Annotated in this window: 106 protein-coding genes (2 of these 106 cut by a window edge); 62 read left to right on the top strand and 44 right to left on the bottom strand. The window is 34.4% G+C overall.

The features are described 5' to 3' along the window. Positions 1 to 1,248: the end of a zinc-dependent metalloprotease gene (locus tag HNQ00_RS07945; protein WP_173837797.1), read on the top strand. 1,293 nt of this gene lie to the left of the window's left edge; 1,248 of the gene's 2,541 nt are visible here — the last part of the coding sequence; the start codon falls outside the window, past its left edge; its stop codon occupies positions 1,246 to 1,248. Positions 1,249 to 1,606: 358 nt separating this feature from the next. Here HNQ00_RS07945 and dnaK read toward each other — a convergent pair whose 3' ends face one another. Beyond that, complete coding sequence (gene dnaK / locus HNQ00_RS07940) at positions 1,607 to 3,490, bottom strand: molecular chaperone DnaK (protein WP_173837796.1); 1,884 nt, start codon at positions 3,488 to 3,490, stop codon at positions 1,607 to 1,609. Between the two features lie 422 nt (positions 3,491 to 3,912). Here dnaK and HNQ00_RS07935 point away from each other — a divergent pair, with 422 nt between their 5' ends. After that, entirely contained in the window at positions 3,913 to 4,605 is a 693-nt protein-coding gene (locus tag HNQ00_RS07935; protein ID WP_173837795.1) for a DUF2461 domain-containing protein, read from the top strand. A 152-nt stretch (positions 4,606 to 4,757) separates the two neighbouring features. Further along, the gene (locus HNQ00_RS07930; protein ID WP_173837794.1) at positions 4,758 to 5,420 is read left to right on the top strand and encodes a hypothetical protein; all 663 of its coding nucleotides are present in this window, start codon (positions 4,758 to 4,760) and stop codon (positions 5,418 to 5,420) included. 91 nt (positions 5,421 to 5,511) lie between these two features. Here the strand turns inward: HNQ00_RS07930 and HNQ00_RS07925 are convergent, their stop codons facing one another. Beyond that, positions 5,512 to 6,051 (bottom strand): lipid-binding SYLF domain-containing protein, encoded by a 540-nt coding sequence (locus HNQ00_RS07925; RefSeq protein ID WP_173837793.1) that lies wholly within the window; start codon positions 6,049 to 6,051, stop codon positions 5,512 to 5,514. Between the two features lie 458 nt (positions 6,052 to 6,509). On the opposite strand from HNQ00_RS07925, the gene HNQ00_RS07920 reads away from it, so the two are divergent. From HNQ00_RS07920 to HNQ00_RS07910, 3 genes are read left to right on the top strand one after another with little or no spacing between them, the layout of a single operon-like run. After that, on the top strand, positions 6,510 to 7,991 hold the full coding sequence (locus HNQ00_RS07920) for a serine hydrolase domain-containing protein (protein ID WP_173837792.1): 1,482 nt from the start codon (positions 6,510 to 6,512) through the stop codon (positions 7,989 to 7,991). Next, positions 7,991 to 8,866, top strand: coding sequence for an alpha/beta hydrolase family protein (locus tag HNQ00_RS07915; RefSeq protein WP_173837791.1), 876 nt, complete (start codon positions 7,991 to 7,993; stop codon positions 8,864 to 8,866). Before HNQ00_RS07920 ends, HNQ00_RS07915 begins: the two co-directional genes overlap by 1 nt. Positions 8,867 to 8,908: 42 nt before the next feature. Then, the gene (locus tag HNQ00_RS07910; RefSeq protein ID WP_173837790.1) at positions 8,909 to 9,415 is read left to right on the top strand and encodes a GNAT family N-acetyltransferase; all 507 of its coding nucleotides are present in this window, start codon (positions 8,909 to 8,911) and stop codon (positions 9,413 to 9,415) included. Positions 9,416 to 9,477: 62 nt separating this feature from the next. Here HNQ00_RS07910 and HNQ00_RS07905 read toward each other — a convergent pair whose 3' ends face one another. The 3 genes from HNQ00_RS07905 to HNQ00_RS07895 form a co-directional block, all read right to left on the bottom strand. After that, entirely contained in the window at positions 9,478 to 9,861 is a 384-nt protein-coding gene (locus tag HNQ00_RS07905) for a DUF3037 domain-containing protein (RefSeq protein ID WP_173837789.1), read from the bottom strand. After that, positions 9,839 to 10,633, bottom strand: coding sequence for a HipA family kinase (locus tag HNQ00_RS07900; RefSeq protein ID WP_173837788.1), 795 nt, complete (start codon positions 10,631 to 10,633; stop codon positions 9,839 to 9,841). The genes HNQ00_RS07905 and HNQ00_RS07900 overlap by 23 nt, the downstream gene beginning before the upstream one ends. Positions 10,634 to 10,723: 90 nt before the next feature. Beyond that, positions 10,724 to 11,572, bottom strand: coding sequence for an NAD(P)H-hydrate dehydratase (locus tag HNQ00_RS07895; RefSeq protein WP_173837787.1), 849 nt, complete (start codon positions 11,570 to 11,572; stop codon positions 10,724 to 10,726). Positions 11,573 to 11,743: 171 nt separating this feature from the next. Here HNQ00_RS07895 and HNQ00_RS07890 point away from each other — a divergent pair, with 171 nt between their 5' ends. The 6 genes from HNQ00_RS07890 to HNQ00_RS07865 all read left to right on the top strand — a co-directional run bounded on the left by HNQ00_RS07890 (position 11,744) and on the right by HNQ00_RS07865 (position 19,853). Then, positions 11,744 to 13,270 carry a S10 family peptidase gene (locus tag HNQ00_RS07890; protein WP_173837786.1) on the top strand — a complete coding sequence of 509 codons (1,527 nt, stop codon included), beginning with the start codon at positions 11,744 to 11,746 and terminating at the stop codon, positions 13,268 to 13,270. Between the two features lie 290 nt (positions 13,271 to 13,560). Next, positions 13,561 to 14,643 (top strand): glycine cleavage system aminomethyltransferase GcvT, encoded by a 1,083-nt coding sequence (gene gcvT / locus HNQ00_RS07885; protein ID WP_173837785.1) that lies wholly within the window; start codon positions 13,561 to 13,563, stop codon positions 14,641 to 14,643. A gap of 189 nt (positions 14,644 to 14,832) precedes the next feature. After that, positions 14,833 to 15,546 (top strand): YebC/PmpR family DNA-binding transcriptional regulator, encoded by a 714-nt coding sequence (locus HNQ00_RS07880; RefSeq protein ID WP_173837784.1) that lies wholly within the window; start codon positions 14,833 to 14,835, stop codon positions 15,544 to 15,546. A gap of 82 nt (positions 15,547 to 15,628) precedes the next feature. Beyond that, positions 15,629 to 16,489 carry an EamA family transporter gene (locus HNQ00_RS07875; protein WP_173837783.1) on the top strand — a complete coding sequence of 287 codons (861 nt, stop codon included), beginning with the start codon at positions 15,629 to 15,631 and terminating at the stop codon, positions 16,487 to 16,489. A gap of 170 nt (positions 16,490 to 16,659) precedes the next feature. Further along, positions 16,660 to 17,361 carry a hypothetical protein gene (locus HNQ00_RS07870; RefSeq protein ID WP_173837782.1) on the top strand — a complete coding sequence of 234 codons (702 nt, stop codon included), beginning with the start codon at positions 16,660 to 16,662 and terminating at the stop codon, positions 17,359 to 17,361. A gap of 416 nt (positions 17,362 to 17,777) precedes the next feature. Beyond that, on the top strand, positions 17,778 to 19,853 hold the full coding sequence (locus HNQ00_RS07865) for a hypothetical protein (protein WP_173837781.1): 2,076 nt from the start codon (positions 17,778 to 17,780) through the stop codon (positions 19,851 to 19,853). Positions 19,854 to 19,937: 84 nt separating this feature from the next. Here the strand turns inward: HNQ00_RS07865 and HNQ00_RS07860 are convergent, their stop codons facing one another. Together HNQ00_RS07860 and HNQ00_RS07855 are read right to left on the bottom strand one after the other, a co-directional pair. After that, complete coding sequence (locus HNQ00_RS07860) at positions 19,938 to 20,978, bottom strand: PLP-dependent cysteine synthase family protein (protein ID WP_173837780.1); 1,041 nt, start codon at positions 20,976 to 20,978, stop codon at positions 19,938 to 19,940. Between the two features lie 70 nt (positions 20,979 to 21,048). Further along, positions 21,049 to 23,109, bottom strand: a complete 2,061-nt coding sequence (locus HNQ00_RS07855; protein ID WP_173837779.1) for a S9 family peptidase — start codon at positions 23,107 to 23,109, stop codon at positions 21,049 to 21,051. Between the two features lie 133 nt (positions 23,110 to 23,242). Between HNQ00_RS07855 and HNQ00_RS07850 the strand changes: the two genes are divergently transcribed. Next, positions 23,243 to 23,563: a YbaB/EbfC family nucleoid-associated protein gene (locus HNQ00_RS07850; protein WP_173837778.1), complete on the top strand. Its 321-nt coding sequence runs from the start codon at positions 23,243 to 23,245 to the stop codon at positions 23,561 to 23,563. A 183-nt stretch (positions 23,564 to 23,746) separates the two neighbouring features. On the opposite strand, the gene HNQ00_RS07845 is transcribed toward HNQ00_RS07850, so the two are convergent. After that, positions 23,747 to 24,772, bottom strand: a complete 1,026-nt coding sequence (locus HNQ00_RS07845) for a threonine aldolase family protein (protein WP_173837777.1) — start codon at positions 24,770 to 24,772, stop codon at positions 23,747 to 23,749. Between the two features lie 89 nt (positions 24,773 to 24,861). Here HNQ00_RS07845 and prfB point away from each other — a divergent pair. Beyond that, positions 24,862 to 25,963, top strand: a protein-coding gene (gene prfB, locus HNQ00_RS07840) for a peptide chain release factor 2 (protein ID WP_173837776.1) whose coding sequence is annotated in 2 segments (ribosomal slippage) — positions 24,862 to 24,924 and positions 24,926 to 25,963 — 1,101 coding nt in all. Because the reading frame shifts where the segments join, the coding sequence is not laid out codon by codon here. A gap of 94 nt (positions 25,964 to 26,057) precedes the next feature. Then, positions 26,058 to 26,756, top strand: a complete 699-nt coding sequence (locus HNQ00_RS07835; RefSeq protein ID WP_173837775.1) for an energy transducer TonB — start codon at positions 26,058 to 26,060, stop codon at positions 26,754 to 26,756. Between the two features lie 45 nt (positions 26,757 to 26,801). On the opposite strand, the gene HNQ00_RS07830 is transcribed toward HNQ00_RS07835, so the two are convergent. Beyond that, complete coding sequence (locus HNQ00_RS07830; RefSeq protein ID WP_173837774.1) at positions 26,802 to 27,713, bottom strand: phospholipase A; 912 nt, start codon at positions 27,711 to 27,713, stop codon at positions 26,802 to 26,804. A gap of 177 nt (positions 27,714 to 27,890) precedes the next feature. On the opposite strand from HNQ00_RS07830, the gene lpxD reads away from it, so the two are divergent. From lpxD to HNQ00_RS07805, 5 genes are all read left to right on the top strand, one after another. Next, the gene (gene lpxD, locus HNQ00_RS07825) at positions 27,891 to 28,889 is read left to right on the top strand and encodes a UDP-3-O-(3-hydroxymyristoyl)glucosamine N-acyltransferase (protein ID WP_173837773.1); all 999 of its coding nucleotides are present in this window, start codon (positions 27,891 to 27,893) and stop codon (positions 28,887 to 28,889) included. 154 nt (positions 28,890 to 29,043) lie between these two features. Beyond that, positions 29,044 to 30,672, top strand: a complete 1,629-nt coding sequence (locus HNQ00_RS07820) for an acyl-CoA carboxylase subunit beta (RefSeq protein WP_173837772.1) — start codon at positions 29,044 to 29,046, stop codon at positions 30,670 to 30,672. A 323-nt stretch (positions 30,673 to 30,995) separates the two neighbouring features. Beyond that, positions 30,996 to 32,243: an erythromycin esterase family protein gene (locus HNQ00_RS07815; RefSeq protein WP_173837771.1), complete on the top strand. Its 1,248-nt coding sequence runs from the start codon at positions 30,996 to 30,998 to the stop codon at positions 32,241 to 32,243. Between the two features lie 65 nt (positions 32,244 to 32,308). After that, entirely contained in the window at positions 32,309 to 32,824 is a 516-nt protein-coding gene (locus HNQ00_RS07810; protein WP_371739016.1) for a GNAT family N-acetyltransferase, read from the top strand. 7 nt (positions 32,825 to 32,831) lie between these two features. After that, a complete protein-coding gene (locus tag HNQ00_RS07805; protein ID WP_173837769.1) occupies positions 32,832 to 34,400 on the top strand; it encodes a S41 family peptidase in 1,569 nt (522 codons plus the stop codon). Between the two features lie 33 nt (positions 34,401 to 34,433). Here the strand turns inward: HNQ00_RS07805 and HNQ00_RS07800 are convergent, their stop codons facing one another. Further along, positions 34,434 to 35,492 carry an AMP-binding protein gene (locus HNQ00_RS07800; protein WP_173837768.1) on the bottom strand — a complete coding sequence of 353 codons (1,059 nt, stop codon included), beginning with the start codon at positions 35,490 to 35,492 and terminating at the stop codon, positions 34,434 to 34,436. A 12-nt stretch (positions 35,493 to 35,504) separates the two neighbouring features. Further along, entirely contained in the window at positions 35,505 to 36,443 is a 939-nt protein-coding gene (locus HNQ00_RS07795; protein WP_173837767.1) for a CPBP family intramembrane glutamic endopeptidase, read from the bottom strand. A 110-nt stretch (positions 36,444 to 36,553) separates the two neighbouring features. On the opposite strand from HNQ00_RS07795, the gene arsC reads away from it, so the two are divergent. After that, positions 36,554 to 36,892, top strand: a complete 339-nt coding sequence (arsC, locus tag HNQ00_RS07790; protein WP_173837766.1) for an arsenate reductase (glutaredoxin) — start codon at positions 36,554 to 36,556, stop codon at positions 36,890 to 36,892. Between the two features lie 98 nt (positions 36,893 to 36,990). Then, a complete protein-coding gene (locus HNQ00_RS07785) occupies positions 36,991 to 39,516 on the top strand; it encodes a TonB-dependent receptor (RefSeq protein ID WP_173837765.1) in 2,526 nt (841 codons plus the stop codon). Between the two features lie 146 nt (positions 39,517 to 39,662). On the opposite strand, the gene HNQ00_RS07780 is transcribed toward HNQ00_RS07785, so the two are convergent. Continuing rightward, on the bottom strand, positions 39,663 to 39,836 hold the full coding sequence (locus tag HNQ00_RS07780; protein ID WP_173837764.1) for a hypothetical protein: 174 nt from the start codon (positions 39,834 to 39,836) through the stop codon (positions 39,663 to 39,665). Between the two features lie 252 nt (positions 39,837 to 40,088). Here HNQ00_RS07780 and fumC point away from each other — a divergent pair, with 252 nt between their 5' ends. After that, a complete protein-coding gene (fumC, locus tag HNQ00_RS07775; RefSeq protein WP_173837763.1) occupies positions 40,089 to 41,486 on the top strand; it encodes a class II fumarate hydratase in 1,398 nt (465 codons plus the stop codon). Between the two features lie 84 nt (positions 41,487 to 41,570). Here the strand turns inward: fumC and HNQ00_RS07770 are convergent, their stop codons facing one another. Continuing rightward, positions 41,571 to 42,920 carry a DEAD/DEAH box helicase gene (locus HNQ00_RS07770; RefSeq protein WP_173837762.1) on the bottom strand — a complete coding sequence of 450 codons (1,350 nt, stop codon included), beginning with the start codon at positions 42,918 to 42,920 and terminating at the stop codon, positions 41,571 to 41,573. 145 nt (positions 42,921 to 43,065) lie between these two features. Between HNQ00_RS07770 and HNQ00_RS07765 the strand changes: the two genes are divergently transcribed. Next, positions 43,066 to 44,793, top strand: a complete 1,728-nt coding sequence (locus HNQ00_RS07765) for a M14 family metallopeptidase (RefSeq protein ID WP_173837761.1) — start codon at positions 43,066 to 43,068, stop codon at positions 44,791 to 44,793. Between the two features lie 87 nt (positions 44,794 to 44,880). Here the strand turns inward: HNQ00_RS07765 and HNQ00_RS07760 are convergent, their stop codons facing one another. After that, the gene (locus HNQ00_RS07760; RefSeq protein ID WP_173837760.1) at positions 44,881 to 45,492 is read right to left on the bottom strand and encodes an NUDIX hydrolase; all 612 of its coding nucleotides are present in this window, start codon (positions 45,490 to 45,492) and stop codon (positions 44,881 to 44,883) included. A gap of 7 nt (positions 45,493 to 45,499) precedes the next feature. Here HNQ00_RS07760 and pyrE point away from each other — a divergent pair, with 7 nt between their 5' ends. After that, positions 45,500 to 46,150 carry an orotate phosphoribosyltransferase gene (pyrE, locus tag HNQ00_RS07755; RefSeq protein WP_173837759.1) on the top strand — a complete coding sequence of 217 codons (651 nt, stop codon included), beginning with the start codon at positions 45,500 to 45,502 and terminating at the stop codon, positions 46,148 to 46,150. Between the two features lie 11 nt (positions 46,151 to 46,161). Then, a complete protein-coding gene (locus HNQ00_RS07750; RefSeq protein WP_173837758.1) occupies positions 46,162 to 46,554 on the top strand; it encodes an SRPBCC family protein in 393 nt (130 codons plus the stop codon). 56 nt (positions 46,555 to 46,610) lie between these two features. Here the strand turns inward: HNQ00_RS07750 and HNQ00_RS07745 are convergent, their stop codons facing one another. Continuing rightward, entirely contained in the window at positions 46,611 to 47,339 is a 729-nt protein-coding gene (locus HNQ00_RS07745) for a biotin--[acetyl-CoA-carboxylase] ligase (protein ID WP_173837757.1), read from the bottom strand. A 95-nt stretch (positions 47,340 to 47,434) separates the two neighbouring features. On the opposite strand from HNQ00_RS07745, the gene rsfS reads away from it, so the two are divergent. From rsfS to HNQ00_RS07710, 7 genes are all read left to right on the top strand, one after another. Continuing rightward, the gene (gene rsfS, locus HNQ00_RS07740) at positions 47,435 to 47,806 is read left to right on the top strand and encodes a ribosome silencing factor (RefSeq protein WP_026709434.1); all 372 of its coding nucleotides are present in this window, start codon (positions 47,435 to 47,437) and stop codon (positions 47,804 to 47,806) included. 15 nt (positions 47,807 to 47,821) lie between these two features. After that, positions 47,822 to 49,747 (top strand): ATP-dependent zinc metalloprotease FtsH, encoded by a 1,926-nt coding sequence (gene ftsH, locus HNQ00_RS07735; protein WP_173837756.1) that lies wholly within the window; start codon positions 47,822 to 47,824, stop codon positions 49,745 to 49,747. A 112-nt stretch (positions 49,748 to 49,859) separates the two neighbouring features. After that, positions 49,860 to 50,462 carry a lactate utilization protein B/C gene (locus HNQ00_RS07730; protein ID WP_173837755.1) on the top strand — a complete coding sequence of 201 codons (603 nt, stop codon included), beginning with the start codon at positions 49,860 to 49,862 and terminating at the stop codon, positions 50,460 to 50,462. Position 50,463: 1 nt separating this feature from the next. Then, positions 50,464 to 51,309, top strand: coding sequence for a phosphatidate cytidylyltransferase (locus HNQ00_RS07725; protein ID WP_173837754.1), 846 nt, complete (start codon positions 50,464 to 50,466; stop codon positions 51,307 to 51,309). After that, positions 51,299 to 51,952 (top strand): phosphatidylserine decarboxylase family protein, encoded by a 654-nt coding sequence (locus HNQ00_RS07720; RefSeq protein ID WP_173837753.1) that lies wholly within the window; start codon positions 51,299 to 51,301, stop codon positions 51,950 to 51,952. The genes HNQ00_RS07725 and HNQ00_RS07720 overlap by 11 nt, the downstream gene beginning before the upstream one ends. Beyond that, positions 51,952 to 52,239, top strand: a complete 288-nt coding sequence (locus HNQ00_RS07715) for an acyl-CoA-binding protein (RefSeq protein WP_173837752.1) — start codon at positions 51,952 to 51,954, stop codon at positions 52,237 to 52,239. The genes HNQ00_RS07720 and HNQ00_RS07715 overlap by 1 nt, the downstream gene beginning before the upstream one ends. Next, positions 52,229 to 53,008: a superoxide dismutase gene (locus HNQ00_RS07710; RefSeq protein WP_173837751.1), complete on the top strand. Its 780-nt coding sequence runs from the start codon at positions 52,229 to 52,231 to the stop codon at positions 53,006 to 53,008. Before HNQ00_RS07715 ends, HNQ00_RS07710 begins: the two co-directional genes overlap by 11 nt. Positions 53,009 to 53,088: 80 nt before the next feature. Here HNQ00_RS07710 and HNQ00_RS07705 read toward each other — a convergent pair whose 3' ends face one another. Next, positions 53,089 to 54,954: an alpha-amylase family glycosyl hydrolase gene (locus tag HNQ00_RS07705; protein ID WP_173837750.1), complete on the bottom strand. Its 1,866-nt coding sequence runs from the start codon at positions 54,952 to 54,954 to the stop codon at positions 53,089 to 53,091. Between the two features lie 269 nt (positions 54,955 to 55,223). Between HNQ00_RS07705 and HNQ00_RS07700 the strand changes: the two genes are divergently transcribed. The 4 genes from HNQ00_RS07700 to HNQ00_RS07685 all read left to right on the top strand — a co-directional run bounded on the left by HNQ00_RS07700 (position 55,224) and on the right by HNQ00_RS07685 (position 60,421). Then, on the top strand, positions 55,224 to 56,858 hold the full coding sequence (locus HNQ00_RS07700; protein ID WP_371738987.1) for an OstA-like protein: 1,635 nt from the start codon (positions 55,224 to 55,226) through the stop codon (positions 56,856 to 56,858). 95 nt (positions 56,859 to 56,953) lie between these two features. Continuing rightward, positions 56,954 to 58,141 carry an aspartate aminotransferase family protein gene (locus tag HNQ00_RS07695; protein ID WP_173837749.1) on the top strand — a complete coding sequence of 396 codons (1,188 nt, stop codon included), beginning with the start codon at positions 56,954 to 56,956 and terminating at the stop codon, positions 58,139 to 58,141. Positions 58,142 to 58,271: 130 nt separating this feature from the next. Then, positions 58,272 to 59,669, top strand: coding sequence for a tetratricopeptide repeat protein (locus HNQ00_RS07690; RefSeq protein WP_173837748.1), 1,398 nt, complete (start codon positions 58,272 to 58,274; stop codon positions 59,667 to 59,669). Further along, the gene (locus tag HNQ00_RS07685) at positions 59,669 to 60,421 is read left to right on the top strand and encodes a shikimate dehydrogenase family protein (protein WP_173837747.1); all 753 of its coding nucleotides are present in this window, start codon (positions 59,669 to 59,671) and stop codon (positions 60,419 to 60,421) included. Before HNQ00_RS07690 ends, HNQ00_RS07685 begins: the two co-directional genes overlap by 1 nt. Positions 60,422 to 60,888: 467 nt before the next feature. Here the strand turns inward: HNQ00_RS07685 and HNQ00_RS07680 are convergent, their stop codons facing one another. Further along, entirely contained in the window at positions 60,889 to 61,752 is an 864-nt protein-coding gene (locus HNQ00_RS07680; protein ID WP_173837746.1) for a hypothetical protein, read from the bottom strand. Between the two features lie 494 nt (positions 61,753 to 62,246). On the opposite strand from HNQ00_RS07680, the gene HNQ00_RS07675 reads away from it, so the two are divergent. The 4 genes from HNQ00_RS07675 to hemN all read left to right on the top strand — a co-directional run bounded on the left by HNQ00_RS07675 (position 62,247) and on the right by hemN (position 66,734). Continuing rightward, the gene (locus HNQ00_RS07675) at positions 62,247 to 64,187 is read left to right on the top strand and encodes a DUF349 domain-containing protein (protein ID WP_173837745.1); all 1,941 of its coding nucleotides are present in this window, start codon (positions 62,247 to 62,249) and stop codon (positions 64,185 to 64,187) included. Positions 64,188 to 64,313: 126 nt separating this feature from the next. Continuing rightward, complete coding sequence (locus tag HNQ00_RS07670) at positions 64,314 to 64,661, top strand: hypothetical protein (RefSeq protein ID WP_173837744.1); 348 nt, start codon at positions 64,314 to 64,316, stop codon at positions 64,659 to 64,661. Positions 64,662 to 64,754: 93 nt separating this feature from the next. Further along, positions 64,755 to 65,231 carry a hypothetical protein gene (locus HNQ00_RS07665; RefSeq protein WP_173837743.1) on the top strand — a complete coding sequence of 159 codons (477 nt, stop codon included), beginning with the start codon at positions 64,755 to 64,757 and terminating at the stop codon, positions 65,229 to 65,231. A gap of 138 nt (positions 65,232 to 65,369) precedes the next feature. After that, positions 65,370 to 66,734, top strand: a complete 1,365-nt coding sequence (hemN, locus tag HNQ00_RS07660) for an oxygen-independent coproporphyrinogen III oxidase (protein ID WP_173837742.1) — start codon at positions 65,370 to 65,372, stop codon at positions 66,732 to 66,734. Between the two features lie 113 nt (positions 66,735 to 66,847). Here the strand turns inward: hemN and HNQ00_RS07655 are convergent, their stop codons facing one another. From HNQ00_RS07655 to HNQ00_RS07615, 9 genes are all read right to left on the bottom strand, one after another. Further along, complete coding sequence (locus HNQ00_RS07655) at positions 66,848 to 67,081, bottom strand: YdcH family protein (protein WP_173837741.1); 234 nt, start codon at positions 67,079 to 67,081, stop codon at positions 66,848 to 66,850. 42 nt (positions 67,082 to 67,123) lie between these two features. After that, positions 67,124 to 67,825, bottom strand: a complete 702-nt coding sequence (locus HNQ00_RS07650) for a sulfite exporter TauE/SafE family protein (protein WP_173837740.1) — start codon at positions 67,823 to 67,825, stop codon at positions 67,124 to 67,126. Positions 67,826 to 67,930: 105 nt separating this feature from the next. Beyond that, entirely contained in the window at positions 67,931 to 68,431 is a 501-nt protein-coding gene (locus HNQ00_RS07645) for a FixH family protein (protein ID WP_173837739.1), read from the bottom strand. A gap of 43 nt (positions 68,432 to 68,474) precedes the next feature. After that, the gene (gene ccoG, locus HNQ00_RS07640; RefSeq protein ID WP_173837738.1) at positions 68,475 to 69,893 is read right to left on the bottom strand and encodes a cytochrome c oxidase accessory protein CcoG; all 1,419 of its coding nucleotides are present in this window, start codon (positions 69,891 to 69,893) and stop codon (positions 68,475 to 68,477) included. A gap of 71 nt (positions 69,894 to 69,964) precedes the next feature. Then, the gene (locus HNQ00_RS07635) at positions 69,965 to 70,867 is read right to left on the bottom strand and encodes a cbb3-type cytochrome c oxidase N-terminal domain-containing protein (protein WP_173837737.1); all 903 of its coding nucleotides are present in this window, start codon (positions 70,865 to 70,867) and stop codon (positions 69,965 to 69,967) included. A gap of 24 nt (positions 70,868 to 70,891) precedes the next feature. Then, complete coding sequence (locus HNQ00_RS07630) at positions 70,892 to 71,062, bottom strand: cbb3-type cytochrome oxidase subunit 3 (protein WP_173837736.1); 171 nt, start codon at positions 71,060 to 71,062, stop codon at positions 70,892 to 70,894. Between the two features lie 91 nt (positions 71,063 to 71,153). After that, positions 71,154 to 73,343, bottom strand: a complete 2,190-nt coding sequence (gene ccoN, locus HNQ00_RS07625) for a cytochrome-c oxidase, cbb3-type subunit I (RefSeq protein ID WP_173837735.1) — start codon at positions 73,341 to 73,343, stop codon at positions 71,154 to 71,156. 2 nt (positions 73,344 to 73,345) lie between these two features. Continuing rightward, entirely contained in the window at positions 73,346 to 73,537 is a 192-nt protein-coding gene (gene ccoS, locus HNQ00_RS07620; protein ID WP_173837734.1) for a cbb3-type cytochrome oxidase assembly protein CcoS, read from the bottom strand. 87 nt (positions 73,538 to 73,624) lie between these two features. Continuing rightward, positions 73,625 to 76,015 (bottom strand): heavy metal translocating P-type ATPase, encoded by a 2,391-nt coding sequence (locus HNQ00_RS07615; protein ID WP_173837733.1) that lies wholly within the window; start codon positions 76,013 to 76,015, stop codon positions 73,625 to 73,627. Between the two features lie 111 nt (positions 76,016 to 76,126). Here HNQ00_RS07615 and HNQ00_RS07610 point away from each other — a divergent pair, with 111 nt between their 5' ends. After that, positions 76,127 to 76,807: a Crp/Fnr family transcriptional regulator gene (locus tag HNQ00_RS07610; RefSeq protein ID WP_173837849.1), complete on the top strand. Its 681-nt coding sequence runs from the start codon at positions 76,127 to 76,129 to the stop codon at positions 76,805 to 76,807. 5 nt (positions 76,808 to 76,812) lie between these two features. Here HNQ00_RS07610 and HNQ00_RS07605 read toward each other — a convergent pair whose 3' ends face one another. From HNQ00_RS07605 to def, 4 genes are all read right to left on the bottom strand, one after another. Further along, positions 76,813 to 78,255 carry an APC family permease gene (locus HNQ00_RS07605; RefSeq protein WP_173837732.1) on the bottom strand — a complete coding sequence of 481 codons (1,443 nt, stop codon included), beginning with the start codon at positions 78,253 to 78,255 and terminating at the stop codon, positions 76,813 to 76,815. 250 nt (positions 78,256 to 78,505) lie between these two features. Then, positions 78,506 to 79,288, bottom strand: a complete 783-nt coding sequence (gene mazG, locus HNQ00_RS07600; protein WP_173837731.1) for a nucleoside triphosphate pyrophosphohydrolase — start codon at positions 79,286 to 79,288, stop codon at positions 78,506 to 78,508. Between the two features lie 90 nt (positions 79,289 to 79,378). Further along, the gene (locus tag HNQ00_RS07595) at positions 79,379 to 79,816 is read right to left on the bottom strand and encodes a DUF5606 family protein (protein ID WP_173837730.1); all 438 of its coding nucleotides are present in this window, start codon (positions 79,814 to 79,816) and stop codon (positions 79,379 to 79,381) included. An 81-nt stretch (positions 79,817 to 79,897) separates the two neighbouring features. Beyond that, positions 79,898 to 80,485 (bottom strand): peptide deformylase, encoded by a 588-nt coding sequence (gene def, locus HNQ00_RS07590; protein ID WP_173837729.1) that lies wholly within the window; start codon positions 80,483 to 80,485, stop codon positions 79,898 to 79,900. A 200-nt stretch (positions 80,486 to 80,685) separates the two neighbouring features. On the opposite strand from def, the gene HNQ00_RS07585 reads away from it, so the two are divergent. Further along, positions 80,686 to 82,911 carry an FUSC family protein gene (locus tag HNQ00_RS07585; protein WP_173837728.1) on the top strand — a complete coding sequence of 742 codons (2,226 nt, stop codon included), beginning with the start codon at positions 80,686 to 80,688 and terminating at the stop codon, positions 82,909 to 82,911. Between the two features lie 49 nt (positions 82,912 to 82,960). On the opposite strand, the gene HNQ00_RS07580 is transcribed toward HNQ00_RS07585, so the two are convergent. Both HNQ00_RS07580 and ruvX read right to left on the bottom strand, forming a co-directional pair. Then, entirely contained in the window at positions 82,961 to 84,457 is a 1,497-nt protein-coding gene (locus HNQ00_RS07580) for a malate:quinone oxidoreductase (protein ID WP_173837727.1), read from the bottom strand. A gap of 121 nt (positions 84,458 to 84,578) precedes the next feature. Beyond that, positions 84,579 to 84,995, bottom strand: coding sequence for a Holliday junction resolvase RuvX (gene ruvX / locus HNQ00_RS07575; protein WP_173837726.1), 417 nt, complete (start codon positions 84,993 to 84,995; stop codon positions 84,579 to 84,581). A 375-nt stretch (positions 84,996 to 85,370) separates the two neighbouring features. Here ruvX and HNQ00_RS07570 point away from each other — a divergent pair, with 375 nt between their 5' ends. Next, positions 85,371 to 86,186: a 2,3,4,5-tetrahydropyridine-2,6-dicarboxylate N-succinyltransferase gene (locus HNQ00_RS07570; protein WP_173837725.1), complete on the top strand. Its 816-nt coding sequence runs from the start codon at positions 85,371 to 85,373 to the stop codon at positions 86,184 to 86,186. 63 nt (positions 86,187 to 86,249) lie between these two features. Continuing rightward, positions 86,250 to 87,311 (top strand): glycosyltransferase family 9 protein, encoded by a 1,062-nt coding sequence (locus HNQ00_RS07565; protein ID WP_254598454.1) that lies wholly within the window; start codon positions 86,250 to 86,252, stop codon positions 87,309 to 87,311. Between the two features lie 58 nt (positions 87,312 to 87,369). Here HNQ00_RS07565 and HNQ00_RS07560 read toward each other — a convergent pair whose 3' ends face one another. Then, a complete protein-coding gene (locus HNQ00_RS07560) occupies positions 87,370 to 88,140 on the bottom strand; it encodes a lipopolysaccharide kinase InaA family protein (protein WP_173837724.1) in 771 nt (256 codons plus the stop codon). Positions 88,141 to 88,186: 46 nt separating this feature from the next. Beyond that, positions 88,187 to 89,293 (bottom strand): glycosyltransferase family 4 protein, encoded by a 1,107-nt coding sequence (locus HNQ00_RS07555; RefSeq protein WP_173837723.1) that lies wholly within the window; start codon positions 89,291 to 89,293, stop codon positions 88,187 to 88,189. A gap of 58 nt (positions 89,294 to 89,351) precedes the next feature. On the opposite strand from HNQ00_RS07555, the gene HNQ00_RS07550 reads away from it, so the two are divergent. From HNQ00_RS07550 to HNQ00_RS07525, 6 genes are all read left to right on the top strand, one after another. Continuing rightward, a complete protein-coding gene (locus tag HNQ00_RS07550; RefSeq protein WP_173837722.1) occupies positions 89,352 to 89,921 on the top strand; it encodes an L-threonylcarbamoyladenylate synthase in 570 nt (189 codons plus the stop codon). A 38-nt stretch (positions 89,922 to 89,959) separates the two neighbouring features. After that, positions 89,960 to 90,397, top strand: a complete 438-nt coding sequence (locus HNQ00_RS07545) for a GxxExxY protein (protein ID WP_173837721.1) — start codon at positions 89,960 to 89,962, stop codon at positions 90,395 to 90,397. Then, entirely contained in the window at positions 90,369 to 91,784 is a 1,416-nt protein-coding gene (locus HNQ00_RS07540; RefSeq protein WP_173837720.1) for a CCA tRNA nucleotidyltransferase, read from the top strand. Before HNQ00_RS07545 ends, HNQ00_RS07540 begins: the two co-directional genes overlap by 29 nt. An 85-nt stretch (positions 91,785 to 91,869) precedes the next feature. Beyond that, complete coding sequence (locus HNQ00_RS07535) at positions 91,870 to 92,892, top strand: COX15/CtaA family protein (protein WP_173837719.1); 1,023 nt, start codon at positions 91,870 to 91,872, stop codon at positions 92,890 to 92,892. A 63-nt stretch (positions 92,893 to 92,955) separates the two neighbouring features. Then, positions 92,956 to 93,735, top strand: a complete 780-nt coding sequence (locus HNQ00_RS07530) for a CDP-alcohol phosphatidyltransferase family protein (RefSeq protein ID WP_173837718.1) — start codon at positions 92,956 to 92,958, stop codon at positions 93,733 to 93,735. Positions 93,736 to 93,947: 212 nt separating this feature from the next. Then, complete coding sequence (locus tag HNQ00_RS07525) at positions 93,948 to 94,130, top strand: CsbD family protein (RefSeq protein WP_173837717.1); 183 nt, start codon at positions 93,948 to 93,950, stop codon at positions 94,128 to 94,130. A 122-nt stretch (positions 94,131 to 94,252) separates the two neighbouring features. Here HNQ00_RS07525 and HNQ00_RS07520 read toward each other — a convergent pair whose 3' ends face one another. From HNQ00_RS07520 to HNQ00_RS07495, 6 genes are read right to left on the bottom strand one after another with little or no spacing between them, the layout of a single operon-like run. After that, on the bottom strand, positions 94,253 to 95,008 hold the full coding sequence (locus HNQ00_RS07520) for a LytR/AlgR family response regulator transcription factor (protein WP_173837716.1): 756 nt from the start codon (positions 95,006 to 95,008) through the stop codon (positions 94,253 to 94,255). 53 nt (positions 95,009 to 95,061) lie between these two features. Continuing rightward, a complete protein-coding gene (locus HNQ00_RS07515; protein WP_173837715.1) occupies positions 95,062 to 95,415 on the bottom strand; it encodes a 2TM domain-containing protein in 354 nt (117 codons plus the stop codon). Between the two features lie 16 nt (positions 95,416 to 95,431). After that, positions 95,432 to 95,755: a 2TM domain-containing protein gene (locus HNQ00_RS07510; RefSeq protein ID WP_173837714.1), complete on the bottom strand. Its 324-nt coding sequence runs from the start codon at positions 95,753 to 95,755 to the stop codon at positions 95,432 to 95,434. Beyond that, complete coding sequence (locus tag HNQ00_RS07505) at positions 95,746 to 96,075, bottom strand: 2TM domain-containing protein (protein ID WP_173837713.1); 330 nt, start codon at positions 96,073 to 96,075, stop codon at positions 95,746 to 95,748. Before HNQ00_RS07505 ends, HNQ00_RS07510 begins: the two co-directional genes overlap by 10 nt. Further along, positions 96,075 to 97,421 carry a histidine kinase gene (locus HNQ00_RS07500; protein WP_173837712.1) on the bottom strand — a complete coding sequence of 449 codons (1,347 nt, stop codon included), beginning with the start codon at positions 97,419 to 97,421 and terminating at the stop codon, positions 96,075 to 96,077. The genes HNQ00_RS07505 and HNQ00_RS07500 overlap by 1 nt, the downstream gene beginning before the upstream one ends. A 9-nt stretch (positions 97,422 to 97,430) precedes the next feature. Further along, the gene (locus tag HNQ00_RS07495; protein WP_173837711.1) at positions 97,431 to 98,072 is read right to left on the bottom strand and encodes a hypothetical protein; all 642 of its coding nucleotides are present in this window, start codon (positions 98,070 to 98,072) and stop codon (positions 97,431 to 97,433) included. 292 nt (positions 98,073 to 98,364) lie between these two features. Here HNQ00_RS07495 and HNQ00_RS07490 point away from each other — a divergent pair, with 292 nt between their 5' ends. Both HNQ00_RS07490 and HNQ00_RS16395 read left to right on the top strand, forming a co-directional pair. Further along, positions 98,365 to 98,607 carry a hypothetical protein gene (locus tag HNQ00_RS07490; protein ID WP_173837710.1) on the top strand — a complete coding sequence of 81 codons (243 nt, stop codon included), beginning with the start codon at positions 98,365 to 98,367 and terminating at the stop codon, positions 98,605 to 98,607. After that, positions 98,600 to 98,752: a type II toxin-antitoxin system RelE/ParE family toxin gene (locus tag HNQ00_RS16395; RefSeq protein WP_173837709.1), complete on the top strand. Its 153-nt coding sequence runs from the start codon at positions 98,600 to 98,602 to the stop codon at positions 98,750 to 98,752. The genes HNQ00_RS07490 and HNQ00_RS16395 overlap by 8 nt, the downstream gene beginning before the upstream one ends. 153 nt (positions 98,753 to 98,905) lie before the next feature. Here the strand turns inward: HNQ00_RS16395 and HNQ00_RS07480 are convergent, their stop codons facing one another. After that, a complete protein-coding gene (locus HNQ00_RS07480; RefSeq protein WP_173837708.1) occupies positions 98,906 to 101,065 on the bottom strand; it encodes a TonB-dependent receptor in 2,160 nt (719 codons plus the stop codon). A gap of 365 nt (positions 101,066 to 101,430) precedes the next feature. On the opposite strand from HNQ00_RS07480, the gene HNQ00_RS07475 reads away from it, so the two are divergent. The 8 genes from HNQ00_RS07475 to HNQ00_RS07440 all read left to right on the top strand — a co-directional run bounded on the left by HNQ00_RS07475 (position 101,431) and on the right by HNQ00_RS07440 (position 109,230). Continuing rightward, complete coding sequence (locus HNQ00_RS07475; RefSeq protein WP_173837707.1) at positions 101,431 to 101,991, top strand: sugar O-acetyltransferase; 561 nt, start codon at positions 101,431 to 101,433, stop codon at positions 101,989 to 101,991. A 1-nt stretch (position 101,992) separates the two neighbouring features. Beyond that, the gene (gene gloA2 / locus HNQ00_RS07470) at positions 101,993 to 102,382 is read left to right on the top strand and encodes an SMU1112c/YaeR family gloxylase I-like metalloprotein (RefSeq protein ID WP_173837706.1); all 390 of its coding nucleotides are present in this window, start codon (positions 101,993 to 101,995) and stop codon (positions 102,380 to 102,382) included. Between the two features lie 141 nt (positions 102,383 to 102,523). Continuing rightward, positions 102,524 to 103,804, top strand: coding sequence for a chloride channel protein (locus tag HNQ00_RS07465; RefSeq protein ID WP_173837705.1), 1,281 nt, complete (start codon positions 102,524 to 102,526; stop codon positions 103,802 to 103,804). Positions 103,805 to 103,815: 11 nt separating this feature from the next. After that, positions 103,816 to 104,409: an HPP family protein gene (locus HNQ00_RS07460; RefSeq protein WP_173837704.1), complete on the top strand. Its 594-nt coding sequence runs from the start codon at positions 103,816 to 103,818 to the stop codon at positions 104,407 to 104,409. A gap of 206 nt (positions 104,410 to 104,615) precedes the next feature. Next, positions 104,616 to 105,155, top strand: coding sequence for an IS1096 element passenger TnpR family protein (locus tag HNQ00_RS07455; RefSeq protein WP_173837703.1), 540 nt, complete (start codon positions 104,616 to 104,618; stop codon positions 105,153 to 105,155). A gap of 105 nt (positions 105,156 to 105,260) precedes the next feature. Beyond that, the gene (locus HNQ00_RS07450; protein WP_173837702.1) at positions 105,261 to 105,620 is read left to right on the top strand and encodes a four helix bundle protein; all 360 of its coding nucleotides are present in this window, start codon (positions 105,261 to 105,263) and stop codon (positions 105,618 to 105,620) included. A gap of 45 nt (positions 105,621 to 105,665) precedes the next feature. Beyond that, positions 105,666 to 106,724, top strand: a complete 1,059-nt coding sequence (locus HNQ00_RS07445; RefSeq protein WP_173837701.1) for a nucleoid-associated protein — start codon at positions 105,666 to 105,668, stop codon at positions 106,722 to 106,724. Positions 106,725 to 106,866: 142 nt separating this feature from the next. After that, on the top strand, positions 106,867 to 109,230 hold the full coding sequence (locus HNQ00_RS07440; RefSeq protein ID WP_173837700.1) for a GAF domain-containing protein: 2,364 nt from the start codon (positions 106,867 to 106,869) through the stop codon (positions 109,228 to 109,230). On the opposite strand, the gene HNQ00_RS07435 is transcribed toward HNQ00_RS07440, so the two are convergent. Then, a complete protein-coding gene (locus HNQ00_RS07435; RefSeq protein WP_173837699.1) occupies positions 109,227 to 110,426 on the bottom strand; it encodes a Pycsar system effector family protein in 1,200 nt (399 codons plus the stop codon). The two genes, HNQ00_RS07440 and HNQ00_RS07435, sit on opposite strands and share 4 nt — an antisense overlap. Positions 110,427 to 110,478: 52 nt before the next feature. Here HNQ00_RS07435 and HNQ00_RS07430 point away from each other — a divergent pair, with 52 nt between their 5' ends. Beyond that, positions 110,479 to 114,183: a metallophosphoesterase gene (locus HNQ00_RS07430; RefSeq protein WP_371738973.1), complete on the top strand. Its 3,705-nt coding sequence runs from the start codon at positions 110,479 to 110,481 to the stop codon at positions 114,181 to 114,183. Here the strand turns inward: HNQ00_RS07430 and HNQ00_RS07425 are convergent. Both HNQ00_RS07425 and HNQ00_RS07420 read right to left on the bottom strand, forming a co-directional pair. Continuing rightward, a complete protein-coding gene (locus tag HNQ00_RS07425) occupies positions 114,166 to 115,050 on the bottom strand; it encodes an SdiA-regulated domain-containing protein (RefSeq protein WP_173837697.1) in 885 nt (294 codons plus the stop codon). The two genes, HNQ00_RS07430 and HNQ00_RS07425, sit on opposite strands and share 18 nt — an antisense overlap. Positions 115,051 to 115,082: 32 nt before the next feature. After that, positions 115,083 to 115,343, bottom strand: partial view of a hypothetical protein gene (locus tag HNQ00_RS07420; protein WP_173837696.1) — the final stretch only. Its footprint extends 804 nt past the window's final position; the window shows 261 of its 1,065 coding nt (coding positions 805-1,065); the start codon falls outside the window, past its right edge — the gene reads right to left on this strand; it ends in the stop codon at positions 115,083 to 115,085.

Raw genomic sequence — 115,343 nt, 5'->3', positions numbered from 1 at the left:
TGGTATTTAATTCAAACTGCAGCAGTAGATCCTCAAGCTAGAAAAAAACAATTTGACGATCAATTAATGGGAGAACTTATTCGTTTTGTTTCTTCTCATGAAGTAGGACATACTTTAGGTCTTCGTCACAATATGGGAGCTAGTTCAGCAACACCAGTTGAAAAATTAAGAGACAAGGAGTATCAAGCTAAAAATGGTCACACTTCATCTATCATGGATTACGCACGTTTTAACTATGTTGCACAGCCTGAAGATGGGGTTACTAATTTCTTTCCAAGAATTGGTGACTATGACAAATGGGCTATCAAATGGGGATATTCTTATTTTCCAGAAGCTAAAACAGAGAAAGAAGAAAAAAGCATCTTAAACGAGATGACAAAAGAGGCATATAAAAATCGCCGCCTTTGGTTTGGAACTGAATCTAGTCCTTATGATCCGAGATATCAAACAGAAGATATTGGAGACAATGCTATGAAAGCATCGGCTTATGGTATTAAAAACCTACAAAGAATTCTTCCTAATTTAATTGAATGGAGCTCTGAAAAAGGAGAAAGCTACTCTGAATTAGATGACATGTACAGTGCTTTAACTGGACAATTTAAAAGATACATGGGGCATGTTACAAAAAACATTGGAGGTATTTATGATACACCTAAAACCTATGACATGGAAGGCGATCAATTCGAAATCGTACCTAAAGCAATTCAAATCGAAGCGGTAACGTTTTTAAACAAGCAGCTTTTTACTACTCCTAAATGGTTGATGGATCAAAAAATATATGCTAAAATCAACCCAGACAATGGAGTTGAAGCTATAAAAGAGATGCAAAAATCAACTTTAAACAGTGTTTTAGCTGGAGACCGAATGTTACGCTTAATGGAGGCATCTTCTCAGGGCAAACAATACTACTCTGTAGATGATTTAATGACCGACTTACGTGACGGTATTTTTTCTGAGTTAAAAACAAACGCTCCTATTGATATGTACAGACGTAATTTGCAAAAATTATATGTGAGTAAATTATCTGAGATGCTAACACCTGGTACTGTTTCTGTAGGTTCTTCTTCGAGGTCTAAAACAAGACAACTAGACTTAAACGACACCGACTTACCTTCTATCACTAGAGGTCAATTAATGAGTTTGAAAGTGGCTTTAAAAGCAGCTGCTGCAAAGTCAACAGATAAATTATCTAAACTACATTTACTGGATTTAGCATTCCGTATTGAGCAAGCTCTTGATCCTAAATAAAGGATACTTTTAAACACTATTTTTAAAATCCGTCTCAGCTTTGAGACGGATTTTTTTATGCAATAAAAAAACGACATAGGTAGCGCAACAGCTAAATAACTAATATCCAAACTACAATCCTTTTTAATTACTTTTTATAACCACCTCCTAGTCCATCTTTAGTGGGTTGATCAAATATAATTACCTCAGTGATAGAGCTGCATCAAATTTACAAAAAGCAATTTACTGCTAGTGTAAAAAATAGGCACAAAAAAAACCGCTCACCTAAGTGAACGGTTTTAATATAATGTTGTAAGATTCTAGATCCCGATAACTATCGGGATTCACACAATTTTGTTAAACAAAATTGGTTTTCTACTTACTTTACTTCTTCGTAGTCTACATCTTGAACATCATCTCCTTGTGCAGCAGCTTGTGGCTCTCCAGCAGTTTGACCTTGTTCTCCTTGAGCGTACATTGCTTCAGTAGCAGTTTTCCAAGCAGCATTGATGTTATCAAGTGCAGTTTGAATAGCTGGAATATCTTGAGATTGGTGAGCCATTCTCAATTCAGTTAATGCATATTCTACAGCAACTTTATGATCATCAGCTAATTTATCTCCGAGATCTTTTAATTGAGTTTCAGTTTGGAAGATCATTCCATCAGCTTCGTTCAATTTTTCAGCTCTTTCTCTTGCAACTTTGTCAGACTCAGCGTTAGCTTCAGCGTCTTGTTTCATTCTTTCGATTTCTTCAGAAGTTAATCCAGAAGAAGCTTCGATACGGATATCGTGAGATTTTCCAGTTCCTTTATCAGTAGCCGAAACTTTGATGATACCATTTGCATCAATATCAAAAGAAACCTCAATTTGAGGAACTCCTCTTGGTGCTGGTGGAATACCGTCTAAGTTAAAACGTCCGATAGTTTTGTTATCAGCAGCCATTGCTCTAGCTCCTTGAAGAACGTGTAGTTCAACAGTAGGTTGAGAATCTGCAGCTGTAGAGAAAACTTGAGATTTTTTAGTTGGGATAGTAGTATTAGCTTCAATTAAGATAGTCATAATTCCACCCATAGTTTCGATACCTAAAGATAAAGGTGTAACGTCAAGTAACAATACATCTTTTACATCTCCAGAAAGAACTCCACCTTGAATAGCTGCTCCAATTGCAACAACCTCATCAGGGTTAACTCCTTTAGACGCTTTTTTACCAAAGAATTTTTCAACTTCTTCAGCAATTCTTGGCATACGTGTAGATCCACCTACTAAGATAACTTCGTCAATATCAGAAACAGATAAACCTGCATCTTTCAACGCTCTAGCAACTGGTGCCATAGAACGTTTTACTAATGAATCAGTTAATTGCTCAAATTTAGCTCTAGATAATTTTTTTACTAAGTGCTTAGGTCCTGAAGCTGTAGCTGTAACGTAAGGCAAGTTGATTTCAGTCTCTGTAGAAGAAGACAATTCAATTTTTGCTTTCTCAGCAGCTTCTTTTAAACGTTGTAATGACATTGGGTCAAGACGTAAATCAATACCTTCTTCAGTATTAAAGTCATCAGCTAACCAGTCAATAATAGTATGGTCAAAGTCATCTCCACCTAAGTGAGTATCACCATTTGTAGACAATACTTCAAAAACTCCGTCTCCTAATTCAAGAACAGAGATATCAAATGTACCTCCACCTAAATCGTAAACAGCAATTTTTTGATCAGTTCCTTTTTTGTCTAATCCGTAAGCTAATGCCGCAGCAGTTGGCTCATTGATAATACGCATTACTTTAAGACCTGCAATTTCTCCAGCTTCTTTTGTAGCTTGACGTTGTGCATCATTAAAGTAAGCAGGAACAGTAATAACTGCTTCAGTAACTGTTTGACCTAAATAGTCTTCAGCAGTTTTTTTCATTTTTTGAAGAGTCATTGCTGACAATTCTTGAGCAGAATATAAACGACCATCAATATCAACACGTGGTGTATTGTTGTCTCCTTTTACAATCTTGTAAGAAACTCTTTTTGCTTCAGCCGAAACTTCACCAAAACCTTGTCCCATAAAACGTTTAATAGAAGCAATTGTTTTAGTTGGATTTGTTACCGCTTGTCTTTTTGCTGGATCTCCCACTTTAATTTCTCCACCTTCAACAAAAGCGATGATAGATGGTGTAGTTCTTTTTCCTTCTGCATTAGGAATAACAACTGCTTCATTACCTTCCATTACAGAAACACAAGAGTTTGTCGTACCTAAATCAATTCCGATTATTTTACCCATTTTTAATATATTTAATTTAATGTATACTCATTTTTAATACTTGATGACTGTAAAGCAATCACTGTGCCAACACATTTCAACTATAGTAATTGTCAGTTTATGTTAAAATGACCGAATATAATCTGACAACATGACATTTTCAGCTTACTGTCATTATATCAGCAACTCGATCTACACTGTCAAGCTTTCCTGTTTCCACCGTCTTTTTAATTTTCGAATAAAAATCAAACTATAGTCTTACTCTACAATGTGTACATATAAAGAGAAACCAGGTGTCTCATTATCCCTATATGCTACATTTTCAGCTTTAAACCAGAGCGCATTGAAACTGTAAGAAAAGTTTAACTACTCAATTAAGATTCTACTTAAAAACTTCTGTATTTTTGGATGTATCCAATAATAAACTTTTTAAAACACCTAATATGAGTAGCGTTACAATTAAGCCTAGCACTTTTGACTTTTTAAAAACTCTAGATAAAAACAACAATAGAGAGTGGTTTAATGAGAATAAAGCAACCTACTTAGACGCTCAAGAAAACGTGGTTGCCTTTGTAAGCGAACTTATCTCACTAATGAATACCCACGATGTAATTGAAGAGCAAACGGGTAAAAAAAGTGTGTACCGCATTTATAACGATGTCCGTTTTAGTAAAAGCAAATTACCGTACAAGGTTCGCTTTGCTTTTAAACTTACTAGAGCTTCAGCATCAAGAAGAGGTGGTTATTATATGAACATTGCAAGAGGAAACAGCTACTTAGCTTGTGGATTCTCGTCTCCCAATGCAGCCGACTTAAAAAGGATTAGGCAAGATATTGATAGAAATTCAAACGAATGGCGTGACGTACTTAAAAATAAAGCAATCGTTAAAAATTTTAAAGAGATGGTTGGAGAAAAAGTACTCACCCAACCTCGAGGCTACGATAAAGACAACGAAGCAATTGATTTATTACGACACAAACAGTTCACCTTTAAGCATAGTTTTACTGACAAAGAAGTTCAAGCTCCTGATTTTGTTCAAACCGTCAATGCAATTTACCAGAGTATCAGACCTTTTTTTGACTACATGAGCGCAGTCTTAACAACTGATTTAAACGGAGAATCTACAATAGAATAATTTTCAGGTCATTTATAGCATAATTAATTAACAATTGTTAACATTTAGTTGTGCCTAATTTAACATTCACCTTGCAAACAAAAAGCGCTTAAAAATCAGCATCTCTTGAATATTGATTAATTTTACATAAACTTTATAAAATAGTTAGTAAAATGAAAAAATTAAAATTTCTCGCGCTTAGTGTTATTATGATTTCAGCAGTAAGCTGCAAAGACACCAAAAAAGAAACTGAAGAAACAACAGCAGAAACAGAGACGACAACTACTGAGAATACCGCTACAAGCGAAGGTACTTACACAGTAATCAATGACTCTACAAAGGTTAGTTTTACAGCATACAAAACCACAGATAAAGTAGCTGTAGGTGGTACATTCAAGGAAATCAAACTTTCAAACACTACAGAAGGGAAGACGCCGCTTGAAGCATTAAACGGAACTAAATTTAGCATCCCTGTTAGTAGTTTATTTACAAATGAAACTACTGGAACAAGAGATCCAAAAATCTTAAAATTCTTTTTTGGAGCAATGAAAAACACGGCAAACATTGACGGAGAATTCAAAGTAGCTACAGATAATACTTGTTCGATTGACGTTGTTTTAAACGGTAAAACAGCAAACATTCCTATGAAATATACTGCTAATGGTGATACAAGAGCCTCTTTTGATGGTGTTATGAACTTAGAAAACTGGGATGCTCTTGGAGCTGTAGCTTCAATCAATAAAGCATGTGAAGCATTACACACTGGTAAAGATGGTATTAGCAAAACATGGAGCGAAGTTGCTGTTCACGCAGATGTGGCTTTTAATAAAAAGTAATTAGATAATTTCGTTATATAAAAAAAGGTACTCACAATCAAGTGAGTACCTTTTTTTATATTTAAAAGTAACCCGAAGGCTACTATAATTATTACATTTTGTTGAATTTGAATTTTTGTCCACCTACTGAAGCTTCATACATTAAGCCACCTTTTTGCATGGTGAATACCATTACACCTTCAGTGTATTTTACATTAGCAGATGCTCCTTCTGTTGCAGCCACTGCTGATGCTTGTGCAGAAAATTCAAAACGACTTTCTTTAAAACGTTCTAATTCAGCTTTTGACTGAAAAAAGATCACCTCACGGTATGCTTGTCCACCAGCTTGAAAACCAATACTTAGTTGAGACAATTTTGCCATACCTACCATAGTACCACCTTCATAAACAACTCCGTTTCCTGCAGCTGCTCCTACTCCTAAACCACCTTTACCTACGTTAGGAAAAATCACATATCCTGCAGCGCTGTCAAAAAGATTTGCCATTAAAGCATCACTTTTCACAAACTCCATTTTAGCCATTCTGCTGTCTTCTATAATTTTAGTCTTTTTAGCGTCTGATTGAGCGAAAACTGCCGTCGTGTTGATTGCAAAAGCTACCAATACCAACATGATCATATTTACTTTTTTCATAATATTTCTTTTTAAAATAATTAATTGTTTTTATTAGTTCAAAGATAAAACTTTTTACTTTTAACAGCACAAACTAACTGAATAACAATGTTATAACTTTATAATCACATGTTGTATTTTGATCACATTTAGACCTCTAACTTATTAATATAACACTTCTTATAAATTTAGAAATCATTTTCAACCGTTGTCTATAGTGCGTTTTTTAGCATTTTATTTAATTTCCTTTTCGAATATGTAAATAAGAAATTTATTACTTTAAATAAAATCAGGTATATTTGGTGGTAAATAAGTTTTAATCACCCTGCTTTTTCTATTTGAATGATTAATTAGCAATTTTCAGCCTATCTTGTAGCAGACTACAGGCTTATATATTAGCTACCGCAAACAATAATGATAACAAATTTTATAGAGCGACTACTTATCAAATATAGAAGTGCAAATCAAACTCAATAACAATGAAGCTAATAACTAAATTAACCTCAACAGTACAAACAAGATATTGTTTTGCTATTTTATCCCTACTTTTCATTTCATCAACTGCATTCGCCCAAACTAAGGCAGAAAAAATTGATGCGCTAATAACCAAATATCATCAATACAATCAATTTAATGGTACCTTATTAGTAGCTGAAAACGGCAAAGAAATTTATAAAAAAGGATTTGGCTTAGCTAACATGGAATGGAACATGCCCAACCAAGCAAATACAGTCTTCCGGATTGGTTCTGTTACAAAGCAATTCACAGCTATCCTCGTATTGCAACTTGCTGCTGCGGGAAAAATCAAGTTAGACGAACCTATAAACAGCTATTTACCCAATTACCCTAAAAATAATGGTTCCCTTATTACCATACATCACTTACTAACGCATACTTCAGGCATACCCAACTTTACGTCGTTTAATAATTTCCAAACAGAAATTGCCAATCACGCTTATACTCCTGACGATTTCATAGGTCTTTTTATGAATCGTCCGTTAGATTTTTTGCCCGGAGAGCGGTTAGCATACAGTAATTCAGGATATTTTTTATTAGGATATATTATCGAAAAAATCACTGGTAAAACGTATGGACAATGCTTGAAGGAATCCATACTTGATCCTTTACAAATGACGCACACGGGTTACGATCAAAATGATCTTATTCTACAAAATCGTGCTTCGGGTTACCTCAAAGATTTTGACGGATTTAAAAAAGCCTCATTTTCAGATATGTCTGTTCCTTATGCAGCAGGCGGAATGTATGCTACTGCTGAAGATATGCAGTTGTGGGATCATGCTTTATACACTGATCAGTTATTGCCACAAAAATTCAAAGATTCTCTCTTTAATACTTACGCTACTTTACGCAATATAAACTACGGCTACGGATGGTTTATTAGAGAGATTCCCAATCTCAAACAACATCCAATCAAAGTTGTTGAACACGGCGGTGGCATAGAAGGCTTCAGTAGTTTTATTTCGAGAATACCTGAAGATAAAAATTTAATTCTTCTCTTTAATAATACAGGTAATACTGTATTAGACGAAATCAGTAGTTCGATAAGAGCTATTTTGTATGACAAGCCATATGCACTTCCGCAACCATCGCTGGCGACGACGCTGTTAAATTTACTTCATAGTAATGACGTGGATACCGCTTTAAATAAAATGGAAGCACTCAAAAAGCAAGATACCTACGCGATCGCAGAATCAGATATTAATGATGCTGGTTATCAGTTATTACAAGATGGTAAAATTAAAGCTGCCATTGCGGTTTTTCAAATTAATACTGCTAATTTTGAAACGTCGAGCAATGCATTTGATAGCTTAGGAGACGCCTTCGTAGCAGATGACAACACAAAATTAGCAATTGCAAACTACAGGACAGCAGTATTATTAAACCCCAGCAATATACATGCTAAGGAAGAATTAGCCAAATTACAAAACAGTGAAAAATAATGCAAAAACCACCTTATAATGTCGCTAGCACTACAGTCACGATAAATGATGTTGTAAACCACCTAAGTTTCCCCGTTCTTATCCACTACCCTACTATGGATGTAAGTACACCCAATAATTTTGGCCCTTTTACAATCGATGTTGCTGTAGATGGGACAATTCCAGATGGTCAATTTCCACTAGTGATCATTTCGCATGGTAAAAGCGGTTCACAATATCTTTACAGAACAATTAGCACACACCTAGCTGCCCGTGGCTACATCGTGGCGATGCCAGAGCATTATGGCAATAACCGAAGGGACAATGTACTTTCAAAAAGTGTGAAAAATTTAGAATACAGACCGCAACACCTTAGTCTGGTGATTGACTTTTTATTAAATGATAGTGATTTTCACAGTCAAATTGATACTACTAGAATTGCTGTCATTGGGCATTCCTTTGGCGGTTACGCTGCCTTAGCCGTTGCTGGAGGGAAAGCTTATTCAATGCAGGCAGAAGAAATTGCGACTAAAAGAGATCATCGCGTTAAAGCCATCGTTCTTATGGCACCAGCGGCAGGCTACTTTAGTCCAGATGCTGCGCTAAGTGCGATTACAGTTCCTATTTTACTTTACATTGGTAGTCAGGATCATCATACTCCAAAGCAATGGACTGCAGATGTCATTTTAAAAGGCGTTCCCAATCCGGAATTAGTGCGCTTACGCGAAATTCAAAACGCAGGACACTTCTCTTTTATAAGTCCGTTTCCAGAGGCAATGACAAGTCCTGATTTTCTACCATCAACAGATCCAGAAGGTTTTGATAGAAGTGCTTTTCATGGGGAATTACCCAAAGAAATCTTGGCCTTTTTAAACGATAGTTTAAGCACTATTTGAGAATTAAATTTACTTTTACTTAAAAAAACAGACATTACTATAATGATTACAATAGCAACAAATGAAGACAGTTCAGCACTAGCTTTATTGATTAACTCGGCTTATCGTGGCGAAAATTCAAAGAAAGGATGGACCACCGAAGCCACTATTCTAGAAGGCAGCCGCACCAATGAAACCGAAATACTGCAGATTATAAAAGATTCCAAACAAAATTTATTGAAATTTACTGAAGCAGAAACTATAATAGGCTGTGTTCTTTTAATCGAAAAAGAAAGCAAATTATACCTAGGAATGCTGACCGTATCGCCAGAATTACAAAATAGCGGTATTGGTAAAAAATTATTGGCAGCAGCCGAAGATTATGCTAAGCAGCTAGGCTTGAACAGCATTATAATGACAGTGATTTCGATTAGGAAAGAATTAATCGAATGGTATAATCGTCACGGTTATCATGATACCGGAGTACGAGAAGCGTTTCCAGTTAGTAACATTCATATACCTATTACAAAGGAGCCATTAGAATTTATGGTATTAGAAAAAAGAGTATAATAAAAAAGGTGATACACATAGCGGTAGCACCTTTCTTATTTTTTATCTTACGTAATTTAAAATTACAAAACCAATTCTGTAAACAGCCGTTCTAACGTTTTATCGAGATCATCGCACATTCCCGGATGCGGTCTTGAAGATTGAATAACAGAACTTCGTAAAGCCGTCAACCAACGAAAACGAGAGGGAATATCCATCATCGCAATAGGACCGCCGTCTTTTGTTCCGTGCGCCACTTTTTCAAAAGCGTAAATATTGGCTTGAATTTGTTCAACATCGGCTTCGACTGATAATGCTAGAATTTTTTCAAGCGGTACCAAGTGTTTTACCTTTATATATTTAGATTGCTTGCAAAAAAGAATAATCCCTACATTCAGGAATTCTTCGCGTTCTACCCTAGGCACAACCCGAATTACAGCATACTCATATAAGTTTTTCTCTCGCATTTTTTGCTTCCTTTATAAAAATTTCTGAATGATTTAATCGAGTCGTCAAGAACTGTAAATATACGGCTCGCAATTCTTCTGCTGTGGCGTCAACGTCTTCCCATTGTAACCAGTCTGTAGGGATCAAGTCTACAATTGCAGTTAATACCTCTGGAGTCAATAGTTTCTTGAATGCTGCATCTGTTGCTTCAAGATTTGACGCTTGTGGTAATAGTACATGATCTTTAATCAGTGCAAACGGACTCTGAGCATGTTTCTCCCAATTGGTCCATGAGTGATGAAAATACAAACTTGCACCGTGATCGATGAGCCATAATTCTTTGTGCCAAATCAGCATATTGGTATTTCTAAATGTTCTGTCTACATTTGTAATATAAGCATCTAGCCACACAATCTGCGAAGCTAGCACCGAATCAACTGCAGTCACTACGGGATCAAAATTAATCGCCCCTGAGAGAAAATGCAGCGCCAAATTAAGCCCTTGACTGCCTTGCAGCAAATCCTGAATTTCCTCATCGGCTTCAGTTCTACCAAAAGCTTCATCGAGATTAGCAAACACTAATTCGGGCATTCTCATACCAAGAGCACGGGCAATTTCGCCACCTACTAATTCGGCTATCAAGGCTTTTACACCATGACCAGCACCTCTAAATTTAAGTACATATTTAAAATCATCATCGGCTTCTGCCAGAGCAGGCAATGAACCGCCCTCGCGCAAAGGCGTGATATACCGCGTAACATTAACGGTTCGAAGATCTAAGTTGGTTTTCATATTCGGGTTTTACTAAGCTACAAACTTACAAATTTGTACAGTGGAATTCGTTAATTATATCCTATTTACTAGCGTTATGCTAATTAGAAATTATTCGTTTTCTAAAGTCAGGAAAGCTTTGCCTAAATAGTCAATAATATCAGAAGCAATAAAGGCATGATGTCCCGTTTCAGGTAAAGCGATATCGGCAGTTAAGCCATGCAGGTACACCCCTAAAATTGCTGCGTTTACAGCTTTATAAGATTGTGCTACGAGACTAGTAATGATTCCAGTGAGTACGTCTCCACTTCCTGCAGTTGCTAGTGCTGCATTACCGGTACTATTTTCATAAACAGCTTCCCCGTCAATTATAAAGGTAGGTGCTCCTTTCATCACTACAATTACATCATACTGTATGCTAAAAGCAATTGTCTTAGCCAATTTCTCCTCATCAGAAGTCCATTTTCCTATTAATCGTTCCAATTCTTTAGGATGTGGTGTCAGTATGGTTTTCGGTTGTAAAAGTGACAGCCAGTCTTTATTAACTGAAAGAATATTTAAAGCGTCGGCATCAAGAACTAAGGGAATTGCATTCGTTTTTAAAAATTGGTACAGGGCTTTCTGAGTGGGCTGTTCCTGCCCTAAGCCAGGTCCTATAGCGATAGCTTGTGGTTTAATATCAAAATGTATATTCGAAATAAAAGCTTCCTCTACATCTGTGAGCGTCATTACTTCAGGATTTGAGATTTGGAGGATTTGGTACCCGCACTTAGGAACGAAGGCCGTTACCAGTCCGCTGCCTGATTTCAAGCAAGCTTTTGAAGATAGTACTGCTGCTCCTATTTTACCGTAGCTTCCTGCAACAATCAAAGCATGTCCTTGAGTTCCTTTATGCGCCTTAAAGTCGACAGGTTTGTATCGTTTTTTTACTTCTCTCTTAGTAATAGCTAGCGTATTCATTTTATAATTAGTTTCTTTAAAATTACTAATAATAAATAGAAACTAAAATCTAAACAGCAAGAATCCTTCCCTATCCGTTTTTATAATCAGAACCTAATTTGACTTCTCTTTTTTTTATTCACCTAAAAAAGAATACTTTAGTAAGATCAAACCAAACTTTAAAATGTACCAATGAAAAAAACATTATTTTCACTATTGTTACTAGCGGCAATCAATCTATCTAACGCACAAGAACCAGCTGTAAAATTAAAAGAGACTACAAAGGAAAATACGGGAGCATCTAATCTTGTTTTTAATCCCGATCAAAGCACCATTACAAATCATGTAACTACCATCAAAGGCTTAAAAGTTCCTTACAAAGCAACGACAGGTACCATGCCAGTTTGGGACGAAGACGGCAAAGCAATTGCGGGATTGTTCTATACCTATTACGAGCGTACCGATGTGAAAGATCGTGACTCTCGCCCTCTTGTGATTTCGTTTAACGGTGGTCCTGGATCTGCATCAGTATGGATGCACATTGCTTACACAGGACCAAAATTACTCAATATTGACGACGAAGGTTATCCTGTGCAGCCCTACGGAATTAAAGAAAATCCATACTCCATATTAGATGTGGCGGATATTGTTTTTGTAAACCCCGTTAATACTGCGTATTCAAGAGCCACAAATAAGGACATTCCAAAAGAGAAATTCTTTGGTGTGAATGCTGACATCAAATATTTAGCCGACTGGATTGGCGGATTTGTAACGCGATCTAATCGATGGGCTTCACCCAAGTATCTCATTGGTGAAAGTTATGGAACCACACGAGTTTCTGGACTTGCACTTGAACTACAAAACAGTGAATGGATGTACTTAAATGGTGTGATTTTAGTTTCCCCAACTACCTTAGGAATTACTCGTGGAGTGGCTGCTGATGCCGCATTGAAATTACCTTATTTTGCCGCTACAGCATGGTTTCATAAAAAACTTCCTAGCGATTTACAAGCAAAAGACTTGACCGAAATGCTGCCGGAGGTAGAAGATTTCACCATAAACGAATTACTTCCCGCTATTAGTAAAGGGGGTTCGCTAGACGATCAAAAGAAGAAAGAGATAGCAACTAAAATTGCACGCTACTCTGGACTATCTGAAAAAGTAGTTTTGCAAAACAATCTTGATGTTCCTTTTAACTATTTCTGGAAGGAATTGTTGCGCGATGAAGGGTTCACGGTAGGTCGTCTTGATTCTCGTTACAAAGGAATTGACCGCAAAGATGCTGGTGACGGACCTGATTTTAATGCCGAACTTACCTCTTGGTTGCATTCCTTTACGCCATCGATAAATATGTATATTAGAAACGAATTAAACTATAAAACTGATTTTAAATACAATATGTTTGGTAATGTGTACCCATGGGATAAATCGAATGATCAAACTGCAGAGAATTTACGCCAAGCAATGGCACAGAATCCTTACTTGAATTTGATGGTTCAATCAGGGTATTATGATGGAGCCTGTGATTACTTTAATGCTAAATATAACATTTGGCAAATGGACCCAAGCGGCAAATTGAAAGAACGTATCTCGTGGAAAGGGTATCGCAGCGGACATATGATGTACCTTAGAAAACAAGATCTAGAAACTGCTAACGAGGATATTAGAACGTTTATTAAAAAATCTTTACCACAAGCTGGAGCTGCAGCCAAATATTAAGTCACGCTAATCTTTAAACAAAAAATAGTAAAGAAAGACAGATCACATACGTATTTTGGTTTGTCTTTTTTTTATCGAAAATTACGCTGATTTCAAAATATCGTCTTGAAGTCCAGAAAGTCCCTAGCCCAGATAGCAATGGAAATCCTTTTACTTTTTTCTTAAAAAGTAAAAGATTGCAATGTATAGCTGGAAATAGCTCCTAAAAAGTACTGAATAAACATAAATGATACTTTAAATATGATAATTTTTCAATAAATTAGCCACTTCAAATTTTATACAAACACACAATGAAAAATACTGCGCTTACGCACATACACGAAAGTTTGGGAGCAAAAATGCTTCCGTTTGCTGGATACAATATGCCAATTACCTATGAGGGAATTAATGCTGAACATGAAACGGTGCGTAATGACGTAGGAGTTTTTGATGTTTCGCACATGGGAGAATTTTTACTTTCGGGTCCAAATGCTTTGGCTTTGATACAAAAAGTAACTTCAAATGATGCATCAGTTTTAACAATTGGTAGAGCGCAATATTCTTGTCTACCTAACAATGACGGTGGTGTTGTGGATGATTTGATTATCTATAAAATGAAAGAAGATGAGTATTTATTAGTAGTAAATGCTTCAAATATTGAAAAAGATTGGAACTGGATTTCGTCTCACAACGATTTAGGTGTTGACATGAAAGACCTTTCTGCGGAGTACTCTTTATTAGCAATTCAAGGACCAAAAGCGGTTGAAGCAATGCAGGCCTTATCATCTATTGATTTGAGCGCGATTAAATACTACCACTTTGAAGTTGCTGATTTTGCTGGAATTGATGATGTAATTATATCTGCGACTGGTTATACGGGTTCAGGTGGTTTTGAAATCTACTGTAAAAACAGCGATGCTGAGGTGATTTGGAATAAAGTTTTTGAAGCTGGAGCAGCATTCGGAATCAAACCAATAGGTTTAGCAGCAAGAGATACATTGCGTTTAGAAATGGGTTTTTGTTTGTACGGAAACGATATTAGCGACACAACATCTCCACTGGAAGCAGGTTTAGGATGGATTACTAAATTCACTAAAGAATTTACAAACTCTGAAAACTTAAAAAAACAAAAAGAAGCGGGTGTTACTAGAAAATTAGTAGCCTTTGAAATGCAAGAACGCGCAGTACCTAGACATGATTACGAAATCGTAGACGCATCTGGAAATGTGATTGGAATTGTAACCTCAGGAACAATGTCACCTTCTATGAATAAGGGAATAGGACTAGGTTATGTAACTATGGATAATAGTGCTCTTGAAAGTGATATTTATATTAGAATACGTAAAAAAGATGTTGCTGCTAAGGTGGTAAAATTGCCTTTTTACAAAAAATAAAAAAGAGTTACTGAGATCCGGCGTTTCTAAGTTAGTTTCCAATTTTAAGACAATAATAAATTGCTGCGCACATTCAGGTATTTATTGTCAAGAATTTGCAGTAAGCCAACTTAAAAACTTAGCGACGTAGAATCTTTGAAACTTACAGAATAATTGTATTTTTGCACCGCATTAAAAATAAAATCAGAAATGGGAAGAGCGTTTGAATTCAGAAAAGGTAGAAAAATGAAACGTTGGTCAGCAATGGCTAAGGCATTTACCAGAATTGGAAAAGACATTGTAATGGCCGTTAAGGAAGGTGGACCAAATCCTGATGCCAATTCAAGATTGAGAGCCGTTATTCAAAACTCTAAGGCAGCTAATATGCCTAAGGAAAATGTAGAGCGTGCGATTAAAAAAGCCACCGATAAAGATACAGCTAACTATAAAGAGGTTTTATTTGAAGGTTATGCACCTCACGGAATTGCTATTCTAGTAGAAACTGCTACTGATAATAACAATAGAACAGTTGCTAATGTTAGAAGTTATTTTAACAAATGTAATGGTACTATGGGAACGCAAGGATCTGTAGAATTCATGTTTGACCACACTTGTAACTTTAGGATTCCTGCTGAAGGACTTGATGCTGAGGAACTAGAATTAGAGTTAATCGATTTTGGTGCTGAAGAAGTGTTTGAAGACGAAGACGGAATTTTAATCTATGCTCCTTTTGCAAGTTTTGGAACAATCCAAAAAGAATTAGAAAATCGCAATCTTGAGATTTTATCTTCTGGTTTCGAAAGAATTCCGCAAATTACTAAAGCAATCTCTGAAGCTGAAATGGCTGATGTAGAGAAACTAATCGAGAAATTAGAAGAAGATGATGACGTTATGAACGTTTATCACACTATGGAAGAGGCATAAAACCTACTCCCAACTATAATAAAAACTCTAGCTTAGGCTGGAGTTTTTTTATGTAAACGATATTTTAATTAAAATTATACGCATGTTATTTCTTATTTTAAGCATTTTATGTAGCGTTACAGTAGGCGTGATTTTTAAAGTGGGTCGCAAGAAAAACTTAATTATAAGCCAAGTTGTGGCCTGGAATTATGTCATGGCAATTGTACTTTGCTTTTTCTTTTTTCAGCCAGAGTTATCGGCAATTGACCACACGGCGCCTTGGGAAATATACATTCCGCTCGGGATTTTATTGCCTGTGATTTTTTTAGTATTGGCTGCCTCTATAAAGCACATGGGGATTGTCAAAACAGATGCCGCTCAGCGTTTATCACTCTTTATCCCCATTGTTGCCGCTTGGTTATTATTTGACGAAGATTTCAATAATTACAAGCTAGTTGCTTTTTTAATCGCACTACCTGCCCTACTACTCATCCTTTCTAAAAAAACCGATAATAAGAACAGTAATTGGATCTATCCTGCTGTTGTGCTAGTGGGATTTGGAGCAATCGATATTTTGTTCAAGCAAATCGCTTTGGCAACAAGCCTGCCTTTTACGAGTTCGCTATTAATTACTTTTATGATTTCGCTTATCGTTATTCTAACTGTTGTTATTTTTGAAATCACCTTGAAGCAAACAAAAATGCAGCTGAAAAATCTTTTGTTTGGATTGCTTGTAGGTTTGTTCAATTTTGGGAATATTTTATTTTACTTAAAAGCACATCAGGCTTTCGCCAAAAACCCATCGACAGTGTTTGCTGCAATGAATATGGGTGTAATCATCATAGGAAGTATAGTAGGTGTTCTTGTTTTTAAAGAAAAACTGAATACTAAAAATTACATCGGACTTGCATTTGCATTACTAGCAATTGTGCTGATTACGTATTCACAAATGATAGTTAGTTAATAATGTAAAGATGTTTTTTCTATGTCAAGATTAAAAAAAACTTTCTATAAGATTCTATCATGATTATAATGTAATTGGTGCTATTATAATATGGAGTAATTTAAAGAATGTATATTTGATAACTAAAACTTAAAGCCATTCTGTTTTCAGATGGTAAAACTAAAACATTTATGAATAATTTTTTTTCGAATTTTAATTGGGAATCATTTTATATGAATGCTTTAGTCAGTTCAATCTTTTTAATAATCAGCATTATATTATCAATAATAGTGATTCCTCATTTTACCTTAAAACTATTAAAAAAAAGAAGGAAGAAATTCATGTCTACAAAAATTTCATATATAATTCAGGAACTTTGTGAATTTATCGAGAAAACTCCTTTTAAAAATAAAGAATTAACGTCACAACAATTAATCATCTACACCACAAAAAAAGATATCAAAAATCATAGATTTATTGGAATTATTGATTTAAATATTTTGCAAGAGATAACTCGTTTGGAAGTGAGAAAATTAGTTCTGAACAGTATTGATAATTTAAGTCCTGACGATGCTTTTACTTTAATTACTGCAGAAAAAATTAGAATAGACATCTTAAAAAATAGATTAGAAACAATTATAAGTTTTCACTCTTTAGACATCGATGAAGAGATTATAGCTGAAGTAAGCCAGCTTTGTATTGAAATAAGAGCATTCGAAATAAAATACAGATATAATAATTCAATGGATGACCTAATTGAAAAAGGGTTAATTAAAAGAACTGCCGTACATGGAAATATCGAAATTTCAGATATTTATAAACTAATAATAGATTTATTTGCTAAACTTTTGACTTTAAAGATAATTGACGTACGTATAGAAGATAAAAAATGAAGCAATTCAAAGTTTACTAAACTGTCCGTAAAACATTTATTTTCACCATCGCTCTAAGTTCATTATATTTGCCTGCTTTTTACCTTTCTAAATTCTTGATAAAACAGGATTTAGTTGGATTTTTTTTGCTTGTTAGATCTCATATTTGGACATTGAGTTTAAGCAAAATCACAATAACAGATGCGTTTCATGAAGGCTGCTAAAAATTAAAGAAAATCACATCAATTTATAGCTTAACATACTAGCATGAAAGTGATACTGTTTACTTGTTCTCGTAATGAAAATAGGTAAGCCAAATGAATAAAGGAAAAGTAGTCGTGTTTTAAACAGACGACTACAAAATGATAAAGAAAAAACGCAGCGATAATACGCTTGAAAGAAAAACGTTCTAGCGAACGCAAAAAATAATAGTACCTATGACAAACAATATTTTAATTGAGAATCAATACAATAGAACCAGTTTATTTGAAAAAGAGAATGTAAACTACTTGGTTCGCATATTAAAACGTTTCAATACGGTACCCAAAATAAATAATGTCAACATTATTACCTCAACTACACAGCCTACAATATTTAAAATTGTTCCTAACAAATCAATTATTATAGGTACTGCTTTTTTAGACAAACCAATCTTAGCGCTATTATATTTGCGATACGGTATAGAGTGGCAGTTGTGGTACAAAGCACTCGATCACGAAAAAAAGGATACTGTTCTATGTGATATTGCCGCCCTTGAAGTGATCAAAATATTTTACAACCTGCTACCTAAAGATGATAAAGAAAAACTTGAAGATCTTGATTTTCTTTTAATCAATTTAATTAAAGAGGCTGCTAATAATACAGCAGCACCAACGCTGGGAAATAGTGAGTTACAGTCTTTTCACGGATTGCAAAGTACAAGCACAGAATTAAAAGAGTCGTGGAAAGCAATTGTTGAAAACCTAGCAAAGCCTACCGAATACCTATTAATGTCGGGAGGAGATTTAAGATTGAATATTGACGAAATTCACTTGCTAAACAAGTATGGTTGTCGTCCGTTTCCAAGACCTGATGCCTTTACTTTTGCGTCATCAACAGCGTCTAGCGTTTCTAACTTTGCCTTTGATAAGACAGATAAAGTACGAAGCATTTTGATTAGAAATAGTTTGAAAAATGGCTTCAAAGACAGCACTATTGCTTTCTCGGAGTTATTGAAAACAAACCTTAGAAAAACCTTTAAGTTAAATGAGGAGTGTGAGATTATCTTCTCCCCTTCTGGTACAGACTCTTCTTTACAAATAGCTGCTATTACACAGATAATGTCTGATAACGAAATCACGCATATCCTTGTGGCTTCTGACGAAACTGGAAGTGGTGTAGCTGCTGCATTAAAAGGCTGCCATTTTGAAAACACTACTGCACTAAACTTCCCAATTAAAAAAGGAGATAAAATTGAAGGATTTAGAGATGTTGATGTCATCAAGATTCCGTTTAGAGACGAAAATGGAGATTTAAAGTCGGCTAAACAATTGGACGACGAAGTTTTTAGTGCCGTTTCTAAAACTAAAGAATTAGGAAGACACGTTGTTTTACACACAATGGATCAATCAAAATTAGGATATCAGGCGCCTAGTGACGAGTTCATCAAAAAATTAAACACTTTGGAGGATTTATCAATGCAAATTATTGTTGATGGATCTCAATTAAGGTTAGACCCAAAAGACATTCAGCATTATTTGAATAAAGGATACATTGTTACTATTACAGGAAGTAAATTCTTTACAGGACCTCCATACTGTGGCGCATTGATTCTACCTAAGAATGTGAGCAACGCTATACAGTCTTCAAAAAATGTACTGCCTGCAGGGCTTACACAATATTACAACCACTCAGACTGGCCTACAACGTGGGAATGCTCAAAAGCACTTTCTGACGGCTATAATTATGGGTCGTACATGCGCTGGAATGCTGCAGTTGTCGAAATGGACCGTTATTATAAAACACCCGTTTTATACCGTAACATGGGTATCGAAATGTTCTGTAACTTTGTTGAAGACTCGATTAAAGAAGCTTCTTTTTTAGAGCCTATCTACGCTGACGAAGCTAAAACTAAAAGCTACAATAGTAAAGCATTCGGGATTAGAAACATCCGTACCATTTTCCCGTTTTTTATCTTAGATAATAACACCGCTTTACCAGTAGAAAAAGTTAAAAAATTATACAGCTTGTTGAACTCTGATTTGTCAGATGAATTTGCTGACTCTTCGCTAGAGATTATACGTCTTGCTGCTCAAAAATGTCATATTGGTCAAGCAGTGAACGTAAAATATTCTAATGAAATTGAAAGTGCCATCTTAAGAATTAGCTTGGGATCAAGAGTAATCTCTGAGAGTTGGGTAAATAGAGATATTAGTTTATTCTTTAGAAATATCGAATTACAAATGAGTCAAATCACGATTACCATTAAGAAAATTGAACTAATTTTAAGTCGACCAGAATTATTAGAAGACTAGATTGCATACTCATTATACATAAAAAAGTCCCATTTACAAATTTGTAAATGGGACTTTTTCTATAAGTACAATAGCGCTTTTTTGTTACTTGATCATTTCTATTTTTTGACCGTCTTCTTCATTAACGCTGTCAAAGAATCCTTGTTCGTTCATCCAATCATCGCTAAATACTTTACTCATATAGCGCGACCCATGATCGGGAAAAATCGCAATCACATTACTGTTAGCGTCAAATTCGCCTGCTTCTGCATATTGCTTTATCGCCTGCATCACTGCTCCCGAAGTATACCCTACAAACAACCCTTCTCTACGCGTAATTTCTCTTGCTGTGTGTGCACTTTCCTCATCAGTCACTTTCATGAACTTATCAATCATATCAAAATCAGTAGCAGAAGGTATTAGGTTTTTCCCTAGTCCTTCTATTCGATAAGGATAGATTTCGTTATGATCAAACTCTCTAGTTTCGTGGTACTTTTTCAACACCGACCCAAAAGCATCTACACCTAAAATTTTAATCTCGGGATTTTGCTCCTTTAAATACTTCGCCGTTCCAGAGATTGTTCCTCCCGTACCACTACAAGCAACTAGATGGGTTATTTTACCGTTAGTTTGTTTCCAAATTTCTGGCCCAGTAGATTTGTAATGTGCATCTATATTCAATTGATTAAAGTACTGATTGATGTACACCGACCCCTTAGTTTCCTCATGAAGTCTCTTAGCCACATTATAGTAAGAACGGGCATCATCTGCAGCTACGTGCGCAGGGCAAACGTATACTTTTGCACCCAGGCTACGTAACATATCAATTTTATCCTTTGATGATTTAGAGCTTACTGCAAGAATGCAACTATAGCCTTTGATAATACTCACCATAGCCAAACTAAAACCAGTGTTTCCAGAGGTCGTTTCTATGATGGTATCTCCGGGTGATAAAATCCCTTTTCTCTCAGCTTCCTCAATAATATATAATGCAATTCTATCTTTTGATGAGTGCCCTGGATTAAAAGCTTCTACTTTTGCATAGAAATTACCTTCTAACTTTTCAGTGACTTTATTCAGTTTAATAAGGGGTGTATTCCCTATCAATTCTAAGACATTATTGTAAGCATTTATTTCCTCTTTCATAAATAAAACGGTTTATAAAGGTTGTTCTACGAACCTTGATAGCTCTCAAATTTAACAAAAAATTCTCTAATTAATTTGTAATTTTCTCTAAATCTAACAAAAAACTAAATTCTTTTGCCAATTCTTTTAATGCTTCAAATCTTCCTGATGCACCACCATGTCCAGCATCCATGTTTGTATCTAAATATAAAACAGTATTATCCTTTTTTAACGTTCGCATCTTAGCAACCCATTTCGCAGGTTCCCAATACTGTACCTGTGAATCGTGTAATCCTGTAGAAACATAGATATTTGGATATTTTTTTGCCTTCACGTTATCATATGGCGAGTACGATTTCATGTATTTGTAATATTTTTTTACGTTAGGATTTCCCCATTCGTCATATTCACCAGTAGTTAAAGGAATCGAATCATCTAGCATGGTTGTTACCACATCTACAAATGGAACTTGTGCAATGATACCGTTGTATAATTGTGGCGCCATATTAATAATTGCTCCCATTAATAATCCTCCTGCTGAACCTCCTTCGGCATACAAATGTTTTGCTGAAGTATATTTATGCTCAATAACATATTTTGAGCAATCAATAAAATCAGTAAATGTGTTTTTCTTTTTAGCAAGTTTTCCTCCTTCATACCAAGGTCTACCTAAATCTTCTCCCCCACGAATGTGTGCAATCACATAGATAAATCCTCTGTCTAACAACGACAGTCTTGTGGTCGAAAAATAAGCATCCATAGAGTGACCGTAAGAACCATAAGCATACAATAATAACGGATTCTCTCCATTTTTTTGCATGTCTTTGTGGTACACCATTGACATAGGAATTTTTGTTCCATCCTTAGCTGTAGCCCAAACTCGTTCTTCGATGTAATTATTTTTATCAAAATTCCCTCCTAGTACTTCTTGCTCCTTTTTAACCACCTTCTCTTTAGTTTTCATATCAAAGTCGATCAATGAAGACGGTGTTGCCATAGATTGGTATCCATAACGAAGTATTGAAGTATCAAAATCTACATTTGCAGTTGTATATGCAGTGTACGTTTCACTATCAAATGGTAAAAAGTATTCTGTATCACCATTCCAAGGCATGATTCTAATGCGGTTCAAACCGTTACTACGTTCAGAAACTACCAAGAAATCTTTAAAAATATCAATATCCTCTAGTAAAACATCCTCGCGGTGCATGATTACCTCTTCCCAATATTTTCTATTCATTAGCTTCTCAGTTGTTTTCATCAACTTGAAGTTGGTTGCTTTATCTTTATTTGTTACAATATAAAAATGACCCTCGTAATACGATATACTATACTCTAATCCTCGCACTCTTTTTTGGAATACTTTGAATTTGCCATTCGGTTGATCTGCTAGCAGGGTACGAAACTCTGTTGTCAACGTACTCGAAGAACTTATTAGAATGTATTTTTTGGATTTTTCTTTACCCACAGCAACGTCAAAGGTATCGTCTTCTTCAAAATAGACTAACTCATCAGTTTCTGTAGCCGTTCCTAAAACATGCTTCAATACTTTATCAGAACGCAATGTTTTTGCATCTTGATTGGTATAAAACATTGTTTTGTTATCGTTTGCCCAAGTAGAATTTCCAGTCGTACTTTCTATTTTATCAGCTAGAATCTCACCTGTAGTCAGGTTTTTAACGTGTAGTGTATAAATACGTCTTCCTACAGTATCAACTGCATAAGCAGCCAGCTGGTTATCTACACTAATACTCAATCCGCTTAACTGAAAATATTTATGTCCTTTAGCTAATTCGTTACAATCAAACATGATTTCTTCTGGAGCATCTAGATTTTCTTTCTTTCGAGCATAAATAGGATAATCCTTCCCTTTTTCAAATCGTGTAATGTAGTAATAGCCGTTATACAAATAAGGAACCGACTCATCATCTTCTTTAATGCGGGCTTTCATCTCTTCAAAAAGCTCCTTTTGAAAATCTTGAGTATGCGCCGTCATTTGCTGGTAATAGTCGTTCTCTTTATTTAAATAATCAATAACCTCAGGATCTTCGCGCTCTTTTAACCAGAAATAATTATCAGTTCTAATATCTCCAAATTTCTCAAGAACAGTCGGAATTTGTTTTGCAACGGGTGGTTGTATATTTTTTATCATTTTGTGTACTTACTAATTTTTACAAAAATAACACAATCGACATAGAGTACACAAAAGCTTTTGATGTTATTTACTATTGCTTATTGCCGTAAAAACTGTAATTTCGTATTAAATAACTTTAAAAAGAACAAAAATGGATTTAATGGGAATGATGGGGAAACTAAAAGAAACCCAAAATAAAATTGAAGAAACAAAAAAGCGTTTAGATTCTGTTCTTGTTGATGAGCAAAGTACTGACGGATTATTGAAAGTAACAATGACAGCAAATAGAAAAGTAAAATCTTTGACTATTGCTGACGAATTATTAGAAGACAAAGAGCAACTTGAAGATTACCTTATACTAGTGATGAACAAAGCGATCGAAAAAGCGTCTAAAGTAAACGACGCTGAACTTGATGCTGTTGCAAAAATGGACATGCCTATGATTCCAGGAATGGAAAACATGTTCAAATAAGAACAAAATTACAATACATCAGCAAGTAACTTTGGCTTAACCATAAAATTGTTGATTTGGCTTAAAGCCAAGAATAAAACGCCACAATTTAAAAGGACGTGCAGCATAATCTGCAAGTATTTCTTTTAAATTGTGGCGCTTATTTTTATAACTATTACAACTACTGTTAAAAAAAACGGTAGTCTAAAGCTCTAATTTATTTAATGTTTCAAGAACATATGTATGCATCACTTCTCTATAATCAAGATGGGTGACCATTCTTAACTTCCCTTGTCCCATCGAGCTAATCGAAATATTTTTTTGTTTCAACTTCTCAATCAGATGCTTTTCACTGTAATTGCTTTTTATAGTAAAAATTAAGATATTCGTTTCTACCGGCTCTACCTTAGCAACCCATTCTCTTTTATTTAAAATTCCAGCAATTTCTTTTGCTCTACGGTGATCTTCGGCAAGACGTGTGATGTTATTATCTAAAGCATATAATCCTGCAGCAGCTAGATAACCAACTTGTCGCATACCTCCACCTAAAATTTTACGCACACGCAAGGCACGGTGAATGGTCTTTTTATCTCCTAACAATACAGACCCAATAGGTGCACCTAATCCCTTAGACAAACACACCGATATTGTATCAAAAATCTCTCCGTAAGATTTAGGATTTTGCTTTTTAGCAATTAAAGCGTTCCATATACGAGCACCATCAAGATGAAACTTTAAATTGTTTGCATCACAAACCGCTTTGATTTTTTTTAAGTCTTCTAGTTCGTAACAAGCACCACCCCCTTTATTAGTTGTATTTTCAACACAAACTAAACTTGTTAACGGGCTGTGATAGAATTCTGGATCGTTGATTGCTCCAGCTACTTGTTCTGCAGTGATCATTCCTCGATCTCCCTCTAGTAACGAAAAAGACACACCACTATTAAACGACGCACCACCACCTTCATAAAGGTAAACGTGTGCGTATTTATCAGCAATGATTTGTTCTCCTGGTTGTGTGTGCAATTTCAATGCAGCTTGATTTGCCATAGTACCAGACGGAAAGAAAAGACCGGCTTCCATTCCAAAAAGTTGGGCTATTGTATCTTCTAATTCTATTACAGTAGGGTCTTGTTTATAGACGTCATCACCTACTTCGGCATTGAACATATACTGTAACATTTCATAAGTGGGCTTAGTAATCGTATCGCTAACTAAATTTATTTCCATATAGCCATTTTATATTTATTTAAAAAGACAAGTCACTACTTGTCTCTTCTTAAATTTTATTATTTTTGTCCAACAAAATTACACAATTTATGACAACTACCGAACAAATTAAAGGTATTGTAGAGCGCCTTGGTGCGTTGAGGAGGTATCTTTGACGTTGATGCCAAATTAATCGAAATTTCTAACGAAGAAGAGAAGACTTTTGCCCCTGATTTCTGGAATAACGCCAAGGAAGCAGAGGTTATTGTGAAGAACCTTAGAAACAAGAAAAAATGGATCGAAGACTACGATAAAGCAGTCGAGATGACCGATGAGTTGCAACTTGCCTATGAATTTTATAGAGAAGGCGAACTCACAAATGAAGAACTAGAAGCGCATTATGAAGCAACCGAAAAACATATTGACGCTATCGAGTTTAAAAACATGCTTTCTGACGAAGGTGACACGCTTAGTGCGGTAGTTCAAATTACAGCTGGTGCCGGTGGTACCGAAAGTTGTGACTGGGCATCGATGCTAATGCGAATGTATATGATGTGGGGTGAAAAATACGGTTATAAAATAAAAGAGTTAAACTTTCAAAAAGGAGATGCTGCTGGAATTAAAACTGTAACGCTTGAATTTGAAGGAGACTACTCTTTTGGCTATTTAAAAGGAGAAAATGGAGTGCATCGATTAGTACGCATCTCCCCTTTTGATAGTAACGCAAAACGCCATACTTCATTTGCATCTGTATATGTGTATCCGTTAGTGGATGATAGTATCGAAATTGATATTAATCCTGCTGATATCGAAATCACAACTTCGCGCTCTAGTGGTGCTGGAGGACAAAATGTAAATAAGGTAGAAACTAAAGTGCAGCTTTTTCATAAACCCACTGGAATTCAAATTCAGTGTTCAGAAACACGCTCGCAACAAGACAACAGACAGCGTGCCATGCAAATGCTACGTTCCCAGTTGTATGAAATCGAACTTAAAAAGCAGCTTGCGCAACGTGCTGATATCGAAGCCGGAAAAATGAAAATAGAATGGGGTTCGCAAATACGAAATTATGTAATGCAACCCTATAAATTAGTAAAAGACGTGCGTACAGGCTATGAAAGTAGCAACGTTGACGGCGTGATGAATGGTGAAATTGATGAGTTTTTAAAAGCTTATTTAATGATGATGGGACAACGAGACGAAGACGAATAGCATTATTTTACTGTTAATATCAAATCCTACAGAGAAAAACTTATTTTTCTGTAGGATTTTTTATTTATATTCGCCAAAAAAAATCGTACACAGCATGAAAAATTGTATTCTAGTAGCCTTCCTCTTTTTATCGTTAACGTTTAACGCCCAAGAGAAAATTTACTTTACAAAAGATTTTAAAGAAGTAAAATCTCCTGATCTCGCCACTTATTACAGCACGTATAAAGACAGTTTAAAGGGAGTGAAAAGAGAGACTTATTTCATGAGCGGAGTAAAACGAAACAGCATTTATTTTACTAATTATAAAAAGCGTATCATAGATGGAGTTTCTTATGAATGGAATAGCGATGCAGTTTTAGTGAAAAAAGAAACTTGGCAGAAGGGTAAAAAGCAAGGCGTTTTTGAGACTTATTATACAAACAATAGGACAAAACGCACCGAAACTTATGATAATGACCAGTTTATTAGTGGGCATTGTTACAATGATGGCGGACAAGAAATCGAATTTTATCCCTACTATGAAAAACCTGAATTCCCAGGAGGCGCAAAGGAATTCTACAAATATATATCCCAGTCATTTAAAAAACCCAACGATGCTAAAGGAACAATCAAAGTGAAATTTGTTGTTCAGACTGATGGTAAATTACGTGAATTTGAAATATTAGAAGGACTCAACTACGATATGAATGTCGAAGTTTTGAGAGTTTTACATAGCAGTCCAGCATGGACTCCTGGTAGACTTGATGGAGAAATTGCTGATATCAGTTACAGTATACCTATAACTATTAAATAAAAATAAAATCCCCTTTACAATTATTCTTGTAAAGGAGATTTTGCTTTATAACCATTCGATTAGAGAGATCCCTACTCCTATTGTTGTTTGCTTATTGTTGTAATCTACTAAGGTTTCGCCATAGCCTTGAGAAATAAGTAAATGTCCTTTTAAATTATCTTTGATAGGATATGCCCATGAAAAAGTGGCACCTCCTTTTGACTTAGAGTTCAACCTTAGATTGTGATTCCCCTGAAAAGAAAAAATATTACCATTTCTAGCGTAGATCACGTTGATATCGCCATAACCTAAGTATTCACTAATATCTGGATTATCATCCTTAGTTGCTTTCATTTTCAACCAAGGCCTGATGTAAACACTCCAGCGATCTTTCTCAAATCCTGCATGAAAGATTACTCTGTTCCAACTCCTAGACAACGGTTGGCTTTTACCATTCGATTCATGGTTAAAAGCTACTCCTGCCATTTTCATTTTGAAACCAAATAACTTTAAATTAACTGGAAAATTTAAAATAACCTCTGGCTCATAATTGATTTCTCTAAACGGTCTAGAAAGGGTATTGTTGTATAACTGCCAGTGCGATACTTGCGTGTATGCAACCCATAAATCTCCTTTACCCCAAAAAATATCTTGAGCCACCTTCGTTTTAAAACTAAGTTGAAAACGGGCTTCGATATTGTTATAATTTAAACCATCTTGAGAAATATAATCCGGACTTGGATTTCCAGACACCGGCTTTTCATTAGGATTGCTAGACCATCTAGTAGGTAAAATGTAAATAGGCTTATAGGGCGTAACTAGAAAAGTTCCTCTGGTAACGGTCGAATCCAGCTCCCATCGCTCTGTCATATTTCTTAACTGAGATTTATTGTTAAACATTGCCTGAATTTGGGCTTGACCCTTAAAAGGCATCATTATAAGTAGTAAAATGACAATTTGAGTAAGAAATAGTTTCATTGCTATAGGATTAGCTCGCAAAAATAGACAAACATGAAATGTTAATTTTACTGTATTAAAAGAAAAAGTTATAATAATATCACCTTAAAATAGTTAAACAGCTACTTAATATTAGGAAGTATGCACCTAAATCATTTTATTTGGTACTTATTAAACTCTTATACTAACAAAAACTTAATGAAATCATTCTCTGTAAACGAAATCAACGAAATCTTAAATGGCGTTGTTGTTGGAAATACTTCAAATCAAATTACAGCTCCCGAGCAACTAGAAATTGCTAAGGAGAACAATATTACATTTATTGGTTGTAAAAAGTATGAGAAGTTTTGGCAAAGTTCTAATGCTTGCGTAGCAGTAGTTAACGACGATATTAGCATTGAACCTGGAGATAATAGAGCCTTTATAAAAGTAAAAAATGCCGACTTAGCGATGACGCAAGTCTTACATTTATTTGCTCCCCCTGCCCCAGTATTCAGTTCAGCAATCCACCCTACTGCAGTAGTAGATATGAGTGCATACATTGCAAATGGAGCAAAAATAGGTGCTGGATCTTACATAGGACCTAATGTAACCATTGGAGAAAATACAGTTATCTATCCTAATGTGACCGTACTTGATGAATGTACGATAGGTGCAAATACCATAATATGGTCTGGAGCAGTAATTAGAGAACGTTGCCATATAGGGAGTGACTGTATTATTCATCCTAATGCTACAATTGGCGCCGATGGATTTGGTTTTAGCCCTTGCGCACAACGAGGATTAGTAAAAATTCCGCAAATAGGTAATGTAATCATAGGCAACAATGTAGAAATTGGTGCTAACTCTTGCGTTGATAGAGGTAAATTTAGCTCAACAGTTGTAGGCGATGGTTGCAAAATAGACAACTTGGTACAAATAGGCCATAACAGTAAATTAGGTCGTTTTTGCATCATGGCTGGAAACAGTGGTCTAGCAGGATCAGTTACTTTAGGCGACGGTGTAATCATTGGTGGTAGTGCGTCAATTAAAGACCACACAACAATAGGTAGCGGTGCAATTGTAGGCGCAGGATCAGGAGTGACTGGTGACGTAGCAGCAGGAAAAACAATGTTAGGTTATCCAGCTGTCGAAGCTAGAGATGCACTTAAACAATGGGCAATTTTAAAACGTCTAGTTAACGATTCAAAGAAGTAAACTAGCACAATTTATCAAATTCATAAAAAAACAGACGTTGCGCATCGTTTTTTTAATTTTATATCGAAAAATTATTATAATCCATCGAAAATAGTAAATATTATTTCGATGGATTTTGTATTTTAGCACCAACTATTTATAACACTATTACAACATGGATTTAAACTTCAATAAGAACGAAGATCACAATAAACTGTTATTATCTCAATTAAAACACAACCTTTCAAAAGTGAAATTAGGTGGTGGTGAAAAGAGAATTGAAAAATTACATGCAGAAGGAAAGATGACTGCCAGAGAACGCATCGATTACCTTCTTGACCCTAAAGCAAAAGCAATTGAAATAGGCGCTTTTGTAGGTGAAGGAATGTACAAAGAACATGGCGGATGTCCTTCTGGTGGAGTTGTTGTAAAAGTAGGATACATTAGAGGGAAGCAATGTGTCGTTGTTGCTAATGACGCTACTGTAAAAGCAGGTGCTTGGTTCCCTATAACAGCCAAAAAGAACTTAAGAGCACAAGAAATTGCAATGGAAAATCGCTTGCCTATTATCTATTTAGTAGATAGCGCAGGAGTGTATTTGCCTTTGCAAGACGAAATATTCCCTGATAAAGAACACTTTGGTAGAATATTTAGAAACAACGCTCAAATGAGTAGCATGGGAATTACACAAATCTCTGCTATCATGGGAAGTTGTGTTGCCGGTGGTGCTTACTTGCCTATCATGAGTGACGAAGCAATTATCGTTGAAGGTACTGGAAGTATTTTCCTTGCTGGAAGCTATTTAGTAAAAGCAGCTATTGGTGAAAGCATCGATAACGAAACCTTAGGTGGAGCGACAACACATTGCGAAATTTCAGGTGTAACTGATTATAAAGCTAAAGACGATAAAGACGCCTTAGACAAAATAAAAAATATTGTTGATAAGATTGGTGACTACAATAAGGCTGGTTTTAGCCGTGTGAAGTCAGAGAAACCAGCATTAGACGAAAAAGAATTGTACGGTGTTTTACCTAAAGCGCGTAACGAACAGTATGACATGATGGACATCATCAATCGTTTAGTAGACAACTCAGAGTTTGAGGCATATAAAGATGGTTACGGTCAAACAATTATCACAGGTTACGCACGCATCGACGGTTGGGCTGTAGGAATTGTAGCCAACCAAAGAAAGGTGGTAAAAACCAAGAAAGGCGAAATGCAATTTGGAGGTGTTATCTACTCTGATAGTGCTGACAAAGCGACTCGTTTTATAGCAAATTGCAACCAGAAAAAGATTCCGTTAGTTTTCGTTCAAGATGTTACCGGTTTTATGGTAGGATCAAAATCTGAGCAAGGCGGAATTATTAAAGACGGTGCTAAAATGGTGAATGCGGTAAGTAATTCTGTCGTGCCAAAATTCACCGTTATTGTAGGAAACTCTTATGGTGCTGGAAATTATGCCATGTGCGGAAAAGCATACGATCCACGATTAATTTTTGCTTGGCCAAGCGCAGAACTTGCCGTAATGGGTGGAACGCAAGCTGCAAAAGTGTTGGCACAAATCGAAGCCTCATCATTAAAGAAAAGTGGTGAAGTAGTAGATGAAGAGAAAGAAGCAGCCCTTTTTGCAAAGATAAAAGCACGTTATGACGAACAAGTTTCGCCCTATTACGCTGCCTCTCGCTTATGGACAGATGCAATCATCGACCCACTAGATACTAGAAAATGGATCTCAATGGGTATTGAAGCTGCAGACCACGCTCCTATCGAGAAACAATTTAACCTAGGAGTGATCCAAGTATAACAAGAATATTTCTATTATTGGGAGCAAGACACTCTCATTTTCATAATAACTTATGTCCCGCTATCCGCTGTATCCCTAAAAAGGGGATGCCGCTGCTATCGGGGCTATTTTTTTACGACTGTTTTTCATAAATACTTCTACAGATTTATCTTGCAAACCAAAGTTTATTCTTGGGATTTAATGGTATATTTGGAAAGCCTGCAATACAAATCCACTTAAGGTAAATAACATAATTATCTATATTACAACATCTTTATAAAAGGCATTTTTTCTCAAAATGATTTGTGAAATAGTACAAAACAAACCACATTGAACATTCGATTATGACCAAAAAGATCCACTTTTCAATTTTGATGCTGCTATGTAATTTTATAATGTTGAGCCAAACCAATGAAATCGTAAAAGCCATCAATGAAAATGCATTCAGAATCAAAGATGTAAATCCAAATATTGAAGTGGAGAAGAATCCAACTTTAGACAGTATTTTTAAAGATGTGAGAATTTTTGGTTTCGGAGAGGCGACGCATGGCACAAAAGAATTCTTTGACTTAAAAGTTAAATTCTTTAAATATGTGGTAAAAAATCAAGCTGTGAAAAACTTTGCAATTGAAGCTAGCTACGGAAACTGCATCGCAATCAATGATTACATACACGGTAAAAACATTAATCCTAAAATCGCGTTGAATAACATTGGGTTTTGGATATGGAACTGCACCGAAGTATTAGATCTTATTGAATGGATGAAGGTTTACAACAGGGGTAAAAACACTAGTGAGCAATTAAGTTTTCATGGTGTAGATAGTAAGGATTGTGCTACTGCAGCCAAAATAATGTATGATTACATAAAAGTGAGTAACATAGAAAAGAAAGAAGAATATTTAAAAATCATTGCAACTTATAGCAAGACACAGAATATAAAAGATGCGAATAGGAAAGAATTAAAAAATCATTTAGTAGTTATGACAGATCTAAAAACCGTCTTAAATAACAACGCAATAGATAGCAGCGATTTTTATGTAAGAACACAAGAAGCTATCATACAATACATTGAATTTAGTTTGAATTACAATCAAACAACTAGAGACACACAAATGGCAGAAAACGTCAATAAAGTATTGACTTCAGCTGGAGCAGAAGGTAAAGTTTTCCTTTGGGCTCATAATTTACATGTGAATAAAGATAAAATACAGTCTAATATCCCATCGATGGGAAACCATCTCAAACAAAAATATGGTAATCAATATTACAGCGTAGGATTTGATTTTGCCACTGGAAAATTTAACGCATTAGACCTTTCTAAAAACCGCCTCACCACAAGTGTAATCGATAACGTAATGAAAAACACGAGTAATGAACTATTCGATAAATGTACCTTTGACACTTACTTACTAGATTTTAATACGGCAATAAAAACTTCCGTTTTAGCTGATTATCTTAACTCTAAAGTAACACATCAAGGAATTGGCTCTACTTTCGATCCTAAAATGGTTATACAGGAAAGATTAATATATTCTTTTGATGCTATTATTTTTGTGAAAAATACAACAGAATCTACTTTACTCCATAATTAAAAATAGCGTGTAAATAAGTTTAAAATAGCCCCATAAAGAACTATTTTAGTACTTTTAATACAAAGATTACAATGAATTTAGATTTCAAAAAAGCAGTAGCTGCTCAAATTCCCGAAATATGGATTATTCTAAAGCAAGCTATTGCAAGACGCAAAGCCGATGGAAGCCAGCAATGGCAAGATGGTTATCCAAATCCTGAAGTTATTTTAAATGACATCAATAAAGCTGCGGGATACATACTTCTAGATGGAGAAATAATTATAGGGTACACTGCAATTTTAATTAACGACGAACCCGAGTACGAAAATATTCAAGGTAAATGGTTGAGTGATTCTGATTTCGTGGTTTTTCACCGTGTAGCGATTGCACAGGAATATCTAGGTAAAAGAATTGCCAAAATCTTAATGCAAGAGATCGAAAAATTTGCTGCAGTCCATTCTATAAAAAGCATTAAAGCAGACACCAGCTTTGACAATCAAGCCATGATTGCTATTTTTGAGAAATTACACTACGTATATTGTGGTGAAGTTTACTTTAGAGGAAGCCCTAGAAGAGCCTACGAAAAAATACTAAAAGCATAATAAGCACATGAAAAAAGTACTACTATTTATTGCAATACTTGCGGTTTTTATACAATGTAATTCTGTTGAAAAATACAACCAACATTATGACACTAAAATCCCTGTCAACGACTTAAAAAGCGATGTTGACTTCACCTATAAAAAATTACAGCATTTGCATCCTTTTCTGTATGGTTTCATCAGTAAAGAGGATTTAGACCATAAATTTGATAGTTTGAAAAACAGTTTAAAAACACCATTAAAACCCTTAGAATTTTACAAAAAAATAAGTCCTATTGTCGCTGCAGTTAAACAAGGGCATATGATTGTCTACCCTCCTATGAAGCGATTAAGTAAGAACGAAAGTAAAGCACTTGAAGAAAAAGGAATGGGACCATTTTCACAAATTGAATTGGGTTTCAATGAAAACAAATTATATGTCTTAAAAAATAAATCTACAGATAGTACCATACATGTTGGTTCCCAACTTATTAGTGTCGATAATATTAAAGTAACTGACATCATTCAAGAACATAATAACTATTTTACCTCTGATGGTTTTAATACTACATTTAAACCCAATTATTATAACACGCGTCTTGCTAACTATTTTGTCATCGATCACGGGATTAAAGACAGCCTATTATACACCTTTAAATACAATGACAGCATTGAAAACCATTTAATAAAACGCTTTAAGAAAGAAGAAAATAAAAATGATTCAGCAGCTGTTGTAAAAGTTCCTAAAATAAAAGTAGATAGAGAAAAGACAAAGGCATTAAAACGTAAAAACCGCATTCAAGGATACGATGCTACTGCAGGTAATTATACTCGAAATATTGAATTTAGAGGTCAAGATAGCAGCACCGTAATTATCAAAATTAGAGGCTTTAAAAATAGGGCTTACAAAAAGTTTTACAAGGAGTCTTTTGCAAAAATCAAGAACTTCAAATCGAAAAACTTAATATTAGATTTAAGAGACAATGGTGGCGAAAGATTAAGTGAAATAAATTATCTCTATTCTCTTTTAACTGACACAAACTATGTATTATTAGAGAAGTCAAAGGTTGTTTCGCGTTCTAGTGTAGCAATAGGATCTTACTTATCTAATGCGCCTGTAGTAGTTCAGGTAGCTAAGACAATCCTTTTCCCCTTTACTTTCACTATTTCTTTATTAACTACTAAGAAAGATAAGGATGGAAGTTTTTATCAAAAAATTTATACAAAAGAACAAGAAGCTGATGAACTGGCTTTTAAGGGGAAAGTATATGTACTAATTAATGGAGGAAGCTTCTCGGCATCTAGTATATTATCCGCAACTTTAAAAGGAACTTCAAGAGCTACATTTGTAGGTGAAGAAACTGGTGGGAATTTCAATGGCACCGTAGCGGGAATTATACCTATTATTAAATTACCGCATTCTGATTTAAAAATTAGAATGGGATTAATGCACGTTATACCGCATCAGCAAACTACAGTTCAAGGCCACGGAGTATATCCTAACAAAAAGATTGAAGTGACCATAAATGATGTACTTAATCAAAAAGATCCCCAACTTGAATGGATACTTGAAGACATAAAAGCAAACAAAGAATAGCAAAAGATAAGCACCTTTAAAGGTGCTTTTCTTTTATTGATTTAAACTTTTTAGGATTTCGTTTCTCTTAACTTTTCCGTTATCTGTTTCTAGAAACAAGATATTGTAAAAAATCTCTTTTGGCTGGTCGTATTTTTCTAAACCTGCTAGCAGACTTTCGTCAAAAATGCCTTTATCTCCTTCTACTACTAATACTAATTTTTCGCCTAAAACGTCATCAGCAATACCGCCAACAAAAAATCGGGATGGAATCAATCCGGATAACTTCTCCTCTATTTGCTCTGGAATTAATTTTATACCACCACTATTCACCACATTATCTACGCGCCCTAAAAACTTAAATTGATGGGCATTTATTATTTCGATAATATCATTTGTGACAATGGCCTGATCTGAAATTTTAGGAGCATTAATTACTAAACACTGCTCGTGATTTTGTGAAATAACGATATCGGGTAAAATGGTAAATGCAGACTCCCCTACTTTTTTAGCAGCAATATGAGTGATGGTTTCTGTCATACCATAAGTCTCATAAACGGCTGTTTCTTTTAATTTCTTCAAGCTCTTCTCTAATTCTTTGCTCATTTTTGCACCGCCCACAATCAGTTTCTTAATATTTTTCAATTCTTTAAGAGACTTTTGTACTTGTAAAGGTACCATAGCAGCAAAATCATATACTTTTTCATTTTTTGCTAGTGGTGTAGAAGTTGGCGCAACAAAATCAACGTCTAAACCTAGAATAAAACTACGTACTAACATCATCTTACCAGCAATATATTCTGTTGGCAAACAAAAAAGTGCTTTATCTCCTGGACTCAAATTAAAAAAGTCTCCTGTAGCTAATGCAGAGTTAACCATTTTTTGTTTGTCCATTTTGATAAGCTTGGGCGCTCCCGTTGTTCCTGAAGTTTTCAGCGTGATATATTCCTTACTGTCAAACCAATCTAGAAGAAAATCACCAATAGATTTCTCAAATGCGTCACCTTCTTTAATTAAGCAATAGGATACGCGGCACAAATCATCTCTATCAAGATGGTATCCGTTTAACTTGAAACGGTTGTGTACATTTTTATAAGTAACTTCAGTTGCCATAATTTGTGATTTTTAAATACTATTAGAAGTGCTGTTTGCTGTAATTTTGCCTGTTAATTTTTCTTTCCAATTAGTCCAATTGTATCGTTTACTAAAAATATACAAGAGCACAGGATAGGTTATAAGTAATAATAGAACATCTGTCAAGCCATAGGTGGGTTCGCTTACGCTTTTTAAAATAGAATCGGTTTGAAAAGCGGTCCAATCTGCTGTTATCAGCAATGCCCCAAAAATATTATTTGCAGCATGAAAGCCTAAAGCTAATTCTAGACCTTCATCCATTAAGGTGATAATTCCTAGAAAAAGTCCTACTGCTAAATATTCGAGCATAATTAAATTCCCAACACGCGATACTTCAGGATTCCAATAATGCATTCCACCAAATATAAGTGTCGTCATCAATAAAGGAAACCATTTATTTTCAGCTAAATTCCCAAAACCTTGCATTAAATAGCCTCTAAAAACTAATTCCTCAACACTCGTTTGAATAGGAATTAAAAGCAGTACCACCACTACTAATATTAGGAAAGGGATGGGTTTGAAATTTAAAACGTATTCCTCAGGATTTAAAAAATAAGCAACAATAACCGAAACTATCAAGAACGCCCCCCAGATTATAAATGAAAAGGCGACTCGCTTCCAGTCAACCTTTGGCCGCGAAGTGGTAATAGATAACATGTTTTGATTGTGCGATTTTTTTAAAATTAAAAACAATGCAGCTAGCACAAACACAAAAGAAAGTAGCATCAAGGCTAAATAGAGATTGGAGTCAAAGTAAGTAGCAAAACCTTCCATCCCCGTAGGCATGGGTTTACCACTGTAATGCGAATAAATAGCAGTTACCACTACAAGAGGTATCGAACCAATGTTTGCCGCTAGAAACAATAAAAATGAACCAAATAAATAACTTGCAAAACTATTCTCCTTCTTAAAACCCTGGGCTATAAACATTTCTAAAATTTTATTTTATTATTCTTGAAAGCAACCTCTTAAAAGCTACTTTTGTGATTTTAAAATTACCTTTTTTATTTGATATAAATCCTATTAAAACCTTATTTAAAATGCAAGTTTATCACAATCCACGTTGCGGCAAATCTAGAAACTGTTTGGCGTATCTTACAGAGAACAATATAGAATTTGAAACCATAAAATACCTAGAACAAACACCCAGCAAAAAACAAATTATTGCACTCTTAGAAATGCTTGAAATGGCCCCATTAGAACTGGTGCGTAAAAAAGAAAAGATTTGGATTGAGAGGTATAAAAATCAGTCCTTAACAGATGATGCAATAGTAGACGCACTGGTTGAAAACCCAATCTTAATTGAACGTCCTATTATAATTAAAGATGGAAAAGCGACCATAGCTAGAGATTTAGAAAGCATTCAAAAAACCTTATAAAAAACGCTCTTTTTTATTTTAACATTTATTTATGAAATAGTGATTAAACCTATTTCGCTTTTACTAATCCTAACACGATAATCTAAACTAAAATACTAATGTACCATCATTTAAAAACCTACTTAACACTTACATTTTTTCTAACCTTAGTCTGTAGCTTTGCACAACAAAGGCAAGGTCCACCAAGACAAGGTCCAGCAGCAGCAAAAATTAGTATTATTGGAACTGTTATAGAGAAAATTAGTAAGCAACCCTTAGAATATGCTACAATTTCATTTACAAACTCTAGGACAGCCAAAGTTGTTTCAGGAGGAATTACTGATCCTAAAGGAGCTTTTAATATTGCTGTTTCTCCAGGAATGTATACTATAAAAATAGAGTTCATTTCTTTTAAATCAATCGAATTAAAAGATAAAGTGCTTAAAGAAGATACAGATTTAGGAACGATTGCTTTAAGCGAAGATGCTGCTCAATTAAATGAGGTAGTAATTCGTGCTGAAAAATCTACAGTCGAAATCAAATTAGACAAAAAGGTTTACAATGTAGGTAACGACATGCTTGTAAAAGGAGGAACTGTAAGTGATGTTCTTGAAAATGTTCCTTCTGTATCTGTTGATGTTGAAGGTAATGTAAGTTTAAGAGGAAGCGATAACGTACGTATTTTTATTGATGGCCGTCCCTCTAATGCCTTAAATATGGCGGAGGCTTTACGCCAAATTCCAGCTGACGCTATTGATAAAGTTGAAGTGATTACTAACCCATCTGCACGTTATGATGCGGAAGGAGGTGCCGGAATCTTGAATATCATACTTAAAAAAGGAAAAAATCAAGGTTTTAACGGAACATTTATTGCCTCTACAGGATATCCAGAAACATACGGTCTAAGTGCCAACTTGAATTACAAAACTGAGAAGATGAATTATTTCACTTCTACAGGATATAGCTATAGAACAAATGAAGGTGCTGGTAAAACAAATTCAGAATATTACAATCTAGATGGTTCTACTAGTAAATTCATAGATGAAACTCGTGATACACAACGTACAAGAAAAGGAATTAGTACAAAGACAGGTGTTGAGTGGGAAATAACACCTACAACATTCTGGACAAATGCAATTAGTTATAGAGACAATCGCGGAGACAATGAGGATTTAGTTACTTATAGAAATTTTGATCAAGCACGCCAATTCACTTTCGATAATTACCGTTTGAATAATGGATATGACAGTGGAAATGACTTTGAATTCACTTCTAATTTCATTAAAAACTTTAATGACAAAGGTCACAAATTAACAGTTGACGGTTCGTATTCAAGAAATAACGATAAAGACAATTCGATTATTACTGCTGTAAACGAGACTTTTCCTGATCAATCGTCGTTTAGTACTACAATGAATGATGAAGTTCAAAAACAATTTCAATTTCAAGCCGATTACGTTTTACCGATAGGTGAAGGTGGTCAATTTGAAGCAGGTTACAAAGGAAACTTCAATGACTTGAATAAAGATTACGATATTTTTGCTAGTGAAAATGGAAACAGCTTAGGTAATTCACTTTCTAACACATTAGAATACAAAGAAAAAATCAACGCCATCTATACACAATATGGTTTCAAAGTAAACAAATTTTCATACTTATTTGGTTTGCGTTGGGAAGACACTAATATTGATGTCAATCTCTTAGACACTAATGAGTTTAATAATAAAAAGTACAATAAGTTTTTCCCTAGTGCTTTTGTAAACTACGAAATATCAGATGAAAGTAGCCTTTCATTAAGCTATAGTAAACGTCTTTCAAGACCTAGAGGACGTTTCTTAGACCCTACTCCTAATATTTCTAGTAACATCAACATCTTTAGAGGTAACCCTGATTTAGATCCTTCACTAACAGATAAATTTGATTTAGGTTATATTAAAAGATGGGATAAAGTAACTTTCAATACCTCACTTTATTTCGAAAACACGACAGACGTATTTTCATTTGTACGTTATGAAAGCGGTGATTTTGTAAACGGAGTTGACGATGGTACAGGAACACTTGTAGGTGGTACGCCAGTTATTTTAAGTACGCCAATCAACATTGGAAAAGAACAAAAATTTGGTTTCGAATTCACATTAAACTACTCTCCTAGCAAAAAATGGAAACTGAATAGTAGCTTTAACTTATTCGATTCTAAAACAACAGGAGCGTTTGTCTACACAGATTCTCAAGGAATTGTACAAACGACTAATTTAGACAACGAAGCAGTTTCATGGTTTACGAGAGTAAATTCTAGATATACTTTACCATACAAAATCGAATGGCAATTAAGCGGAATGTACTTTGGACCTAGCAATACTGCTCAAGGAAGAAGTTTGGGTCAATACATGATCAATACTGCTTTAAGTAAAGATATCTTAAAAGACAAAGCAACGATTGCATTTAACGTAAGTGACATTTTTAACTCACGCAGAATGAGATCAGAAACTAATTTGGCTTCAGTAAGTAATTACAGTGAGTTCCAGTTTAGAAAAAGACAATTTAATTTATCATTCACATACCGCATCAACAAGAAAAAATCTGATAAAGATAGAGAAGCTCCTAAAGGTGGTGGTGATGAAGATGGTGGAGGATTTCCAGGATAACACAAGAATTTAGTTAGGTTAATTAATTCTTGAATACGGGTTCGTTTAAATACGAATCCGTATTTTTTTTTGCCTATTCGAAAAAGTAGGGCACAAAAAAAAAGGATCCGTTTACCGAATCCTTTTTTATGACACAATCTACTATATTATAGTGATTGTTGTTCTTGCTTCTTTTTAGCTTTTTTTTCTTTATATGCTTCCCAAGATGCACCGCCTACCCAGTAGGAAACGAAACTAACTAGAAAAAACATTAACCAGAATCCTAAAGTAAGGATGGTTAAAAAAAGTAAAAAGCCTAAATACTGTGAAAATTCAAACATGTTTTCCGGAATTTTTGAATGTAGCCACAAATGTAAGTTTATTATCCATCCCTACCAATAAAAAATTATAAAAACTATGCATCAATTTTTATAAAATAGTATTTATCCGTATTTTTGAGCTCATATTTAGGAGCATTTTCCAGCTATCCGCTATATCCACGCATAAAAAGCGTGGGATGCCGCTACTATCTGGGCTAACTCACAAAATATACAACAACATGTAATTTTTCAAATAACACAAACACATATAAAATGGAATTTAGAATAGAGAAGGATACTATGGGTGAAGTGCAAGTCCCAGCCGATAAATATTGGGGTGCACAAACAGAACGTTCTAGAAATAATTTTAAGATAGGACCATCTGCTTCGATGCCAAAAGAAATCGTTGAAGGTTTTGCTTACTTAAAAAAAGCAGCTGCTTATGCTAACTGTGATTTAGGTGTTTTACCAATCGAAAAACGCGATGCTATTGCAGCTGTATGTGATGAAATACTTGCAGGTAAACTGGACGACCAGTTTCCGTTAGTAATCTGGCAAACAGGTTCTGGTACTCAAAGTAATATGAACGTAAATGAAGTTGTTGCTAACCGTGCACAAGTTTTAAAAGGTTTTGCGATAGGTGAAGGAGAACAATTTATTAAGGCAAATGATGATGTGAATAAGTCACAATCGTCAAACGATACTTTCCCTACGGGAATGCATATTGCTGCTTACAAAGCGATCGTAGAAGTAACTATTCCTGGTGTTGAACAATTAAGAGATACTTTAAACGCAAAAGCAACTGAATTCAAAAATGTAGTAAAAATTGGCCGTACGCACCTTATGGATGCTACTCCTCTAACTTTAGGACAAGAATTATCTGGTTACGTTGCACAATTAAACTACGGTTTAAAAGCAGTAAAAAATACCTTAGCACACTTATCTGAGGTCGCTCTTGGAGGAACTGCTGTGGGTACAGGTTTAAATACACCTGCTGGATATGATGTAAAAGTAGCAGCATACATTGCTGAATTTACTGGACACCCTTTTATCACTGCCGAAAATAAATTTGAAGCACTAGCAGCACATGATGCTATCGTTGAATCTCATGGTGCTTTGAAGCAACTTGCTGTCTCTTTAAACAAAATTGCAAACGATATTCGTATGCTAGCTTCTGGACCTCGCTCAGGAATTGGGGAATTGATTATTCCAGAAAACGAACCAGGTTCTTCTATCATGCCCGGAAAAGTAAACCCTACACAATGTGAGGCGTTGACTATGGTATGTGCTCAAGTAATGGGTAACGATGTTGCTATCACTGTGGGTGGAATGCAGGGTCATTATGAATTGAACGTATTCAAACCAGTAATGGCTGCTAACTTTTTACAATCAGCACGTTTACTAGGAGATGCTTGTAAATCATTTGACGAGCACTGTGCTCAAGGTATCGAACCTAATCACAAAAGAATTAAAGAATTAGTTGATAATTCATTAATGCTTGTAACTGCTTTAAATACTAAAATAGGATATTACAAAGCAGCAGAAATCGCGCAAACAGCACACAAGAACGGAACAACATTGAAAGAAGAGTCTGTACGTTTAGGATATATAACTGCCGAAGATTTTGATGCTTGGGTAAAACCAGAAGATATGGTGGGAAGTCTAAAATAATTAGCCCATACCAGTAAATAAAAGGCCCTGTAACAAATTGATGTTACAGGGCCTTTTTATATTGAATGAATAAAAAATAGTATGCTATTGCTCCTCTTCTTTTTTAATCACTTTACGAGCTACTTCGATCTTGTATTTTTTGCCTTTCATTTTTTGATCTCTAATATTACTTAACAGATCCTTTACCTTCCCGAATCTCACAGCAGCAAACGAAATAAAATCTTTCACTTCGATTAAACCCAAATCTCCTTTTTCTAGTTGCCCTTTTTGAGAAAAGAAACCTACAATGTCGATTTTGTTTAATTTATTCTTTTTACCACCGCTTATGTAGATTGTTTGAAATTGAGGCGGTTTAGGCAAATTCACAGCAGTGTCAACAGCAAGCACTTTCATACCATAATCAATATAATCCATTTTTTTCTCACTATCATGCGTGATGATATAAGCCGTTCCAGAGGCTGTCATACGAGCTGTACGACCGTTCCTATGCGTGTACTCATCTTCTTTTGATGGCAAATGATAATGAATAACGTGGTTCATCTCAGGAATATCAAGTCCGCGGGCAGCTAAATCTGTAGTGATGAGGTAGCTCACACTTCCGTTTCTAAATTGAATCAAAGCACGCTCGCGTTCCTCTTGATCCATACCTCCATGGTAATATGTTGAGTAAATTCCTTTCTCGTTTAAGGTATCACTAATACGCTCTGCAGCATCTCGGTGGTTACAAAAAACAATAGCCGATTCTGATTTTAAAGAGCAAATCAGGTTAAACAAACTCCCTAATTTGTCTTTATCTTTAGACACTACTAATTTGGTGGCCAAATTACTAGCCTCTTCGTGCTCCGGAATAAAGTCTAAAACAGTTGGATTGATTACTCTAGTATATTTTGGGATTTCGATATCACTAGTCGCAGATACCAAAACTCGCTTGTTCAGTTTGCTTAATTTTCCAATGATAAAAGACATTTGCTCATGGAAACCCAATTGCAACGATTTATCAAACTCATCTAAAATTAAGGTTTGTATTTTATCAACTCTAAAAGTGCCTCTATCAATATGATCTGCAATACGCCCAGGAGTTCCTATCAAAACTGCTGGAGGATTACTCAAGTTTTTAATTTCAGTATCAATTGAATGTCCACCGTAGCACACATTCACTTTATAATCGGTTCCCATTTTTTTCCAAACTTGTTCTATTTGCAATCCTAATTCTCTTGAAGGAACTAAGATCAAACATTGAACAGACAGAATTTCTGGTTGTAACATTTCTAAAATAGGCAACAAAAAGGCCAATGTTTTTCCTGAACCTGTAGGTGACAACAACAAAACGTTGTTATCGTTCAAAATAGCATCTTGCGCTACTTCTTGCATTTCGTTTAGGCTTTCGATACCTAAATTCAATAGTATATTATTAGAATGGTGCTTCTTATTCATTTTTAAATATTTGTGCAAAGGTAAAATGAATTATGCAGTTCTAGTCTAGAATTTCCATTTTTATCTTTACACTAGATTAATGAAGCCCACTTTCTTATTTAAAACACATTTTATTTATATTTGATAACCATAAAACCAATCCCAAATGAAATTCCCAACTGTCCTGTTGTTCTTGCTATCCTGCTATTGTTTTGCACAAAAAAACAAAATTTATGATACTACTTTCGAAAAAGGAAATGGCAATCAAACTGCTACTTACAATGAAACCATAGCATATTATAATCTCCTAGCGAAAGATTTTAAAACTATTTCTATTCAAGAAATGGGACTCACAGACAGCGGAGAACCACTTCACATTGTTACTTATAGCGCTAATGGTGATTTTGATTTTGATTCTGTTCGAAAAGATAAAGCAATAATTTTAATAAACAATGGTATTCATCCCGGAGAACCTGACGGAATCGATGCAACAATGCAGCTGTATCGCGACTTAGCACTAGGCAAAATCGCGATACCCTCAAATGTTGTGCTGGTTACGATTCCGGTATACAATATAGGGGGCGCTCTCAACCGCAACAGTACAACAAGAGTAAATCAAGATGGTCCGGAGAGCTACGGGTTTAGAGGAAATGCACGCAATTATGACTTAAACCGAGACTTTATAAAATCAGATACTCGCAATACCGAAAGTTTTGCTACGATTTTTCAGCTTTTAAAGCCTGATGTATTTATCGACAATCACGTTAGCAACGGTGCAGATTATCAATATAAATTAACCTACATAATGACGCAGCAAAACAAAATAGGCACTATTCTAGGGGATTTTATGGACAAAGAGATGAATACTGCCATAGTTAAAGATTTAGAAAAAAAGCAACTACCCATGACACCTTATGTAAACGCTTTTAGCGACACACCTGATAGCGGATTTATGCAGTTTTACGATAGTCCACGCTATTCAACTGGCTACGCCTCGCTATTTAACACCATTGGTTATGTGGTTGAGACCCATATGTTAAAAAAGTATGATGAAAGAGTCCATGCAACCTATGAGTTCATGCATACAATGCTGACATACACGAATGATAATTATAAGAAAATAAAAGAAAAAAGAGCGGCAAACGAATCGTTATATAAATCAGGATCAAAATATGCCCTTAGTTACAAAATCGATAGTACAGCGGTGACGCAATTTGATTTTCTAGGTTACGAAGGTGCCTACAAAAACAGTGATGTAACTACGGGTAAAAGGCTGTATTATGACCGAGCAAAAACATATAAAAAAACCATCCCCTACTTAAAAAATTACCTAGCTGTAGCAGCAGTGACAATTCCAAAAGCGTATATTATTCCTAAAGGATACTGGAATATTATTGCATTACTAAAAAATAATGGCATCGTCGTAAACAAATTATTAAAAGAAACAAAAGTCCCTGTAGAAAGCTATAAAATAGATAATTACAACACTACAAACACGCCTTATGAAGGGCATTATCTACACCGCAACACCACGGTTAAATTAACAATTGAAACACGCACATTTAATGAAGGTGACTACATCGTCTCAACAGATCAAGCCGGTGTGAAATATTTACTAGAAACGCTGGAACCCGCTGCAGTTGATTCCTTTTTTAACTGGAATTTCTTTGATACCATATTACAGCAAAAGGAAGGCTATTCTGAATATGTTTTTGAAGATACCGCCACAAAGATATTACTAGACAACCCGGAGATAAAGGAAGCATTTGAAGCTAAAAAAGATAAGGATACCGCTTTTGCGAAAGATGCTCCTGCTCAACTAGACTGGATTTATAAAAACTCTATGCATTATGAAAAGGCACATTTGCAGTACCCCATTTATCGCATGAGATAAACAGCAATATAAAAATAAAAAAACGGACAAATGATTTGTAAACATTTGTCCGTTTTTCATGGTAATCCCTATTTTATAACATAAGTATTACAAAGAAGTAGAAATTTCATCTTCTTCTTCAAATAGCAATTTAATATTCTCGTACGAGTTCTTTAAGATCTCTGGAACATCTTCAGGTTTAAACCAAGCCACCTTCTCGATACCTTCCTCTAATTGCCCTTGAGGAGTACCTTCAAAGTCGGAATGCATTTCAAACCAGTGGGTTACTTTAAGTTTATAAACATCATTACGCTTAAAAACATGATAGGTTTTTTGGAGTTTTTTTACAATTCTCAATTTGTTTACTCCAGTCTCCTCCTCTACCTCTCGCATGGCGGTATCCTCAATTTCCTCTCCTTTTTCGATTCCGCCTTTAGGTAGATCCCATTTGCCGTTTCTAAAAATAAAGAGAATTTGTCCTTTTTTATTATACACTAAGCCACCGCCTGCTTTATTCACAGGAATTTTTGTCTTCAAAGTCTTCATAATTTCCTTATCATCGGGATGATATAAACAGGCCTTCTGAATTTTATTTTGAAACATTTTTACGATAAGCTGTTTGATATCAATGCTTTCTAACAAAAACAATTGAAAATCTGTCTCTTTTGAAATTTTATTTGTCAAAAAAAGTGGTTTGTCGTTCACAAAAACTTTATACATTTGTACTATGATTTTTAATAAAGATACTGCCGAAAAAACAGCCGAATTGCTTTTGCAAATAAATGCAATTAAATTGAATCCAGGAAATCCTTTTACATGGGCTTCTGGATGGAAATCACCTATTTATTGTGATAACAGGCTAATACTCTCATTTCCACCAATAAGAAATTATGTGCGAGATGCATTTTCTAAACATATTGAAAAACAATTTGGTAAGCCAGATGTAATTGCCGGTGTTGCCACTGGAGCAATAGGAATTGGTATGCTAGTTGCAGAGAGTATGGGGTTGCCATTTGTATATGTGCGCCCAGAAGCAAAAAAACACGGTCGTCAAAATCAAGTTGAAGGCTTTTTACAAAAAGGACAAAACGTGGTTATTGTAGAAGACTTGATTAGTACTGGTGGTAGTAGCTTGAACGCTGTAGAAGCCTTACGTGCTGCTGGAGCAAACATTAAAGGGATGGCTGCAATATTTACTTATGGCTTTGATATTTCTACACAAAATTTCAAAGATGCTAATGTCGATTTATTCACTTTAAGTAATTATGAAAATTTATTAAACTTGGCTGTAGCCAAAAGTTACATTACCGAAAAAGAAGAAACAACACTAAGAGAATGGAGTGTAAACCCATCTACTTGGAACAACGAAATAAAATAAAAAATACAAATATGAACTTAGAAAGCCCAAAAGTAACTGTTCAAAAATCAGCTCAAGATTTATTTACACTATTAACAGATGTGAAAAATTTTGAACAATTGATGCCTGAGAATATTGCTAAATTTGAAGTTATAGGTGAAGATGCCTTTATTTTTGGATTGAAAGGAATGCCTGAGATCAAACTAAAAATGAAAGATAAAGTATCTCCTAGTAAAATAGTTCTTGGAGCTGCTAGTGACAAACTTCCTTTTACATTAGTAACTAATATCGAGTCTGTATCTGACGCTACAAGCGCAGTGAAATTAGACTTTGAAGGTGACTTTAATCCTATGATGGCTATGATGATCAAAGGGCCTATTGGAAAATTCATTGAAACACTAGCAACAAATATGGGTAAACTTTAATACACTTATACCTTTATAAAAAAGTCCTTTAAATTTATTTTTAAAGGACTTTTTAGTTAATACAACATTTGGATTTCTTTAATATTATAAGTCACAATAGAGTCATCTTCTAGCAAGATTTCTAATTTCCCTTGCATAGAGACTCCTTTAATAATTCCCATGAATCGCTTCCCTTCTGGCAATTCAAATGGCATAGGCAGGTTCTTTTTAAAGAGCAATTGCAAATAGTCCCTCCACAATGAATCTGGATTTGTTTTAAGAACAATCATAGCATCCTTTAACTCTTTAACTATCGAAAGTAATACTGATTGTTTATCAAATTCTTGTTTAGCGATAACAGCTAGAGAAGACCCTTTAGGAAGGTTTTCAAAATTGGTTTGGTTAATATTGAGTCCAATACCCACCACTGAATTAACTGAACCGTCAATCTTGATACTATTTTCGATTAAAATACCGCCAATTTTGTAATTATATGACATAATGTCGTTTGGCCATTTTATAGATAATTCAGGGATTTTAAAAAATTGTAATGCCCTAATTACAGCAAGAGCCACAGCAATGTTCAAGGTGTAAATTTGGTTTAAATCCAGTAAAACATCTTTAATAAGAACACTCATTGTTAGGTTCTTACCCTTTTCGGCTTGCCATACAGACCCCATTTGCCCCTTTCCTTTTGTTTGCATTTCGGCAGTTACAACGGTAAAATTTTCAACAAACTGCTTATTGGCTAAGCCCTTAAGGAAATCGTTTGTTGAATCTATGGCATCGAGTTTGATTAGTTTCATTGACTATATTTTGTGCAACAGAATTTAATATTTTGTTAAGGGTCAAAAATAATCACAAAAAATGGTAACTTTACCAACTTATATAAAAATTTTTCATGGCAAAAAAGACAATTAATAATGATGACTTACTAGCAAACATCATTAAGGGAATAGAAGAAGTAAAAGGAAATGACATTAGCATTCTAGACTTAAGAGAAATTGATACGGCCGTTTGTGACTATTACGTAATTTGTAATGGTAATTCTAATACACAAGTAAACGCAATTGTAAACTCTATCCAAAAAATCGTTTCGAAAGAATTAAAAGACAAACCATGGCATGTTGAGGGATCCGACAATGCTGAATGGGTTCTTATGGATTACGTAAACATCGTAGTTCACGTATTTCAACAACAAATTAGAGAATATTACAATATTGAAAGTTTGTGGGGTGATGCTAAGATCACTACAATCGAAAACAAATACTAAAGAAAAACACAAGTAATGGCTAAAGATAATAATCCAAACCCTAATAAGTTTAAAGTAAGTCCGTGGCTAGTTTACACTGCTATTTTACTAATCTTTTTATTTATTAGCTTTATAACTGGTGGTTCAAGTTTACAAGAACCTTCCCAGTTGAGCTCTTCTAAATTCAATACGTACCTAGAACAAGGACAAATTGAAAAAGTAATAGTTTATAATAAATTAGAAGCCGAAGTTTTTTTAAAAGCAGATGCTTTAAAACTAAAAGAACACGCAAAGGTTTCTAAAGATTTATTTGACAATACTAACAAAGGTCCACAATATACCTTTGACATTGGTAATGATCAAATATTTCAAACTAAATTAGAGAAAGCAGTAGCTGAAGGAAAATTGAAAGATTTTAGTTTTCAAGCAAAAAGTAACTGGTCTGACTTATTCATTACACTTTTACCAATAATTATTATTGTAGGTGTATGGTTATTTATCATGCGAAAAATGTCTGGCGGAGGTGCTGGAGGTGGTGGTCAAATATTTAACATCGGGAAATCGAAAGCTAAATTATTTGATGAAAAAACCGATATCAAAACTACGTTTAAAGATGTAGCTGGATTAGAAGGTGCTAAAGAGGAAATACAAGAGATTGTAGAGTTCTTAAAAAACCCTGAAAAATACACTAACCTTGGAGGTAAAATCCCAAAAGGAGCCTTACTTGTAGGTCCTCCTGGAACTGGTAAGACATTATTAGCAAAAGCCGTTGCTGGAGAAGCACAAGTACCTTTCTTTTCATTGTCAGGTTCTGACTTCGTTGAAATGTTTGTAGGTGTAGGAGCTTCAAGAGTTCGTGACTTATTTAAGCAAGCAAAAGAAAAATCTCCTGCTATTATCTTTATTGATGAGATTGACGCTGTAGGTAGAGCGAGAGGAAAAAGTAATATGTCTGGCGGAAATGATGAAAGAGAAAACACTCTTAATCAATTATTGACAGAAATGGACGGTTTTGGTACTAACTCTAATGTAATCGTACTTGCTGCAACAAACAGAGCTGATGTTTTAGACAAAGCTTTAATGCGTGCAGGTCGTTTTGACAGACAGATTTTCGTTGACTTACCAGATATTCGTGAGCGTGCTGAAATTTTCAAAGTACACTTAGCTCCATTGAAAAAAGTAGAAGGATTAGACCTTGACTTTTTAGCAAAGCAAACTCCAGGATTCTCAGGAGCAGATATTGCAAATCTTTGTAATGAAGCAGCATTGATTGCAGCCCGTTATAATAAAACTGCGGTAGACAAACAAGATTTCTTAGATGCTGTAGATAGAATCGTAGGTGGATTAGAAAAGAAAAATAAAATCATTAGCCCAGAGGAAAAGAAAGCAATCGCTATTCATGAAGCTGGTCACGCAACTGTAAGTTGGATGCTAGAGCATGCAGCACCCTTAATTAAAGTAACTATTGTGCCTCGTGGACAAAGTTTAGGAGCAGCATGGTACTTACCAGAAGAGCGCCAAATTGTACGTCCAGACCAAATGCTAGACGAAATGTGTGCAACAATGGGTGGTAGAGCTGCAGAAAAAGTAACTTTTGACCGTATTTCTACAGGAGCTTTAAGTGATTTAGAAAAAGTTACTAAGCAAGCGAGAGCCATGGTGACTATTTATGGATTGAATGATAAGATCGGAAATGTTACTTATTATGACTCTACGGGTCAAGGTGATTACAACTTTTCAAAACCTTATTCTGACGAAACAGCAAGAGTTATCGATAATGAAATCTCATTACTAATTGAGGGTCAATATCAAAGAGCGATTACTATACTAGAAGAAAACAAAGATAAGTTGAATCAATTAGCAGATATATTAATCGAAAAAGAAGTAATCTTCAAAGACGATTTAGAAGCTATTTTTGGTAAACGAACATTCGATGCTAATTTAGAACCAGTAGTATCGTAATTACTTACATAGACTAAAAAAAATTAAAATCTTAATTCAAAATTGACTTTTTGAATTAAGATTTTTTTATCTTTGGACGTTTCAAACAATATGTAAAGTACCACCATAATATATGAGTCTTTTTAGTAAATTTTTTGGTTCTAGTAGTTCGGCCGCAGATGAGGAGAAAGTGAGAGAAGAGCAAGAAACTTCAAACATTAGCAACATGTCTATAGATGAACAATTTACCTATCATTTTAAGAAGAATGGTGGTAAATTTTTGTACTGTGAAAACATGGACGAACTGAAAGAGCAGTTTGAAAACATACTGGAAGAGAACGACTGGTTTGAAAGCCAAGTGCTGTGCTACGATCCTAAATTATTTGGATTATTAGACGAAAACAAATTAAGATACGGAATGACATCCAACACAAAATTTTTGTTTTCTACTTGTGAAAATTTAATTGCCGAAGAAGGTTCTGTACTTTTTTCTTCAAAACAAATTAAGCAACACAAACCAAACGAACTACCAACTAACATTGTAGTTTACGCAACCACAAGTCAGATGCTGGGTACAAAAAGCGACGGACTTACTGCTATAAAAAAGAAATACGAAAGAGATTTCCCTACTAACATAACAGCAATTAAATATTTTGAAAAAGCAAAAGAGGAAGACTTCACACATTACGGAAGTTCTCCAAAGAATCTTTATTTATTGCTTTTAGAAGACCTTTAAAATGAATGAAACTTTAAAGAGATCTATATCGGGAGCCGTTTATATTGTCTTATTAATCGCTTCAATCTTATATTCTACTGATAGTTTTTTTATTCTGTTCGGGATATTTTTACTTATAGCAACTTTTGAGTTCTGTAACTTGGTACAAATTAATAAAATAATTCCTGTGCTTCTTTCTGCAGGATGCTTTAGTTTGTTTTACATGATATCTTCAGCTAGGGATGGAATTTTATTCGATCTACGTTTTAGTAAGAACTTTGACCTATCTGTATTATTCTTTACCCTATTTGTATTTATAAAATGCATCCATTTCCTATTCGATAATAAAGCCGTTAAAATAGATTCGTTTTCTAAGTATGTGTACTTACTAGGTTACATAATTTTACCGTTTATTATAATCACAAAAATCCCTTTTGGAAAAGACGGTTATAATCCTAAAATACTAATAAGCATCTTTATATTAATTTGGACGAACGATACATTTGCCTACATCGTGGGGAAATCTATTGGTAGGACTAAATTATTTGAAAGAATCTCACCTAAAAAGACTATCGAGGGATTCTTTGGAGGTGTCGTATTTGCAGTAGTGGTGAGCTACGTAATTGCTAAATATTACATAGAAATAGCTGAATCGAATATTTACATCTGGATTATAATTGCCATCATTGTTGGTTTCTTTGGAACGATAGGTGATTTAATAGAATCAAAGTTTAAACGAGTAGCTGGCGTTAAAGACAGCGGAAAAATAATGCCTGGACATGGAGGTGTACTAGATCGACTAGATAGTGTTATATTTGTAGCACCAATTGTATTTTTATTTTATCAAATTTTAAATTATGTTTCATAGAGAAGGAATTAAAACAATTTTATTTGGCTCAATTTTCACAACAGCCGTATTGTTATTATCTGATAAATTTATCACGTTAATTTGGCTGCAAAAAACAGTTCAAATTGCCGCATTTATCATTTTAGTTATTATTTTACAGTTTTTTAGAAATCCTAAAAGAACTGCCATCCTTAGTGAAACAGAAATACTGGCTCCAGTAGACGGGAAAGTTGTAGTAATCGAAGAAGTATTTGAAGCAGAATATTTTAAAGACAAACGCATACAAATCTCTATATTCATGTCGCCTATTAACGTACATGTGACACGTTATGGATTGAGCGGTCTGGTAAAATTTAGTAAGTACCATCCAGGTAAATTTTTGGTTGCATGGCATCCAAAAGCGAGTGAAGAAAATGAAAGAACAACCGTTGTAATTGAAAACCCAAATTTTGGTCAGGTATTGTACCGTCAAATTGCAGGTGCTCTAGCACGTCGTATTGTAAATTATGCAAAAGAAGGCATGCAAGTTGTGCAAGGAACAGATGCTGGTTTTATTAAATTTGGTTCAAGGGTAGATATCTTTTTACCATTAGGAACACCAGTGAATGTTGTGCTGAATCAAAAAGCAATAGGTGGAAAAACAATTATTGCAACTAAGGCATAATGAACACAAATGATATAGATCTTCAGTTTCAAAAAGCTGTCGAAAGTGCCTCAGCGATGACGCAAGCATCATTGCCACAAGACGTCCAGTTGCGTTTATATGCATACTATAAGCAATCTACACTTGGTACTGTCGAGATACGACAAACCACTTCGTACCATTTAAGAGATGCTTTTAAAACAAATGCTTGGATGCAAATTAGCCATATGTCAGCTATGGAAGCTAAACAGGAATATATAGCAATCATTAATAGCATATTAAAAAATAATAAGGGAAATGAAAAATAATGTCGTGTTTGCAAGTGCGTTTACAGCAGTAACTTTACTTTTTTCTTGTCAAGATAAAAAGTTCACAGAAGTTGTTGAAGTTCCACTACCTACTGCACAAGAAAAAGTTTCTATAGGATATCCAGAAGATGTCAAAGCAAAAGAAGGATCGTTTCAAGTTGATAAACTAGCCTATGCTTATGATGCTTTGTCTCCTACAGTATCACCACTGACTTTAGAGACGCATTATTCTAAACATTATTTATCAGATACTAATGGTTTAAATGCAGCGATTGCTGGTACTCCATATCAAAACCAATCAATTGTAGACATTTTGTCTAAATTAGATATTAGAGATACAGAACTTCGCAACGATGCTGGTGGTTACTACAACCATAGTTTATACTTTAAATCTATGGCTCCTGAAACAGGCGGGACACCTACAGATACAATTGCAGGAACTATCGATCGTGACTTTGGGTCTTTTGCTAATTTTAAATCAGCTTTTAAAGCTGAGGCTTCTAGCCAAGTAGGATCAGCATGGACGTTTTTAATCGTTGATAGATACGGAAAATTAAGAATTACAAGTACGCAAAATCAAGACAACCCTTTAATGCGAAATGCAGCTGTGCCTGGAACACCTATTTTAGCACTTGATTTGTGGGAGCATGCTTATTATTTGGGTTACCAATATCGTAGAAAAAATTATATTGATTCTTTCTTTAATGTAATTAATTGGAAACAAATTAATGAAAATTATGAGGAAGCATTACGCAAGAAATACAAATAGGAATGCCATTATAAATTAAAAAAATGCTGATGTAACATATCGTTATCATCAGCATTTTTTTTTGTTCGAATGCGAGTTGCCTATAGTTTATAAATAAAAGATTGTAGCGGCGCTACCGTGACTTTTAAAATCCCCTCACCCTTAGCAATACTCAATTCTCCTTTAGTATGCAGCGATAACTGATCTAATACTTCGTATTTACCGTCAGCTATATTCCATTGTGCTATAACAGCTTTTGGTATTACAACATTAAAACTACTTGTATTTTCGGCAGAAAAGTTACTGACGATAATTAACTTCTCATTATCTGACCATCTTGTAAAAGCATAAATTGTCTTTGCTAATATATCCTTATTTTGGCTTCCCTCAATTTCTAAAGCCGAATAGCTCCCCATCAAGGCATCACTTGTGCGTGAAAAACTCAGCAATGTTTTGTAAAAAATTCTAAGCTCTTTCTCTTTTGGCGATAAGCCGCCACCATCAAATTTACCATTATTCATCCATCGCTGGTGATTAGGTACTCCCACATAATCAAAAATAGAGGTTCGAGTAGCGGTACCATACCCACTATTTTCAAGAGCAGCCTCCCCTACTTCTTGTCCAAAATAAATCATTGTAGGCGCACTACTTATTGTTGTTGAAACAACCATTAAAGGCTTACCATTCTCGGCAGATCCAGCAAAAGCGTCATTTGCTAGTCTTTGTTCATCATGATTATCAAGAAAATGAAGCATGTGATGTTCTATATCAGCCATGTCCTTTTGTATCATAGTTAAATCTGCAGTATTTGCCGTGCCTTGCGTAATAGCCTTTAATTTATCATAGGTTGCTACTTTATCATATAAGTAGTCCATTTTACCTAACTGAATATAATTGCGATATTGCTCTGGCTGATACACTTCTGCAACTAAAAAAGCATTTGGATTTGCTCTTTTGATAGCAGAATTCATATAGCTCCAAAATTCATAAGGCACCATCTCTGCCATGTCATATCTAAAACCATCTACGCCTTTAGCAGTCCAATATAGCGCAATGTCTCGAAACTTAACCCAAGAATTAGGGACATCTTTCCCTTTCCAGAAAGCGTAATGCATTGCCGTAGATTTGCTTGCATAATCAGCAAGGAGTTCAGGAAAATCCTTTGTGCCATCAGGGCGCACACCATAATTGATCTTAACCGTTTCATACCAATCATTTTTATCCGGCTTGGCTAATTTAGATCCATTACCAGTCCATTTTGCTGGAATCTCAGTAAACTTACCATCACTTAAAGGGTTACTTTCACCGTTTAATGGTTTAACCGTGTCTGGAACTTCAAATTCTGAATTTGGGATATAATAAAAATTATTGTCTCTTTTATAGGCAACAGAAGTGTCATCGCTAGCACCGAAATCTTCAACACCCTCGGGATTATTTTTACCTTCATATTTACGTGCAATATGGTTGGGTACAATATCAATAATTACCTTCATACCTGATTTGTGCGTTCGTTCTATTAGCGCCTCAAACTCTTGCATTCGGTTTTCAGGGTTTACAGCCAAATCTGGATCTACATTGTAATAGTCTTTTACGGCATAAGGAGAACCCGCACGGCCTTTTACAACATCAGGATCGTCATTAGAAATTCCGTATTTTGTATAATCTGCAATCACCGCATGATGTGGCACTCCAGTGTACCAAATATAATCGACACCTAAATCTTTTATTTCGCGCAAAGCGACATCAGTAAAATCATCAAACTTACCTACTCCATTTTCTTCAATAGTTCCCCAAGGTTTATTGGTCGTATTTTTATTCCCAAAAAGTCTCGTAAAAACTTGGTACACTACAACTTTTTTCTCGTGTTTATGATCTTGATTTGTTACTTCATTTGCAAGTTGGCTAGTTTTACACGAACTAACAATAATTGCAAAGGTGACTGCTGTAAAAGCTATTTTATTTCTCATTGTTTCTATTTTAAATAACCACAACCTTGTCATTAAACAAGGTAGTAATCTAATTTACTGTAAAATATGCAAATTTGCAGTATAACATGTACTGCTACACTCACAAATACTATTAAAAACCCTACTACAACGTGAGAGTTCCTTTGAATGTTAATAATATTATTTGATCATAAATTTAGATTACTTCATCCTATTCCCAATCTATAAATAAATGCTAATATCGATTAGGATTGTTTCCTTTTTCTTAAATTTGACAAAAAATAAATCCATTGAATAAATATCTATTCTTAATAGGCTGTTTCTTGTTGCTTTTTTGTTCGAAATCAACTTTTGCGCAAGCGCCAAAAAAAATAATTGTTGAACATGCTGATTATGGTGAGACAAATACCGAAGATATGCCAGAAGGTGCTTATCTAAACGGCAACGTTAAAATTAACCATGACGGCATGATCCTGACCTGTAATAAAGCCTACTTTTTTAAGAAGGAAAACTACATCAAGGCTTTTGGTAACGTGCAGTTAGTTCAAGGAGACACCTTATTTCTAAACAGTAAATATGCTGAATACAACGGAAACATGAAGCGAGCTTTTGCGTCTGGAGATGCTTACATGAGCTCCCCTGATGCTACGCTTACCACAGACACCATAAATTTTGATAGAAACACCCAAGAAGCTTATTATAATTCCCTGGGAACAATCGTCAATAAAGACAATACGCTTAAATCAAAATCTGGACGCTATTACGTGGAGCAAAAGAAATTTCAGTTTTTGACTGCCGTGACTATTACTAACCCACAATACGTTATAAAGTCTAATCACTTAGATTATTACAGTAACTCTGGGCATTCTTATCTATTAGGACCATCGACGATTACTAGTAAAAACAACTACATCTACACCGAGAAAGGTTTCTATGACACAAAGAAAAATCTAGCGCACTTTCTTAGAAAATCATACATAAAATATGACGACCGATTAATCGAAGGTGATAGTTTATATTATGATCGAAATAGGGAGTTTGCATCTGCTACGCGCAATGTAAAAATTACAGATTCTATAAACCGCGCTATTATCAAAGGCCACTATGGGGAAGTTTATAAAAAGAAGGACTCGATGTTTGTTACTAAACGAGCACTTGCAATAAACTTTGTAGACAACGACTCTGTTTATATTCACGGTAAACGTTTAATGGTTACTGGTAAAGAAGGTGATCGAATTATTAGAGCATACAATAATGTACGTTTTTTAAAGAAAGACATGAGTGGAAAATGCGACAGTATTCATTCAAGCTCAAAGAATTCGTTAACAAAGTTGATAGGAAATCCTATCCTGTGGAATGGTGAGAACCAAATTACAGGTGATGTGATTCACTTAATTGGTAATAACACTACAAAAAAAATAGATTCCCTCAAGGTGCTCAATAATACTTTTTTAGTTTCTAAAGATACACTAGGAACAGGGTTTAATCAGGTAAAAGGACTAAACTTATATGGAAAATTCTTAGACGGAAAATTGCATGACGTAGACATTGTAAAAAATGCAGAAGTTATTTTCTATATGCGTAACAATGAAAACGAACTTATAGGGATTAATAAGAATATTAGTAGTAGAATCAATATGATTCTCGATAATAACGCTATTGAAACTATCACCTTCTTTAAGCAAGTAGATGGTGATATCTATCCCGAAGCTGACCTTCCTGAAAATGCGAGAAAATTACGAGGATTAGTATGGAGAGCTGACGAGCGCATTTTTAAGAAAGAAGATTTATTTACTGAGGAGGAAAATGAGTACAACGATAAAATGATCGATGCTGCTAAGAAGGATGAAGTAGATAAAAACGTCCCATTAAAGGTGAGAAAAGAGACCTTAAATTACGACAAGAAGAAACCAAAAATAAAATAATATTTTCTTGTATTGCTGTCTATTAAGTTTAAAACAGCATAATTCACTTTAATTTAATTAGGCACACTAAGCCAACAGATTAAAACAATCAACTATTGAAAACAGATTTTATAAAATACCAAGCGCAAACTTCTCCCTACCCATTAGCTATGGAAGTTTCTTACGCAAAGGGATCCTATATTTACGACACAAACAATAAAAAATTTTTGGATTTTGTAGCCGGAGTTTCTGCATGTACACTAGGACATCAGCCAGCTCGCGTAAACCAAGCCATAAAAGATCAACTTGATAAATATTCACATGTCATGGTTTATGGCGAATATTCGCAAAGTCCAGCTGTTGCCTATTGCAAATTATTAGCATCTCTCTTGCCCGCTCCTTTAGAAAAAACCTACATGGTAAATTCAGGAACAGAAGCTATCGAAGGCGCATTAAAACTAGCCAGAAGGGTTACTGGTCGTAGCCAATTAATATCTTGCCATAATGCCTACCACGGGAATACGATGGGGTCATTAAGTGTGATGGGATTTGAAGAAAGAAAACAAGTGTTTCGTCCATTGATTCCTGATGTGGATTTTATTACCTTTAATAATGAAGCTGATCTAGAGAGGATTACGACAAAAACTGCTGGAGTATTACTTGAAACAATTCAAGGAGGCGCTGGTTTTATCCAACCTGAAAACGGTTTTCTCGAAAAAATAAAAGCAAGATGTACTGCTGTAGGAGCACTTTTAATATTAGACGAAATCCAACCTGGTTTTGGTAGGACAGGAGCGCTTTTTGGTTTCCAAAATTACAATGTAGTTCCAGATATTCTCGTTATGGGAAAAGGAATGGCAAGCGGAATGCCCGTAGGTGCTTTTACCGCCTCAAGTGAAATGATGGACTTGCTGAGCGACAACCCTAAGCTAGGCCACATTACAACCTTTGGTGGTCACCCTGTCATCGCGTCAGCATGTTTAACTACTTTGCAAGAATTAACTGAAACTGATTTGATCCCACAAACATTAGAGAAGGAAAAATTGTTCCGTACTCTTTTGGTACATCCTTTGATTAAGGAAGTAAGAGGTAAAGGACTGATGCTTGCTGCCATGACGGAGACGGCTGACATAACAAATGAGGTCATTTTAAAATGCCAAGATAAAGGACTGATATTGTTCTGGTTATTATTTGAGGGCTGTGCGATTAGAATTACACCTCCTTTGACTATTTCGAATCAAGAAATTGAAGAAGGATGTGCCATTATAAAAGAAGTAATGGATGAAATCTTAGCATCAAAATAGGTCCACGAAGCCAACACTATTTTTACACCACACTATTGTTAATTAAATTGTTCACAACAATTTTGTTTTTTTCAAGCAGCAATAGTTATGATACCTAACTTTAATTAGGTCAAATTCAAAAAAACAAAGCATGCAATTAAGCAACGAAGAAGAAGACTATAACTTATCATTATCTAAATTTGAGTCTATGTTGAAAACCAACAAAGTGCTCTTTTTTGACTCGGAAGAGTTTGAAGAAATCATTCTTCATTATTTAGATATGGGTAAGGCAGCATTAGCTAAAAAAGCACTAAAACTAGGTTTGGATCAACATCCAAAATCTGTTGGCTTAAAGCTAGTACAGGTCGAAATGTTAGTATTTGATGATAAGCTAGAAATTGCTGAGAAGCTCTTGAACGAACTCTATGCTATCGAGCCAAATAATGAAGAAATTTACATACAAAAAGCAAATATTTATTCGAAACGTGACCAACATGAAAAAGCAGTCGAGTTTCTAAAAATAGCACTTACTTATACTGAAGATTATGCTGATGTCTATAATTTAATAGGCATGGAATATCTCTTTATGGACAAATTAGAAGAAGCAAAAGAAAGCTTTATTAAATGTCTTGAAGAAGATTTAGAAGATCAATCTGCTTTGTATAATGTGGTGTACTGCTTTGAATTTTTAGATCAAAACTTAGATGCCATTGCTTACTTAACGAAGTACATCGATAAAAATCCTTATAGCGAAATTGCTTGGCACCAAATGGGGCGTTTGTATTATGATCTAAAAGATTATGAAAATGCGATACGTGCATTTGATTATGCGACTCTAATTGATGACGAATTTCTAGGTGCTTTTATGGAAAAAGCAAAAGCCTACGAAAGAATGAAACAGTATGAAGAAGCCATCGAAAGCTATAATCGCACAATTGCGCTTGATGACGCAACATCTTATGCCTTATTACGCATAGGTAAATGTCACGAACGTTTAGGGAATACAGCTCAGGCCATCAAGTATTATAATGAAACAGTACACGAAGATCCATTACTTGACAAAGGTTGGATTGCAATAACTGATTTTTACATTCGTCAAAAAAACTTTCAAAAAGCGCTCTTTTTTGTCAACAAAGCATTAGCTATAGACAATCAAAACCGACTTTACTGGAAGCGATATGCAAAAATTAATAAAGAAATGAATTTCTTTGAAGAAGCTGAATTTGGTTTCAGAAAAGCAGTAGAATTTGGAGATACAGAATTAGACACTTGGTTATTCTGGGTGAATATTTTACAGTTTTTAGGAGAATTTGATACCGCTATCCAAACCTTGTTGCAGGCTTCTGAATATTTTCCTGAAGAAAACGAAATCGAATACCGTTTAGCAGGATTGTATTTTATGGCGCAAGAGGAAACGAAGGCGAAGTTTCATTTGAGCAACGGTCTACGATTAAATTTTGACAATTACATCTTACTTGAGGACTTGTTTCCAGTAGTGTGGACAAATAAAGCAGTACGCAATTACATTGAAAAATATAAAAAAGACTAATGGCAAATAGTAATAAGAAAAGATTTGGTTTGCTTGGTAAAAACATCAGTTATTCCTTTTCGAAAGGTTATTTTACAGAAAAATTTGAGGCAGCTGCATTAAATAATTGTACGTATGAAAATTTTGATCTTCAAACTATTAGCGAGTTCGAAACACTAATTAAAGATAATCATGAAGAACTGGCTGGAATCAATGTAACAATTCCTTATAAAGAAGCAGTTATTCCATTTCTAGATAAGCTATCTAAAAAAGCAAAGTTAATAGGCGCTGTGAATACCATTAAATTTACTCGAAGCGGTAAACTAAAAGGGTATAATACAGACTATTATGGCTTTAAAAAGGCTATTAAACCATTACTAGCTGATCATCATAAAAAAGCATTGATCTTAGGTACTGGAGGCGCATCAAAAGGAGTTTGCTTTGCTCTGGACGAGCTAGGAATTACCTATACGTTTGTGTCAAGAATAAAAAACGAAAATACCATATCGTACGAAGATTTAGATCAAGAGGTATTTACAACGCATACTATTGTAATTAATGCAACTCCAGTAGGTACGAGTCCTGATATACTCGCTTACCCCGCTATCCCGTTTGAATTTTTCACCACTCAGCATATTGCATTTGATTTGATCTATAATCCCGCAATAACACAATTTTTAAGTAAGGCTTCCGCCAAAGGAGCGCAAACAAAAAACGGTTACGATATGCTTGTCTATCAGGCTGAAAAGGCTTGGAAAATATGGAGTGAATAGTTTATTTATCATATCTCTAAAATTACAAAGCACTCTATTTATAGAAAATGCCCCAAATAGTTAAACTCTATTTGGGGCATTTTTCATGAAAAGACTACTAAAGTATGAGATAACTTTGAAACAAAATATAAACTAGTGACATTTTGAGATATACTTTGTAATGAAAAACGATCTAGCCATCTAGAACTACTTTAATATAATTTCGCATATTCTAAAATATCTTACTGGGAAACGTCGAAGTAAGTAAATATCTTAAGTAACGTTATTCTCATATGCTGGCAATTGTAGCTATCGTTGATTACTAGTCAACATTAACTATAAACTGACCATTGTAATCGCTTTTATTATAGCTTGCTTCTTTTTTTATAAAAAGTATCTTCAAACCACTTTTGTGGATTAGCATCTATATAATTGGAAATTCTATCGTACGCGTTATCACTTCGTATAACGTGATCATGGAAAGAACGTTACCATGAAAAAGTTTCTAGTCCAGATTGGTGTATCAATTTTGAAGAGGTCGTTTTTAGCGCTCCCATAAGGCTTGATAATGACTTGATTTTTACATCTAGGTGGGTTTGTCTGGAATTTAATAACTCTTGATCCATAGCCACATACTTTACAACAATATTTTGAAAGGCATCATCTTGAATTGAATCATTTTGAATTGAATCATTTTGAATTGAATCATTTTGAATTGGATTATTTTGGGGAATTGGATTAATTTGGGGAATTGGATTATTTTGCACGATTGGATTATTTTGGGAATTTGGATTATTTTGGGGGATTGGATTATTTTGCACGATTGGAATATTTTGGGAATTTGGATTATTATGCAGGTTTGAATTATTTTGGGGGATTGGATTATTTTGAGGAATTGGATTATTTTGGGGGATTGGATTATTTTGGGGAATTGGATTATTTTGCAGGATTGGAATATTTTGGGGGATTGGATTATTTTGGGGGATTGGATTATTTTGGGGAATTGGATTGCGTACGGACAGGTCGCGACCTGTCCCTATTGATAATCTTGATCGATTAATTTCTACGATTATATGAACATGATTGGGCATAACCACATAATTATGAATCAAAACATATTGATACTGCTCTTCTAACCACATTATTCTATCGCCCACAATCTTGCCAAAATCATTCAAATCTACTTTATGCGTTTTTGCAGATACATCATTTTTTGCATTTTCTATGCCTTCCGCTATTTCTTCGACCCAACCAAAACAGCATCTTCGATCTTGAACACATATGGTAACAAAATATAAATTATCTCTAGAATAATCATAGTTTAATTTTCGATTCCTTTTTCTATTTTTCATGGTTTTAAAAGCTTATTAAAGGCAATAATCTTGGTATAGATAAAATTATTGTCAATCAATATACCACTTAATGACCTAATAACTATTTGATTACCAACTAAAATTTAAAAAATAAATCAACTTATCCAGTAATAAAAGAATTATAAAAATTGATTTTCTTCTCACTAAGATCGTATTATTTTGCTTTTGAATAAAGAACTTTAAAAGAGTAGTTATTTCACAGCTACCATATAGGCCCCTAAGACTTAGCATATACCTGCAAGTAATCGTATATATAAATTTTCAGGTAAATCGTATCCCATAGCCCTGATAGAAGCGGCATCCTTTTATGGTTTTGTTTAAAACAATAAAAGATACAGCGTATAGCAGGAAACAGCTCCAAAAATTTGTATCCTACACTTAAAACCACTCTTAATTAGCGTTTTATTTTGTTATTAAATACTGCTTTACTATCTTTCCAATTCAATTTATTAACAACCGTAAACATTGAACCAATGTTAGAAGAAAAGAATGATAACCTGCAAGATGCAGATGGAAAATTAGCTACTGAGTCTACTGAAACTGTTACTGTAGTATCTGATCATAAAGATGAAACTACTCATGAGCAGCCTGTAAATGATCAACAAAAAGCGATGAATGCCATTGAGGATTCAAACGCTGAGGAAAGTGAGGATGAGACTTTGAAAGATCGCCACGACATCCCTATGCAAGATTATGACACGCTATCAATGGAAGAGCTTGTAGCATCTTTAAAAATTATTACTGCTGTAGAGAAAGTGATGTCTGTAAAGGATCACGTAGATGAGATAAAAAAATCATTTTTAGTAAAATACAATGACTTTATCGAAGAGAAAAAAGAAGCTTTTCATGCAGAGCAACCAGATAGCACAGAGGATTTTCAATATCATTTACCGTTAAAAACACAGTTTGACGAATATTATAACCTATATAAGGACAGGAAAAATGCTCATTTTAAAAGTCTGCAAACTAATTTAAAATCTAATTTAGAGGTACGATTAGCTATTGTGGAAGAAATGCGAGAGTTAATAAATCCGCAGGAAGATATTAAAGATACTCTTAAACATTTCAACGAATTAAGAGAGCGATGGAAGAACGCAGGATCTATACCTAAAGATAAATACAACCACGTCTGGAATAATTACCACTTTCATGTAGAGAATTTCTACGACTATTTACACTTAGATAGAGAAGCGAGAGATCTAGATTTTAAACATAACTTAGAGCAAAAGCAAAAAATAATTTTACGCGTTGATGAGTTGTTACAAGAGGATGATATTCAAAAAGCCTTTAGAGAATTACAGGACCTGCACCGTATGTGGAAGGAAGACATAGGACCTGTAGGGAAAGAACATCGTGAGGAAATATGGAACCTTTTTAGTGAATTGACTAAGAGGATGCACGATAAAAGAGAGCTATTGTTTGAAAAACAACATGCTATTGAATTAGAAAATCTTGAGCGTAAAAAACAAATTATTGCTGATATAGAAGCATTAGCTACTGTAAAAGTGAATTCACACTCTCAGTGGGTGGTTCAAATAGGAAAAGTAGAAGCTTTAAGAACCGCTTTTTTTAATGCTGGAAAAGTACCAGCAGAATTGAATGAAAAAACCTGGAGCTCTTTTAAAAATGCGGTTAGAGATTTCAATTCTTTCAAAAACTCGTTTTACAAAGAGATTAAAAAAGACCAAAACGATAATCTTAATAAAAAGAACGCTTTAGTTGCTCAAGCGCAAGCGTTACAAGATAGTGATGATTTTGAGACTACTACAAATACGATGAAACGCATACAAGATGAGTGGAAACAAATAGGTCATGTACCTAGAAAATCATCTGATAAGGTATGGGGAGAATTTAAAACCGCTTGCAACCATTATTTTGATCGTTTAAAAGAGCTTAAAAATGAGAGTAATGCACAAGAAATGGCTGCCTTTGAGGCAAAGAAAGACTATCTAGAATCTTTGAGAGATTTTGAATTAATAGGATCGCACAAAGAAGACTTAGATGCCATTAAACTTCACATCGCTAACTGGAAGGAATTAGGGCGTGTACCTCATGCTAGAAGACATATTGAAGGTAAATTTAATAAGATACTTGATGCTCTTTTTGACAAGTTAAGCTTAAGTAAAAAAGATACTGATATGATGCGTTTCTCGACTAGGATTGACCAACTAGCGGAAAACAACGATACTCGAAAACTTGAGAATGAGAAAATCTTCATTATGCGCAAAATCGATGAAGTGCAAAATGAGATATTTCAGTTAGAAAACAACATTCAGTTTTTCACCAACACTAAAAATGCTAAGAAAGAAAATTCAATTGTATTAGAGGTTCGTAAAAACATCGCTATCCACAAAGAAAGTTTGGACGTTTGGAAAGAAAAACTAACCCAATTAAGAACTTTAAACCAAGAATAATAAACAAATACCCTATTTATATAACCTCAAACTACTTTAGTTTGAGGTTTTTTTTATGCTTAAAATCCCGACTATTTAGGCTCATGTAAATTAGGCTCACTAGCAACAAAATTATAAATTTGCAGTATGAATTGGGTTAAGAGAACGCTCGCTTTTATAGGACTTATGTATGTTTTACTTGTTGCTTTTTCAGCGACAGCAAATGCAATGCCCTTTAAAACCAAAAAGCAAAGCAGCCCAAAACTAGCTGTAGAGAAAATCCAGAATTCGGCTTTCATTCAACCGCAGCTGCAGTATAGTGCACATTTACAAGTAGAAAAAGATAGCAATCCCCTAATTAAATGGCAAGCTACATTCTTGACGCCTAGAACATCTGTTGTAGCAGCTTCTTACTGTAAATCATACTTAAACCAAGATATAAATAGATGCGAAAAAGTATCTATATTACTCTTTCCGTTCCATTTTTTCTGGTGATTTAAATTCATTTATACTTACACAATACTATTTTATACAGCTTAATCAATTGCATTGAGCTGGTCTTGTTCTATAAATTAATTTAAAATAAAAATGGATACATCCGTAACAATTATAGGTCTTGTAATTACATTACTACTTGCAACACCACTCTTTTTTGTCCTTCGTTCTAGTATGATCACTAATAAGAAGATTAAAACCATAAAGGCTACTCACAGTAAAAACAATACCTATAACTATGAGCTAACCGAAATACTCAATAATAAGGTTATGAGTATAGACCAAAGCAATAAGGCTTTTCTATTTATGGACTTTAATAACAACCAAGAGCACACTGCTTTTATAGACCTAACTGTTGTTAAAAGCTGTGATCTAGTACTTACTACAAAAAGCTCAAAGGAAACAATCGTGAAAATTGATCTAGAATTTCAGTACAAAGATGCTGTTAGCAAAGACGTCGTTACTATTTATACAATTGAAAACGATCAAATAAATCAAATTAGGTTATATGAGGAGCATCAACTAGCCATAAAATGGAAAGCACTTATAGACAAATGCATTTCTAACTAACATTTATAATAAATTCTAAGAGGCTTTTTATAAGCCTCTTTTTTTTGGTCTAATGCTAAATCTGTATTGGGATGATATTTATCATTTTAAATAATAAGGGTTAACCCTATTTTTGAAGTCAAGATAAAATTACTAGATATGCAAAACACCTTGATTCAAAAATATAATGTTCCGGGACCACGATATACCAGCTACCCTACTGTACCGTACTGGAATGAAACCGAATTTGAATATCAAAATTGGATCGATACCTTAAAAAAATCTTTTATAGAAAGTAATAGTTCTGATGGCATTAGCTTATATATTCATCTTCCCTTCTGTGAGAGTATGTGCACTTTTTGCGGGTGTAATAAGCGCATTACTAAGAATCATGATGTTGAAAACCCTTACATAGAAGCTGTTTTAAAGGAATGGTCACTTTACTGCAAGATGCTGCCTGAAAAACCAATGATTAAAGAAATTCATCTGGGAGGAGGAACGCCAACGTTTTTTTCGAATAAAAATTTGGAAGATTTAATAAACGGAATTTTCTCCTATGCTACAATTGCACCTAATCACGAATTCAGTTTTGAAGGTCATCCTAACAATACCACATACAAACATCTAGAAAAATTGTACCAATTGGGTTTTAGAAGAGTCAGTTTTGGTGTTCAGGATTACTCTCCAATAGTGCAAAAAGCAATTCATCGTGAACAACCCTTTCACAACGTAGCAAAAGTAAGTTTTTGGGCAAAAGAGATTGGGTACACTTCAATAAGTCACGACCTTATTTTTGGACTTCCTTTTCAGACTACTAAAGATATAATTGATACTATCGAAAAAACAAAGTCGTTACAGCCAGATCGCTTGGCATTTTACAGCTATGCACACGTACCATGGATCAAAGGAAATGGACAGCGTGGTTTTAAAGATGAGGATATTCCAAAGGATAGAGAAAAAAGAGAATTATACCAAATAGGAAAAGAACTTTTGCTACAAAGTGGTTATCACGAAATAGGAATGGATCATTTTGCTCTCGAAACTGATAGTATGTATGACGCCTCCAAAAAAGGTTCTCTACATCGTAATTTCATGGGATATAGTGCGTCAAAAACAAAATTGATGATTGGCTTGGGTGTTTCCTCAATAAGTGATAGTTGGTATAGTTTTGCTCAGAATGAGAAGAGTATAGAAGATTATTACCAATTATTAGAATGGGATAAATTGCCTATTTATAGAGGTCATTTATTAACTGATGAAGATTTAATTATTCGAAAACACATCTTAAACTTAATGTGTCAGTTTGAAACTTCATGGAAAAATGCTACCGAATATTTTCAAGAAATCCCAGATATATTGATTCAGTTGCAAGAAATGGAAAAAGACGGCTTAGTAATCCTTTGTAAAGATGGCATACAAGTAACAGAAAATGGCAAACCATATGTTCGTAATATCTGTATGGCTTTTGATGTACTTTTAAAAAGAAAAGCACCTGAAACAGCCTTGTTTTCTATGACAATATAAAAGAAAATTACTTTATAGCAAACCGCAAATTCGCAAATTATTTAGTACTTATAGTGCTTTTAAATTTGTGAATTTGCGATTTTTTCAATGTAGAATAACATTATACTCTTGAATTACTCTTTTGTCAACATAGCGTACAGCTCATCTTTCAAGAACAATAATTTTGCTTTTAATTCGTGCGCATGCCCGTCAGTAACAACCTCAGTGTCTGTATTTACACGGTGCACCTCATGCTCCATTTCATTGTACTCATCAAATAATTTTTTAAAGTGAGCATCAGTGGTTTTTAATTCGTGAATTTTTTCCTGGTATTCAGGAAACTCGTGTAATAAATCGTGTCTTTCCATTTTAATGTATTTATGAGTTAGAAATAAAATTTTACCTATTATTTAATGACAATTGGGAGTAGCTTGAATAAACAAACTCGTATTAGCTGGGGAAACATAGGGAATCCCTAAACCTAGACCTCTTAAAATAAACAAACACCCTATAAATACAGCAACGTACGGAATTACTTTTTGAATTTTGTTTCGAATGCGTAATGTTATAAACGAATTTGCATATACCACGGCACTCATCAGAGGCACTGTTCCTAATCCAAACAAGATCATATACAGCACCCCTAAACTAGCGCTTTGCATTGCTATAGCACCAAATAAGGCTACATAAACCATTCCGCAGGGTAGAAAACCGTTGAGCAAACCAATGGTAAATAGTGATTTATAGCTTTTGTTTTTAAACTGACTGCCGAGATGTTGTTTGATTTTTGATATTAATCGAAAAACAGGTTTCGAGAAATTATATTTTGCAAATGATCTTTCCGGAATTATGACGATTAAAATCATTGCCACACCAATGAAGATGGACATCTTTTGTTGCAAACCAGCCATAAAAAACCCCTTACCTACTAAACCAAAAACCAATCCTATAGTACCATAAGCTGCCAACCTGCCCAAATGGTACGTCATGATTTGAATCGTTTTTTTGGTTTTGTTATTTCGGTCTACAGGAAGCATCATAGCAATAGGACCACACATACCAATGCAGTGCAAACTACTAATCAATCCAAATATAAAAGCGGTGTATAACATGTTATTTATTGTGAATTCTACATTTCTCGTTAAGAAACACTATTTCACTCTGAAACTAAAAAACTCTGCAGCTCAGAGACTCAGAAACTTTGAAACTTAAACAATCTAATCAATATAAATAGTCTCCTTGGTTAAGTATGCTTTCCCTTCATAATGCCATTCCATATTAATATCCCATCGACCGCCTAACAATTTTGATTTAGGTATGAGCAAAGTTGGCTTAGACAGAGAAATAGGAATTTCAAAATCTAAATTTTTCATAGACGGTCTATATAGGGATACTTTTCCTTTAATCTTTTCAGGTGCAAAAACAGTTGGGAATTCAATAGTAACCCCATCCTCTGTTTTAGTAATTACTGGTTTTTGAGCTAAATCATGTGCATTTTGCACGCGAACCATTTCATCACCAAATTTAGCATCATGTTTGTAATATTCTTCAACAACTAATTCGTTGTCATATTTAGAATTCATCTGCACTTTGATCACAAAATACAATATGAATGCCATAAACAACCCCATAGCTATGACAATTCCTACTCCCCAATTAATCTTAAAACCTTTTTTTTCTGAAGAAACCCCAGCAGATTTATTTGTATTGTCTTCCATTTTATTTGGATATTATTTTTGAAATTAGGAAAGCCTTTTATAACTAATCAAAACTACGCGGACTTAAAAAGCTCGTTGTACTTGTTTCAATTTTTTTGTTGCCATCATAAACCTCAATTTTCAATTTTGTCTTGTCGCTTTCTAACAAATTTTGGTTGATTTCTATAAACATCGTACCACTACTCATCCCTTGTTTTACCACTTTTAAATGTTGGTTACCCACAAGTTTAAGCGTTCCTTTTATTCCAACTAATTCAAAATGAATGTCTTTAAAGTCATTATTAGTCTTATTGATCACTTTGTAGGTGTAAATATTACTAATATTATCTCCCTTATGTTCAAATAACTGCCCAGGTAATCTTAAAATAACCGCTTCAACTTCAGTACGTAAAAACAATAATCCTGTCAAAATACCCACTAATATTAATAAAATAGCGGAGTATCCTTTCATTCTAGCAGTGAATTTGAAAGGCTCTTTTTTCTCAATTTCGTCTTCAGAGGCATATCGAATCAATCCTTTTGGTAAGCCTACACTTTCCATAATCACATCACATTCATCAATGCAAGCGGTACAGTTTACACATTCAAGTTGCGTACCATTACGAATATCAATTCCTGTAGGACAAACATTTACACATTGTTTGCAATCGATGCAATCTCCTTTTCCAGTACTTGCTCTATCCTCTTGTTTATTGAATTTAGCTCTTCCTTCCTCTTTTTCACCACGTACAAAATCGTAAGCAACATTAATTGATTTATTGTCCAGCAACACCCCTTGTAAACGACCATAAGGACAAGCTATAATACAAACTTGTTCTCTAAACCATACAAATATAAAATAGAAAACTCCAGTAAATATAGATAACGCTATTAAGGTACTTGTATGCGTTTCGGGGCCATCTTCAATCATTTGGATCAGCGCATCACTACCTATTAAATAGGCTAAAAACACATTGGCAATAGCAAAAGATATTAATAAAAAGAGAAACCATTTGAACCCTTTCTTTTTTATCTTGTCTTCATTCCATTCTTGTTTTGACAACCTAATTTGCGCACCACGATCACCTTCTATCCAATATTCTATCCTTCTAAAAACTAATTCTAGAAAAATAGTTTGCGGACAAATCCACCCACAAAATATACGTCCAAAAATTACTGTAAACAAAATCACAAATACCACACCTACAATCATAAATAGTACAAAAATGTAGAAATCCTGTGGCCAAAAAGGAAAACCAAAAATATTAAAACGACGTTCTAATATATTAAACATCATAAATTGGTTGCCATTTACCTTTATAAACGGATTAGCAACTAAGATGATTAGTAAGAAATAACTAACCCACTTGCGGTAATCATAAAACTTCCCTGAAGGTTTTTTAGGAAAAATAAATTTTCTTTTACCTTCTTCGTCTATAGTTCCAATGGTATCTCTAAACGCTTCGTTTGGTAATTTTGACATTTGATATGGTATTTTAATTCTATCTTTTGATTCCCTTTACAGCAATTTCAAAAGCTAGTAAATCAGTGCTATTATTTTGCTGCAGGAGCTACTGCTGCTTCGTCTACCCATACTTCACCATCTGGTGCTTTTGGGTCTACAGGATTACTTCCTTTAAGAGAGATAACATAACTTGCTACCTTTTGCATTTCTTTAGGCTTTAAAGTTCCTTTCCAAGAAATCATTCCTTTACCATCACGACCTCCATTAACAAGAGTGTGAAAAATATTTTTAATTCCGCCACCTAAAATCCAATGATCATCAGTTAAATTTGGACCAATTTGACCACCCGCATCAGCTCTATGACAAGCAGCGCAATTAGTGGTAAATATTGTTTTTCCTTCTGCTAAATCAGCTGGTTCAGTAAGTAATGTAACTGTTTTTTCATCCATTAAATCTGGAGCAGTCTTCATATATTCAGCTACATCAATTTTGGCTTGAGCCAATTCTTTCTTCAGTTCCATTTCTTGGTTGTCTCCACCCATCATCTCAAAATGAACAAAATACACGACCCCAAAAACGATACTAGCATAAAACAAATATACCCACCATGGCGGTAAATTATTATCTAATTCCTTGATACCATCATAATCATGATCTAATAAAATATCAAGTTCGTTTTCAATAGGTTCCGTTTTAGTTAATTTTTGCATTAAATTTTTGAACCATTCGCTTTCTTTGTAACTAACTGTACTTGCTACTGCTAATTGCTCTTTCTGTTCCTCAGTAAGCATTTGATACGTAATATTATCAATCGCTTTCATTGTTATTTCGATCGCTATTAAAAGAAACAGGAATACAAATAAGAATAAAGAAACCATAGGGTACCTTATAAATGCGGGCTGCGAACCTGAATCTATGAAGTATTCCATTGCGCCAAACACGAAAAAGAAAATTACGGGTACTCTTACGTATGCTGGGATTAATTTTTTCATTTTAATTATTTTGAAATTATACTTTTATTTATCGTTCAATGGCATTTGACTCAACTCATCAATCTTTTCTTTTTTATAAGAGAAAACCCAAATTCCTAATCCTACAAAAAAGATAAAGAAAATCAATAATGACAGAATGGGATAAATCGCAACACCTGCGATGGTTTCCATGTTGTGTTTTATTTGTTCGAACATATTTATATTTTTTTAGTTTCTAAAGTACAAAGTTTCAAAGTTTTTAGATTCGAAAATCTGTAATCCTTGACTTTGAAACTCTGCCTCTCAATTACTTTTTATCTTTTACTTTGATATCAGTACCTAACCTTTGAATGTATGCTATTAAAGCAACAATTTCTCTTTGGTGCATTGGTACAAATTCTTCTCCTTTTGCAGCTGCTTTTTTCTTGCTGTTTTCATAACTTTTTACAAAGTCAGGATCAGCATGCAAATTATCTTCAATTTTTTGAGACTGCATTTTTATAGCATTTTGAGCATTTGCTACTTCAGCGTCACTGTAAGGAACTCCAAGTGTTTGCATCACTTTCATTTTTCCTTCAATATCTGAAATATCTAACGGTTTATTATCAAATAACCATTTGTAACCTGGCATAATAGATCCCGGTGAAGTACTTTGTGGACTCCACATGTGGTTAAAGTGCCAGTTGTCATTGTACTTACCACCTACTCTAAGTAAATCTGGTCCTGTACGTTTTGATCCCCATAAAAACGGGTGGTCGTAAACAAATTCTCCTGCTTTAGATTGTGGCCCATAACGTTCCACTTCTGAACGGAATGGTCGTACTGATTGCGAGTGACATCCTACGCAACCTTCTCTAATATATAAATCACGACCTTCTAATTCTAAAGGAGTGTATGGTTTTACACTTGCAATTGTAGGGATATTAGATTTCACCATAATTGTAGGTACAATTTGGATCACACCACCAATTAAAATAGCGATTGTAGCTAAAATTGTTAATTGGATTGGTTTTCTTTCTAACCAAGGGTGGAATTTTTCACCTTTAATACGACTGCTGCTAATTTTTTGTAATTCAGGCGCTTCTGCTAATTCATCTTCAATTGTTTCATTAGCCATGATCGTTTTAGTGATGTTATAAACTAAAACAAGCATTCCAATAAGATATAAAGTACCGCCTATTGCACGCATCCAATACATTGGCATGATTTGCGTTACAGTTTCAAGAAAGTTACCGTAAGTTAAGGTTCCGTCAGGGTTAAATTGTTTCCACATAGAAGCTTGCAAGAAACCTGCAACGTACATTGGTAATGTATATAATATGATTCCAAGTGTTCCTATCCAGAAATGGAAGTTGGCTAATTTAGTAGAAAACAAAGGTCCTTTAGTCATTCTTGGAACCAACCAATAAATCATACCAAAAGCCATGAATCCGTTCCAAGCTAAAGCTCCTACGTGAACGTGAGCAATAATCCAATCTGTAAAATGCGCAATAGCATTTACGTTTTTAAGTGATAACATGGGTCCTTCAAACGTAGCCATACCGTAACCTGTAATCGCTACCACAAAGAATTTAAGTACTGGTTCCACACGTACCTTATCCCAAGCACCACGTAGAGTCAATAATCCATTAATCATACCTCCCCAAGATGGAGCAAGTAGCATGATTGAGAAAGCAACTCCTAAGTTTTGAGCCCAGTTAGGCAAAGCAGAATATAATAAGTGGTGCGGTCCAGCCCAGATGTAAATAAAGATCAAAGACCAAAAATGCACGATAGACAATCTATATGAGTACACTGGACGATTTGCTGCTTTAGGCACAAAGTAGTACATCAACCCTAAGAAAGGCGTAGTTAAGAAAAATGCAACCGCATTATGACCATACCACCATTGCACTAATGCATCTTGAACTCCTGCATAAACAGAATAACTTTTCATTGAAAACAATGAAACAGGAATTTCTAAACTATTAAAAATATGTAAAACAGCAACGGTAACAAATGTTGCTAAATAAAACCAGATTGCTACATATAAATGGCGCTCCCTTCTTTTTATCATAGTTCCTATCATGTTGATACCCATCACTACCCATATAAAGGTAATTGCAATATCTATAGGCCATTCTAATTCTGCATACTCCTTAGATGTAGAGTATCCTAAAGGCAAGGTAATTGCAGCGGCAACGATAATTAATTGCCATCCCCAAAAGTGAAGCTTACTTAAAAAATCACTGTACATTCTTGCTTTTAGCAATCGTTGCATAGAATAATACATTCCAGCAAAAAAAGCATTTCCTACAAAAGCAAAAATAACTGCATTAGTATGTAAAGGTCTTAATCTCCCGTAACTCAACCATGAAATTCCATCAGTTAGGTTAGGAAAAAGAAACATTGTAGCTAATGTAAGCCCTACAAGCATTCCCACTACACCAAAAAGAATGGTAGCGTAAATGAAATTCTTTACAATTTTGTTGTCATAATAAAACTGCTGCATTTCCATAATTAAATTTGTTTTTCTTTTATTGTTTGTATTTCTTTTTTTGGTGTTTTCTTGATTTCATCATCGAATAGCATTCGTACTGAAGGCGTATAATCATCGTCGTACTGACCACTTTTTACAGCAATTATAAACGCTACAAAAAAACCAATAGCAACACTTATGCTGATTCCGATTAATAAATAAATGACACTCATACCTTAAAATTATGTTAACAAAATTACTTTATTGGTTAATCATTAAATATGATATATATCATATTTACCTATTTTATGGTAAAATTATTAATGCTTTTTTCTTCTTAAATTTTTAGCATAATAATTACTCATTATAGTTACAAAACTCACAATGGTTATGGTGCTCAAAGGCATGATAATAGCGGCTATCAAAGGTTTTAAATTTGCTGTGACCGCAAATGTTAATCCTACAACATTGTATAATAATGATAAGGCAAAACTCATTTTAATAGTCAACATTGCTTTCTTAGACAACTTCAAGAAATAATCTAATTTTTCGAATTGTTTAGCTTCTAAAATAGCATCACAAGCCGGTGAAAAAACGTTCACATTCTCAGAGATTGAAATCCCTACATTACTTTGTGCCAATGCACCCGCATCATTCAAACCATCACCCACCATCATCACATTTTTACCCTCGTCTTGTAGTTTTTTAATAAATTCCAGCTTTTGTTCTGGTTTTTGATTAAAAATAAGTGCAGTTCCTTTGGGTAATAATGCCTCTAGAATTTCTCGTTCTCCTTCATTATCTCCTGATAATACTTTGATTTGGTAATCGCCTTTAAGGTTTTTAAATAATAATTCTAAACCTTCTCTGTATTGATTATTGAAAATATACTTTCCTAGATAAATACCGTCAATTTTTACATGAACAGCTGTTTGTAGATTATTACTTTCAACTTTATTTTGTACGAAAATCCCAGAACCTATTTGCACCTCAACTCCATCAACTGTCGCCATGATTCCTTGCCCAGTGATCTCTTCAAAGTGGCTGGTTTTAATTTTTTTACTGTCTGGCAAATAATCATACAACATTCGGCTCAATGGATGATTACTCGCTCGAAGTACATTTTTTAATTGTATTGTATTTTGGTTCGAAAGCGCCGCTCCTTCGTACACTATATTTGATTTCTTATTGGTTGTTATCGTTCCTGTTTTATCAAAAACAATCGTATCTACTGCCGCTAATTGCTCAATTACCAACGCATTTTTAAGGTAAAACTGCTGCTTACCTACTATTCTAAGTACATTTCCCATAGTGAACGGGGCAGTCAGCGCCAGCGCACAAGGACAAGCAACAATAAGCACTGCCGTGAAAACATTAAAAGCGGTATTAGTATCAATAAAAATCCAATAACCAAAAGCTAAAAATGCAATTGATAATAATGCAGGAGTAAAATACCTGCTAATGGTATCGGTTATGGTTTTGTGTTTGCGTTCTACATTTTTTTGAAAAACATCGTTGCTCCACAATTGCGTTAAGTAGCTTTGTGAAACCGAATGTAAGACTTCCATTTCAATGACTTTGCCCATTTGTTTTCCTCCAGCAAATACTTTATCGCCAGAGTTTTTAGTTATAGGGTCTGCTTCTCCAGTGACAAAACTATAGTCAATGGCGGTTTTATCACTAATTAGTATTCCGTCAACGGGAATTAGTTCTTGATTTCTAATTAATAATCGGTCACCTTTTTGAATATCATAAATAGGCACACTCTCTTCTGAAGTATCGCTATTGATTCTGGTAATTGCTATAGGGAAATAGGATTTAAAATCTCTTTCGAAACTTAAAAAACTATAGGTTTTGATTTGGAACATTTTACCAAGAAGCATGAAAAAGATCAAACCCGTCAAGCTATCAAAAAAGCCCGAACCGTAATCGAATAAAATATCGACTACACTTCTAACAAACATGACGATAATTCCCAAGGCTATAGGAATATCAATATTTAGCATTCTTGATTTGATGCTTTTGTAAGCCGAAACATAATAATCTGAAGCAGAATAGAAAAATGCAGGAAGTGATAATGCAAAGATTAATCCTCTAAAAAAAGGTTTGAAACTATCCAACCAAAACTCTTTTACCTCAAAATATTCCGGAAATGAAAGCAACATAATATTCCCAAAACAAAAGAAAGCGACTCCTAGTTTATAAGTTAAACTTCTATCGACATTGTTTTTTCCGGTCTCATAATTCTCCAAGCTGATGTAAGGTTCATAGCCAATAGCACTTAGTAAATACACTATTTGTTTAAGAGAAACCACCTCGGGATTGTACGTGATTCTAACTTTCTTTTCAGGAAAATTAACCTGTGAAGTACTTATTCCTTGTTGAAGACGTTGTAAATTTTCCAGAATCCAAATACACGAGCTACAATGTATGTGAGGAATACTAAGTGAAACCACAGCGGTTGCAGCTTCTTGAAAATCCAATAATTTTGCGACAATACTTTCATTTTCTAAAAAATCATATTTCCCATTTATATCTAATGGAGTTGCTCCAGGGGCATTTTCAAAATCATAATAGCATGTCATATCATTGACACTAAAAATCTCGTACACCGTCTTACAACCGTTACAACAAAACTTTTTTTCGTCAAAAATAATTTCTTCTGATTTTATAATATCTAACCCACAATGGAAACAGTTTTGTGTGTCCATAACTTTGCTCATTTTACCTGATGCAAAGCTCTTAAACATATGTTAACTTAAATATGATATATGTCATACTTATTGACTAATTTTGGATACAAACCAAAAAAACAAATTGTGATGAGTAAATGCGAACAATGTATCGTTAGAGAGTTTAGTTCACTCAAAGCACTAAAAAAAGACGAATTACTTAAAATTGCAGACTGCAAGACTTCGTTTACTATAAAAAAAGGCGACACTATTTTTAGTGAAGGCGAGCAGGTAAATGGAATCTTTTGTATAAAAGACGGTGTTTGTAAATTAAGTAAACTCAGTCAAAACGGGAAAGAGCAAATCATTAAATTAGTTACCAAAGGAGAGTTATTAGGCCAACGCTCCATGATTAGTGATGAAGCTGTAAATTTAAGTGCAGTAGCTCTTGAAGATATGGAGGTTTGTTATATCCCGAAAACAGATGTGATGGGATTTTTTGATACCAACAATGAGTTCTCTATGAATGTGATGAAGAACATATGTGGTGATCTAAAAGAATCCGAAACACATACCATTTCTATGGCTCAAAAAACTGTAAAAGAAAGATTAGCCGAAACCTTAGTTTATCTTGAAAGTACTTTTGGTAAAAACGAAGACGGTTCGCTACATATTCAACTAACTCGCGATGAGCTAGCAGGAATGATCGGTACTGCAACAGAGAGTTGCATTCGATTATTATCTGACTTTAAAAAATTAGGACTCATCGATTTATCTGGAAAGAAAATCACGATTTTAGAATTAAATAAACTTAAAAAACTAGCAGAATAAACGCCTTATTTTTTATTCATAAATAGATAATATACTGGAATCCCTAACACCACAATACCTAGACCTAAACCGGTATTGACAGTGTCATAAACTAATAATGTCAAGCATATTCCGGTAGTTACCACTATGTATAGCGCCGGCACAAGCGGATATCCAAAAGCACGGTACGGTCGCTCTGTATTGGGTTCTTTTTTTCTAAGTACAAACACCCCTACAATCGTTAGAATATAGAATAATAACGATGCAAAAGTAGCATAGGTTAATAGGTCCCCAAATTTTCCTGAAAGTGCTAAAATACACGCCCAAACACACTGTACCCAGAGTGCCTTAGCTGGGACTTGGTTTTTATTAAGTTCTGTTGCTTGCTTAAAAAATAAACCGTCTTTTGCCATAGCATAAAACAATCTTCCTCCCGAAAGAATGAGGCCGCTATTTGCTCCAAAAGTCGACACCATAATTAAAGCTGCCATTACAAAAACACTAATATTTCCCATAATCATTCCAGCAGCAGCTGCTCCCACTCTATCGTTACTGGCAAACATGATTCCGCTGTCAAAAGCTGTTGCAGCTCCTGGAGTACCTTGCATGGGTAACAACGCTAAATAAGCTACATTAGCTAGAACATAAATAATAGTAACGATTAATGTACCTAGAAATAAACTGCGTGGAATATTCTTTTTAGGTTCTTTAATCTCTCCAGCGATAAAAGTAACATTGTTCCAAGCATCACTTGAAAACAGCGAATTAATCATGGTTGCAGCTGCAGCTCCAAGTAATGCCGAACCTACAAGCTTTGTTACTGTAACTGTTCCATCTGGATTTAATACGGTGCGACTAGCGTCCCACATATTATCAAAATTATTAGCCAATACATCTGTTTTTAAACCAACATAAATTCCAAGAATGATCAACGCAAACAGAGCGATTAACTTAGCCGAAGTTAATATTAACTGCACAATCTTTCCGCTTTTCACACCTTGGGTATTGATGTACGTAAGCAGCACAATGCTCAGTATTGCTAAGAGCTTACTATTTGTAAAAGCAAAACTACCTACTTGAATTAAAGTATCGTCTAGCATAGGAAAAAAAATTGCTCCATAACTAGCAAAAGTAACCGCAATAGCCGCGATTACCCCTGTTTGAATCACTGAAAAAACCGTCCATCCATATAAGAAAGAAACGAGTCTACCGTAAGCGCGCTGAATGTATACAAATTGTCCACCAGCATTAGGCATCATTCCAGCTAGTTCACCGTAGCTTAGCGCTGCGGCTACAGTAATTAAACCTGTCACTAACCATATAACGAGCAACCAAGCAGCAGAACCAATGTCTCTTGCCATAGTTGAAGTTACAATAAATATTCCTGAACCTATCATTGAACCTGCCACTAAACTAGTAGCATCTATTAATCCTAAAGAGCGCTTTAACTCCGTTTTGTTATCTGACATATTTAAAGGTATATTGACTTAAATTTTTGCTTTTAACTTTCGAAAAAAAACAAACTTATACTTTATTCGCTTCTTCCCAATTTTGAATATTTGAAAATGGAAGATTTTCTAATTCCTATTTAGGTAGCCGCTTTGCTTCTTCCCAATTTAGAGTATTTGAAAATCAACCATTTTCCAACTCCTATTTTTTAGTAAGACGCTTCGCTTCTTCCCAATTTAGAGTATTTGAAAATCGAAGATTTTCCAATTCCTATTTTTTGGGAAGACGCTTCGCCTCTTCCCAAAAAACATCCATTTCAGCCAAGGTCATGTCCAATAAGGGTTTTCCTAGTTCGCCTGCTTTGCTTTCTAAATATTGAAAACGTTTAATGAATTTTTTATTGGTACGTTCTAATGCGTCTTCTGGGTTAATTTTTAAGAAACGGGCGTAATTAATCATCGAAAATAAAACATCCCCAAATTCAGCTTCCATTTTATCTTGATCACCGGCTTTAACCTCAACTTGAAGTTCTTCTAATTCTTCTTGTACTTTTTCCCAAACTTGATGAGGCTCATCCCAATCAAATCCTACTGCTTTTACTTTATCTTGTATTCGGCTGGCCTTCACTAACGCAGGCAAACTTTTAGGAACACCTTCAAGAACGGAACTTCTTCCTTCTTTCAGTTTTAGTTTTTCCCAATTTTGCTTTACTTCTTCCTCATCAGCAACCACGGCATCACTGTAAATATGTGGATGTCTATGAATTAATTTTTCGCATATTTCATTACAAACATCAGCGATATCAAAGTCTTTTGTCTCACTACCTATCTTTGCATAAAAAACAATATGCAACAATACATCTCCAAGTTCTTTTTTAACTTCGTTGAGATCATTATCTAAAATAGCATCACCTAGTTCATAGGTTTCCTCAATGGTTAGGTGGCGTAGCGATTGCATCGTTTGCTTTTTATCCCATGGACATTGCTCACGTAATTCATCCATGATATCTAATAATCTTTCAAAAGCTTTTAACTGTGTTTGTCTTGAATTCATAGCGGTAGTTTCTTTAAAATTAAGAAATCCTGTATTCTAAAAAAGTAGATTACAGGATTCTTTATAATGGATCAAAAGATTGTTTTGATCTTAGTTTTTAGCTTCTTCAGTTGCTTCAACTGATGCTTCTTCTTCTTTTGGTAATTCATCAGTCACTAATCCCTTAGCTTGTAAAATGTTATACCAGTTCAAGATTTTCTTTACATCAGATGGATATACTCTATCTTCATCAAAATCTGTTAAGATCTCTCTAAAGTAAGCTAATAAAGTTGCATTGTCCTCTTTGTGAGAAATGGCAGGACCATTTTTTTCTTTCTTAGCGATATTATTAATAATTTGTGCTAACGGTTGTTCACCATCGTAAGTGTAGATTGAAATCTCAGATAATAAACTTACATTACTTTTTAAGTTTACTGTAATTTTCTTTCCATCTGCTAATGACTCGGCAACAAAGCCTGAACGTGTTTGTACTTTAAGAACATATAAACCTGGTTTACCAGAAACGGCTAATACTTTTTCTAAATTCATCTTGTTTTATTATTATTTAAGAATTTGATTTTACTATATATTGTTTAGCAATAAGTGTGCAAATAATCTCCTATCTGGTTATTATCTCCCTTTTTTTGCAATAAATTTCATTCTATAATCTTGGAACGTTTTCCCTTCAGTAATATTTTTCAATTTTTTCTGAATCAAGCGTTTTTTCAAAGACGAGATTTTGTCTGTGAATAAAATCCCTTCGATATGGTCGTACTCGTGCTGAATTACTCGAGCTATAAGTCCGTCAAAAACTTCTGTTTTTACCACAAAATCTTCTTCGCAGTATTCTATTGTGATGCGCTCATTTCTATAAACATCTTCACGCACATCAGGAATACTTAAACAACCTTCATTAAAACACCATTCTTCACCATCTTCCAGAATCATTTTAGCGTTAATAAATGTTCTTTTAAAACCTTTAAGTTGGCTTTGTTCCTCTGCTTCTAAATCCTCATCATCGCTAAATGGTGTCGTATCGATAACAAATAAACGAAGTGCTTTGCCTACTTGAGGTGCAGCAAGTCCTACTCCCGAAGCATTATACATTGTTTCATACATGTTAGCAATCGTTTCTGTCAAATTAGGATAGTCTTTTGAAACTTCCTCTCCTACTTTTCTTAGAACCGGATCTCCATATCCTACTATTGGTAAAATCATCGTAATTGTATTAAGTATTAAATGCCATTTGTTAAGAATCTTCTATCCTTAAATATGGATGGCAAAAATAGTAAAAAATTAGACAATGAATAATTACAAATTGATAAATAGTCTTTTTTTATAATTAAAACCTAAATAGCTCCAACTTATGCCTTGATAAATGGCACAATTATTATCTTTGAATGGTAACCTATACCTAAATGATTGCTACAGTTCAAAAATTCACTGATTCTACTTATTTTACAAATGCAGTAAAAGTCACTATTGCTTCTGTTTTACCTGTGTTGATATTTACCTATTTAGGTCATTTTCAAATGGGGTTTACAATGGCTTTAGGTGCTTTCTTTGCCTATCCTAGTGATATTCCTAGTAATTTGAAACATAAAATAAATGGAATCATCGTTACCTCCATAATTGTTTCTGGAGTGAGTCTCTTAATCAATATAAGCTATCCTTTTCCTTATTTATTTTACCCCTTACTTACGGTATTAATTTTTAGCCTGTCTATGATTTCCGTGTATGGACAACGAGCGACAATGGCCTCTTTCTCAGCATTATTAGCCTTATCGCTTGCTTTTGCACACATTCAAACTGGCTGGGCCATTCTCAACTACACTGCATTACTTTTTGCAGGTGGTATTTTTTACCTACTCATCTCTCTTTTATTTCATTACATACGCCCGCATCGCTATACCGAATTACAGCTTGCACAATGTATCGAATTAACAGCTAAGTACTTAAAACTTAGAGGTGACTTATGGAAATTAAAATCAGATCGAACAGAAATCACTAAGAAGCAGCTTAATCTACAGGTAGAACTGAACGTTATTCATGAAAACATTCGAGAAGTATTAGTTAGAAATAGAGCAAACACCGGATCTTCTAATCAAAATAGGAAGATGCTTATGACGTTTATTGCCTTAGTCGAAATCATGGAGTTAGCGATAACCAACTCATTTGATCACAATAAATTGCATCAAAAATTTGATAATCACCCACAAATATTAAGCAACTATAAAAACTTAGCTTACAACTTAGCAAAAACCTTAAAACAGCTGGGGAAAGCAATAGAAAAGAGCAAACCTTACCTAGCGCAACACGATTTACTTAACGATTTATATAAATTTGAGTTGGCTATTCTTGAATACGAATCGCAAACAAAAGACGAGGCAAATACTGAGGGCGTGTTTATGCTCACGACAATGCTACACTATGCTGAGAAACAGGTCGAGAAAATAAAAATATTAGAGCGAACTTTTACCAGTAAAAGTGTCATATCTGACTTTAAGGATAAAGACCGTGATTTAGAAAAATTCATAACGCCACAATACTACCCATTAGAAACGATCATAGAAAATTTCAGTTTTTCTTCAACGATATTCAGGCACTCCTTGCGATTAACAATCACTTTGATGGTAGGTGTCATTATAGGTAAAATATTGCCTTTTCAAAATACCTATTGGATTATTTTGACCATTGTGGTTATCATGAGACAAGGCTATGGATTGACAAGACAACGTACCTACCATAGAATTTTCGGAACCTTTGTGGGTGGTATTATTGCCTTTGGGTTATTGAATTTTATTCATCAACCACAGGTAATAGGAGGATTAGCTGTCGTTGCTATGGTATTGGGCTTTTCGTTTACCCCTACAAATTATAAAATAGGCGCTACATTTATCACTATTTATGTGATATTTGTGTACGGTATTTTGACTCCTAATATTGAAGATGTTATACAATACCGCGTGCTCGACACCTTAGTAGGTGCTGTGCTATCCTATCTCGCAAATAGTTTTATATGGCCTTCATGGGAGTTTTTAAATGTCCCAGTATACTTAGAAAAATCAATTCTTGCTAATCGAAACTACCTGAAAGAAACCTCTCTTTTTTACAATAAAAAAGGAGAAGTACCTAGCTCCTATCGCTTAGCGCGAAAACAAGCCTTTGTAGAAATTGGTAATTTAATGGCTTCTTTTCAGCGCATGTTACAAGAACCCAAGTCTAAACAGAATCAATTACCACAAGTTTATAAACTAGCCGTACTTAACCATACCCTACTGTCCTCTGCAGCTTCTCTAGGTACTTATATTCAGTCTCACAAAACTACAGAAGCATCAGAAGCCTTCAATGCTGTTGTTGACCGGGTTATTCAAAATTTAGACTATTCAATTGTATTGCTATCAGCTACTGAAAACGACAGTTTAATGCAACTGCAAAACGAAGATATTAGCAAGCGTTTTACCGAATTAAAAAATATAAGAGCAAACGAGCTGAAAAGAAAAGGAGAAATAAGCGAAGAGGAATTCCAATTGAAAATGCAGGAAGCACATTTAATTATAGAGCAGCTCATTTGGCTGAATAACCTCTCTGAGAATATTGTCAAATCCACTCGTTTACTTATGAACATAAAAAAAGAAGCTTAGTAATTTACTAAGCTTCTTTTTTTATGATTGTGACATCAAAGGATGTCTATTATTTAACTAGTTTCAATACTGTAGCAGTATGTTCTCTAATTTCGTCTGATAGTGCTGGATTTTCATTCAAATTTTGTCCGTATGAAGGAATCATTTTTTTGAATTTTGCTTGCCATTCAGCAGTGGCAGTTTGTTCTTTAAAGCATCTTTCGATTAAATCTACCATAATTGAAACTGCAGTAGATGCTCCCGGAGAAGCTCCTAATAAAACAGCTAGTGTTCCATCGGCAGTGGTGATTACTTCGGTGCCAAATTCTAGTATACCACCTTCTTTTTCATCTTTCTTGATTACTTGCACTCGTTGTCCAGCACGCTCGATAACCCAGTCTTCTGCTTTTGCACTAGGAACATATTCACGTAAAGCTTCAATACGGTCGTCCATAGACTGACGTACTTGCTCAATTAAATATTTTGTCAACGGAATGTTTTTGATCCCAGCTGAAATCATTGGCCAGATATTATCTGTTGTGATTGATAACGGTAAATCAGAGTACGATCCATTTTTTAAGAAACGAGTAGAAAAACCTGCAAAGGGTCCAAATAATAATTGCTTCTCACCATTGATCATTCTAGAGTCAATATGAGGAACAGACATTGGTGGTGCACCCACACTTGCTTTTCCGTACACTTTTGCAGCATGTTTTTCGATTACCTCAGGATTGATACATTTAAGCCATTGCCCACTTACCGGGAATCCGCCGTAACCGTCACCTTCAGGAACATCAGCTTTTTCTAATAATGGCAATGAACCACCACCAGCGCCTATAAAAACAAATTTTGTGTATACTTTCTTTTTTTGGTTTGTAGCTAAATCAGTGATTTTGATTCTCCACGTTTTATCCTCACGTTGTTTTAACTTATCTACCTCGTGATTGTAATGAATATTTACACCATCTAGAGTTGTAAGATATTCAAAAATACTTCTTGTTAATGCACCAAAGTTTACATCGGTACCGTGTTTCATGGTCGTAGCAGCTACTTTATCAGTTAACGCTCTACCTTCCATAACAAGAGGCATCCATTGTTTTAGCACTTCTATATCAGTACTAAAAATCATGTCTTTAAAAAGTTGGTTTTTTTGTAAAGCTTCAAATCTATTTTTAAGAAATGCTACATTACTTTCTCCCCATACAAAACTCATATGTGGAATACTTTTAATAAAATTTTCAGGAGAAGGAACTTTCTTCTCTTCGACTAAGTAAGACCAAAACTGTCTTGACAGTTCAAAAGATTCAGCGATACTAACCGCCTTTTTAGGGTCGATTGTACCATCAGCTTTTTCAGGCGTGTAGTTTAGTTCACAAAAAGCAGAATGTCCAGTACCCGCATTATTCCAAGCATCAGAGCTTTCTGCCGCTGCAATATCTAATCTTTCAAAAATATCTATTTTAATATCAGGCTGCAGTTCTTTAAGAATTAAACCAAGAGTGGCACTCATAATTCCAGCTCCTATAAGAACTACTTCAGTATTTGAACGTATGGTTGTATCAGGCATAGCAAAAAATTTTAAAACACAAAGATACCGTTTATAATTGCAAAAAAAAGCATAATTGAGGGTAGAAAAGTTACAAAATTACAATCTTTTTAAATTTCAATACTTCACTCATAAAGAGCATTTAAAAACGCTTACTACTTAAATAATCTTGCAACATTATAGTAGCCGATATCTCGTCGATTAACGCCTTATTTTGTCTTTGCTTTTTATTAAGTCCGCTATCAATCATTGTTTGAAAAGCCATTTTTGAAGTAAAGCGCTCGTCTACTCTAATGACTTTCATATCCGGGAAATGATTGGTGAAATGGGTTACAAATCCTTTGATGATAGAAGCGCTTTCAGAGGGTTGTCCGTTCATTTGTTTGGGTTCCCCTATTAATACCGCTTCTACCTTTTCTTTACTAAAATAGTCTTTCAAGAAGGCAATAGCTGTAGCGCTAGGAACGGTTGTTAATCCTGAAGCGATAATTTGCATTTCATCAGTAACAGCAATCCCTGTTCGTTTTTGACCGTAATCTATAGACAGTATTCTAGGCATAATTGTAATTTAAGATGTCAAAGATACGAGATTATCTTGGTACATAATTGCTGTTGTTTCATTGCTTATTTTTAGTAAATTCAAATTGTCCTGGAATGCCTTTGTTTGCATAAGGGATAGTAGTGGATAGCCCACAAGCAAGTAATGCGATAGCTTTACTTGCTGCGGACTTGCAACGAATAGCCCGACAGTTAAAAAAGGCATACTACAGTTGCTATTACTATAAAGACGTACTCCCTTTTTTAACTGATATGCCCATAAAATCAAAAAGAACAATTGTTTATTATAAAACAAAATAAACAATTATGTTACTATTGTCAAAAGGTTTTCCTTTTATAAAAAATCGAATTATATTTGCTAAAAATATTCAGACAAATGGAATCATTACAAGTAATTATAGAGCAAGCTTGGGAAAACAGAGCTTTGCTACAAGAAGAGGCAACTACAAAGGCAATTAGAGAAGTAATTGAACTTGTAGATACTGGGAAATTGCGTGTTGCAGAACCTAAAGGTGATGCTTGGCAGGTAAATGAATGGGTAAAGAAAGCGGTTGTAATGTATTTCCCTATCCAAAAAATGGAAACTTGGGAATCAGGTATTTTTGAATACCACGACAAAATGTTATTAAAAACAGGTTACGCAGAAAAAGGAATTAGAGTTGTTCCTAATGCTGTTGCGCGTTATGGTGCTTACATCTCTAGCGGTGTTATTCTAATGCCTAGTTATGTAAACATAGGTGCATATGTTGATGAAGGTACCATGGTTGATACATGGGCAACAGTAGGTAGTTGTGCTCAAATAGGTAAAAATGTTCACTTGAGTGGTGGTGTAGGAATAGGTGGTGTATTAGAGCCATTGCAAGCTGCTCCAGTAATCATTGAAGATGGTGCATTTATAGGTTCGCGTTGTATTGTTGTTGAAGGAGTTCATGTGGGTAAAGAAGCGGTACTTGGTGCTAATGTTTGCTTGACTGCATCTACAAAAATTATCGACGTTACCGGAGATGAGCCAGTAGAAATGAAAGGATTTGTTCCTGCTCGTTCTGTCGTAATTCCTGGTAGTTATACTAAGAAATTTGCTGCAGGAGAATTTCAGGTTCCTTGTGCATTAATCATTGGTCAAAGAAAAGCTTCGACTGATTTAAAAACATCGTTAAACGACGCTTTACGCGAATATAACGTAGCGGTATAAAAGTTAAAATAATTGAATTATTATTGTATATTCCTCCCTTAAACAGGGAGGTTTTTTTTATCTATGAAAATAATAGTTATACAACAAAAGATGATTGGTGATGTGCTGGTAAGCAGCATTATATGTAATAGTTTGAGAAAAGCATATCCTGATGCCCAAATTGATTACCTAGTTTATGAAAGCACAAAAGCAGTGCTTGAAGGCAACAATAGCATTAGCAACATCATTTCTTTCACACAAGAACATCGCGACAGCAAGAAGGCGCTCTTACAACTTGCACTACAAATAAGAGCCGAAAAATACGATGTACTAATCGATGCCTACTCTAAACTTGAGAGTTGGATACTATCAGCATTGAGTGGCGCTCAAAGAAAAATATCCTATAAAAAACCAGGACGTACGTTGCTATATACTGACAATGTACCTTTTGCCGCTAGTCCAAAAAGTAATTTGGGATTAGCCATCGAAAGACGTTTGTCATTACTAGAACCATTGCACTTAAATATTAAAATCGATCCTTTACCCAAACTTTTTGTTACAGAAAACGAAAATCAAGTTGCTCAAAATTTACTTTCCCAGCACCAATTAAAGGCAGGTAAAAAAACGGTAATGATCAGTTTATTAGGAAGCGAGAAATTAAAAACGTATCCGCTCGCATACATGGCTAAGCTAGTAGACACAATAGCCGAAGGACGTGATATAAACATCCTGTTTAATTATTTCCCTAAACAAATTGAAGATGCGAGAACCGTGTACAATGCCACAAAAGCAAGTACTCGAGATAAAATATTCTTTGATTTATTAGCACCTGATTTACGTGGCTATATCGCACTTATGAATCAATGCGATTTAATAGTAGGGAACGACGGTGGCGCTATAAACATGGCAAAAGCATTAGACAAGCCATCATTTATAGTGTTTTCTCCATGGATCGAAAAGAAAATTTGGGCAACATTTGAAGATGGGATTCACCATTTATCTGTGCACCTGCAAGATTTCAAACAAGAACTATTTGTAGCAAAAACGGAGAAAGAATTAAAAAAAGAAGCTTTATCCTTATATGAAAAATTTGAACCGCAATTGTTTGAGGAGCAACTGAGGCATTTTTTGAATACTAATTTATAACTAAAAGAGAAAAAATAAGGCTTTTATATTTATTTTCGAAAGCTTCCTAAGTACAATTTTATTTTTTCCAGAATTTTAATTGCTTTTTTAAGCGCTTCTTTTTAGCAAATTTTTCTTGAAAAGTAGTTGTTTCCATCCACATGTTTTCAAAAATCACTGTTTCAGATTGTGAGTAGTACTTAGCATATTCATTACTCATAACTTGGATCATCTCTTTCTTAGGTGTCAGCCTACTAAAATTTTTCATTCGAGTGGTAAAATCCATACTTTCGTGAAAATTCATGCGGTTTAAATCGACTAAATAAAAGCTATATTTTCCATCCTGTCCTTTTTTAATTAACGTATTTCCAGGTGAATGGTCAAGAAATTCGATTCCGGCTTCGTGTAAATCAAAAGTAAATTTTACAAACTGTCTCAAAATATTTTCGTAATCAGGATAATCCGGAATTTCGACTAATTCTCTAAAGGTTAAGTCACAATCTAAATGCTCACTTACATAATAGCTATCCAGCAAACCAAATTTATTGAAATTCTCAAAATATGCCAATGGCTGCGGTGTTCCAATCCCTTTTTGCAACAATATCGTAGCATACTCAAACGAACGTTTTGCCTTTGATTTTCTAAAATGTTTGTAAGCTACCTTATTCACAATATTAGGAATCTTGAACGATTTGATATTTATCGTTTGTCCGTCTAGATCAAAGAGTTTGATAATATTGCGATCGCCATTGCCAAAAACAGTGCCTAAATCAGATTTGAACTCCTTAATACAATTAAGAATTTGCTTAGAATTTTGAACCGATTTAGAGAACATAATTTTAATTGTCATTTTTATTTTTATTACAATTTAGAAAATAAGCTAAAAAAAATTAAATCTAAACAGATAAAATTTTTCTATATTCTCTAAAAGTTTCTGTAGCAATAAGAGATGCTGTAAATCTCTCAAAGATAATATCCTTACACCTATTTATATATAGTTTTTTCAAATTTTCATCAAATAAAACATTATTTATCTTAATAGCTAAGTCTTTGAAATCTTTAACCTCTGAAGAGTATCCATTCAAACCACTTATAATAATATCAGGAATTACTCCTACGTTTGTAGAAACAATTGGAGTTCCAATTAGCATTGCTTCAAGTACTGATGTTGGCCCACCCTCTCTTTGCGAAGTCATCAAAAACAAATCAAATTGTGAGTTTAAGGCAAAAGCATTTACAATTTTATTAGTAAAGATCACATAATTATCCAGCTCTTTCTCTTGAACCATTCTTTTTAAATTTGTGGTTAACTTCGAAAACTCTCCAATTTGAAAAAACACAATGTTTGTAATCTTCAAGTGATTAACTAAATAATCAGCGACATTAATTAATGTAATTAAGTCTTTCGCATCCGTATGATTAGCAATATTACCAATAATTTTTCGCTTCTTTGAGATTGAATATTGTTCTCTTAACCCTATTGAAGAAATAGTATCGAGAATACTCATTGAAACACAGTCATGAATAACAATTGCCTTCTTTTTATTTTCATGAGAAAGTATTTTAGAAAAATCAATTCGAACTGATTCTGAAACACAAAATATTGAATCAATTCCTGAAGAATTATATTTATACTTACTCAAAAAACTACTACTTGCACTTACAGCTTTCTTAGAAAAAACACATTTAACTTTTAATTTATAAATTAAGTTAACGATTATAAAAAAAGTAAGAGAATTACTGGTGTGAAGATGAATTATATCTGGTTTAACAATTTTCATCAACGATGCAAAATAAGCAACATTTTTAAAACTATTTAATTTACCACCCTTTACTTGGATAAAGGAAATGCCTTTAGAAAAGCATTCAGTTTCTAATTTTGACTCCCCCATTCCAAAAACAACATTTTCACATCCTAGTTTTTCAAGTTCAGGAATGCAGTATATAATTTGCTGCTCATTACCTCCCCATACTTTTGCTCCTGAAATATGTAATATTTTCATAATTTTTATTCGTTTCTTTGCAAATATAAACTTGTCAAACAAACTACAATTATAATAAATGGAAAATCTTAACGACGAGATCCAGAAAGCATTTGAAGTTATCAAGGATGGCGGAATCATCTTATACCCTACTGACACAGTATGGGGAATAGGTTGTGATGCAACAAATCCTGAGGCTGTAGCCAAAATATACAAGCTAAAACAAAGAGCCGAAACACAAAGCATGATCGTTTTGATGAATGGTGAAAGGATGATGTATAATGTATTTAATGACATTCCTGAAGTGGCTTGGCAAATATTAGATTTTTCAGAAAATCCCACTACCCTAGTTTTAGACAATCCTAGAAATGTAGCTGCAAATATAATTGCAACAGATAAAACCTTAGGTGTAAGAATTATTAAAGAACCTTTCTGTTTTAAGCTATTAGAACGAATGAAAAAACCATTAGTTTCGACATCAGCAAATATTTCTGGACAACCTACACCAAAAAGTTTCAAAGAAATCAACCCTGAGATTATTAAAGGTGTGGACTATGTTGTAAATTTGCAACGCGATAAAATTGCTGGCAAACCGTCAACAATTATCAAATTAACAAGTGATTCGCAGGTAAAAGTGATTCGTAAATAGCTTTTGACCGCAAATTCACAAATTATTTTATAAATTTTATGGAGGAATATATATTCAAAGATGAAAGTTATAAAATTATCGGGATCCTATTTGAAGTCCATAAAAACTTAGGAAAAGGATTTTCCGAAATTGTCTATAAGGATGCGATTGAATATGAATTTCAAGAGCAAAATATCCCATATCAGAGAGAAAAAGAATTTGCAGTTAATTATAAAAATACAACGCTCAAACATAAGTTCTATGCTGATTTTGTTATTGAAGACAAAATTATACTAGAAATAAAAACTGTGGACTGTTTCAATAATAGCCATTTAAATCAATGTCTAAATTATTTAAAAGTATCTAATTATAAATTAGCCATACTTGCAAATTTCAATTTAACATCCCTAGAATACAAACGTATTATAAATTCAAAAAAAATAATTTGCGAATTTGCGGTAGAAAATTATGAATTACAAAGAAGCATTACAAAATAAAATATTCTCAATCATCTCTCAAGCATCTCAAGAACTTAATGTAGACAGCTACGTTATAGGAGGTTTTGTGAGAGATCTTATATTAGGAAGAGATTTTAAGAAAGACATTGACGTTGTTGCTGTAGGAAGCGGAATCGAATTAGCACTGAAAGTATCTCAATTAATACCTAACAAACCTAAAGTACAAGTTTTTAAGAACTATGGTACCGCTATGTTGCGTTTTGAAGATACCGAAATTGAATTTGTAGGTGCTCGTAAAGAATCGTATCATTTTGAAAGTCGCAATCCCGTTGTAGAAAACGGAACTTTGCAAGACGATCAAGACCGTAGAGATTTCACTATAAACGCATTAGCAATTTCTTTAAATTTGGCTAATTACGGGGATTTATTAGATCCTTTTGACGGATTAAAAGATATTGAAAACAAAATATTAAAAACACCGTTAGACCCTGATATTACCTACTCTGACGATCCTTTAAGAATGATGCGCGCCATACGTTTTGCCAATCAATTGAATTTCGAAATCGAAGAGCAATCGTTACAATCAATTACTAAAAATGCAGAACGAATCAAAATCATATCTGGCGAAAGAATAGTAGACGAATTAAATAAAATCCTTTCGACACCTAAACCATCTACAGGTTTTTTATTACTATATAAAACAGGCTTATTAGACCTACTATTACCTGAATTAACAGCATTAAACAATGTTGAAGAAATTGAAGGCCAGACACACAAAAACAACTTCTATCACACCCTAGAAGTAGTTGACAATATATGTCCAAATACAGATGACGTTTGGCTTCGCTGGGCCGCTTTACTACATGATATAGGAAAAGCACCAACAAAACGTTTCAACAAAAAACAAGGTTGGACCTTTCACGGGCATGAGTTTCTAGGAGGAAAAATGGTTAAGAAAATTTTTGAACGTTTACACATGCCATTAAATCAAAAAATGAAATTTGTCCAGAAAATGGTTATGATGAGCTCACGCCCTATTGTGCTTTCTCAGGATGAAGTAACTGATTCGGCTGTGCGTCGGTTAGTTTTTGATGCAGGAGAAGATGTCGAAGATTTAATGACACTTTGCGAGGCAGATATCACTACTAAAAATGCCAATAAATTCAAGAAGTACCATAACAATTTTATCATTGTTCGAAACAAAATTGTTGAAGTTGAAGAGCGTGATCATGTGCGTAATTTTCAGCCACCAATTTCTGGAGAAGAAATAATGGAAATCTTCAATATCACACCAGGAAAAGAAATTGGAATGATAAAAGAAGCCATAAAAGAGGCAATTTTAGAAGGTGTAATCGCTAATGAATATCAGGCGGCTTATGACTTCATGCTTAAAAAAGCAAATAAGCTAGGCTTAAAGATTAACTAATGTTGAATTAACATTTTGCCTATTATACGGTATCTTTGTTTAATTAAATACAAGATCTTCCTTATAAGGATAATTACTTTTAAAAATGAAAAAAGCGAATAAATCAGTTATAATTTGGTTACTATCAGGTTGTGTTTTATTATTCCTAATGGTGACTGTAGGCGGAATTACAAGATTAACAAACTCAGGTCTCTCAATGACCGATTGGCACTTAGTTACAGACACTTTTCCGCCACTAACAGACGCCAAGTGGCAAGAAGCATTTGATCAGTATAAAAAGTTTCCAGAATATCAAAAAATCAACATTCACAATGATTTTCAATTATCTGATTACAAATTTATTTACTTTTGGGAGTGGTTTCACCGCTTTATCGGCCGCATAATAGGTTTAGTATTCTTGATTCCATTTTTCTACTTTTTATTTAAAAAGAAGCTCGACAAACCTACCATTAATAAATGCATCGTCTTACTAGGAATGGGTGCTTTTCAAGGATTCTTGGGTTGGTTCATGGTGAGAAGCGGACTTATAGACAATCCAGATGTGAGCCACTTTAGATTGGCGCTGCACCTTACTTTTGCATTTATAACCTTTGCTTATACTTTTTGGGTAGCATTAGACTTACTCTATCCAGAGAGAAATGTACCTATCGAATTCCTACAAAAAATAGCGCGATTTGCACTTGTTTTTTTATTGGTACAAATCATTTACGGAGGATTTGTTGCGGGTTTAAATGCGGGCTTAATTCACAATCACTGGCCACTAATGAGTGACGGACAATTCATGCACGATAGTATTTTTATCGAACAAAAAAATCTTTTACTGAGCTTTACAGAAGGTAAAAGTGGCGTGCAATTTATCCATAGAACATTAGCTTATGCAGTGGTTGCATTTATGGTATTACTGTATTACAAAAGTCGCAAAATAACGCTAAATAAAGGGCAAGCAGTGGGAATCAATTTACTGGTAATTTTGGTGTTTCTACAATTTGCACTAGGTGTATTTACATTACTATATGGCGTACCACTATGGTTAGGACTAGCACACCAAATTAATGCTTTTTTCTTATTATCAGCTATGACTTATACCTTACATCGATTATCTAAGTAGGTATTAAATAGCCTTTTTACACTTTGACTATATTGTCACATTTCTACTTGTTCACACAAATAAATGTCTAAACTTGCATCGCAGGATCGTTTTATTGACTTATCAGATTACGGGAGATCATTTGGAAAAATGCTCGCTAATCTATTAAAAAGTACACGCTTTACACCTATTCATGTTACACTCCTTTTTGGAGTTTCAGGGATGATTGCCGTGTACTGCATTCTTTATAATCACTATTATTTAGCGGCATTCTTCATCGTGTTAAAATCAGGTATTGATGCCGCCGATGGTGAACTAGCTAGATTAAAAAACACACCATCTTACACTGGAAGATATCTTGACAGCGTGTTTGACATCTTCTTAAACTTCTTCTTTTTAAGCGCCTTTTGCTATGTATCTGAAAGCACTTTCATAGCTACTTTAGGAGCCTTTTTTTGTATCCAATTACAAGGCACATTATACAATTATTACTACGTTATCTTACGTAACAAATCAGTAGGAGGAGACACAACAAGTAAAGTATTTGAATACAAATCACCAAGAGCACTTGGAAAGGAAAGCCAAAAATCTGTTGATATTCTATTCAAAATTTACACCGTAGTCTACGGTGGATTTGACAAAATAATTCACGCCTTAGATAGTGATGCTTACAAAGTAAAAACGTTCCCAAACTGGTTCATGACCTTTGTTTCAATTTACGGATTAGGATTCCAATTACTGATAATGGCAGTCTTATTAGTCTTAAACCAAGTAAATCTAGTAATGCCCTTCTTCATTGGTTATACCATGTTTATCGCAGTATTAATTAGCCTTCGAAAATTACTTTTTAGAGCAAAAACATAAAATAGAAAAAATCTATACTGTATGTTTATATTATTGTTTACCAATGTTTTAAATATTACAATCTAAAGCAAAACATTAATCTATTTAACGATAAAAACATAGTGATACTCTAACAATATTATAACTAATTCTATAAATACTGTAACAGGTTTTGCTTCATTTATTCCCACCTTTGACATAACAATATTAACAATCACATAAACTATATTATTATGCCGAACTCAGAAGAATTAAAAGGAAATTGGAACGAAATGAAAGGAAAGTTAAAACAAAAATATGCTGACCTAACAGATGACGACTTGTTATATGAAGATGGACAAGAAGACGAAATGTGGGGTAAACTACAGCAAAAATTAGGTAAGACTAAAAAAGAAATCCAGTCGTTGTTTGAGTAAAACAATGCCAGTTAGAAATAGAAAGCGGTTTTAAAAAGAACGTCATTTTTTGTTTTGAAGAAAACAGAAAACCACACTTTTTGAAACCGCTTTTTTATGTATTTAACTGATCCTATTTACTATCAGTTTATCCAGTCTTTAAATTGAGAAACCTTCTCCCTACTCACCACAACATCCTCCTCATTATACGAAGGCAAAATTACTTTTAATCTAGAATTGCTATATAAGACAATTTCTTTAATTGCGGCAATTGGAACAATAAATTTGCGGCTTACTCTATAAAATTTCTGAGGATCTAATTCCTGTTCTAAGATTTCCAGAGTCGTCTCAATTAGGTAATTTCGATTATCAAATGTGTGAAGATAGGTTCCTTTGTTCTCACTATAAAAACACTCTACCTCCTCCACTCCTATCACTTTTAAATGTTGTCCAATTTTTACAGTAAACCTTTTTTTGAATTCTTTTTCAAATGGATTGGCAAGCACCTTTTTAATTTCATCAAAGTCCAGTTGCAGTTTTTCTTTTTTAGGTACCCGATCTTTATATTTGGCAACTGCCATAATTAAATCATCCTCATCAATGGGTTTTAAAAGATAGTCAATACTGTTTAATTTGAATGCTCGTAATGCAAATTCGTCATAGGCTGTGGTAAAAATTACAGCACTTTTAATTTCGATTTTTTCGAATATTTCAAAAGACAAACCATCCGACAATTGGATGTCTAAAAATATCAAATCTGGATGCTCGTTTTTGGTAAACCACTCGATCGCTTCCTCAACAGAGTGCAACAGTATGTCGACCTTTATTTGTAGCTTTTCGAGTTTGCGTTGCAACAATCTTGCAGCTGGTTTTTCGTCTTCAATTATTATAGTTTTCAATTTGAAAAATTTATTAATTAGTAGTTAACTTAAAATTGCTTTTCCTACAAAAATCACTCCCATTTTGTAGCCGCATCTTTATCTATAAACTCTTGAATTTTCTTTTCTTCCCAGTTTGCACCAAAAAATAAATCTCCTCCAAAAACAGACAAACCGTGTGCCGCTAGTCCAATTCCCCAAAAGACCAGCGTGCTCCATGTTTCCCATCTTAAGAAGACGCCTTCATTAATACTGCTATGATTAAAAATTGAAGTAAGATTATACCCATTTATTAGAACATAAATCAATAAATGAATATAAAACCCTTTAATTCTTTTCATTCTTTTATACGCCATATTGTAACGCGCATCTGGATTATTCTCATCAACTATATAATTATCATATTTACTGCGTCTATATCGTCTCATCTTATTATTATTTATGTTATTGCCAATTTCTTTTAGGCCCGTTTTGTTTTTCTTTCTCTAGAAATTCCTTGATTTTTTTATCTTCCCAATCTTTACCTAGAAACGGCATAAAACGGAATGTCACCATTCCATGAATAAAAACTCCTACACCCCAACATAGTAAAGGCCAAAGAAACCATAGATACTCAGGTGATGTCGTTAAATTAAGAACTATGAGAAATGAATTAATAGCAATATAACTGATCAAATTGCCGTAAAATCCTTTTATCTCATCGACGCGCTTTTTAGCTTTGTAATAGCGATCTTCGTTAACATATTTATTTTCCATGACTATTTCCATTTTTGAGTTTTATTACTTGCCTTCATAAAATGCGCTAATTTTTGATCTTCCCATTTTTTTCCAAATAATACAAAACTCACCACCGTATCAACCAAGGTTATTAAAAAAGCAACTGTCCAAATAGCCATAACAAAGGAGTTCAGCTGATTGAATGGAAAAACAGTAAATCCAATTTTAAAATATTCTTTCAAAATAAAAAAGCTTAATCCAATCAAATAAATTATAAAATGTATGTAGAAAGTCTTTAATTTTTGGACTTTATTTCTTGCTAGCTCAAAGCTATGATTTTGTATATCGCTGTTCTGATTTGTCTCTATCATTATTTCCATTTTTTATTATTATCAGACTTATTCAAAATCTCTTGAATTTTTCGTTCTTCCCAGTTTGGGTTGATCCCAAACACTTTAAAAGCATGCATAATGACTCCAAAACCCCAACCTCCAACAGAAAACCAGAACCAATGAAATTGTGGAGAGAATCTCAAATTAATAAAAATAATTATAGGAACTACGCAACAATATGATATAAGATTACCATAAAATCCTTTAAGTTCCTCAACTCTTTTCTTTGCTCTATAATAAGCATTTTTTTCGCTATGATCTGCTGTTGATTCCATGGTTGAAATTTGTTTTGTTAATACTGGTATTTTGACTGCAAATACTCTATCCGTTTGCTCAATAAGTACTTTTCTATTAGTAACTAAGCCGTATCGATTGATGATATTTTGCAAGCCTACACCTCGTCTATTTTGTAATACTTCTTTCTTTTGAAAATCATTTTCGACTATCAAATACCCTTCTTTCAGGTAAATCCTGATGTGTAAAGGACGCTTTTCACTAACCACATTGTGCTTTACTGTATTTTCCAGTAACAACTGTAAGGATAGCGGCACCACTTTGGCTTCTGGATTATTATTATTATTATCAGGCAATTCATAAAACAAACTGTTTTCAAATCGCATCTTTAGTAAGTTCATGTACGTTTTGGCGAAGGCCAACTCCTCCTCTACCGAGACTAAATCTTTGTCTTTTTGCTCCAAAACATATCGGTAAATCTTAGACAATGAAGTTGTAAAACGCTGTGCATTTTCGGGATTTTCTTCAATCAACGAACTCAATACATTCAAACTATTAAAAAGGAAATGAGGATCGATTTGGTTTTTTAAACTTTCGAATTTAGCCGATGCCGTTCCCGCAATAATCTTCTGTTCTTTTACCTTGTTTTCATTGTATGCTTTATAGAAATACAAGCCATGAATACCTAGTAAGACCACAAATGTTACTACAGAAGCTACTACATAGTTAGAAGCAGATTCATTTTGAAAAAAATCCGTCAAAGTACTTTCTTCGATGATTACATCTTCAAATATTCGCAATAATAAAATTAGAAATAAAGTAAGAACGAAAGAAGTTGAGAAACCTACAATAACTCTTTTTAAACTATACCTTCCTTTTTCAAAAAACGAATCTAGAAATATATAGAGAATAGCATTACCGTAATATAAAACCATCCCATACAACATCGTGTAGAAAAAATTGACTTTCAAATGTGTATCGAATGTTATTGTTCCGCCATTCAAAACCGGAATAGTTACCAAGACAATAAATATTAAAAACGAAATAAGATGTGCTCTTGGGAGTTCTTTTAAAAATCTACTTGGATTCATTTTCTATAATTATTTGCATTTTTTTTGAGCTTCTACTGCTCTGTCTAATCCCCAATTTGGAGCGAAAACTGTTTCTGGTTTAAAAGTAGCAAAAAGTGCAATGGCTTTGTCAATTTGTGCGCACATTGGTTTGGTATCTTTCCCCCAGAAAGAAGCGCTTCCAATTTCGAACTCTGCTTTTGAGAACACTACTCTTGGATTATTCGGTGCTAATGCTTCTGCTTTTGCATACAATCCCATTGTTGGTCCAGATAATTTTTGTCCGTTTGTCATTGGGTCATACACAATCCAAGCGGTATTAATCATGGCTTGCATCACATAAAGTTCGGCATTGTTCTGGTCTTTTGTCATTTCAAGATCCAGTGCATTTTGTGCTTTTAAAAGCAGTGCATTAATACTCTCCTTGTCTTTGATGCCAAAAGCTGCAGTTGTATTTACCAAAGCTACGTAATAATTGGGCAACCACTTGGTGGGTTCAGCAGCGGCGATTCTTTCGAATAAATCCGAAGCCTCGGTATTTTTTCCTTTTTTCCAAAGTCCGAAAGCTTTACCCATTCCTTGTTCGTATTGTCCTCCAGTTGGAACTTGTTGGCTTTGCGCTGAGATAAATGTAACGATACTTAATGCGATGGTGATGATAATTTTTTTCATGATTTCTATTTTTTATGATAATTGATTGTGTATTGATTTCTTATTCAAAAATAGGATTGTTTATTTCCGAATAAAATTTAAAGAAACCGAACTGTTGATTTTTGAGGATGAGTTGTTGTTTTTTTAAAGTAGCTGAGATGCTTAGTTTCTGAATTACTAAGATTTTGATTTGTGGTAGTAATAAAAACTCGTTGCAGATGAACCTCTATTAGATATTCTTTTTCAGATTGTAATGTTTTAGATACTTTAGTTATTCAATTGATTTTTTTGTAAATTTGATAAAAACATCCTCATGAGTACAGCCGAAATAAAACTAAAACTATTCCGAGAAATCGACACTTTGGATCAATCCAAATTGGAACAAGTTTATGGCTTGCTTTTTAATTTTCTAAATAAAGAAAATGACACCGAAGAATGGAATTCATTATCGCAAATGCAACAAAGTGGTTTATTAGAAGCCATTGAAGAATTGGATTCATCAGAAGGTATTGACCATCAATCCATCATGGACAAATTCAGAAAAAAGCATGCGTAGAACCATCAAATGGTCGTCTCTTGCAGAAGATGATTTTGCGAAAATTCTTGATTATTTAGAAATTCGATGGAATAAAAATGTGTGCACTCAATTTATCAATAAATTAGATTTCTGCATTGATTTAATTCGAAATAACCCAAAGTAATTTCCTTTTATAAATACAGAGTTCCAGATAAGAAAATGTGTGATAACTAAACAAAATACGCTTTATTATAGAGAGACTAATTCAAGGATAAAAGTTTTGCGACTTTACGATACAAGACAAAACCCAGATTCCCTACAATTGTAATTACCTGCTTTACAAATTCTTCAACTGATTGTCCTTTTTATCATTGCTAATGGTCCAAAAGAAACCGATAAAAAAGAAGCGATCTGCTGTGGGTGTGATGGCGCGTCTCGTATACGTACCTGTGAGATCAGGACTATTTGCATATTCGTATCCAAAAACATTTTGCGTCCCTAGAACATTTGAGGCAGAGAAATACAGAATTTTTTGCGGGCTAATTAAGTAGGCCCAATTAAAGCTGAGACTATTGTACGCTTTTGTATTCCCGTTCATGAACTGGGTTTCATTTAGATTATTGTACGGACGACCTGAACTAAACGAATTTGTAAAACCCACTTGTGAACGCCAGTCGGTGATAAAATATTTGGTAACCAATGACAAACTGTGGTTGGCAACAAAACCAGGCGTCACTTCAGAAGGAAAATTTTTGTAATCTCTTTGACTATCAATATAGGAATAGGAAAGCCAGTATTCTAGATTTCTCACGCTTTTCCCATCTCTCCAAAACAGATCCAGTCCCTTGGCATAACCTGATCCCAAATTGTTAAATACTGAATTGTATGCAATTGTTGGCGTATCGTATTTGACCAAATTGTTGTAGCTTTTGTAATAGGCTTCGGCACGTAATGTTTGTTTGTCCTTGCTGTATTGAAAATTAAGAATATAGTGTGAAGCTTTCTCACTTTCAAATTGATGGTATTTTGAATATTTAATATAATCCACACTTGGACTTTGCGTGAAATCTCCGTATGCCAATGAAAACTGGCTGTTTTTCGCCACTTTGTACGCCATTGAAATTCGTGGAGATAGTGATGTTTCATCAAGCAAATTATTATTTGATACTCGAAAACCGACTTTGGCTGCTATTTTTTTCGAAAACAAAATATCGGCTTCGGTGTAGGCTGCAGCAATATTTGAATTGTAGCCGTTTGTTTTTATTGAACCTAAATTGAGCGTGAAATTTTCATCGAATTTGGTAATGAAATAATCTGCTCCAAACGAAAGCGTAAAGGCATTTGAAAATCGTTTTTTAAGTTTCGTTTTAAAATGAGCTGCATTTTCATCGTTAGCCACTTTGTCCAAGTTTAGTCCTATTTGGTTTTTACTGTAGCCATAACTCAACCCGCTCACTATTTTCCATCCCGTTCCAAAATGGCCACTATAAGAACTATTGAAATAAAAGTTATTGTTATTCAAGCCGATTCTAATTTTATCTGGACCATTTATATTTTCCTGATTGATATCCATTCTCAAAGCATCGAATGCGCCATAGACTTTCAGAATTCCGTTATTGAAATTGTATCGGTAGACGGTTTCTCCCGATAAGGATTGAAAAGGACTGTTCCACTCTACGTTTTGCGGAATCACAGCTTGGTAGGGTGCTAAATTCACATAAGAGGTGTTGACACTTAAGGAACTTTTGCTCCATTTTTGAGTGTGTCCAACTCCTAGTCCAACCGTCATCACGGAAATCTCGGTTTTGTTTTGATCGGGGTTATCTTCTGTATTTAAAAGTAAAACACTGGACAGTGCTTCGCCATATTCGGCTGAATAACCACCGGTAGAAAATGCGATTCCGCTAAATAAAAAGGGAGAAAAACGTCCTCGTGTGGGTACGTTGACAATGGTCGCATTATAAGGTTGCGCCACTCTAATTCCGTCAACAAATGTTTGGGTTTCGTTGGCTTCACCACCTCGTACAAAAAGTCGGCCGTCCTCGCCTACGCTTTGGGTTCCCGGCAAAGTTTGCAGTGCAGCAATTATATTTCCAGCTGAACCAGCAGTAGTAACAATATCTAAAGGTTTTAGCATTGCAACCCTAGCTTTGTCTCCAGATTCCATTACTCCTGCAGAAATGACTACAGCATCTAATGTATTGGAGCTTTCTTTTAAAACGATTGTTTTGTCTTGATAATTAGCAATATCAATTGCTGTTTTGGAGGTTTCGTAAACTAGAAAACTAGCCACTAGAACTTGTTCCCCAGTTACTGTTGTGCTGAACGAAAATTGTCCTTTTGCATTAGAAGTAGCACCATCATATGTGCCATCGCTGTAAATGTTGGCACCCGCGATTGGATTTCCTTTTTTGTCGACTACTTTTCCTGAAAGGGTAGCTTGAGCAAAAAGAAAACTACTAAAAAATAAAATGATAGTTGTTGCGATTGATTTCATTTGGTTTGATTTTGATACTCCAAAAGTACTAGCACGCTAGAAGCAGAAAAATTTAAAGAAACCGAACTGTTGATTTTTGAGGATGAGTTGTTGCCGTTTTTGCAGGCGATAAAAAAAAATAAGTTGTTAGCACGCAGATTTTGCAGATTTGCGCTGATACAATTGTTGATTAGCTACTTTTTTGATTTGAGTACAGAACTGTTACAACTATAATTTTGGTTTATATTTGCAACTAAATACAATTATTTACCAAGGCGTTTTGCATGAGGGGTAGTAGCGGCATCCTTTTTTGGGGCTTTTTATGCCCCAAAAAAGATATAGCGGATAACCCGACCGTAGGGCATGCCCAAATATAAAAGTAAAGAATGAAGACAGAAAAAGATAAAATGATTGCGGGCGACTATTACAATGCGGGTGACGCAACCCTAGTTAAAGACCGCCGACGTGCCAAAAACTTGTTGCACCGATTGAATGTTACCGAATATCGTGTCACCAAAAAAGCACGCGAAATCATCAAGGAACTAATTCCAAATGCAGGTGCGAACTTATATATTGAGCCACCTTTTCACTGTGATTATGGGTACAACATTTCTTGTGGCGAGAATGTCTACTTCAACGTGAATTGCGTGGTGTTGGACTGTGCGCCGGTGGTTATTGGTTCGAATGTGTTTTTTGCGCCCAATGTGCAATTGTACACGGCTACACACCCACTCGAGGCCGAATTGCGTCGCACACTCGAAAGCGCCTTGCCCATAACCATTGGCGACGATTGCTGGATTGGTGGCAATACGGTGATTTGTCCCGGAATTACAATTGGAAAAGGATCGGTAATTGGTGCGGGATCTGTTGTAACGAAGGATATTCCTGAAAATTCATTGGCAGTGGGGAATCCTGCAAAAGTAATCAGGAAATTAAATCAAGAATAACATGCTCGCATTAAACAAAATACATCATATTGCAATTATTTGTTCGGACTATGAAAAGTCAAAACACTTCTATACGCACATTTTAGGGTTGACTATTATTCAGGAAATTTATCGAAAGGAGCGCGATTCATTCAAACTCGACTTGGCGCTCAATGGTGATTATGTGGTCGAATTATTTTCGTTCCCTAATCCGCCACAACGCTCTTCAAGGCCTGAGAGTTGTGGTTTGCGTCATTTGGCATTTGAGGTCGATTCGGTTGCTGTTTGCAGGGATGCGTTAATTATAGAAAGGATTATTTGCGAAACGATTCGGGTGGATGAATTTACAGGGAAACGCTTTTTCTTTATTGCTGATCCTGATGATTTGCCAATCGAGTTTTACGAGCGATAACGTTTTCTAAAACTATTGCAATCATAAAGCTTTCTTAAAATAGGGAATTAGCTTTTAGTATTGCAAGCTGTTTTACTTATAATGGTTAATTTTGCACTCCTTTTAAACCTTATTTGATCAAGGTTTGCAACACCACAATAAATGAAAACTTCCCGTTTTATAAAAGACAACATCAAATTAATTAAACTTCAAAAATTAATTATTGTATCGATACTGATAGGCTTTTTAGCAGCCTTTTTAGGAATAGCCCTTAAGAAATTAACAGAGCACTACGAGCAAATATTTTTCAATCAAGCAAGCCTTCATCCTATATTCATCTTTGTATTTCCAGTTTTTGGTTTAACAGTCATATATTTCATTAGACAAAATGTATTTAATAAAAAAATTAACAAAGGTATAAACGAAGTATTTGAGAGCACGGCTTCACCAACAAAAAACCTACCGAAGTCAAAAATTGCATCTCACTTCATAAACGGTTTATTGACTGTGATTTTTGGCGGTTCAACTGGTATTGAGGTTTCTACTGTTGTAGCCACAGCAACTATTGGGTCAGTAGCACAACAAAAACACAACTTTTTTAAAGAATATAAAACGGCACTAATTTCTGCGGGAATAGCTGCGGGAATTACGGCCTTATTTGGTAGTCCGTTTGCGGGTTTATTTTTTGTCTGTGAGGTAATTTCGAAAAAAATCACAAAGCCTTTTTTGCTGATCAATATTATTTCTGTAACGATCGCTTTTGGACTGGTTTATTTGATAGATGAGGAACCTACATTTGCTGTTTCAATCACTAAGTGGCATTACTACGCACTACCCTACTTTATTATGTTAGGTGTTATTTCAGGTGTGAACGCAGTTTACTTAACTAAATGCGTGTTGTTTTTCAAGAATAATCTAAATCATATAAAGAGTCATTATTATAAAATCGTGTTCGGTTCAGTAATTTTAAGCTGTTCGTTATTTTTCTTTCCGCAACTGTATGGAGAAGGGTACCACGCAATAAAAACTATTTTCACTGATCCTAATCACTTACAATTAACAAGCACCCTTATAATTTCGCTAATCGGTATCATCATTTTAAAACCTATAGTCACCTCTGCCACACTTTTTTCTGGAGGAGACGGTGGTGTATTTGCGCCTAGTTTATTTATTGGCGCTTTTCTGGGCTTGTTTATTGCGTTATTTTTAAATACTTACTTTCATGCAGCTATTATTCCTATGAATTTTATGGTATTAGGTATGGCAGCCTCATTAAGCGCAAGTATTCATGCTCCTATAACTGCTATTTTCTTGATTTGTGGTTTGACAAATGATTATACATTATTCTTTCCTTTAACGATCGTGAGCTTTACTGCTAAGTTTACGGCTGCTCGTATTTATCCCTATTCGGTTTATTCTTATGCAGCAAGTTTATCAAAATAAAATTTACCTTCATGCAAAAAATAAAAAGAAGCTATCGCAAGACAAAATATATCCTGTACAAGGAAACATTAGTCGATTTTAAAGAACACTTTTGGTCATTTGTAGGTTCGTTTTTAGGTATCGGCGTTCTAGCATATTTGCAATCTCAAACATTACCAGACTCTGATGTAATGTATTTAATAGGCTCTTTTGGTGCCTCTAGTGTTTTGATTTATGGTATAATCCAGAGTCCGCTAGCACAGCCGCGAAATTTAGTTGGTGGCCATGTGATTTCTGCCATTGTAGGAGTTACAATCGCTAAGTTAGTTCCTGATGTGATGTGGTTGGCTTCGGCACTAGCCGTTTCATTTGCTATTATACTAATGCAGATTACAAAAACATTACACCCGCCAGGAGGAGCAACTGCTCTGATTGCAGTAACAGGATCTGCTCATATTAAAGCTATGGGCTACTGGTATGTTGTATCACCGGTGCTAATAGGTGTCTTGATTTTATTATTTATCGCTATAGTAATAAATAATATGACTCCTAATCGCTATTACCCTAATCATAAGAGGTATCGAAAATTTCGAAAATTATTACACAAAAACACTAATGAAGATTAATACGTGTCAGACTAATTTTAGAAAATTGATAATACAAAAGCGCTTCACATGAGGTGCTTTATTTTTTATACTGAACAGCAGTCTATTATCCTTTTTAAAACTGGAACAATAAAAATCTTATTAACAAAAGCGGAAACTGTGGTCCAACAGCAAGATGATATTTAAAATTAAATTTTACCTTTGACCTTTCAATTAAAACAAAGATTATGGTTTACAAATTCAGAGTAATTCTAGATGCCGAGGAAGATATTTTTAGAGATATTGCAATACTTGATGATGATACTTTAGAGGATTTACACAATGCAATCTTCAATTCTTTTGGTTTTGATGGTATGGAAGTTGCCTCTTTTTATACTTGTGATGAGACTTGGAACCAAGAAGATGAGATTTCGCTTTTTGATACAGGAGATGTTCCAGGTGAACAAAAAATCATGAGTGATTATAAATTATCAGATATCTTAGACGATCAAAACACTAAAATCATCTATGTTTATGACTTCATCAACATGTGGACTTTTTTAGTTGAGCTAGCGGCTGTTGAAGAACAGGAAGCAAATGCTTTGTATCCTGAAACTTTATTTTCTCATGGTGAAATGCCAGACGAAGCAATGGAGAAAAACTTTGAAGCAGACAATGCAGATGATTATGCAAACGACTACGAAGATGGTTTAGACGAAGATGATCTAGACATGTTTGAAGGCGATGATAGCTTTGAGGATTACGGCTCTGAGGATTTGTGGAATTAGTTTTATTAAGTTGCTAAGTTACTCAGAATCTGAGTTGCTAAGTTTTCACATATTATGTTTCATTATTTTATAACTTATAAGTTCAAAACTTATAAATTAATTAAAATGAGCAATTTTAGAAAGCTTTTGGTGTGGCAAAAAGCCATGTCACTTACAACAAAGATTTATACTAGTACACAAAAGTTCCACAAAGAAGAAATATTTGGGTTAACGTCGCAGTTAAGGCGATGCACTATTTCAATTCCAAGTAATATCGCGGAAGGTATTGGAAGAGATAGTAACCCCGAATTAATTAGATTTATAAATATTTCCGTAGGTTCTCTTTTTGAGCTACAGACACAGCTTGAAATCGCTAAGAACATTTTATATTTAAATACCGAAGAATTTAACAACTTATATGAGGATAGTCGAGAAATAGAAAGAATGCTAATTGCGTTCCTTAAAAAATTGAAGGAAAACAAATAACATCTTAGAAACTTTCCGACTAAGTATCTCAGAAACTACAAAAAGATGATCAACCTATTCAACACACACATCGAGACGCTTTCTATTCACAGAGTAGGAAATAAAAGTCGCAACGAAGCTATTTTTTTATCAGAGCAGCCTTTTAGTCTAAATGATGAGATCGTGCCACTTATGAAAGAATTTTTTCTAAAACCATTTAGAGAAAAAGAGGAAAACTATTACCAGTTTGCTCATGAGGTAGATTTAGATTATAATGATATGTTCAAGTTTGCGACTGAAATCTTTGAGAAACCAGAAACGCTTCACGAAACTTCAAAAAAAATCACACAGCATTTATTTGAGCAATCAAATCATCCGCATATTAAAAATGGAGAGGTGTATGTTACTTATTTAACTAACGTTAATATTGACAACACTCCTGTTGATGCAATTGGGATTTTTAAAAGTGAATTACAAGCTGACTTCTTGCAGTTTGAAGAAAAAGGAACACACTTAGAGATGATCTTGCAACAAGGGGTAAACCTGAGTAAATTAGATAAAGGATGTATCATTTTTAATCATAAAAAAGAAGAAGGTTATAAAATATTAACTGTAGACAGCAACCGCTACGATGCCCGTTACTGGCTAGAGCATTTTCTATCTGTAGATGCCTTTGAAGATGAAAATTTCATCACCAAGAAATATCTAAAGTTCTGTCAAAATTTTGCTAAAGACGTAGTTTTTCCAGCAGAAGACAAAAAGGAAGAAGTGATGTTTATGAACCGTTCTGTAAATTATTTTGCTAAGAATGATCAGTTCGAAGAAACAAATTTCTTAAATGAAGTATTGGACAATCCTGACTTAATTCCGGAATTTAAGAACTACAAAACAGATAAAGGAGAAAAATACAGTATTGAAGATGTGACTTCGTTTCCTATTGCAAATGCAGCTGTTTCTGATGCTCGCAAATCAATCAAAAACGTGATCAATCTAGATACCAACATCCAAATAAAAATGGATTTTATCAACCCTGAAAGTGCTGAGAAATTTGTTGAAAAAGGTTGGGATGAAGAAAAGCAAATGTATTACTACTTAGTTTATTTCAATAAAGAACAAAAATCATAAGCGACAAAATTGCTTAACACAATATAAAGTCCTCAATCGCGATAGTGAATGGGGACTTCTTTTTTTTACAGCAAATTATTCTGTCCCAATGGGCTCTAGGCGATACTAAATTTGTAATTTTGCATACCTTTAAAATACCACAATGAATTATAATCTTTTCTCAGAAAGTCCCTTTAAAACTGAAATTTCTTTTCACAAGTTGATTGAATCTTTAGAAGAAATTGCTGTATCAGATATAGACTACCGTGCTATTTACGCCAAATCGCTATTACAAGAAATCTCGCATCTGCCGGAATTAAAATCAGGAATAAACGACTTGACTGTAATATATGAAAATGAAGAGCTAGTAAAGAACCTGTTATCTGACTTGTTCCCTACGTTACTCACGCACAACGAAATTAAAGCGGTTACTATTCCGTTTCAAAATTTGATGTTCAATTATTCTGAGCGTTTTAAGAAAATCCTTAAAAATGCAGGGGGCGCCTTTGATATCACCATTCGTGATTTTGATGCAGATCAATATTACATCATGAGTTGCATCTTGATATTGAATGTGCACTATAAACAACAGTTTGATATTACCAAGCCTTTGTTTTATGATATTCCAGACGAGAACGGAATCACCAAACATTACAGAATTTTATACAACGCTGACTTTATAGAAATTTTAAAAACAGCTAACGCTCCAGAACTTAACAACGAAGATATCGAACAACTAATCGATAATTATGGTGATATTGATTTGTGGAAATCAAAATTCCCTCATGAGAGTTGGATTTTAAAAGGTTTTGGTATCATTACTCTTTTTGACGCTACAACCGAAAGTGCAATTTCAAACCTAAAAAGTAATTTACTTTTAAAGGATGATAATCAGGAAAGAAGCAACCCAAAGTTTGAGAAAATATTTAGATCTATATTTAAATTAAATGATATAAGAGTTGGTCTAATAATGTACAATGAAGAAGAAGACAAATTCATTAGACCACCATACAATAACGACGATGTAAAGAGTTTTCTGCTAGCAGATCATGCTGAAATGACCTGCAGCAGTGCTTTTATGGATTGCTCTATCGCACATGTAGTTGACCAACAAAAAACACTTTCTATTTCGAATGTGGCTCATTTTGCACAAATAGCTGGAAATGAAAAATTAGGGGAGCATTTATTAAAACAAAATATTAGAAGTTGCATTTTTTCACCTGTAATTAAAAACGGAAAATTACTAGGGATAATAGAGGTCGTTTCTACTAATGCTAAAAGTTTGAACAGCATTAACGCAACTAACTTACAACTAGTACTTCCATTTGTCATAGATACTATAGAACGCTACAATGTTGATGTAGAAAACCAAATTGAAGCCGTTATTCAACGGGAGTATACTGCTATCCACTCCAGCGTTTATTGGAAATTTAAAAAAGAAGTAGAGAAATATTTAAAATCAAGCAATAAAAATAAAGATTACATTTTTAAGGAAATTGTTTTTAAAGATGTCTATCCGTTGTATGGACAAATTGATATTAAAGGATCATCTGAACACCGCAATGAGACGGTAAAAGAGGATTTAAAGAATCAATTAAATACATTGTTGAATATTATAGATCGATTGAATTCTATCAATAACGTACCATTGCTAGAGCAACTTAAATTTGAAATGCAGAGTTATTTTAATGAATTAAGTTTAGAATTAAAAGCAGATACAGAGCAGCAAATTCAAGCATACATACAGAAAGAGATTCATCCTATTTTAGGAAATGAGAAAATTGATGAAGACAATAAAGTATTGATAGCAAACTACTTTTCTGAACTTGATTCTAAAACAGCTTTGTTTTATCATTCGAGAAAAAACTTTGATGATGCTATGTCGATTATTAATAAAAAGATGGCATCGATATTAGATCACGAGCAAAAAGAGGCTCAAAAAATATTTCCACATTATTTTGAGCGCTTTAAAACGGATGGTGTAGAGCATAATCTATACATAGGAGCCTCTATTGCTCCCATGCAAACTTTTGACAGCATGTATTTGAGTAATTTAAGGTTATGGCAGTTGCAAACACTTTGCAAGATGGAATTAGAACATCATCGCTTGAAAGCAATCTTACCCTACGAACTAGATGTGACCTCGCTTATTCTAGTTTTTAGTTCGCCTATATCTGTTCGTTTTAGAATGGATGAAAAACGCTTTGATGTTGACGGAACCTATAATGCGCGCTATGAAGTAGTTAAAAAACGTATTGATAAAGCCAATATAAAAGGCACTACTGAACGCATCACTCAAAAGGAAAAAATCACCATTGTATATTCTAACGATTACGAGGAGAAAGAGTATTTAAAGTACATTAAATTTTTGCAATTTAAAAATATTTTAGAACCTACGATTGAGCAATTTGACGTTCAAGAATTACAAGGTGTATCTGGATTAAGAGCATTACGTATTAAAGTACACAACACTGATGTGCCAGATAAAGAGTATAGCTACGAGGACCTGCTAAATGAGATTAGTTAAGCGTGAATTGAATTAAAAGCGATTACAAAGGAAATCACAGAAACAATAATACCTATCATAAAGATATTATAGGTAATTCTTAATAAGCTGTACTTTTTTTCTAGTACTAATCCCAAGAAATACAAATCCTTAATCATGGAATTGTATAAGTACTTGTCGTCTTTCATCATCTCATTTACCGCCCACTCATACTCTTCTAATGGCATCTTGAAAAAATTACCAAAGAATAATAAATTGACTTTCTTGTCTTCGATATCTTGCCTAGTAAAAGTACCTGTTGTCACTTTAGGTCGCGTTGACAAAATAGCAAAGATGATTGATATCACACTAAACATCAACATAATGAACGTAGGCATAATCAGGTAACTATTATTTGGACTGTCTAATTTGGGAATAATCGAAGACAAAGCAATAGAGATAATTACGGCATTTACTGAAAGTAGAATGTTAGCTTTACTATCTGCGATACCACTCAAACGCGTGTGATTGCTTAATGTAATCCTAAAAAGCGTGTCTACTCCTCTACTCGTCTTTGATTTATTAGACTTTTTTTTCTTCTTTTTATTATCTTTAACAGCATCATTTGTTGGGACCACATTATCAGTAACGGTATTAATTTTTTCTTGAATCAATTTGATGTTTTTTTCTTTAATAGGTTGCCAATTTTCTAAGGCATACTGAGTGTAATATACGTGAAATTGAGAGATAATGTGTAGGTTTTCTTTTGCCCATTCTAAGTCAGAGTAAAATTTCTGATTTGTAATCTCCCACTCTTTTCGTAGCTTTTCACAAACTGTGAGATAATTTTCTTGGGCGAAATGGGAGTAATCAGCGTCTTTAATTATTTTCTCTAATTGCGTACGTGGACTACGATCATAAATGGTAGCTTCAATCACTTTCGCGACAGCGTCAATAAAGTTTTGATCCTTATTATTTTCGAATAAAAATCTAGAAACAATGGTAATACTAGATTGTTCATGATTAGCGCAGCCCATGGTATAACCGGTGTCATGGAACCAAGCTGCAACCAATAAAATCTCAGTATCAGATTCGTCCAAACCCTCTGCTTTTGCTAGTATTGTAGCGGCCTCAACCACTTTTAAAGTGTGGTTGAAATTATGGTAGGTAAATGAAATAGAAAGGCTATCTTTGAGTAATTTACCAACAAAATCTTTGGCTTGCGCGATAAGGGTCATAAACAAATTTTTATACTACTAAATTATGAAATTGTTTCCGGATAATACATTTATGAAAACTAAAATATTGTTATTTATTCCAATATCAATCTTGATGTTGCAAGCATGTGCGACTAAGCACGTGCAATATGGTAAAAACGTAGAAAATCCAGTTCCTACTAACGAGAAAGATACTGCAAAAATTGTACACCGTTTTTATTTAATTGGTGACGCTGGGAATGCAGATCAAGCTGAGCCTAAAAAATTTCTTGAACTGTTTCATGACAAGATTAAAACAGCCGATAAGAATACTACGTTGCTATTTCTAGGTGATAATATTTACCCAAAAGGAATGCCTGACAAAAGTGACAAAAAAAATCATGACATCGCAGAGAATAAATTACTTTCACAACTAGAACTTACTAAAGGTTTTAAAGGGAATACGATTTTTATCCCAGGTAACCATGACTGGTATAGTGGCATTAAAGGGCTTGAAAAAGAAGCTGATTTTATCACTGATTACTTGAAGAACAAAGAAGCTTTTTTACCTAAAAAAACTTGTGCAATCGATGATGTTAAAATTGATAGTCTAGTTACCTTAATCACCATCGACAGTCAATGGTTTCTAGAAGATTGGGATAAAATCCCTACTATAAATGACAATTGTGACATTAAAACACGTGAAGATTTTTTATCTGAATTAGAAAGTCTTTTAAGTAAAAACAAAGACAAAACAGTAGTTCTTGCCTTGCACCACCCATTAATGAGTAATGGAAGTCACGGTGGGCAATTCTCATTAAAACAACAATTGTTCCCACTAGAACAACCTATTCCTTTACCACTTATAGGATCTTTCATGAACTTGTTGCGTAAAACATCAGGAATTAGTCCGCAAGATATTCAAAATAAAAAATACCGTAACTTAAGTGATCGCATTCAAACCTTAGTAAAGGGTTTTGATAATGTCATTGTGGTTTCTGGACACGATCACAACTTGCAGTACATTGATAAAGACAATATCAAACAAATTATAAGTGGTGCTGGTTCTAAAACACAGGCTGCGAAGGCTGTTTACCCTAATGACTTTTCATATGGTAAAAATGGATTTGCTACTCTAGACTTATACGATAATGGTAAAGCTACTGTTGCTTACTCAGGAAAAGAGAATGACGAACTAACAGTTCTTTTTAAGAAAACGATCTTATTTCTAAAGACAAAATTAACATTAGATTATGCTAAAAGCTTTGCTGCAAATAAAGAAACGTCAGTCTATACAGCAGATATGGTTGATAAAAGCTGGCTGCATTCTTTGCTCTTTGGAAAACATTACAGAGAATATTATGGCCAACTTATAAATGCAAAAACGATTAGCTTAGATCAACTTTATGGTGGCGTACATCCTACCATTGCTGGTGGAGGACATCAATCGCGATCGCTACGCCTTGAGGATAACAATGGTAAAGAATATGTAATGCGAGCTGTAAAAAAGAGTGTTTCTCGCTTTTTACAAAGCGTAGCGTTCAAAGATCAATATGTTGAAGATCGTTTTAAAAACACTGTAGCTGAAGACTTTTTATACGACTTTTACACCACCGCACATCCTTATGCCCCGTTAGCTGTGGGTAATTTAGCAGAGAAGATTGGTATATCTCATACTAACCCTTTGTTATATTATATTCCAAAACAAAATCAACTAGGAGAATTTAATGCCGCTTTTGGTGACGAGTTATACCTAGTGGAAGAGCGTCCTTCTAAAGAACAAAAAAACCTTGCTATTTTTGGCGAAAAGCCAACAGATATTATTGGCACAAATGAGGTATTAGAAAATCTACGCAAGGACGAAAAATATGTAATCGATGAAGATGAATATATCAAAGCGCGCTTATTTGATATGCTTTTAGGAGATTGGGATCGCCACTATGATCAATGGAGATGGGGTGAATATAAAAAGGGAGATAAAGTTATTTATAGACCGATACCTAGAGATCGTGATCAAGTCTTTCCTAAATATGATGGTGCATTACTAGCTATATTAATGAATATTCCAGCTGTTCGCCATATGCAAACCTTTAAGAAAGACATACGTAGTGTAAAATGGTTAAATAGAGAAGCTTATACCTTAGATTTAGCTTTTTTAAAGACAGCCACAGAAAAAGACTGGATAAAACAAGCAGCATTTATTGAAAAGAATTTAACAGATCCAGATATAGATGGCGCGTTTGATAATTTACCAAAAGAGGTTCAAGACAAAACCATAGAGGGAATTAAGGAAAATTTAAAACTACGAAGAGAAAAACTAACTAAATATGCTAGTGAATACTTTGACGTGCTCCAAAAAAGAGTTCTGATTGTAGGTACTAACAAGAAAGATCGTTTTAAAATTGATCGCTCAGATAAAAATAAAATAACAGTAACTGTCTCTCGCTTGAAAAAAGATGGTGAGGAGTTACAGTACACCAATACTTATACTAGAAAACAAACTAAAAACATGTGGTTTTATGGGTTAGATGATGACGATGTATTTGACGTATCTGGAAAAGCTAATTCATCAATTAAATTGCGATTAATAGGTGGTCAAAATAATGACATCTACAATGTTAAAGATGGTAAAAAAGTACAGATAGTAGATTTTAAGTCTAAAGACAACACCTATGATGTTGATGCCAAAACAAAGAAATCTTTGACAGATAACTATGAAACAATACTCTACGATTATAGAAAACCTAAATACAATGTTTTTGGTGGGTTACCAACAATGGGATTCAATCCTGATGATGGCGTTAAGATAGGAATTGTTGCAAATTATACTGTAAATAAATTCAAACTTGATCCCTACACCAGAAAGCATACTTTTAAAGCAAATTACTACTTTGCAACAGCAGGGTTTGAATTGCTTTATAATTTAAGTGTTCCAAAAATGATCAAAGATTTTGATTTTGACTTAGCCGCACAAATAACGAGTCCCAACTTTGCAGTTAACTTTTTTGGGTACGGAAACAATACAATCAATGATGATGAAGCACAAGGTAAAGATTACAACAGAGTCAAGATAAGAATGATAAAAGCTGCTCCACAGATCACTAGATTAGGAAAAAATGGAAGCGTCTTAAATATCAAAACTGAATTTGAAAATTATGATGTTCAGCGTACAAACGATCGTTTTATTGGGATTGCAAATGCGGTGAATCCTAATGTATTTGAGAATCAATTATTTGCTGGAGCTAGCGTTAAATATAGTTTTGACAATGCTGATAGCGCGGCATTCCCCTTGATAGGAATGGGTTTTTCAATCACAGGAAGCTGGAAAATGAACTTAGAAGATACTAAGAGAAATTTTCCAACCATCGAATCTAAAATTAATTTTAATCACAAAATTGATGCAAACGGAAAATTAGTTTTAGCCACTTTACTAAAAGGAAAAGCAATTTTAAATAACAACTTTGAGTTTTATCAAGGAGCCACCTTAGGAGGCGATTATGACCTAAGAGGTTTTAGAAACGAACGCTTTTTAGGGAATCAGTCTTTCTTTCAAAGCACAGACTTAAGATGGAATATAGGCCAAATAAAACAAAGTGTAATACCTATGTCGTACGGAATTTTAGGAGGTTTTGATTATGGACGCGTGTGGTTAAATGGAGAAACTTCAGATAAATGGCACCAGTCTATTGGTGGCGGATTATGGCTAAACGGTTTAGACCTTATAACAGCCCGAATCGCATACTTTAAAAGTGCTGACGATCAAGGCCGTTTCACATTTGGTCTAGGGTTGGGATTCTAATTTGGCTTCCCTAAGATCTAAGCTATATAAATAGCCTCCAGTATTTTTATCTTTCTCATCTGCAATAAGTAATGAATTTTCATCCTTGAATATAATACTCTCCTTTTGAGAATTGTGTCCTAAACTGAAGATCTTAACTTTTCCAGATAGAAAATTATCTGCTTTAAAATTTTCAAATATAAAAACCCTTGTATGACTTAAGAGTGCTACTTTTGAGTCATTGGGGCTTATATCAGCACTAGTGATAGCGGCGGTATCAAATGTTTTGCCGGCTTTAAAACTACCTAATAATTTCGCTTTAAAATTCCCTTCTTTATTAGGAACTCTATACAAATAGGTGGTTCCGTCAAAATTCTTGCTTCGGTTCTTAGTAAACAAGTAAAAGTTGTTTTTATATTCAAAGAAACTCTCTACATCATATAGTAAGTCATTCTTACTCGGTGGAAAATTCTTTTGTTCTGGATAGTAGAATTTCACCGTATACTCTGGCTTAAAATGCTCTCGAGACAGTTTATCTTTGCTCAACTTATAGATACACAAATCTTTTCTATCATTGTTGTTATTCCCAAAATCTCCAATGTATAGATTTCCTTCTTTGTCCTTTGTTAAATCTTCCCAGTCTACGTTTTTTGTTCCTGAGATCGTGATTTCTTTACTTATTTTTCCGCGACTATCTAAACCATAGATTTTATTAGCATTACCGCTGTCTTCAAGTGTCCATAACGTTTTTGTATCATTACTATACGTAATTCCAGAAACCTCCTTTAAACTCTTAGGAAACTTGTAAACTGTCTTAATTTTCTTAGTATCCTGCTGGCAGGCAAGTAACAAAATAGAACTGCTAATCATGTAAATATAACTCTTCATAACTGGTGTAATCAATTGTAATTTGAGCAGGATTAAAAACCTGGTTTAAATAAATTTGTATTCTTATAATTACGCGTAACAAATCTAAATGCAGCACTTAGCACATTCCCCATTTTCTTAGCATTCTTGAAATTTAGATCATTTGTATAGCGATATAGATCCATTTTTAACTGCGTAATGTGTTCTTCGGGAGCGATGTTATCCTGTCCTAAGATTTTTAGAATACGTTTAATTCTAGTCTCTGCAGATAAAATTCTCTTAGCTAGAACCGCTCTTTCTTCGTTCTTATATTG

The sequence above is a fragment of the Flavobacterium aeripolare genome, assembly GCF_013294025.1.
In the GTDB taxonomy this organism is placed as follows: domain Bacteria; phylum Bacteroidota; class Bacteroidia; order Flavobacteriales; family Flavobacteriaceae; genus Flavobacterium.
This window is presented reverse-complemented; position numbering and strand designations above follow the sequence as displayed.

What these genes read in the sequence shown, in the direction of transcription:
- dnaK (WP_173837796.1), bottom strand. Translation starts at nt 3,490, where the DNA reads ATGGGTAAAATAATCGGAATTGATTTAGGTACGACAAACTCTTGTGTT.
- HNQ00_RS07935 (WP_173837795.1), top strand. Translation starts at nt 3,913, where the DNA reads ATGAGTAGCGTTACAATTAAGCCTAGCACTTTTGACTTTTTAAAAACT.
- HNQ00_RS07930 (WP_173837794.1), top strand. Translation starts at nt 4,758, where the DNA reads ATGAAAAAATTAAAATTTCTCGCGCTTAGTGTTATTATGATTTCAGCA.
- HNQ00_RS07925 (WP_173837793.1), bottom strand. Translation starts at nt 6,051, where the DNA reads ATGAAAAAAGTAAATATGATCATGTTGGTATTGGTAGCTTTTGCAATC.
- HNQ00_RS07920 (WP_173837792.1), top strand. Translation starts at nt 6,510, where the DNA reads ATGAAGCTAATAACTAAATTAACCTCAACAGTACAAACAAGATATTGT.
- HNQ00_RS07915 (WP_173837791.1), top strand. Translation starts at nt 7,991, where the DNA reads ATGCAAAAACCACCTTATAATGTCGCTAGCACTACAGTCACGATAAAT.
- HNQ00_RS07910 (WP_173837790.1), top strand. Translation starts at nt 8,909, where the DNA reads ATGATTACAATAGCAACAAATGAAGACAGTTCAGCACTAGCTTTATTG.
- HNQ00_RS07905 (WP_173837789.1), bottom strand. Translation starts at nt 9,861, where the DNA reads ATGCGAGAGAAAAACTTATATGAGTATGCTGTAATTCGGGTTGTGCCT.
- HNQ00_RS07900 (WP_173837788.1), bottom strand. Translation starts at nt 10,633, where the DNA reads ATGAAAACCAACTTAGATCTTCGAACCGTTAATGTTACGCGGTATATC.
- HNQ00_RS07895 (WP_173837787.1), bottom strand. Translation starts at nt 11,572, where the DNA reads ATGAATACGCTAGCTATTACTAAGAGAGAAGTAAAAAAACGATACAAA.
- HNQ00_RS07890 (WP_173837786.1), top strand. Translation starts at nt 11,744, where the DNA reads ATGAAAAAAACATTATTTTCACTATTGTTACTAGCGGCAATCAATCTA.
- gcvT (WP_173837785.1), top strand. Translation starts at nt 13,561, where the DNA reads ATGAAAAATACTGCGCTTACGCACATACACGAAAGTTTGGGAGCAAAA.
- HNQ00_RS07880 (WP_173837784.1), top strand. Translation starts at nt 14,833, where the DNA reads ATGGGAAGAGCGTTTGAATTCAGAAAAGGTAGAAAAATGAAACGTTGG.
- HNQ00_RS07875 (WP_173837783.1), top strand. Translation starts at nt 15,629, where the DNA reads ATGTTATTTCTTATTTTAAGCATTTTATGTAGCGTTACAGTAGGCGTG.
- HNQ00_RS07870 (WP_173837782.1), top strand. Translation starts at nt 16,660, where the DNA reads ATGAATAATTTTTTTTCGAATTTTAATTGGGAATCATTTTATATGAAT.
- HNQ00_RS07865 (WP_173837781.1), top strand. Translation starts at nt 17,778, where the DNA reads ATGACAAACAATATTTTAATTGAGAATCAATACAATAGAACCAGTTTA.
- HNQ00_RS07860 (WP_173837780.1), bottom strand. Translation starts at nt 20,978, where the DNA reads ATGAAAGAGGAAATAAATGCTTACAATAATGTCTTAGAATTGATAGGG.
- HNQ00_RS07855 (WP_173837779.1), bottom strand. Translation starts at nt 23,109, where the DNA reads ATGATAAAAAATATACAACCACCCGTTGCAAAACAAATTCCGACTGTT.
- HNQ00_RS07850 (WP_173837778.1), top strand. Translation starts at nt 23,243, where the DNA reads ATGGATTTAATGGGAATGATGGGGAAACTAAAAGAAACCCAAAATAAA.
- HNQ00_RS07845 (WP_173837777.1), bottom strand. Translation starts at nt 24,772, where the DNA reads ATGGAAATAAATTTAGTTAGCGATACGATTACTAAGCCCACTTATGAA.
- HNQ00_RS07835 (WP_173837775.1), top strand. Translation starts at nt 26,058, where the DNA reads ATGAAAAATTGTATTCTAGTAGCCTTCCTCTTTTTATCGTTAACGTTT.
- HNQ00_RS07830 (WP_173837774.1), bottom strand. Translation starts at nt 27,713, where the DNA reads ATGAAACTATTTCTTACTCAAATTGTCATTTTACTACTTATAATGATG.
- lpxD (WP_173837773.1), top strand. Translation starts at nt 27,891, where the DNA reads ATGAAATCATTCTCTGTAAACGAAATCAACGAAATCTTAAATGGCGTT.
- HNQ00_RS07820 (WP_173837772.1), top strand. Translation starts at nt 29,044, where the DNA reads ATGGATTTAAACTTCAATAAGAACGAAGATCACAATAAACTGTTATTA.
- HNQ00_RS07815 (WP_173837771.1), top strand. Translation starts at nt 30,996, where the DNA reads ATGACCAAAAAGATCCACTTTTCAATTTTGATGCTGCTATGTAATTTT.
- HNQ00_RS07805 (WP_173837769.1), top strand. Translation starts at nt 32,832, where the DNA reads ATGAAAAAAGTACTACTATTTATTGCAATACTTGCGGTTTTTATACAA.
- HNQ00_RS07800 (WP_173837768.1), bottom strand. Translation starts at nt 35,492, where the DNA reads ATGGCAACTGAAGTTACTTATAAAAATGTACACAACCGTTTCAAGTTA.
- HNQ00_RS07795 (WP_173837767.1), bottom strand. Translation starts at nt 36,443, where the DNA reads ATGTTTATAGCCCAGGGTTTTAAGAAGGAGAATAGTTTTGCAAGTTAT.
- arsC (WP_173837766.1), top strand. Translation starts at nt 36,554, where the DNA reads ATGCAAGTTTATCACAATCCACGTTGCGGCAAATCTAGAAACTGTTTG.
- HNQ00_RS07785 (WP_173837765.1), top strand. Translation starts at nt 36,991, where the DNA reads ATGTACCATCATTTAAAAACCTACTTAACACTTACATTTTTTCTAACC.
- HNQ00_RS07780 (WP_173837764.1), bottom strand. Translation starts at nt 39,836, where the DNA reads ATGTTTGAATTTTCACAGTATTTAGGCTTTTTACTTTTTTTAACCATC.
- fumC (WP_173837763.1), top strand. Translation starts at nt 40,089, where the DNA reads ATGGAATTTAGAATAGAGAAGGATACTATGGGTGAAGTGCAAGTCCCA.
- HNQ00_RS07770 (WP_173837762.1), bottom strand. Translation starts at nt 42,920, where the DNA reads ATGAATAAGAAGCACCATTCTAATAATATACTATTGAATTTAGGTATC.
- HNQ00_RS07765 (WP_173837761.1), top strand. Translation starts at nt 43,066, where the DNA reads ATGAAATTCCCAACTGTCCTGTTGTTCTTGCTATCCTGCTATTGTTTT.
- HNQ00_RS07760 (WP_173837760.1), bottom strand. Translation starts at nt 45,492, where the DNA reads ATGTATAAAGTTTTTGTGAACGACAAACCACTTTTTTTGACAAATAAA.
- pyrE (WP_173837759.1), top strand. Translation starts at nt 45,500, where the DNA reads ATGATTTTTAATAAAGATACTGCCGAAAAAACAGCCGAATTGCTTTTG.
- HNQ00_RS07750 (WP_173837758.1), top strand. Translation starts at nt 46,162, where the DNA reads ATGAACTTAGAAAGCCCAAAAGTAACTGTTCAAAAATCAGCTCAAGAT.
- HNQ00_RS07745 (WP_173837757.1), bottom strand. Translation starts at nt 47,339, where the DNA reads ATGAAACTAATCAAACTCGATGCCATAGATTCAACAAACGATTTCCTT.
- rsfS (WP_026709434.1), top strand. Translation starts at nt 47,435, where the DNA reads ATGGCAAAAAAGACAATTAATAATGATGACTTACTAGCAAACATCATT.
- ftsH (WP_173837756.1), top strand. Translation starts at nt 47,822, where the DNA reads ATGGCTAAAGATAATAATCCAAACCCTAATAAGTTTAAAGTAAGTCCG.
- HNQ00_RS07730 (WP_173837755.1), top strand. Translation starts at nt 49,860, where the DNA reads ATGAGTCTTTTTAGTAAATTTTTTGGTTCTAGTAGTTCGGCCGCAGAT.
- HNQ00_RS07725 (WP_173837754.1), top strand. Translation starts at nt 50,464, where the DNA reads ATGAATGAAACTTTAAAGAGATCTATATCGGGAGCCGTTTATATTGTC.
- HNQ00_RS07720 (WP_173837753.1), top strand. Translation starts at nt 51,299, where the DNA reads ATGTTTCATAGAGAAGGAATTAAAACAATTTTATTTGGCTCAATTTTC.
- HNQ00_RS07715 (WP_173837752.1), top strand. Translation starts at nt 51,952, where the DNA reads ATGAACACAAATGATATAGATCTTCAGTTTCAAAAAGCTGTCGAAAGT.
- HNQ00_RS07710 (WP_173837751.1), top strand. Translation starts at nt 52,229, where the DNA reads ATGAAAAATAATGTCGTGTTTGCAAGTGCGTTTACAGCAGTAACTTTA.
- HNQ00_RS07705 (WP_173837750.1), bottom strand. Translation starts at nt 54,954, where the DNA reads ATGAGAAATAAAATAGCTTTTACAGCAGTCACCTTTGCAATTATTGTT.
- HNQ00_RS07690 (WP_173837748.1), top strand. Translation starts at nt 58,272, where the DNA reads ATGCAATTAAGCAACGAAGAAGAAGACTATAACTTATCATTATCTAAA.
- HNQ00_RS07685 (WP_173837747.1), top strand. Translation starts at nt 59,669, where the DNA reads ATGGCAAATAGTAATAAGAAAAGATTTGGTTTGCTTGGTAAAAACATC.
- HNQ00_RS07680 (WP_173837746.1), bottom strand. Translation starts at nt 61,752, where the DNA reads ATGAAAAATAGAAAAAGGAATCGAAAATTAAACTATGATTATTCTAGA.
- HNQ00_RS07675 (WP_173837745.1), top strand. Translation starts at nt 62,247, where the DNA reads ATGTTAGAAGAAAAGAATGATAACCTGCAAGATGCAGATGGAAAATTA.
- HNQ00_RS07670 (WP_173837744.1), top strand. Translation starts at nt 64,314, where the DNA reads ATGAATTGGGTTAAGAGAACGCTCGCTTTTATAGGACTTATGTATGTT.
- HNQ00_RS07665 (WP_173837743.1), top strand. Translation starts at nt 64,755, where the DNA reads ATGGATACATCCGTAACAATTATAGGTCTTGTAATTACATTACTACTT.
- hemN (WP_173837742.1), top strand. Translation starts at nt 65,370, where the DNA reads ATGCAAAACACCTTGATTCAAAAATATAATGTTCCGGGACCACGATAT.
- HNQ00_RS07655 (WP_173837741.1), bottom strand. Translation starts at nt 67,081, where the DNA reads ATGGAAAGACACGATTTATTACACGAGTTTCCTGAATACCAGGAAAAA.
- HNQ00_RS07650 (WP_173837740.1), bottom strand. Translation starts at nt 67,825, where the DNA reads ATGTTATACACCGCTTTTATATTTGGATTGATTAGTAGTTTGCACTGC.
- HNQ00_RS07645 (WP_173837739.1), bottom strand. Translation starts at nt 68,431, where the DNA reads ATGGAAGACAATACAAATAAATCTGCTGGGGTTTCTTCAGAAAAAAAA.
- ccoG (WP_173837738.1), bottom strand. Translation starts at nt 69,893, where the DNA reads ATGTCAAAATTACCAAACGAAGCGTTTAGAGATACCATTGGAACTATA.
- HNQ00_RS07635 (WP_173837737.1), bottom strand. Translation starts at nt 70,867, where the DNA reads ATGAAAAAATTAATCCCAGCATACGTAAGAGTACCCGTAATTTTCTTT.
- HNQ00_RS07630 (WP_173837736.1), bottom strand. Translation starts at nt 71,062, where the DNA reads ATGTTCGAACAAATAAAACACAACATGGAAACCATCGCAGGTGTTGCG.
- ccoN (WP_173837735.1), bottom strand. Translation starts at nt 73,343, where the DNA reads ATGGAAATGCAGCAGTTTTATTATGACAACAAAATTGTAAAGAATTTC.
- ccoS (WP_173837734.1), bottom strand. Translation starts at nt 73,537, where the DNA reads ATGAGTGTCATTTATTTATTAATCGGAATCAGCATAAGTGTTGCTATT.
- HNQ00_RS07615 (WP_173837733.1), bottom strand. Translation starts at nt 76,015, where the DNA reads ATGGACACACAAAACTGTTTCCATTGTGGGTTAGATATTATAAAATCA.
- HNQ00_RS07610 (WP_173837849.1), top strand. Translation starts at nt 76,127, where the DNA reads ATGAGTAAATGCGAACAATGTATCGTTAGAGAGTTTAGTTCACTCAAA.
- HNQ00_RS07605 (WP_173837732.1), bottom strand. Translation starts at nt 78,255, where the DNA reads ATGTCAGATAACAAAACGGAGTTAAAGCGCTCTTTAGGATTAATAGAT.
- mazG (WP_173837731.1), bottom strand. Translation starts at nt 79,288, where the DNA reads ATGAATTCAAGACAAACACAGTTAAAAGCTTTTGAAAGATTATTAGAT.
- HNQ00_RS07595 (WP_173837730.1), bottom strand. Translation starts at nt 79,816, where the DNA reads ATGAATTTAGAAAAAGTATTAGCCGTTTCTGGTAAACCAGGTTTATAT.
- def (WP_173837729.1), bottom strand. Translation starts at nt 80,485, where the DNA reads ATGATTTTACCAATAGTAGGATATGGAGATCCGGTTCTAAGAAAAGTA.
- HNQ00_RS07585 (WP_173837728.1), top strand. Translation starts at nt 80,686, where the DNA reads ATGATTGCTACAGTTCAAAAATTCACTGATTCTACTTATTTTACAAAT.
- HNQ00_RS07580 (WP_173837727.1), bottom strand. Translation starts at nt 84,457, where the DNA reads ATGCCTGATACAACCATACGTTCAAATACTGAAGTAGTTCTTATAGGA.
- ruvX (WP_173837726.1), bottom strand. Translation starts at nt 84,995, where the DNA reads ATGCCTAGAATACTGTCTATAGATTACGGTCAAAAACGAACAGGGATT.
- HNQ00_RS07570 (WP_173837725.1), top strand. Translation starts at nt 85,371, where the DNA reads ATGGAATCATTACAAGTAATTATAGAGCAAGCTTGGGAAAACAGAGCT.
- HNQ00_RS07565 (WP_254598454.1), top strand. Translation starts at nt 86,250, where the DNA reads ATGAAAATAATAGTTATACAACAAAAGATGATTGGTGATGTGCTGGTA.
- HNQ00_RS07560 (WP_173837724.1), bottom strand. Translation starts at nt 88,140, where the DNA reads ATGACAATTAAAATTATGTTCTCTAAATCGGTTCAAAATTCTAAGCAA.
- HNQ00_RS07555 (WP_173837723.1), bottom strand. Translation starts at nt 89,293, where the DNA reads ATGAAAATATTACATATTTCAGGAGCAAAAGTATGGGGAGGTAATGAG.
- HNQ00_RS07550 (WP_173837722.1), top strand. Translation starts at nt 89,352, where the DNA reads ATGGAAAATCTTAACGACGAGATCCAGAAAGCATTTGAAGTTATCAAG.
- HNQ00_RS07545 (WP_173837721.1), top strand. Translation starts at nt 89,960, where the DNA reads ATGGAGGAATATATATTCAAAGATGAAAGTTATAAAATTATCGGGATC.
- HNQ00_RS07540 (WP_173837720.1), top strand. Translation starts at nt 90,369, where the DNA reads ATGAATTACAAAGAAGCATTACAAAATAAAATATTCTCAATCATCTCT.
- HNQ00_RS07535 (WP_173837719.1), top strand. Translation starts at nt 91,870, where the DNA reads ATGAAAAAAGCGAATAAATCAGTTATAATTTGGTTACTATCAGGTTGT.
- HNQ00_RS07530 (WP_173837718.1), top strand. Translation starts at nt 92,956, where the DNA reads ATGTCTAAACTTGCATCGCAGGATCGTTTTATTGACTTATCAGATTAC.
- HNQ00_RS07525 (WP_173837717.1), top strand. Translation starts at nt 93,948, where the DNA reads ATGCCGAACTCAGAAGAATTAAAAGGAAATTGGAACGAAATGAAAGGA.
- HNQ00_RS07515 (WP_173837715.1), bottom strand. Translation starts at nt 95,415, where the DNA reads ATGAGACGATATAGACGCAGTAAATATGATAATTATATAGTTGATGAG.
- HNQ00_RS07510 (WP_173837714.1), bottom strand. Translation starts at nt 95,755, where the DNA reads ATGGAAATAGTCATGGAAAATAAATATGTTAACGAAGATCGCTATTAC.
- HNQ00_RS07505 (WP_173837713.1), bottom strand. Translation starts at nt 96,075, where the DNA reads ATGATAGAGACAAATCAGAACAGCGATATACAAAATCATAGCTTTGAG.
- HNQ00_RS07500 (WP_173837712.1), bottom strand. Translation starts at nt 97,421, where the DNA reads ATGAATCCAAGTAGATTTTTAAAAGAACTCCCAAGAGCACATCTTATT.
- HNQ00_RS07495 (WP_173837711.1), bottom strand. Translation starts at nt 98,072, where the DNA reads ATGAAAAAAATTATCATCACCATCGCATTAAGTATCGTTACATTTATC.
- HNQ00_RS07490 (WP_173837710.1), top strand. Translation starts at nt 98,365, where the DNA reads ATGAGTACAGCCGAAATAAAACTAAAACTATTCCGAGAAATCGACACT.
- HNQ00_RS16395 (WP_173837709.1), top strand. Translation starts at nt 98,600, where the DNA reads ATGCGTAGAACCATCAAATGGTCGTCTCTTGCAGAAGATGATTTTGCG.
- HNQ00_RS07480 (WP_173837708.1), bottom strand. Translation starts at nt 101,065, where the DNA reads ATGAAATCAATCGCAACAACTATCATTTTATTTTTTAGTAGTTTTCTT.
- HNQ00_RS07475 (WP_173837707.1), top strand. Translation starts at nt 101,431, where the DNA reads ATGAAGACAGAAAAAGATAAAATGATTGCGGGCGACTATTACAATGCG.
- gloA2 (WP_173837706.1), top strand. Translation starts at nt 101,993, where the DNA reads ATGCTCGCATTAAACAAAATACATCATATTGCAATTATTTGTTCGGAC.
- HNQ00_RS07465 (WP_173837705.1), top strand. Translation starts at nt 102,524, where the DNA reads ATGAAAACTTCCCGTTTTATAAAAGACAACATCAAATTAATTAAACTT.
- HNQ00_RS07460 (WP_173837704.1), top strand. Translation starts at nt 103,816, where the DNA reads ATGCAAAAAATAAAAAGAAGCTATCGCAAGACAAAATATATCCTGTAC.
- HNQ00_RS07455 (WP_173837703.1), top strand. Translation starts at nt 104,616, where the DNA reads ATGGTTTACAAATTCAGAGTAATTCTAGATGCCGAGGAAGATATTTTT.
- HNQ00_RS07450 (WP_173837702.1), top strand. Translation starts at nt 105,261, where the DNA reads ATGAGCAATTTTAGAAAGCTTTTGGTGTGGCAAAAAGCCATGTCACTT.
- HNQ00_RS07445 (WP_173837701.1), top strand. Translation starts at nt 105,666, where the DNA reads ATGATCAACCTATTCAACACACACATCGAGACGCTTTCTATTCACAGA.
- HNQ00_RS07440 (WP_173837700.1), top strand. Translation starts at nt 106,867, where the DNA reads ATGAATTATAATCTTTTCTCAGAAAGTCCCTTTAAAACTGAAATTTCT.
- HNQ00_RS07435 (WP_173837699.1), bottom strand. Translation starts at nt 110,426, where the DNA reads ATGACCCTTATCGCGCAAGCCAAAGATTTTGTTGGTAAATTACTCAAA.
- HNQ00_RS07430 (WP_371738973.1), top strand. Translation starts at nt 110,479, where the DNA reads ATGAAAACTAAAATATTGTTATTTATTCCAATATCAATCTTGATGTTG.
- HNQ00_RS07425 (WP_173837697.1), bottom strand. Translation starts at nt 115,050, where the DNA reads ATGAAGAGTTATATTTACATGATTAGCAGTTCTATTTTGTTACTTGCC.